Origin of the sequence: Sphingobacterium chuzhouense (assembly GCF_014692525.1) — a bacterium.
In the GTDB taxonomy this organism is placed as follows: Bacteria; Bacteroidota; Bacteroidia; order Sphingobacteriales; family Sphingobacteriaceae; genus Sphingobacterium; species Sphingobacterium chuzhouense.
The window spans coordinates 1,153,427-1,268,769 of sequence record NZ_JACNYL010000002.1 but is presented as its reverse complement, the minus strand read 5'-3'; the positions used below and the strand labels follow the sequence as shown (position 1 = coordinate 1,268,769).

Annotated in this window: 94 protein-coding genes and 2 tRNA genes (2 of these 96 running past the window's edge); 56 read left to right on the top strand and 40 right to left on the bottom strand. The window is 41.1% G+C overall.

All coding sequences use genetic code 11. From position 1 onward, the window contains the following. Both H8B21_RS11815 and H8B21_RS11810 read right to left on the bottom strand, forming a co-directional pair. Nucleotides 1-1,029: the 5' portion of a trigger factor gene (locus H8B21_RS11815; RefSeq protein ID WP_190313941.1), read on the bottom strand. Its footprint begins 315 nt before the window's first position; the window shows 1,029 of its 1,344 coding nt (coding positions 1-1,029); it begins with the start codon at nt 1,027-1,029; the stop codon falls past the left edge of the window. Nucleotides 1,030-1,101: 72 nt separating this feature from the next. Beyond that, nucleotides 1,102-1,183 (bottom strand) — tRNA-Leu (locus tag H8B21_RS11810). Nucleotides 1,184-1,406: 223 nt separating this feature from the next. Here H8B21_RS11810 and H8B21_RS11805 point away from each other — a divergent pair. The 4 genes from H8B21_RS11805 to H8B21_RS11790 all read left to right on the top strand — a co-directional run bounded on the left by H8B21_RS11805 (nt 1,407) and on the right by H8B21_RS11790 (nt 6,379). Further along, a complete protein-coding gene (locus tag H8B21_RS11805) occupies nt 1,407-2,024 on the top strand; it encodes a hypothetical protein (protein ID WP_190313940.1) in 618 nt (205 codons plus the stop codon). 2 nt (nt 2,025-2,026) lie between these two features. Then, nucleotides 2,027-2,329 carry a winged helix-turn-helix domain-containing protein gene (locus tag H8B21_RS11800; RefSeq protein ID WP_190313939.1) on the top strand — a complete coding sequence of 101 codons (303 nt, stop codon included), beginning with the start codon at nt 2,027-2,029 and terminating at the stop codon, nt 2,327-2,329. 50 nt (nt 2,330-2,379) lie between these two features. Further along, complete coding sequence (creD, locus tag H8B21_RS11795; RefSeq protein WP_190313938.1) at nt 2,380-3,852, top strand: cell envelope integrity protein CreD; 1,473 nt, start codon at nt 2,380-2,382, stop codon at nt 3,850-3,852. A 430-nt stretch (nt 3,853-4,282) separates the two neighbouring features. Then, nucleotides 4,283-6,379, top strand: a complete 2,097-nt coding sequence (locus tag H8B21_RS11790) for a S9 family peptidase (protein ID WP_190313937.1) — start codon at nt 4,283-4,285, stop codon at nt 6,377-6,379. A 43-nt stretch (nt 6,380-6,422) separates the two neighbouring features. On the opposite strand, the gene H8B21_RS11785 is transcribed toward H8B21_RS11790, so the two are convergent. The 3 genes from H8B21_RS11785 to H8B21_RS11775 form a co-directional block, all read right to left on the bottom strand. Then, entirely contained in the window at nt 6,423-7,370 is a 948-nt protein-coding gene (locus H8B21_RS11785) for an MlaD family protein (protein ID WP_190313936.1), read from the bottom strand. Nucleotides 7,371-7,434: 64 nt separating this feature from the next. Beyond that, the gene (locus H8B21_RS11780; protein WP_223814976.1) at nt 7,435-8,280 is read right to left on the bottom strand and encodes an N-acetylmuramoyl-L-alanine amidase family protein; all 846 of its coding nucleotides are present in this window, start codon (nt 8,278-8,280) and stop codon (nt 7,435-7,437) included. Nucleotides 8,281-8,320: 40 nt separating this feature from the next. Continuing rightward, entirely contained in the window at nt 8,321-9,181 is an 861-nt protein-coding gene (locus H8B21_RS11775) for an N-acetylmuramoyl-L-alanine amidase family protein (RefSeq protein ID WP_190313935.1), read from the bottom strand. A gap of 325 nt (nt 9,182-9,506) precedes the next feature. On the opposite strand from H8B21_RS11775, the gene H8B21_RS11770 reads away from it, so the two are divergent. From H8B21_RS11770 to H8B21_RS11760, 3 genes are all read left to right on the top strand, one after another. Continuing rightward, entirely contained in the window at nt 9,507-12,062 is a 2,556-nt protein-coding gene (locus H8B21_RS11770) for a putative LPS assembly protein LptD (protein WP_317170389.1), read from the top strand. Nucleotides 12,063-12,068: 6 nt separating this feature from the next. Continuing rightward, nucleotides 12,069-13,310 (top strand): competence/damage-inducible protein A, encoded by a 1,242-nt coding sequence (locus H8B21_RS11765; RefSeq protein ID WP_190313934.1) that lies wholly within the window; start codon nt 12,069-12,071, stop codon nt 13,308-13,310. 100 nt (nt 13,311-13,410) lie between these two features. Next, entirely contained in the window at nt 13,411-14,859 is a 1,449-nt protein-coding gene (locus H8B21_RS11760) for a dihydrolipoamide acetyltransferase family protein (protein WP_190313933.1), read from the top strand. Nucleotides 14,860-14,896: 37 nt separating this feature from the next. Here the strand turns inward: H8B21_RS11760 and H8B21_RS11755 are convergent, their stop codons facing one another. Next, nucleotides 14,897-15,190 carry a hypothetical protein gene (locus H8B21_RS11755; protein ID WP_190313932.1) on the bottom strand — a complete coding sequence of 98 codons (294 nt, stop codon included), beginning with the start codon at nt 15,188-15,190 and terminating at the stop codon, nt 14,897-14,899. A 174-nt stretch (nt 15,191-15,364) separates the two neighbouring features. Here H8B21_RS11755 and H8B21_RS11750 point away from each other — a divergent pair, with 174 nt between their 5' ends. Then, entirely contained in the window at nt 15,365-16,528 is a 1,164-nt protein-coding gene (locus tag H8B21_RS11750; RefSeq protein ID WP_190313931.1) for a methionine aminotransferase, read from the top strand. 40 nt (nt 16,529-16,568) lie between these two features. Here the strand turns inward: H8B21_RS11750 and H8B21_RS11745 are convergent, their stop codons facing one another. Beyond that, nucleotides 16,569-17,933, bottom strand: coding sequence for an MATE family efflux transporter (locus H8B21_RS11745; RefSeq protein WP_190313930.1), 1,365 nt, complete (start codon nt 17,931-17,933; stop codon nt 16,569-16,571). A gap of 277 nt (nt 17,934-18,210) precedes the next feature. On the opposite strand from H8B21_RS11745, the gene H8B21_RS20820 reads away from it, so the two are divergent. Together H8B21_RS20820 and H8B21_RS11735 are read left to right on the top strand one after the other, a co-directional pair. Next, a complete protein-coding gene (locus H8B21_RS20820) occupies nt 18,211-18,723 on the top strand; it encodes a Sec-independent protein translocase subunit TatA/TatB (RefSeq protein ID WP_190313929.1) in 513 nt (170 codons plus the stop codon). 77 nt (nt 18,724-18,800) lie between these two features. Continuing rightward, a complete protein-coding gene (locus tag H8B21_RS11735; protein ID WP_190313928.1) occupies nt 18,801-21,032 on the top strand; it encodes a Tex family protein in 2,232 nt (743 codons plus the stop codon). A 34-nt stretch (nt 21,033-21,066) separates the two neighbouring features. Here H8B21_RS11735 and H8B21_RS11730 read toward each other — a convergent pair whose 3' ends face one another. Both H8B21_RS11730 and H8B21_RS11725 read right to left on the bottom strand, forming a co-directional pair. After that, nucleotides 21,067-22,431: a RagB/SusD family nutrient uptake outer membrane protein gene (locus H8B21_RS11730; protein WP_190313927.1), complete on the bottom strand. Its 1,365-nt coding sequence runs from the start codon at nt 22,429-22,431 to the stop codon at nt 21,067-21,069. A 20-nt stretch (nt 22,432-22,451) separates the two neighbouring features. Next, nucleotides 22,452-25,937: a SusC/RagA family TonB-linked outer membrane protein gene (locus tag H8B21_RS11725; RefSeq protein WP_190313926.1), complete on the bottom strand. Its 3,486-nt coding sequence runs from the start codon at nt 25,935-25,937 to the stop codon at nt 22,452-22,454. A gap of 207 nt (nt 25,938-26,144) precedes the next feature. Here H8B21_RS11725 and H8B21_RS11720 point away from each other — a divergent pair, with 207 nt between their 5' ends. After that, nucleotides 26,145-26,441, top strand: coding sequence for a hypothetical protein (locus H8B21_RS11720; RefSeq protein WP_190313925.1), 297 nt, complete (start codon nt 26,145-26,147; stop codon nt 26,439-26,441). On the opposite strand, the gene H8B21_RS11715 is transcribed toward H8B21_RS11720, so the two are convergent. Beyond that, complete coding sequence (locus tag H8B21_RS11715; RefSeq protein ID WP_449618948.1) at nt 26,412-30,773, bottom strand: translocation/assembly module TamB domain-containing protein; 4,362 nt, start codon at nt 30,771-30,773, stop codon at nt 26,412-26,414. The genes H8B21_RS11720 and H8B21_RS11715 overlap by 30 nt on opposite strands. A gap of 30 nt (nt 30,774-30,803) precedes the next feature. Between H8B21_RS11715 and tsaD the strand changes: the two genes are divergently transcribed. The 4 genes from tsaD to porM all read left to right on the top strand — a co-directional run bounded on the left by tsaD (nt 30,804) and on the right by porM (nt 35,356). Then, entirely contained in the window at nt 30,804-31,805 is a 1,002-nt protein-coding gene (gene tsaD / locus H8B21_RS11710) for a tRNA (adenosine(37)-N6)-threonylcarbamoyltransferase complex transferase subunit TsaD (RefSeq protein ID WP_190313923.1), read from the top strand. An 87-nt stretch (nt 31,806-31,892) separates the two neighbouring features. Beyond that, nucleotides 31,893-32,765 (top strand): energy transducer TonB, encoded by an 873-nt coding sequence (locus H8B21_RS11705; RefSeq protein ID WP_190313922.1) that lies wholly within the window; start codon nt 31,893-31,895, stop codon nt 32,763-32,765. Between the two features lie 204 nt (nt 32,766-32,969). After that, nucleotides 32,970-33,785, top strand: coding sequence for a type IX secretion system motor protein PorL/GldL (porL, locus tag H8B21_RS11700; protein ID WP_190313921.1), 816 nt, complete (start codon nt 32,970-32,972; stop codon nt 33,783-33,785). Between the two features lie 32 nt (nt 33,786-33,817). Then, complete coding sequence (gene porM / locus H8B21_RS11695; RefSeq protein ID WP_190313920.1) at nt 33,818-35,356, top strand: type IX secretion system motor protein PorM/GldM; 1,539 nt, start codon at nt 33,818-33,820, stop codon at nt 35,354-35,356. A gap of 78 nt (nt 35,357-35,434) precedes the next feature. Here porM and porN read toward each other — a convergent pair whose 3' ends face one another. The 3 genes from porN to H8B21_RS11680 are packed head-to-tail and all read right to left on the bottom strand — an operon-like array spanning nt 35,435 to nt 38,641. Further along, complete coding sequence (porN, locus tag H8B21_RS11690; RefSeq protein ID WP_190313919.1) at nt 35,435-36,577, bottom strand: type IX secretion system ring subunit PorN/GldN; 1,143 nt, start codon at nt 36,575-36,577, stop codon at nt 35,435-35,437. Between the two features lie 42 nt (nt 36,578-36,619). After that, on the bottom strand, nt 36,620-37,918 hold the full coding sequence (gene porK / locus H8B21_RS11685) for a T9SS ring complex lipoprotein PorK/GldK (RefSeq protein ID WP_190313918.1): 1,299 nt from the start codon (nt 37,916-37,918) through the stop codon (nt 36,620-36,622). Between the two features lie 30 nt (nt 37,919-37,948). Then, complete coding sequence (locus H8B21_RS11680) at nt 37,949-38,641, bottom strand: hypothetical protein (RefSeq protein WP_190313917.1); 693 nt, start codon at nt 38,639-38,641, stop codon at nt 37,949-37,951. Between the two features lie 128 nt (nt 38,642-38,769). On the opposite strand from H8B21_RS11680, the gene H8B21_RS11675 reads away from it, so the two are divergent. Then, nucleotides 38,770-39,768, top strand: a complete 999-nt coding sequence (locus H8B21_RS11675; RefSeq protein WP_190313916.1) for a 2-hydroxyacid dehydrogenase — start codon at nt 38,770-38,772, stop codon at nt 39,766-39,768. Here the strand turns inward: H8B21_RS11675 and H8B21_RS11670 are convergent. Next, nucleotides 39,755-40,426 carry a DUF6266 family protein gene (locus tag H8B21_RS11670; RefSeq protein WP_190313915.1) on the bottom strand — a complete coding sequence of 224 codons (672 nt, stop codon included), beginning with the start codon at nt 40,424-40,426 and terminating at the stop codon, nt 39,755-39,757. The two genes, H8B21_RS11675 and H8B21_RS11670, sit on opposite strands and share 14 nt — an antisense overlap. 517 nt (nt 40,427-40,943) lie before the next feature. Between H8B21_RS11670 and H8B21_RS11665 the strand changes: the two genes are divergently transcribed. The 4 genes from H8B21_RS11665 (at nt 40,944) to H8B21_RS11650 (ending at nt 44,999) form a co-directional block, all read left to right on the top strand. After that, nucleotides 40,944-41,675 (top strand): MIP family channel protein, encoded by a 732-nt coding sequence (locus H8B21_RS11665; RefSeq protein WP_317170388.1) that lies wholly within the window; start codon nt 40,944-40,946, stop codon nt 41,673-41,675. A gap of 68 nt (nt 41,676-41,743) precedes the next feature. After that, nucleotides 41,744-43,543 carry a DNA polymerase III subunit gamma/tau gene (locus H8B21_RS11660; RefSeq protein WP_190313914.1) on the top strand — a complete coding sequence of 600 codons (1,800 nt, stop codon included), beginning with the start codon at nt 41,744-41,746 and terminating at the stop codon, nt 43,541-43,543. Between the two features lie 63 nt (nt 43,544-43,606). Continuing rightward, complete coding sequence (gene rlmB / locus H8B21_RS11655) at nt 43,607-44,380, top strand: 23S rRNA (guanosine(2251)-2'-O)-methyltransferase RlmB (RefSeq protein WP_165296232.1); 774 nt, start codon at nt 43,607-43,609, stop codon at nt 44,378-44,380. Between the two features lie 10 nt (nt 44,381-44,390). Then, nucleotides 44,391-44,999 (top strand): HPP family protein, encoded by a 609-nt coding sequence (locus tag H8B21_RS11650; protein WP_190313913.1) that lies wholly within the window; start codon nt 44,391-44,393, stop codon nt 44,997-44,999. 81 nt (nt 45,000-45,080) lie between these two features. Here the strand turns inward: H8B21_RS11650 and H8B21_RS11645 are convergent, their stop codons facing one another. The 4 genes from H8B21_RS11645 to H8B21_RS11630 form a co-directional block, all read right to left on the bottom strand. After that, nucleotides 45,081-46,901, bottom strand: a complete 1,821-nt coding sequence (locus H8B21_RS11645) for a DEAD/DEAH box helicase (RefSeq protein WP_190313912.1) — start codon at nt 46,899-46,901, stop codon at nt 45,081-45,083. 254 nt (nt 46,902-47,155) lie between these two features. Beyond that, a complete protein-coding gene (locus tag H8B21_RS11640) occupies nt 47,156-48,514 on the bottom strand; it encodes an OmpA family protein (protein WP_190313911.1) in 1,359 nt (452 codons plus the stop codon). Between the two features lie 165 nt (nt 48,515-48,679). After that, nucleotides 48,680-49,540, bottom strand: a complete 861-nt coding sequence (locus tag H8B21_RS11635; RefSeq protein ID WP_190313910.1) for a universal stress protein — start codon at nt 49,538-49,540, stop codon at nt 48,680-48,682. Between the two features lie 11 nt (nt 49,541-49,551). Further along, nucleotides 49,552-50,403 carry a universal stress protein gene (locus H8B21_RS11630; protein WP_190313909.1) on the bottom strand — a complete coding sequence of 284 codons (852 nt, stop codon included), beginning with the start codon at nt 50,401-50,403 and terminating at the stop codon, nt 49,552-49,554. 152 nt (nt 50,404-50,555) lie between these two features. Between H8B21_RS11630 and alaS the strand changes: the two genes are divergently transcribed. From alaS to H8B21_RS11615, 3 genes are all read left to right on the top strand, one after another. Beyond that, nucleotides 50,556-53,168, top strand: a complete 2,613-nt coding sequence (gene alaS / locus H8B21_RS11625; protein WP_190313908.1) for an alanine--tRNA ligase — start codon at nt 50,556-50,558, stop codon at nt 53,166-53,168. A 5-nt stretch (nt 53,169-53,173) separates the two neighbouring features. After that, nucleotides 53,174-54,271 (top strand): TlpA disulfide reductase family protein, encoded by a 1,098-nt coding sequence (locus H8B21_RS11620; protein ID WP_190313907.1) that lies wholly within the window; start codon nt 53,174-53,176, stop codon nt 54,269-54,271. A 95-nt stretch (nt 54,272-54,366) separates the two neighbouring features. After that, nucleotides 54,367-55,056, top strand: coding sequence for a response regulator transcription factor (locus H8B21_RS11615; RefSeq protein WP_190313906.1), 690 nt, complete (start codon nt 54,367-54,369; stop codon nt 55,054-55,056). On the opposite strand, the gene H8B21_RS11610 is transcribed toward H8B21_RS11615, so the two are convergent. The 4 genes from H8B21_RS11610 to H8B21_RS11595 form a co-directional block, all read right to left on the bottom strand. Next, nucleotides 55,053-56,873, bottom strand: a complete 1,821-nt coding sequence (locus H8B21_RS11610) for a glycoside hydrolase family 15 protein (RefSeq protein ID WP_190313905.1) — start codon at nt 56,871-56,873, stop codon at nt 55,053-55,055. The genes H8B21_RS11615 and H8B21_RS11610 overlap by 4 nt on opposite strands. Beyond that, nucleotides 56,870-59,104, bottom strand: a complete 2,235-nt coding sequence (locus H8B21_RS11605) for a bifunctional alpha,alpha-trehalose-phosphate synthase (UDP-forming)/trehalose-phosphatase (protein WP_190313904.1) — start codon at nt 59,102-59,104, stop codon at nt 56,870-56,872. Before H8B21_RS11605 ends, H8B21_RS11610 begins: the two co-directional genes overlap by 4 nt. 136 nt (nt 59,105-59,240) lie before the next feature. Beyond that, nucleotides 59,241-59,858, bottom strand: coding sequence for an HD domain-containing protein (locus tag H8B21_RS11600; RefSeq protein WP_190313903.1), 618 nt, complete (start codon nt 59,856-59,858; stop codon nt 59,241-59,243). A gap of 131 nt (nt 59,859-59,989) precedes the next feature. Then, nucleotides 59,990-60,071, bottom strand: a tRNA-Leu gene (locus H8B21_RS11595). 225 nt (nt 60,072-60,296) lie between these two features. Here H8B21_RS11595 and H8B21_RS11590 point away from each other — a divergent pair. From H8B21_RS11590 to H8B21_RS11555, 8 genes are all read left to right on the top strand, one after another. Then, the gene (locus H8B21_RS11590) at nt 60,297-60,773 is read left to right on the top strand and encodes a hypothetical protein (protein WP_190313902.1); all 477 of its coding nucleotides are present in this window, start codon (nt 60,297-60,299) and stop codon (nt 60,771-60,773) included. Nucleotides 60,774-61,061: 288 nt separating this feature from the next. Then, complete coding sequence (locus H8B21_RS11585; protein ID WP_190313901.1) at nt 61,062-61,673, top strand: RNA polymerase sigma factor; 612 nt, start codon at nt 61,062-61,064, stop codon at nt 61,671-61,673. A gap of 78 nt (nt 61,674-61,751) precedes the next feature. Next, nucleotides 61,752-62,933 carry a FecR family protein gene (locus H8B21_RS11580; protein ID WP_190313900.1) on the top strand — a complete coding sequence of 394 codons (1,182 nt, stop codon included), beginning with the start codon at nt 61,752-61,754 and terminating at the stop codon, nt 62,931-62,933. A gap of 192 nt (nt 62,934-63,125) precedes the next feature. Then, a complete protein-coding gene (locus tag H8B21_RS11575; RefSeq protein WP_190313899.1) occupies nt 63,126-66,440 on the top strand; it encodes a TonB-dependent receptor in 3,315 nt (1,104 codons plus the stop codon). A gap of 12 nt (nt 66,441-66,452) precedes the next feature. After that, nucleotides 66,453-67,958: a RagB/SusD family nutrient uptake outer membrane protein gene (locus H8B21_RS11570; RefSeq protein WP_190313898.1), complete on the top strand. Its 1,506-nt coding sequence runs from the start codon at nt 66,453-66,455 to the stop codon at nt 67,956-67,958. 17 nt (nt 67,959-67,975) lie between these two features. Further along, a complete protein-coding gene (locus tag H8B21_RS11565; protein WP_190313897.1) occupies nt 67,976-69,838 on the top strand; it encodes an endonuclease/exonuclease/phosphatase family protein in 1,863 nt (620 codons plus the stop codon). Nucleotides 69,839-69,848: 10 nt separating this feature from the next. Beyond that, nucleotides 69,849-71,369 carry an arylsulfatase gene (locus H8B21_RS11560; RefSeq protein WP_190313896.1) on the top strand — a complete coding sequence of 507 codons (1,521 nt, stop codon included), beginning with the start codon at nt 69,849-69,851 and terminating at the stop codon, nt 71,367-71,369. 24 nt (nt 71,370-71,393) lie between these two features. After that, nucleotides 71,394-72,287: a DUF6528 family protein gene (locus tag H8B21_RS11555; protein WP_190313895.1), complete on the top strand. Its 894-nt coding sequence runs from the start codon at nt 71,394-71,396 to the stop codon at nt 72,285-72,287. Nucleotides 72,288-72,295: 8 nt separating this feature from the next. Here the strand turns inward: H8B21_RS11555 and H8B21_RS11550 are convergent, their stop codons facing one another. Beyond that, nucleotides 72,296-72,880 (bottom strand): NUDIX hydrolase, encoded by a 585-nt coding sequence (locus H8B21_RS11550; RefSeq protein WP_223814975.1) that lies wholly within the window; start codon nt 72,878-72,880, stop codon nt 72,296-72,298. A 22-nt stretch (nt 72,881-72,902) separates the two neighbouring features. On the opposite strand from H8B21_RS11550, the gene pyrE reads away from it, so the two are divergent. The 4 genes from pyrE to trxB all read left to right on the top strand — a co-directional run bounded on the left by pyrE (nt 72,903) and on the right by trxB (nt 76,037). After that, complete coding sequence (pyrE, locus tag H8B21_RS11545) at nt 72,903-73,547, top strand: orotate phosphoribosyltransferase (RefSeq protein ID WP_190313893.1); 645 nt, start codon at nt 72,903-72,905, stop codon at nt 73,545-73,547. Nucleotides 73,548-73,565: 18 nt separating this feature from the next. Continuing rightward, a complete protein-coding gene (locus tag H8B21_RS11540) occupies nt 73,566-73,964 on the top strand; it encodes an SRPBCC family protein (RefSeq protein ID WP_190313892.1) in 399 nt (132 codons plus the stop codon). A gap of 153 nt (nt 73,965-74,117) precedes the next feature. Beyond that, complete coding sequence (locus H8B21_RS11535) at nt 74,118-75,047, top strand: 3'-5' exonuclease (RefSeq protein ID WP_190313891.1); 930 nt, start codon at nt 74,118-74,120, stop codon at nt 75,045-75,047. A gap of 21 nt (nt 75,048-75,068) precedes the next feature. Next, on the top strand, nt 75,069-76,037 hold the full coding sequence (gene trxB, locus H8B21_RS11530; protein WP_190313890.1) for a thioredoxin-disulfide reductase: 969 nt from the start codon (nt 75,069-75,071) through the stop codon (nt 76,035-76,037). 33 nt (nt 76,038-76,070) lie between these two features. Here trxB and H8B21_RS11525 read toward each other — a convergent pair whose 3' ends face one another. Then, nucleotides 76,071-76,859: a Cof-type HAD-IIB family hydrolase gene (locus tag H8B21_RS11525; RefSeq protein WP_190313889.1), complete on the bottom strand. Its 789-nt coding sequence runs from the start codon at nt 76,857-76,859 to the stop codon at nt 76,071-76,073. A gap of 42 nt (nt 76,860-76,901) precedes the next feature. Here H8B21_RS11525 and H8B21_RS11520 point away from each other — a divergent pair, with 42 nt between their 5' ends. Next, nucleotides 76,902-78,086 (top strand): class I SAM-dependent methyltransferase, encoded by a 1,185-nt coding sequence (locus H8B21_RS11520; protein ID WP_190313888.1) that lies wholly within the window; start codon nt 76,902-76,904, stop codon nt 78,084-78,086. A 10-nt stretch (nt 78,087-78,096) separates the two neighbouring features. On the opposite strand, the gene H8B21_RS11515 is transcribed toward H8B21_RS11520, so the two are convergent. Genes H8B21_RS11515 through H8B21_RS11505 form a run of 3 tightly spaced genes read right to left on the bottom strand, consistent with a single transcriptional unit; the run spans nt 78,097 to nt 83,312 of the window. Further along, nucleotides 78,097-80,181 carry a TonB-dependent receptor gene (locus H8B21_RS11515; RefSeq protein WP_190313887.1) on the bottom strand — a complete coding sequence of 695 codons (2,085 nt, stop codon included), beginning with the start codon at nt 80,179-80,181 and terminating at the stop codon, nt 78,097-78,099. Between the two features lie 11 nt (nt 80,182-80,192). Next, nucleotides 80,193-81,488, bottom strand: coding sequence for a BamA/TamA family outer membrane protein (locus H8B21_RS11510; RefSeq protein WP_190313886.1), 1,296 nt, complete (start codon nt 81,486-81,488; stop codon nt 80,193-80,195). Nucleotides 81,489-81,536: 48 nt separating this feature from the next. Beyond that, nucleotides 81,537-83,312, bottom strand: a complete 1,776-nt coding sequence (locus H8B21_RS11505; RefSeq protein WP_190313885.1) for an ABC transporter ATP-binding protein — start codon at nt 83,310-83,312, stop codon at nt 81,537-81,539. An 86-nt stretch (nt 83,313-83,398) separates the two neighbouring features. Between H8B21_RS11505 and H8B21_RS11500 the strand changes: the two genes are divergently transcribed. From H8B21_RS11500 to H8B21_RS11470, 7 genes are all read left to right on the top strand, one after another. Further along, nucleotides 83,399-84,469, top strand: coding sequence for a Glu/Leu/Phe/Val family dehydrogenase (locus H8B21_RS11500; RefSeq protein WP_190313884.1), 1,071 nt, complete (start codon nt 83,399-83,401; stop codon nt 84,467-84,469). 59 nt (nt 84,470-84,528) lie between these two features. Beyond that, nucleotides 84,529-85,476, top strand: coding sequence for a transcription antitermination factor NusB (gene nusB, locus H8B21_RS11495; RefSeq protein ID WP_190313883.1), 948 nt, complete (start codon nt 84,529-84,531; stop codon nt 85,474-85,476). Nucleotides 85,477-85,530: 54 nt separating this feature from the next. Next, the gene (locus tag H8B21_RS11490; RefSeq protein ID WP_190313882.1) at nt 85,531-85,962 is read left to right on the top strand and encodes a DUF1573 domain-containing protein; all 432 of its coding nucleotides are present in this window, start codon (nt 85,531-85,533) and stop codon (nt 85,960-85,962) included. A 57-nt stretch (nt 85,963-86,019) separates the two neighbouring features. Continuing rightward, the gene (gene yajC, locus H8B21_RS11485) at nt 86,020-86,340 is read left to right on the top strand and encodes a preprotein translocase subunit YajC (protein ID WP_148920823.1); all 321 of its coding nucleotides are present in this window, start codon (nt 86,020-86,022) and stop codon (nt 86,338-86,340) included. 85 nt (nt 86,341-86,425) lie between these two features. After that, a complete protein-coding gene (locus H8B21_RS11480; protein ID WP_190313881.1) occupies nt 86,426-87,373 on the top strand; it encodes a CdaR family protein in 948 nt (315 codons plus the stop codon). Between the two features lie 3 nt (nt 87,374-87,376). After that, entirely contained in the window at nt 87,377-87,973 is a 597-nt protein-coding gene (gene coaE / locus H8B21_RS11475; protein ID WP_190313880.1) for a dephospho-CoA kinase, read from the top strand. Continuing rightward, a complete protein-coding gene (locus H8B21_RS11470; protein ID WP_190313879.1) occupies nt 87,970-88,923 on the top strand; it encodes an MBL fold metallo-hydrolase in 954 nt (317 codons plus the stop codon). Before coaE ends, H8B21_RS11470 begins: the two co-directional genes overlap by 4 nt. 206 nt (nt 88,924-89,129) lie before the next feature. On the opposite strand, the gene purH is transcribed toward H8B21_RS11470, so the two are convergent. Beyond that, nucleotides 89,130-90,656 carry a bifunctional phosphoribosylaminoimidazolecarboxamide formyltransferase/IMP cyclohydrolase gene (purH, locus tag H8B21_RS11465; protein ID WP_190313878.1) on the bottom strand — a complete coding sequence of 509 codons (1,527 nt, stop codon included), beginning with the start codon at nt 90,654-90,656 and terminating at the stop codon, nt 89,130-89,132. Nucleotides 90,657-90,910: 254 nt separating this feature from the next. On the opposite strand from purH, the gene H8B21_RS11460 reads away from it, so the two are divergent. Both H8B21_RS11460 and H8B21_RS11455 read left to right on the top strand, forming a co-directional pair. Beyond that, nucleotides 90,911-91,642: a 3-keto-disaccharide hydrolase gene (locus tag H8B21_RS11460; RefSeq protein ID WP_190313877.1), complete on the top strand. Its 732-nt coding sequence runs from the start codon at nt 90,911-90,913 to the stop codon at nt 91,640-91,642. A gap of 106 nt (nt 91,643-91,748) precedes the next feature. After that, a complete protein-coding gene (locus tag H8B21_RS11455; RefSeq protein ID WP_190313876.1) occupies nt 91,749-92,405 on the top strand; it encodes a class I SAM-dependent methyltransferase in 657 nt (218 codons plus the stop codon). A gap of 49 nt (nt 92,406-92,454) precedes the next feature. Here H8B21_RS11455 and purN read toward each other — a convergent pair whose 3' ends face one another. The 5 genes from purN to H8B21_RS11430 all read right to left on the bottom strand — a co-directional run bounded on the left by purN (nt 92,455) and on the right by H8B21_RS11430 (nt 97,251). Then, entirely contained in the window at nt 92,455-93,030 is a 576-nt protein-coding gene (purN, locus tag H8B21_RS11450; RefSeq protein WP_190313875.1) for a phosphoribosylglycinamide formyltransferase, read from the bottom strand. A 100-nt stretch (nt 93,031-93,130) separates the two neighbouring features. Next, entirely contained in the window at nt 93,131-94,576 is a 1,446-nt protein-coding gene (locus H8B21_RS11445) for a serine hydrolase domain-containing protein (protein ID WP_190313874.1), read from the bottom strand. A 25-nt stretch (nt 94,577-94,601) separates the two neighbouring features. Beyond that, nucleotides 94,602-95,339: a LytR/AlgR family response regulator transcription factor gene (locus H8B21_RS11440; RefSeq protein WP_190313873.1), complete on the bottom strand. Its 738-nt coding sequence runs from the start codon at nt 95,337-95,339 to the stop codon at nt 94,602-94,604. Beyond that, nucleotides 95,332-96,369: a sensor histidine kinase gene (locus H8B21_RS11435; protein WP_190313872.1), complete on the bottom strand. Its 1,038-nt coding sequence runs from the start codon at nt 96,367-96,369 to the stop codon at nt 95,332-95,334. The genes H8B21_RS11440 and H8B21_RS11435 overlap by 8 nt, the downstream gene beginning before the upstream one ends. A gap of 6 nt (nt 96,370-96,375) precedes the next feature. Beyond that, nucleotides 96,376-97,251 carry a LiaF transmembrane domain-containing protein gene (locus H8B21_RS11430; protein WP_190313871.1) on the bottom strand — a complete coding sequence of 292 codons (876 nt, stop codon included), beginning with the start codon at nt 97,249-97,251 and terminating at the stop codon, nt 96,376-96,378. A 212-nt stretch (nt 97,252-97,463) separates the two neighbouring features. Here H8B21_RS11430 and H8B21_RS11425 point away from each other — a divergent pair, with 212 nt between their 5' ends. From H8B21_RS11425 to H8B21_RS11385, 9 genes are all read left to right on the top strand, one after another. Beyond that, on the top strand, nt 97,464-97,787 hold the full coding sequence (locus H8B21_RS11425) for a DUF3276 family protein (RefSeq protein ID WP_190313870.1): 324 nt from the start codon (nt 97,464-97,466) through the stop codon (nt 97,785-97,787). A 90-nt stretch (nt 97,788-97,877) separates the two neighbouring features. Further along, a complete protein-coding gene (locus tag H8B21_RS11420) occupies nt 97,878-99,998 on the top strand; it encodes a S9 family peptidase (protein WP_190313869.1) in 2,121 nt (706 codons plus the stop codon). A gap of 100 nt (nt 99,999-100,098) precedes the next feature. Further along, nucleotides 100,099-100,842 (top strand): beta-carotene 15,15'-monooxygenase, encoded by a 744-nt coding sequence (locus H8B21_RS11415; protein ID WP_190313868.1) that lies wholly within the window; start codon nt 100,099-100,101, stop codon nt 100,840-100,842. An 8-nt stretch (nt 100,843-100,850) separates the two neighbouring features. After that, nucleotides 100,851-102,005: a 1-deoxy-D-xylulose-5-phosphate reductoisomerase gene (dxr, locus tag H8B21_RS11410; protein ID WP_223814974.1), complete on the top strand. Its 1,155-nt coding sequence runs from the start codon at nt 100,851-100,853 to the stop codon at nt 102,003-102,005. Nucleotides 102,006-102,025: 20 nt separating this feature from the next. Beyond that, nucleotides 102,026-103,345: an RIP metalloprotease RseP gene (rseP, locus tag H8B21_RS11405; RefSeq protein ID WP_190313867.1), complete on the top strand. Its 1,320-nt coding sequence runs from the start codon at nt 102,026-102,028 to the stop codon at nt 103,343-103,345. A gap of 16 nt (nt 103,346-103,361) precedes the next feature. Next, nucleotides 103,362-103,565, top strand: coding sequence for a YwbE family protein (locus H8B21_RS11400; RefSeq protein ID WP_165296031.1), 204 nt, complete (start codon nt 103,362-103,364; stop codon nt 103,563-103,565). Between the two features lie 216 nt (nt 103,566-103,781). Beyond that, nucleotides 103,782-104,882 carry a glutamine-hydrolyzing carbamoyl-phosphate synthase small subunit gene (gene carA / locus H8B21_RS11395; RefSeq protein WP_190313866.1) on the top strand — a complete coding sequence of 367 codons (1,101 nt, stop codon included), beginning with the start codon at nt 103,782-103,784 and terminating at the stop codon, nt 104,880-104,882. A gap of 149 nt (nt 104,883-105,031) precedes the next feature. Next, a complete protein-coding gene (eno, locus tag H8B21_RS11390) occupies nt 105,032-106,327 on the top strand; it encodes a phosphopyruvate hydratase (RefSeq protein WP_190313865.1) in 1,296 nt (431 codons plus the stop codon). 84 nt (nt 106,328-106,411) lie between these two features. Then, a complete protein-coding gene (locus tag H8B21_RS11385; RefSeq protein WP_190313864.1) occupies nt 106,412-106,711 on the top strand; it encodes an FtsB family cell division protein in 300 nt (99 codons plus the stop codon). Between the two features lie 9 nt (nt 106,712-106,720). On the opposite strand, the gene H8B21_RS11380 is transcribed toward H8B21_RS11385, so the two are convergent. The 4 genes from H8B21_RS11380 to H8B21_RS11365 all read right to left on the bottom strand — a co-directional run bounded on the left by H8B21_RS11380 (nt 106,721) and on the right by H8B21_RS11365 (nt 110,134). Continuing rightward, nucleotides 106,721-107,542, bottom strand: a complete 822-nt coding sequence (locus H8B21_RS11380; RefSeq protein ID WP_190313863.1) for an AMP nucleosidase — start codon at nt 107,540-107,542, stop codon at nt 106,721-106,723. A 107-nt stretch (nt 107,543-107,649) separates the two neighbouring features. Then, complete coding sequence (gene clpX, locus H8B21_RS11375) at nt 107,650-108,900, bottom strand: ATP-dependent Clp protease ATP-binding subunit ClpX (RefSeq protein WP_190313862.1); 1,251 nt, start codon at nt 108,898-108,900, stop codon at nt 107,650-107,652. A 10-nt stretch (nt 108,901-108,910) separates the two neighbouring features. Then, the gene (clpP, locus tag H8B21_RS11370) at nt 108,911-109,609 is read right to left on the bottom strand and encodes an ATP-dependent Clp endopeptidase proteolytic subunit ClpP (RefSeq protein WP_190313861.1); all 699 of its coding nucleotides are present in this window, start codon (nt 109,607-109,609) and stop codon (nt 108,911-108,913) included. 57 nt (nt 109,610-109,666) lie between these two features. Further along, the gene (locus H8B21_RS11365; RefSeq protein ID WP_190313860.1) at nt 109,667-110,134 is read right to left on the bottom strand and encodes a type I restriction enzyme HsdR N-terminal domain-containing protein; all 468 of its coding nucleotides are present in this window, start codon (nt 110,132-110,134) and stop codon (nt 109,667-109,669) included. Between the two features lie 39 nt (nt 110,135-110,173). Here H8B21_RS11365 and holA point away from each other — a divergent pair, with 39 nt between their 5' ends. Continuing rightward, on the top strand, nt 110,174-111,184 hold the full coding sequence (gene holA / locus H8B21_RS11360) for a DNA polymerase III subunit delta (protein ID WP_190313859.1): 1,011 nt from the start codon (nt 110,174-110,176) through the stop codon (nt 111,182-111,184). On the opposite strand, the gene H8B21_RS11355 is transcribed toward holA, so the two are convergent. The 3 genes from H8B21_RS11355 to H8B21_RS11345 all read right to left on the bottom strand — a co-directional run bounded on the left by H8B21_RS11355 (nt 111,168) and on the right by H8B21_RS11345 (nt 114,480). Then, nucleotides 111,168-112,430 (bottom strand): AI-2E family transporter, encoded by a 1,263-nt coding sequence (locus H8B21_RS11355; RefSeq protein WP_190313858.1) that lies wholly within the window; start codon nt 112,428-112,430, stop codon nt 111,168-111,170. The two genes, holA and H8B21_RS11355, sit on opposite strands and share 17 nt — an antisense overlap. Nucleotides 112,431-112,461: 31 nt before the next feature. Further along, on the bottom strand, nt 112,462-113,646 hold the full coding sequence (locus H8B21_RS11350) for an MFS transporter (protein WP_190313857.1): 1,185 nt from the start codon (nt 113,644-113,646) through the stop codon (nt 112,462-112,464). Between the two features lie 78 nt (nt 113,647-113,724). Then, a complete protein-coding gene (locus H8B21_RS11345; protein WP_190313856.1) occupies nt 113,725-114,480 on the bottom strand; it encodes a TrmH family RNA methyltransferase in 756 nt (251 codons plus the stop codon). A gap of 6 nt (nt 114,481-114,486) precedes the next feature. On the opposite strand from H8B21_RS11345, the gene tamL reads away from it, so the two are divergent. Further along, nucleotides 114,487-115,343, top strand: partial view of a translocation and assembly module lipoprotein TamL gene (gene tamL, locus H8B21_RS11340; RefSeq protein ID WP_190313855.1) — the beginning only. The gene runs 1,495 nt beyond the window's last position; the window shows 857 of its 2,352 coding nt (coding positions 1-857); its start codon is at nt 114,487-114,489; its stop codon lies beyond the right edge, outside the window.

Below are 115,343 nucleotides of genomic sequence, written 5' to 3'. Positions count from 1 at the left end.
GCTCAAGAAATCAGCAAAACCTTCATCCAGCTCCTCATCGGAAATATTAGGATTCGTCGCTTTCAACCATTTTTTTAAGAACGCCTCTGGGAATTTGACATCTACTTTCTCCATCCCATAAGTGTATATGTCGTTACGCAGCTTCTGATCGGAATTTTGTTTGAAAAGACCTTCAACTTCCTCCTTTACTTTAGATTCGAACTCTTCTTCCTTTGTTACATCACCCGCAGGGAATAACTTGTCGAAGAATTCTTGGTTTAAGTCGGCTTCTTCCAAACGGTTGATGTTTTTAACAGTCAACTCGAATTTCGTTACGTCTAGATTTTCCGCTTCATCTTCGGTAATACCTAAGATGCGTGCAATATCAGCTACTTTAAAGGCCTTTTTGATGTCTATTTTAACCGTGTCATCTTGTTTTAACCCTGTCAAAGCCTTTTTGGTTTTCGCATCTTCAATAATGTCGGTGCGTACAGAAGTCGTTTTTTCAATACCTTCTTCCTTGGTTTGTTTCAACGTCGCGTATAACACATCTCCTTCTTCAGAAACTTCCGGATTAGTCATTTTGCCGTAACTACGACGAAGATTCTTAATACGCTCTGCTAAGGTAGCATCGTCTGCCTTGATGTCATACGTTGTAAACGCTGTATCTTTAGAGAACGGTGTTTCGAATTCAGGCGCGATACCGATTTCGTATGTGAAAGTGAATGTATCGTTAAAATCCCAGTTATACTGTGCGTCTGCATCGCTCTCAACAGGAAGAGGCTGTCCTAAAACTTCCAGTTTGTTTTCGCTGATGTATTCTGAAATCTTATCATTTATCAACTTATTGATCTCATCAAATAGGATTGATTTCCCGTATGTACGTCTGATATGACCTGGAGGAACCATACCCGGACGGAAACCTGGTAACTTAGCCTTTTTTGCTTGTTCTTTAATAGCTTTATCTACCGAAGGATTATAATCTTCGGGCGCTAATTCAACCTTAATGTTCGCGTTGACATCGTCAACTGTTTGGTGTGAAATATTCATACTCTCGTTTCGCTTTTACGCATTTTACAAAAAAAATCCTCCCGAGTTTATTAAGTTCGGGAGGACATCAAGTGCGGAAGAAGGGACTCGAACCCCCACGCCTCTCGGCGCCAGATCCTAAGTCTGGTGCGGCTACCAATTACGCCACTTCCGCAGTTATTAGGACTTTTATTGTGGCACAAAGATAGTAAGCCTCCTGTTATCTTGCAAGATTTTTTTTGATTATTTTATAAAAAGTAAAAAAACATATTTTTACACTTGCATAAATGCTTTGTATTCATTTACTTTGTTTTTCAAAGTACTTTATACTGATTGCATAAATGGAAAAACGACATCACAATAGAAAGGCGGTAGATTAAAAAAACGACTGAATTGATATGAATCAACAAGATTTAATAAAAGAAATAGGGCAAATCCGCTCCATGATGGAAAAATCGTCCAAAGTGTTGTCTATTTCGGGGCTTTCTGGAGTGCTGATCGGTATTTACGCATTGCTCGGAGCTGCTGCTGGGTACGTCGTGGTATATGGTTTTGACAGTCGTTTTGATTATCGGGATCATTATGTTACCGAACCATCTGTTATCAACAGCTTAATCGGTATCGCATTAGTTGTGTTGATCGCTTCGCTAGCAACAGGCCTATGGATGGCTCGAAGGAAGGCGAAGAAGGCTCGCCAGCACATTTGGAATCCATCTAGTAAAGCGATGTTGTTGGCTATGGCTATTCCATTGATGACAGGAGGGTTGTTCTCCTTAGTACTGCTGTCGAAAGGTTATTTCAGTTTAATAGGTGCAACACTCCTTATTTTTTATGGTCTGTCTTTAACATCTGGAGGTATTTACACGTTTAAAGAGGTACGTTGGCTAGGTGTATTGGAGATTTTGTTAGGGTTATTGGCATTACTGTTTCCAGGATATGGATTATGGTTTTGGGCATTTGGATTTGGTGTATTGCACATCATTTATGGTTTTATTGTACATAAAAGATACGAATAATAGTGGGGTTGGATTTTTCTCTATATGATAAGGTATTCGAGAATCGTATACGCCTGCAAATCATGAGCGTGCTGATGGCAAACGATTCGTATGATTTCACCTCGCTCAAGGAAATGCTGGATGTGACCGATGGTAACCTGGCGTCCAATTTAAAAACGCTAGAGAAAGAGGGATACATAAGTGTGGAGAAAAGTTTTGTTGATAGAAAACCCAACACCCAATATAAGCGAACTGAAAAGGGAGCAAAAGCTTTTGAGAATCATTTAACAGCGTTAGAAAATTTAATAAAACAGCAATATAAATAATTTTTTTATTCATTCACTTTGAAAAACAAAGTACTTTTGACTTTAACAACATGGAAAATCAAAACACTCCTCCGGTACTACCACCGTCTCAACCTACTTTTTTTGAACGGTTGGCTAATTCTGTCATCTTGAAATTAGGAATTATTCTCTTTTTAGTCCTCCTATTGCTTATTCCTATGGAGAGCGTGAAGGATTTAATACGGGAACGTAAAAATAGGGATCAAGCTGTCAGCAATGAAATAGCGAGCAAATGGGGTAATAAACAAGTTGTTTCCGGACCTATTATCGGAATACCCTATACCTATTCGTATAACGTGAATACAACCGATGAAAAAGGTGAGATTAAGGTAGAAAAACATGTCGAAAAAGATTATGTCTTTCTCGTTTCCAAAAAGCTCGATGTGAAATCTACAGTGGAACCTACCTATTTGAAACGCGGAATCTATCAAACGGTAGTTTATAATGCAACGGTTGCGCTACGTGGTGAATTCGATGAAATAGACTTGGCAAAATTGGATTTAAATCCCGAAGATCTAGCTTGGGAAAAAGCAAAGGTATTTATTGGACTAAGTGATCTGAAAGGAGTAAAAGCCGTCCCAAAATTAAACATGGGACAGGGTGAGGTGGAATTTGAAGTCGGCAACACCGATGTTTCGCTCTTTGAACAGACCATGGTTGCCAACGTAGATTTATCGGATAGATCAACCAAAAGCCAATTTGAGATAAATTTAGATATCCGGGGTTCGCGCAGTCTGACTGTTTTTCCCACAAGCAACGAGACGAGTATAATCGTCTCCGGCACCTGGGACAACCCCAGCTTTAACGGAGGATTTTTGCCGGAAGATAGAACAATTTCACAACAGGATTTTATCGCCAAATGGCGTATCCCAAGTTTCAGCCGAAAATTTCCACAGCAGTGGAAAGGGGCGCGAGGTAGTATGTACCAAGTAACAAACTATGAAGTTGCAGATGTAGATTATCCTGTGGCTGTTATACCGGAACCTAGAGTTTCTTCTACAGGAGCAAATGTACAGATGTCTACAGAGCAGGATATGGTACAAGTCAATTTTCTGGAATCTGTAAATAATTATCAGAAGACAACGCGTGTTGCCAAATATGGTATTTTGGTGGTACTCTTGACGTTTACTTCATTGTTCTTTACTGAAGTCATTAAAAAGCAACGGGTTCATATTGTTCAATATGTATTGATTGGTTGTGCTATGGTGTTGTTTTATTCACTGCTGTTGGCATTAAGTGAGCACATTGGGTTTAATTGGGGGTATTTAATTGCTGCGATAGCGACGATTATACTCATTTCCTCATTTATCTTTGGTATCACGAAAGACAAAAAGATTGCACTTGTTTTCAGCGGTATTCTTTCCGCTTTCTACATCTTTATTTTCTCTCTGATGCAGTTGCAGGATTATTCTTTGATTGTAGGTACAATAGGTGTGTTTGTCATTTTGGCTCTACTGATGAGACTGTCCATTCGGGTGAATTGGTATCAGTTTGAAAAGAAATAACTTTCTTCTCTTCTTTTTCCCCGTGAAAAAGAAGCAAAAACCTTCCCACTTTAAAATTTGATGCGTCCCAAAGCCCCGCAGATCATCCGCATCGAGAATAGTTTTGAATGGAGAGATAGTGCATCAATAATATTTCTACAAATTCAAAATTTTATATGTGGGATTAATAGGTTAATGATGGGACAATACAATTGCATGAACCCCTCCTTAACTTTATTTGTCGCATCCAGATATTTGAGGTATGTAGAAATTCATCCATAGTACTAACAACTATCTCAAATATCTGAAGCGACGATTTTTTTGTTTACTTTTTTGAGGGAAAAAAGTAAAAGCCGGTCGCGGCTTGAGCGACACGAAAAAAGTAAAAAAACCTTCGATTTTTAAATCGAAGTTACATTTCCTATCTTGCGATGAAAAAAGAGCAGACCTTATGGATAAAATTTCAATTTTAGCCTGTGCTATGGTGGCGAGTACCTTGTCTTTTGCACAAGAGAATCCGAATATGAGAGTAAAGAGGCCGGTAACAACAAACAAAGTATATCAATTGAAGAAAGAAGTGTTGACCCCAGAAAAACTGTGGGAACTGGGACGTGTATCAGCAGAAGGACTATCGGCAGATGGCAAATGGTTGGTGTACGGCGTATCCAAATATACGTTCGGCGAGAATAAATCAGAAAAAAATCTCTATGTCATTCCAGTGAAGGGCGGAGAACCAGTTCAATTTACACAGGAAGAAGGTGGTGAATCTGTCGTCCAGATAAATAAAGATGGCGAAATCATTTATCTGTTCAAAGGGCAGCTATGGTCAAAACCGTTGGGCGGAGGTGAAGCGAAACAGCTAACAGATATAGAAGGAGGTTTGGCAAATGTGAAGCTATCCCCAGATGGGAAACAGATCCTCTTTAGCCGAGCGGTGCTTATCCATCCTTACCACAGTAAAGATAAATACAGTGATTTGACTAAATCAGATGTCTATATTTATGATGATTTAGATTATAGACATTGGGATACTTTTAATGATGGTCGTTTTAATCATCCGTTTATAGCCACTTATGATAACGGTAAGGTAGGAGAGCCGCTGGATATTTTGGAAGGCGAACCGTTTTATAGCCCACAGGCACCTTTTGGTGGAGCAGAGGATTTTACCTGGACACCAGATGGCAAAGCCGTGCTCTATGTATGCAAGAAGAGATTTGGGAAAAAATATGCCTCCAGCACGAATACGGATATATACCGATACGATCTGGCGAGCAAAGTAACTACCAATATTACGGAGGGGATGAACGGTTATGATACACATCCTGTATATAGTCCAAATGGACAGCAGTTGGCTTGGTTGAGTATGAAAACTGATGGTTACGAAGCGGATAAAAATGATATTATCATTTTTGATAAGGCAACAACACAACGCAAAAATTTGACAGCACATTGGGACGGAACGGTTAATTCCTATATATGGAGCAAAGATGGCAGGAAGATATATTTTACGGCTCCGGTTCGCGGAGCGGTACAGCTGTTTGAAGTAGAATTACCGAAAAATTCTGCTCGAAATACATTGTCCAAAATAACGCAGATCAGCGAGGGTGAATTTGATATCGCAGGTATTGTCGGAGAAGTTGATGGCGGTCTGATTGTAACTTCAACGACGATGACACGTGCGGCAGAGGTCTATAGGTATGACTTCAAAAAGAAAACACTGGTCGCTATTACCAAGGTGAATGATGATATCTTTAATCATCTGGCTGAAACGAAAGTGGAAGGACGTTTTACGAAAGCCTCCGATGGTGAAGAACTGTTCTCTTGGGTCATTTATCCACCTGATTTCGATCCTTCGAAGAAATATCCGACATTGCTCTATTGTCAAGGAGGGCCACAATCGGCTTTAACACAAACCTATTCCTATCGTTGGAATTTCCAACTGATGGCTTCGCAAGGTTATATTGTTATCATGCCTAATAGGAGAGGAATGCCGGGGTGGGGCGTAAAATGGAATGAAGATATATCGAAAGATTGGGGCGGTCAGCCGATACGCGATTATCTTTCGGCAATTGATGACTTAGCGAAAGAACCTTACGTAGATAACGAACGTATAGGTGTTGTGGGGGCGAGTTATGGTGGATATTCTGTTTTTATGTTGGCAGGCGTCCATGAAGGGCGATTTAAGTCTTTTATTTCACATTGCGGTTTGTTTGACATGACTTCTTGGTATGGCACAACAGAAGAGTTGTTTTTTGCTAACCACGATTTAGGTGGCCCATATTGGGATAAGAACAATACGAAGACATATACTGACTTTAATCCCATAACCTATATCGATAAATGGAACACGCCTATCTTAATTTTTCAGGGAGGGAGAGATTACCGCGTTCCGATAGGACAAGGCTTAGCGGCCTTCCAAGCCGCCCAACTGAAAAACATCAAAAGCCGTTTGGTTTACCTCCCGGAAGAAAACCATTGGGTGTTATCCGGACATAATGCGCTGGTATGGCAGCGGGAATTCTTCGGTTGGTTACAGGAGACATTATAACAGAAACGGTCCGAGTGTTAAACTCGGACCGTTTTCGTTATAATTATTTCGTATCTCTTTTTCCGAAAATACTTAGGCGGATATATTTACCTGGTCTTTCCTCTACATCTTTAATTAGATTGTCAAGGCTTTCGGAAGCACTGTTAAGATTGTTGTAAAGGTTATCATCGTTCAGTAATAAGCCGATAGAACCTTCACCATTGTTGATTTTAGTAGTAATAACTTCAACATTTTTCATCACTTGGGTAGCATTGTCAATAGTTGCTTTAATTTCCGTTTTGGAAAGGTCATTAGACAAGCTATCCAAATTTGTAAGGATATTGTTGATTTTTGCGTTGTTCCTTTGAAAGTTATTGGTGATAGACTCGAGGTTTTGCATAATTTTGGCAAATCGAACCTTTTCTGATCCCATTAGCCCTTCTACATCACTGGTGATAGTCTCCATATTTCGTAAAGAAACGGAAATACTATGCAAGCTACCTTTAAAATCACGTTGAAACTCCTCGTCTAATGCCGTATTGACAGCAGAAAGTACAGAGTCTAATTTGACGACAAGATTCTCTACTTTTAGCTGCAGGGGTTCCACTTTCTCCAATAAATTCGCCTGTACGTCTGATAGGAGTGGATCACCACTTTTGGCCATGGTTTTACTGTTTCCCAATTCAAAAACGATAGCCTTACTACCTAATAGATCGGCACTGACGATACGAGCAACGGTATTTGAAGGGATATCATATTCATTTTTTATTTTGAAATGCGTACGTATCTTGCCATTTTTTAAAAGAGTCATTTCCGATACGCGCCCAATTTGGTAGCCGCTGACTACAACGGGCTTTGATACGGTTAAGCCATCCACATTATCATAATCCGTGTAAAACTCATTTTCTCTAGAGAAAACATCATTTCCCTTTAAGAAGTTATAACCTATGAACAATAGGGCAAGTGCAATCACGGTAATGATACCGACTTTTGTTTCGTTTGATATCTTCAAAATATGTTTAGCTTGGGTAAATTAAATCCATTATATGTTAACAACAAACTAATGTAACAAATGTTTATCGTTCTACAGACGTTTTGTACGTTTTTATTGCGTCAAATAAATTCTGAACCATCTCTTTTTGACCTGCAGTTGACAACATATAGTCTTCTTCAATGGAACTACTCATAAAACCGAGTTCGGTTAATACGGCTGGCATACCTGCTGTAGCAAGTACCGCTAAGGATTGTTCTTTTACTCCTCGGTCGGGTCTGCCGGATGTTGTAAATTTATCCTGCATAAGCGAAGCTAACTTAATACTCTCTCTACGATGTTGGTTTTTCATCAACTGAAAGACAATCATACTGGAGGGGTCTTTAGGATCAAAACCACCGTAGTTTTCCTCATAATTGTCTTCTAATAAGATAGATGCGTTCTCTCGGATAGCCGCATCTTGCTGGCCGAGCCTATTATATCCACAAACCAATGTTTCCGTTCCACGTGCCGGCGATCGGCGAGTTGCAGCAGCGTTGCAATGTATGGATATAAAAAGGTCAGCGTTATGTTTGTTCGCTAGTGCAGGTCGTTCATACAGCGGTATAAAGACATCTGTCTTTCGCGTGTATATTACTTTTACGCCTGGCATTTCGTCTTCAATTTTTTTACCTAGTTTTAGCGCAACCGCCAGTGCGATATCCTTTTCATTAGCTTTTCTCCCCACAGCACCCGCGTCTCTTCCGCCGTGACCGGGGTCAAGTACAACGAGTTTGAATGGCTGGCGTGGGGGAGCACTACGGTCGTCTTGTGGCAGGATAAAAGAACTAAATAGGCAAAGACCGACCAATACAAGAAAGGTAGGGAGTAGTTTAATGCTTTGTAACACAGGATGGCTTCTCAAAATATTCAAATTATAAGATCTTTTCAACTATAATAATTTTACATAGATATATGCTGCACTCCAAGCATCAGTGCCTCATATAGGCTTTATACGCTTTGATAGCATTCGTAAGATTTTGTGCTATTTCTATTTGTCCTTGCTGTGAAATCATATAATCTTCCTCTTCTGGACTACTGATAAAGCCAATTTCGGTTAAGACAGCCGGCATAGCGGCCTTAGCAAGTACAGCAAGTCCTAATTCTTTAACGCCACGATCTATCAGGGCACTTTTTGTATACTCTCCCTGTATAAGGGAAGCCAGTTTGATGCTTTCTTTACGGTATTGGTTTCGCATCAATTGAAAGATGATGTAGGTTGAAGGATCCTTCGGATCGAAACCGTACTCTTCCTCGTAGTTGTCTTCTAGTAGCAGATCGGCATTTTCTCGAATGGCGACGTCCTGTTCGCTGCTGCGGTGAAAACCTAAAACAAATGTTTCTGTCCCTCGAACATGTGGAGCTCTTTTTACCGTCGTAACATACCGCCCTCGTTTGTTCCTAACACGTACATCACGATCAGCTGAATTTGCATGGATAGAGATAAAAAGATTAGCCTTATTCCTATTGGCAATATCCGATCGCGTTTTGAAAGGAACATCGATATCTGTATCTCGGGTCAAAATAACTTTGACATTGGACACCTGTTCCTCCAGAAGTTCTTTTAACTTCTTGGATACATCAAGCACAATATCTTTTTCGGCAATTCTTCTTCCTCTTGCTCCAGGAATCTTCCCACCATGCCCTGGATCTATGACAACTACAAATGTTTCTTTTCCTGGCTCGTCATTACTTATAGCGTAAGTTGGAAATGTGAAAAAGGCATACATTACAAATGCCATTACCGCAGCGAAAACTGGTTTAGTAGGCTTTACATTTAAAATTCTAATCATCTGTACAATATCCTATTCTATCTCCGTTTAAGTAAGTGCAAAAATAGTTGAAAATTTATGTTTCATTAACATGTTTACTCCATGTGATGTGAATGTTTTTGACTATTTTTGTCGAAACAATTTTAAAAGATTCATACAAAAATAACATTCATAATCCATTTTGAAGGCGTTTACACGAGTTTTATGTCAAATTTTATTTCTTTTGTTGAGTTGCTCACTGGCTGTATCTCAAGTGGTAGACCCTTCGTATCCCATCTCTTCTAACGTTCAAGACACTACATTAATTGTTACCGACACTATAAAAAATATAACAGACACGACCGTTGTGGCAGATTCAACAGTGTTGGCGGATACTACAAGGAACCACCTAAAGGAAACTCAGGGACAAGATACCGTGATGATGGAAGACGATAGTGGCTTGGAAACGATGGTTACTATTGTTGCTAACGATTCGTCTTGGAATGAAGTCAGTAAAAATATTCTCCATCTATATAATGGCGCTAAAGTTAAATATCAAGATTTTGAGTTGGCTGCCGACTATATCCGATTGGATAGAAATACCAATCAACTGTTTGCCAGCGGGATTACCGATCATAACGGCAAATACGTCGGTCGGCCAGTGGTTATATTTCCGGGCGAAAGCCCCAAATCGGTCGACTCTTTAGTGTACGATTACAAAAGCCGGGAAGGGAATACGTATGGTATCATGACAGAGGAAGACGGGGCTTACATCCAGGCAAGAGTCGTCAGAAAGAACCTATATGACGAGCTTTCTCTACAAACGGGGATGTACAGTACCTGTAACTTACCCTATCCGCACACACACTTTGGTATCCAGTTTACAAAGGGGCTACTGGCAAAAAACCATATTGTAGTGGGACCTGCATTTCTCGTGGTGGAAAATATTCCCCTGAAATTTATAGCGATCCCTTTTGGTTTTTTCCCCAAGAACAACAAAAGATCTTCCGGCCTTTTATTTCCGTCTTTTGGAGAGGATGCCGCACGTGGTTTTTCTATGCGCGACATGGGATGGTATCTGGCATTTAGTGAGTATTGGGATTCCGAAATTAGAGGCAGTCTATATTCGAAAGGCGCGTGGGAAGCTAGTGTGCGTACAAATTATCTGGTTAATTATAAATATAGTGGTGGGTTTAACGTTCGGTATAGTTCTACGCCAACGGGGGTTGAAGGGACAGAAAGCTACGGACGTAGTAAGGATTTCAATGTTACTTGGAATCATACCCAGCGTCAAGAAGCTAATCCGGGGACCTCGTTCTCTGCTTCGGTCAATTTTGCTACGCGTTCTTATTTCCAAAATACAGGCTTCAACATGCAGAACACCATGGAAGACCTGACACGAAATAATATGTCTTCTTCGATAGCGTACGGTAAAGTGTTTGCAGATGGGAAAGTGAACTTCACGGCTAATATGAGCCATCGGCAGGATATGACATCCGGACAGGTCGATTTAGAGTTGCCATCTTTCAGTTTGAACGTGTCTACGTTTAACCCGTTTGATTCTAAAGATCGCGTTGGGGATCAAAAATGGTACCAGCGGATTACGGTCGGATATAGTTTGCAAGGAAGAAACTCTATCTCTACGCACGATTCGCTGCTTTTTAAGAAAGAAGCACTAAATAATTTCACGAATGGTTTCCAGCATAATATCCCAATTAGCTTAAGTTTAAATGCTTTCAAATATTTTCAGTTCAATACATCCGTAAACTATACGGAACGTTGGTATCTACAGAGCGTCCGTAAAAGATTGGCCAACGAAATCAATGGTTACACGCCTACACGTGATACGGTGAGTGGCTTTGAGCGTGCCTACGACTATTCGATGTCGGCAGGTCTTTCCACGAAGATTTACGGTATGTATCCTAAAATGGGAAAAGTAGAAGCCATTCGACACGTCATTACACCATCGGTTAATCTCAACTATCGTCCCGATTTCTCGGATCCTCGCTATGGTTTCTATCGGGATTTTATAAACGATAACGGGGTGCTCGAACGCTATTCTATCTTCGAAAATGGTATATTTGGTGGGCCTGGTGCTGGTAAATCTATGGGGATTGGTTTCTCGGTAGATAACAATATCGAAGCTAAAGTCCGGAACAATAATGATACCGCAGGTAATGAAGCGTTTCGGAAAGTGAAAATCATACAAGGTCTGACCTTTAGCGGAAACTATAATTTCATGGCCGATTCACTGAAGCTTTCTAACATTAGTTTCTCAGGTCGTACTTCCCTGTTCAAGGAAAAGATTAATATAAACTTTAACGGTACTTTTGATCCCTATACCTACAACAAAGAGACGGGACAAAAGATTGATAGATTTGCTATTCAAGATGGAAGTTTAGCACGGCTAACCAGTTTCGGTTTGTCGTTCGATTATAGCCTTAATCCCAATGCAAACAAAAGCCGGAATGACAATCTGGATTCCCTCCGTAACCAGATGCCCAACATGACAGCGGAGCAGGCCGATGCGCTCGCACGTATCAGTACCGATCCGAATGCGTTTGTCGACTTCAATATTCCATGGAACTTAAACGGTTCATTCAGCATGAACTATAATAATACAACCTGGGACCGCAGTGAAAGACGGATGAAAAGTAACGTTACCGCCACGGTCAACGTGAACGGTGATTTTAATGTTACACCGAAGTGGAAAGTACAGTTCAATACAGGTTATGATCTTCGGCAAAAAGCACTTTCACTGACGCGGTTTAGTATTTATCGTGATTTGCATTGTTGGGATCTGTCGGTTGGTTGGACACCTTTCGGACAATATAAGAGTTACAATATAACGATTCGTGCTAAAGCGTCGATATTGCAAGATTTGAAATTGACGAAGCGGGAAAGTCATTATACTTATCGATAGTGGTCAATGAAAGCAGAAATCATTACGATAGGCGACGAGCTATTAAACGGGCAGGTAATAGACACCAATTCCGCTTGGATTGCCCGACATCTTGGTGCATTGCATATCCCCGTTGTACATATCACTTCTATATCTGATAAAGGGTATGCTATAAAAAATGCCTTGCAGCAGGCTGAAGAACGTGCGGATGTAATTATTATGACAGGTGGATTAGGACCTACCCGAGACGATGTTACGAAAGCTGCAGTAGCAGATTATTTTGGTACAACGCTGGTACGTAATGAGACTGTATCGGCACATGTACAAGAAATTTTTCATCGTACGGGTAGAAAGCATATGCCCGCTATGAATATCGGACAAGCTGATGTATTGGCAAATGCAGCTGTCTTATTTAACGATGTCGGGACAGCCCCGGGGATGGCAGTCGAACGTAGCGGTAAATATTTCGCTTTTTTGCCGGGCGTGCCGTTTGAGATGAAATTTCTTATGGAAAACCGTGTATTGCCTATGTTGCGCAATGCCTACAAAAGCGATGTATTTGTTTATAACAGCTACTTATTAACTGTCGGTATTGGGGAATCCCACTTGGCCGAACAGATTGCCGACATAGAAGACACATTGCCTCCGTTTATTACCTTGGCGTACCTTCCGAGAATTGGGATGGTACGTTTGCGTTTTACAGGTGAGGGAACGGATATGGAAGCTTTAACAAGTATAACCAATAGCTTTAAGGAACAGGTGGTGGAACGCATAAAAGATCACGTCGTTTCGATAGACAATCGTTCGTTTGAAGAAGTATTGGTACAAATATTTACGGATACAGGTATTACACTTTCTACTGCTGAAAGCTGTACAGGAGGTTCCATTTCGGCACAGATTACAGCAGTCCCCGGCGCTAGCCGGATGTTTCAAGGTGCTGCGGTTGTTTATTCCAATCAAGCCAAGATGGATGTTTTAGGTGTTCTATCCGAGACATTAACGCAATATGGTGCTGTCAGCGAGCCAACGGTTAAAGAAATGGCTGAAGGGGCAAGGCGTGTATTCCGTACGGATTATGCTATTGCTACAAGTGGTATTGCCGGTCCGGGTGGGGGAACGGAAACAAAACCGGTTGGTACTGTATGTATAGCTGTTGCCGGACCGTCAGAAACCCGGATGCAAACCTTCCATTTTAAAAATGACAGAGCCATTAATATCGAGCGTACGGTCGTGGCAGGATTAACGATGCTTTGGGATATATTGAAATAATATTTTATTTTTGCCCCATTATAAAATATTATGTTTTGTTTAATTGAATTTGTTAGATTAAATGTTAATTTAGTAAATCATTCAATGAACTTAGGTCAATATGGGTATATATAAAGTGGTGCTTCCAAGAATGGGAGAAAGTGTTTCCGAGGCGACCATTACGAAATGGGTGAAAGCAATCGGAGATTTGGTTGAGGAAGATGATCCAATTGTGGAGATAGCGACAGATAAGGTGGATTCTGATGTTCCCGCTCCAGTTACAGGAAAGTTATCCAAGATTTTCTTTGAAGAAAACCAAGTAGCACAAGTGGGCGAGGTGATCGCGTGGATTGAAGTAGAAGGAAGATTAGACGAAGACACAAGTGTATCGGCGACAGACGAAGACGAGAATACCGTTCCCGAGCCTCAACCGGAAACACCTCAAGATATAACAGAGCAGCATACTAACACGGAAGAACCGCCGGAGGTTATTTCGGTTATAGAGGAAGAGGAAGCTCTGACATCGGATATTCCTGGTACCGAATTACTAACGCAAGAAACGCGTGAAAAGACCGTGTTACATTCCGGCTCTCGTTTCTACTCTCCTTTAGTCAAAAATATCGCACAGGAAGAAGGGCTTAGCCAAACAGAATTGGATAATATCCGAGGCACAGGTTCGGAAGGCAGGGTTACTAAACAGGATATTCTCGATTATATTGCAAAACGATCAACGAATTATCCGGCAACGGGATTTGGATCAGAAGAAGCATCCTCTAAAGCGACCTCATCCAATCAGCGCGTGATTACGCCTTCTTCGGAAGAAAAACCGATAAGTGGAAATGCTGCGAAAGCAACAACACCTGGTGATGAAATTGTGGAAATGGATCGTATGCGTAGGCTCATAGCCGATCATATGGTGCATAGTGTAAAAACGTCGCCACATGTGGCCTCCTTTGTAGAAGCAGACGTAACGAATCTAGTCAATTGGAGAAATAAGATCAAGGATAGCTATAAAAAGCGGGAAGGCGAAAATATTACCTTTACCCCCATTTTTATAGAAGCTATCAGTAAAGCATTACGTGACTTTCCAATGGTTAATGTATCCGTTGAAGGACATCAGATCATCAAGCGGAAGAACATCAACATCGGTATGGCCGCAGCATTGCCTTCTGGCAATTTGATTGTTCCCGTTATCAAAAATGCCGATCAGCTGAGTTTAGTGGGATTGAGCAAATCTGTCAATGATTTGGCACATCGGAGTCGGCAGAATCAATTGAAACCAGATGATACGCAAGGGGGGACTTTTACGTTTACCAATATCGGTGCTTTTGGGAATATTATGGGGGTACCTATTATCAATCAACCACAAGCAGCAATCTTGGCTGTAGGTACAATTAAGAAAAAACCTGCCGTTCTGGAGACGGAACACGGGGACGTAATTGCTATCCGCCATATGATGTATCTGTCTATGTCCTACGACCACCGGGTCATTGATGGCGCGTTAGGTGGCACTTTCTTAAAACGTGTTGCGGATTATTTAGAAAATTGGGATATAAATCGGGAGATTTAACCAAAAAACGGCGTGTATTTTTACACGCCGTTTTTTATTATTTTGCATTGTTAATAGTCTCTTGCTCCCTCAATCTATCGATATTGTTCTTTTCGCTGTATTCTTCCGTTTTTTCTTGGAAAGACTCCAAGATTTCCCGAATAGAATCGGCATTGTCTGCAGTCCGCTGATAGATATCCGGCATTTTGGATTCTATTAGTTTATCTCCCAACTCGATGTTGTCTACTTCAATTTTGCCTACCTTTTCTAAAACAGCCTGCTGACTATTTCGTACGTCTTCCAGTTCTCTGACAATTTTTGCCATTAGGTCGAATTTTTTCAACTTGTCCATATCACATTTTGTTTTAGTTTCTTATAATAAAACGTATTTGTCGACAATTTGTTTTTAACGTGGCTTACAAATAGGACGCAAGACTTATCATCTAACGCTCGAGACAAATCAGAAAATTTATTTGTTCATTAAATATAAAATCTATTATTTTAGTAGGGTAGTTAAATCGCTAAAATGACAGAATCCCTTCAACGTGCAAAGTTTGTTTCCAAACTTCCAAAAACAGAGGTTAGTATATTCTCCCGCATGTCGGCTTTAGCCCAAGAGCACGGCGCTATTAATTTATCACAAGGATTTCCCAATTATCCGACATCCGAGAGGTTAGTTACTTTGGTTGACCATTACATGCGTAAAGGATGTAATCAATATGCACCCATGCCGGGTATATTGCCCCTTAGGGAAGTTTTGGCGGAAAAGATGCATATGCTTTATCAAGTAGATGTGGATGCGGAAAAAGAGATAACCATTACCTCAGGAGGCACCCAGGCACTCTTTACAGCAATCGCGACACTTATCCGTCCGGGTGATGAAGTCATTATCTTCGAACCGGCCTACGATTCCTATAGACCCAGCGTCGAGCTTTTTGGTGGGAAAATCGTTCCAGTAATACTAAAAGCACCTCATTTTGCTATTGATTGGCAGGAGGTAGCGACGTTGATTTCACCCCGTACAAAGCTTATCATCGTTAATAACCCCACCAATCCCTCAACTAAGATTTGGAAGAAAACAGATTTCGAAGCCTTGGAAAAATTGGTACAGGACACCTCGATTGAGATATTGAGCGATGAAGTATATGAGCATATTGTCTACGACGATAGACCACACTGGTCTTTATTGCAGTTCCCGGCACTATGGGCGCGTAGTTTTGTCGTGGCTTCGTTCGGGAAATTATTGCATACTACAGGTTGGAAATTGGGTTATGTGGCTGCACCAGCATATCTAACAGCCGAATTTCGAAAAATACATCAATTTAACGTATTTAGTGCCAATACCCCTATGCAGTTTGCGATAGCGGACTATCTCCAGGATAAGGATAGTTATCTGAGTTTACGTGCTTTTTTTCAAGAAAAGCGCGACCTATTTGTAGAGGGGTTGAAAGCAAGCCGATTTCGAAGTTTGCCCTGTGAAGGTACGTATTTTTTGTTGATGGATTATGCACCGATCAGCGACTTACCTGAATTGGCTTATGCCACCCAATTGACTACCCAATTTAAAGTGGCTACTGTTCCTGTTTCCGCATTTTACGCTTCGCCCTATGATCAACGCCTGCTTCGTATTTGTTTTGCTAAAGATAAGGACACGCTCAACAGGGCGTTGGATCTATTAATAAAAATATAATGTAGAAAAAGAGCTGCCTTGGATCAATATGTTGTCCAAACTACCCAAACCTATCCATCCGCTGCCGGATAATGCTCCGGTAGCGCATATATAACAATATAGAAGAAGTCAGTAACCCGAGTGAAAGCCCATACCATACACCTTGCACACCAATGTTGAAATAAACACCCAAAAGGTATGCAGCAGGGATTCCAACGATCCAGTAAGCAATGAAAGTAATCAGTGTAGGGACATTGACGTCACCCATTCCGCGGAGAACGCCCAGCCCGACAACTTGCGTGCCGTCAAACAGTTGGAACAGTCCTGCGATGATTAGAAGCTGAGCAGAGATGCTGATAACAGCCTGGTCGTCACTGATTATTCGGGGTAAATGTTGGTTGAAGACCGCAAAAATCACCGCACAGATCAACATAAAAACAATAACAAGGTGATAAGAGACGGTAGCGAACTTCTTTACCCGCGTCATGTTTCTTTTCCCATAACTATGACCGGTTTTGATAGTCGCAGCCGAGGCAATACCACTGGCCATCATATATGTCATGGAAGCCAAGGTAATCGCAACTTGATGACTGGCCTGTTCCAACGCCCCAATCTTTCCGGCGATAAGGGATGCCGCAGCAAACGAGCCCACTTCAAATACATATTGCAGAGCCATTGGAGCACCGATTTTAAAAATGCTCTTTATCCGGGAAAGTTCCGCACGAAAAAATGAAAATGTTTTTGTGTATAGACTGAACCGTTTGGAACGCAGGACATAAAAAGACATCGCCAGCATCATTAGCACACGGTCAATTAAGGTTGCGTACCCAACGCCAACAATGCCCATTGGTTTGATACCGAACATACCTTTCACAAATATAATGGCTAAAATCACGTTCAATACATTGCCCCAGATGGTGATGTTCATGGCCTGTCTAGTAAAGCCAAGGCCCTCGGCAAACTGTTTGAATGTGTTAAATGCCATCAACGGGATAATGGAGAACATCAAGACCAATAGATAAGGTTTTGCCGTTTCTACCACCTCGGGATCCTGATCAAGGTGTTCCATGGCGTACATCGACCCAAAGTTAACGAGGCCAAATAGCAGAATAGCAGTGGCAACATTTAGCCAGAGGCTACTGGAGAGCAATTTTCCGCAAGCGTCTTTGTCGCCTTTACCATTGGCTTGGGCGATAAGAGGTGTCAGGCCATAAGAAACACCAAGTCCGATCACCATAACCACGATAAACACCGAGTGTACAAGGGAAACCGCTGCCAGTGGAATAGTTCCGGCAAACTTACCCACCACGACTGTGTCGGCCGTCTGCACCAAGGTATGTCCCAACTGAGAAATAATGACAGGTCCCGCAAGTGCAAAGGCACTCCAATAAAAATGTTTATTCTGTTTGTAATAATGATGTAACATAGTGTTCCGCGGGTGCGCCAATATTCGAGTCTGCAAATATAATTGTTTTAAGGTTTGCATTGCCCCTAATTAACACTTAATGTCGCATCTGGGGATTTGAAGTATGTGGAGACTCATTTTTTGTACTACAAATTATTTCAAATATCCGCAGCGACGAGGTTTTTGATCCTTTTTTACGAAAAAAAAGGATATAAATGTTACATCAAAATTTGGAGGAAACGTAAATTTACACTTACCTTAGTTGCTTGTTAAGAAAGATTAAAAGGAGAAGGATAAAATGACTTTAGGATTCTTGAATATCGGCACACAGGAGATGATACTTATTGTTATCGTCATTTTACTGTTGTTTGGAGGGAAGAAATTACCCGAATTAGCGAGAGGATTGGGACGCGGAATTCGCGAATTTAAAGATGCATCTGATGGTATAAAACGGGAAATTTCAGATCAGATAAATAATTTTGAAAAGGATTTGGACGTTACTGTAGAGGATACACCGGTTACCAAAACCAAATCTCAAACAATATCAGAAGAGATTAATCAGCAAGAGAGGGAAGGCGAAGAAGCCGTTGGGGTGGAACAGGAGACAAAAAAGGAGTTTCCGAAGTTTACAACGCCAGAGAATACAGTGCAACATCATCCTGGTGAGCAACCATCTTCAGGCGATGAACATTACACGTATGGGTATAATGATCATTTTGCAGATGAAGAGGGCAGCACGGACACACTTGAAGGTGAAGAAACACAAACCAATACATCGGCTTCTGATACGGAGCAATCTAAAAATGTTTAAATTTATTTATCGTATAATACTATTCTAAAAGCTGTTGGTAAATTCCTACAGCTTTCTTTTTTACTTACTTTTAAAATATGGCATACGAAATTATTATTTCGCAAGAACTGGGGATAAATAGTCGTCAGGTGTCCACGACTATCGATTTATTGGACGAAGGAGCAACTGTTCCATTCATCGCCCGTTACCGTAAGGAGATGACCGGCAGTTTGGACGAAGTGCAAATTACGACTATCCGTGACCGTGTGCAGCAATTACGCGATTTAGATAAACGCCGGGAAGCCGTACTGAAATCTATTACCGAGCAGGGAAAATTAACACCTGAGCTGGAACAACAGATCCAACAAGCGGAGACGATGGCTATTCTAGAAGATATTTACCTGCCATTCAAACCCAAACGCAAAACGCGTGCATCCGTAGCGAGAGAAAAAGGCCTACAACCGTTGGCTGATAGGTTGCTCCTACAGGAGAAAGACGATGTATCAGTATTAGCAGCTGGTTTTATCGATTCGGAGAAGGGGGTGGCATCCGAAGAAGAGGCCATAGCAGGTGCACGTGATATTATAGCAGAGCAGATTGCGGAAGATGCCGAAGTTCGCGCAAGATCCCGGAAAATATTTTTGGATAAAGGTCTGTTTATTTCGCGTGTTGTTCCCGGAAAAGAAGAAGATGCGTTGAAGTACAAAGACTACTTTGAGTGGTCGGAACCGCTTCAAGATGCGCCGTCTCACCGCGTGTTAGCAATGCGCCGTGGCGAGAAAGAGGAAATGCTCTATCTTGATATTGCTGTAGAAGAGGAAACGATACTTTCGGCTATAGAGAAAATCTATATAAAAGCCAATAATGATGCTGCCGCGCAAGTACGAATAGCCTTACAAGATAGCTATAAAAGACTGCTGAAGCCGTCCATGGAAACCGAGGTGAGGGTATTGACTCGGCAAAAAGCAGATGAAGAAGCCATCCGTGTGTTTGCGGACAATGTCCGTCAATTGCTGCTGGCAGCGCCTTTGGGACAAAAACGGTTATTGGCGATCGATCCGGGATTCCGCACCGGGTGCAAAACGGTTGTATTGGATGCCCAGGGCGCACTACTGGAGAATACCACCATCTTTCCGCATAATGGTGCAGGAGGTTTAGCGGAAGCCGCAAAAACGGTAGAACTGTTGGTAAAACGCTACGATGTGGAAGCGATAGCTGTTGGTAATGGCACGGCTGGCCGCGAGACAGAAGAATTTGTCCGCAAGTTAGGATTAAAAGATGTTACGGTCGTGATGGTGAACGAATCGGGCGCATCGATTTATTCCGCTTCAGAAGTGGCTCGGGAAGAATTTCCGGACTACGATGTGACGGTTCGTGGAGCAGTGTCTATTGGTCGACGATTAATGGACCCGTTAGCGGAATTGGTGAAAATTGACCCTAAATCTATCGGGGTAGGCCAATACCAGCACGATGTTGATCAAAACAAATTGCAAAGCTCGTTGGATGATACGGTTATCTCCTGTGTGAACGCGGTAGGTGTAGAGTTGAATACAGCATCTAAACAGATTTTGGCGTATGTCTCCGGACTTGGCCCCTCTCTTGCACAGCAGATCGTAAATTATCGGGTAGCGAATGGACCATTCAAATCACGTAAGGAACTGAAAAAGGTTCCACGTTTGGGAGATAAGGCCTTTGAACAGGCGGCAGGTTTCCTTCGTATCCGTCACGGCGAACATCCGCTGGATGCTTCTGCTGTACACCCGGAGCGTTATGCACTTGTGGAGCAAATGGCAAAAGACCTGCAGGCCAATGTACAGGATTTGTTAACAAATGAGGCGTTGCGCAAGCAAATTGACCTAAAGAAATATGTGTCGGATGAAGTCGGGCTTCCGACGCTAAACGATATTATAGCGGAGTTGTCCAAACCGGGGCGTGATCCGCGCGAGCAATTCGAAGAGTTTAAGTTTACAGACGGCGTGAACAGTATACGTGACCTACGCATCGGTATGAAATTACCGGGCATCGTTACGAATATCACCAATTTTGGGGCATTTGTGGATGTTGGTGTCCACCAAGATGGTTTAGTGCACCTAAGCCAGCTTGCTAACCGTTTTGTTTCCGATCCGAATGAGGTGGTCAAGGTACAGCAGCGTGTTATCGTGACTGTAACCGAAATCGATGAAAGGCGAAATCGCATTGGCCTGTCGATGAAATCCGATGAAAAACCTGCGTCATCACGTAAGCACCATGATAATCAACGGAAAGCGAAGACACCCGAAACCGATATGGCGAGTAAATTAGCCGCCTTGGCAAGTAAGTTTAAATCATAATATACAGGGCAGACATGCCAGTCTGCCCTATTTTCTAATATCCTGGGTTTTGCACCAATTCCGGATTGAGCCGGATCTGTTGTGTTGGAAGTGGATAAACAAATCCATTTTCACTATCTAATGTCTCATATTTTTCTAACGCGAGTCCTGTGCGACAGAAATCGAACCACGTTTCACCCTCAAAAAGAAGTTCCCGCTCCTTTTCTTCCTGTACGAAAGTAACGAAGTTATCCACTGAAGTGAAATCTCCTTTTTCTTTCGGAACTCCTGCCCGTGTCAATACTTTTTGGAGTGAATTAAACGCCGCATCGCTTATACTATTGCTTGCCCTAGCTTCTGCTTCCGCATGAATGAGCAGGATTTCTGCCAGGCGGATAATAGGCAGGTTCTGACTTGGTGGAGTTGCGTTAGGGAATTTTCCCATATAGTAACGGTCATTTGATCCCTGAAATATGGAGAAATCTTGTCTTTTATCCCCCTCCTCAAATAGCGCTTGGATAGAAGCATCTTTTACATAGAATAACATACTCGCATTATCATTACTTACCGATGCCAGGGTGTTGGTGGTTTGATCATCAAATTGCAACTCAAAAATAGATTCAGCCGTATTTTCGGTTGACCAGATACTGCCGAAATTGTCGACTAACTGAAAACTCTCAGAATTGATGATTTCTGCGGCTGTACTTGCGGCCAAGGTATAATCGTTTGTAATCGATGCTTGATAAAGGTAAACCTTGGCTAATAGGGATTGTGCTGCGGCCTTTGTCGCTCTACCTTTAGTTGCTTCGGTAGTTTCGTGCGTCTCCGGAAGTTGTGTCACGCTTTCCGTAAGATCTTTTACAAGCTGTTCATAGATGGCGACAGGTTCAGACTGCGGAATAGCTACATCTTCATCCTCTGTAGTAGCAGTCAATTTTAATGGTACGCGACCAAAAGCACGTACCAGAAAGAAATAGTTTAAGGCACGTACAAATTTGGCTTCACCAATAAATTGTGCTCTCTTTTCTTCGGAGATGGTATTTTCGGGCATTTCAGCTACTTGAGCAATAATGTTATTAGCTGCGTTGATGGTTGCATAGATTCCCTGCCATGCGTTGGCAATCCATGGGTTGGTCGCGGTGACGTCGTGTGTTTTGAAATTTTCATATTCTGGAAATATGGCGGCATGGGAAACATGGCCAGCTGAGAACTCGGGTACAATGACCATCGTCTGTCCATAAGTAAACGAGCTCGTCATGGTACGGTACATGCCAATTGCAGCGGAATTAGCATTGGTTTCCGAATTGAAATAGCTATCGTTGGTAACTTGCGCAAGTGGTTCGCGGTCGAGGAAACTCTCACAGGATGTAGAACTTGCAAGTAATATAGCGGCGAAAAAAAATTTATATAGCGTGTTCATAAGTGTATGCATTTAATAGATTAGAAAGATAAATTAACCCCTGCGGTAAATATGCGTGGCTGCGGATAACTTCCGTAGTCATATCCATAGATAAGCCCCGTATTGGCACCGCCATGACTGGAACTTACTTCGGGATCAAAACCACGGTATTTGGTGAATACATACGCATTTTGTACGGTAACATAAGCTCTGAGTTTGTTCACTTTCAATCTTTCTGTAACGGATTGTGGTAAGGAATAGCCTAATGTAATGTTACGCAAACGAAAGAAGGAACCGTCTTGGACAAACCTATCGGAAATGGCTCCGTTATCAAAACTTCCCGGACTAGGACGAGGAACATCAGTAACGTCGCCCGGTTGACGCCAGCGATCCACCCAATCGATAAAGGCATTTGAACTGGCATTATATCCTTCTAAGCCTGAAGCTAACGTATAATTAAACATGTCGTTACCATAAGAAAATTGCCCCATCACACTAAAATCGAAATTCTTATATTGAAAAGTATTCGTGATACCACCGAAGAAATCAGGGTGTGGATTGCCGATGATCTGTCTATCTTGGTCATCAGTTGGTGTTGTTGGCTGACCGTCTTTGTCCTCATAATCGATCATACCTGTTTGCGGATTAACGCCAATCATTTTCCAACCGTAGAAGGAACCGAGGGGTAAACCTTCCTGCGCAATGTTTAAGTTGCCAACACCGCCTAAAATATTATCCACCCCGGCGGGTAAAGCTAAGACCTTATTTCGGTTGAAGGTCATATTTAAAGAAGTGGACCACTTAAAATCACCGATCAAATTACGCGTGGTCAACTCGAATTCAAACCCCTTGTTTTCAATATCACCAGAGTTGGTAAACCGGTTGATATAACCCGAGTTGGTCAGAATAGGTACGCCGATAAGCAGGTCGGAAGTTTTCTTATGGTAATAATCTGCTAAAATCGAAATTCTATTATCGAATAATCCTACATCAACACCGATATCAGCTTGTCTCGTTGTCTCCCATTTGAGGTTTCGGTCACCTAAAACGGATGGAATAAAACCGGGCATGCCCAAATAGTTGTTCCCTCCTGCATAAAGGGAGTAGCTGGCGTAGTTTCCGATGTTCTGGTTACCGGTAATACCCCAACTGGCACGCAGTTTCAGGTCACTGATAATAGGAAGGTCTTGTATGAAATCTTCTTCCAAAACACGCCATGCCGCGGCAAAAGAAGGGAATGTCGCCCAACGGTTATCCCTGCCAAAGCGGGAAGATCCGTCCGTACGCAGATTGGCAGTTAAAATATATTTTCTTTTATAATTGTAATTTATCCGTGTGAAAGCGGAGGCGATAGCCCATTCTTCTGGATACGCATCAGCCCGCATGATAACCCCACCGGCATTGATATGTTCGATATCGTTGGAAGGGAAGTTGGAACGTTGTCCATGAACAAATTCCAGTCGGGATTCCTGTACTGAAAATCCACCTAGGGCATTGAATTCGTGATCGCCAAACTGCTTGTCAAATGTTAAGGTTGTCTCGTTGATCCAAAGCTGGTCGCGTGTGTTGCGGCGTGCGCCGATACCGCCTTGGCTTGCAAAGGAGCGAATTCCATTTGGTGGCATGAAAAATGTCTCATCGATAAAACTGATATCCGTTCCGAAACTTGTTTTCAATGTGAGTGACGGAATAAATTGATATTCGGCACTTACATTTCCCAATACGCGCCATGTTTGTGCGTTATTGACCGGTAAATTGAGCATAGCGACCGGATTTTCCCGTGATAAGCTGACTTCGTCATAAACGTAATTTCCATTAGCGTCATATACCGGGAGGTTGGGAGGTGAAAAGATACCTGTTTTCGTAGGTCCTTCTTTTGAGTTTTCTTCCTGGATACGGTCATTTTCGGCACGTGTGATGTTGATTGCCGTGGCAAACCGTAGTTTATCATTGTGCTGGTGATTGAGGTTTATGCGGCCGCTGATTCTGTTGAAATCGGAGTTGAGCATAATCCCACCTTGTCGCATATAGCCCAATGAGGTGTAATATTGCGTTTTTTCACTTCCCCCACTAGCCGCTAGCTCGTAGCTTCGAGTGCCAGCTTTTCGGAACATGGCATCTTGCCAATCGGTATTGATGTTTGGATTAGATAATATTTGATCCGGTATAGTTGATTCGGGATCGTCTTGCTGCCTGAAGTAATAATAATCTCGCATGTAGTCTTGGTACTGTGCCGTATTCATCATCTCATACTTGCGTTCGGACGGCATTTCAGAAAATCCTTCGTACATGTTAAAATGGAATTGGCTTGTACCGGCGTCTCCTTTTTTGGTCGTGATGAGAACGACGCCATTAGCTGCTCTCGCACCGTAAATAGAAGAGGAGGCGGCATCTTTTAATATTTCGATAGATTGTACGTCGGAAGGATTTAATGAGGAAAGAACATTTATACCCTGTGTACCGCCACCAAAGTTGAAATCTGAACCGCCAGTGAAGTTTGTCGTACTGTTTACCGGGATCCCGTCCACAACGTATAGTGGATCGGAACTAGCATTTATCGAGGTGGTACCGCGTACCCGGATGCTCAGTCCGCCGCCTGGTGAACCGGATTTCTGTGTCACCTGGACGCCGCCGGCTTTTCCCTGGATAGCTTGCGGAATACTGGGAAGGACTTCGTTTTCGATTTCATCGGCTCCTATACTGGATACCGAACTGGCCAACGTGGCCCGCTCCATAGTTCCATAACCTACGGCCACAACTTGTACGGATTCGATCGTTTTAGATTCTTCGCTTAGCAATACATCTATTTTTTCTCTATTGTTGAGTGGTTCCTCGTATTCTTTATAGCCAACAGCACTAAATACCAATATATCGCCTGCATTTGCTGGTATACTGAATTGGCCTTGTTCATCCGTAGCCGCCGAAGTTGGCTGTCCCTTTACGGACACCGTAACACCTGTTATAGGCCCATTTTTGTCGCTAACCGTACCTTGGACGGAGCTTTGTGAATTCGCTGTAGAATCAGTTGATGTCATGGGTGTTGTTGGCGAAACGGGGGACGTCTGCGATGCAGCAGTAGTATCCGTAACGGTAGTATCCGTAAGGGTGGTATCCACCGTGCCGGATACAGAATCCTTTGCCACCGCCGAGTCCGCTTCGGCTATTTTTAATACGACATGTATCTCGCTCCGGTTATTTACAGGCTCTTCGTGTCGTGCGAAATCTGTTTTATTAAAAATCAGTGAAGCATCTGGCTTCACCTCCAATGTAAATAAGCCTTGATCGTCGGTTACCGCGTTGACAGTTTCTCCTTTTACCGAGACTATGGTGCCTGCTATAGCATGGCTGCCCCCATCTTTGACGGAACCCTGTACAGTAATCAGGGAATCTTGTGCACCAGGAGATGTTATCCAAAATAAGTCGGAATTATCGAAAATTTTTTTGGAAGAAAGATGAGCGTTGTTTGAGGAGAAGGCCCAACAGGGGACAAACAATAACAAGGAAATAGCATAAAGGGTGTGTTTCATAGGGGGTATCGATTTACGTTCAGATCATTTGTTTTATTTCTGTTCACATAGTGTAACAAACAACTAGTTTTAATAGTTCTGTGTCTATAATAATTTTGTTACAAATACGTAACACTAACGTGTCTTTGGGGAGAAATAGTATTTATTTTAGGAAAAAGACGTAATTTGTTGGGAAAAAATGATTGTATATTTGTAAGTGAAGCAACTATGACCTACGACGAATTTATATTTTCGATTGAGCATGCTGACATTGTTCCTGATAAATTGAACGTCCATTTACAGGCACTTTGGTATGATGCAAAAGGAGATTGGCAAACAGCCCATGATTTAATTGATCATCTGGAGGATCGTACCTCAGCACATGTACATGCTTATTTGCATCGTGTAGAAGGCGATTTATGGAATGCGCGTTATTGGTATAACCGTGCGAAACAGCCGGAATATAAAGGCGATTTGAAAGACGAGTGGGAACGGTTAGTGCGAGCGCTCATTCCAAAGCCATAACTTTCGCCAAAATTCAGATAGAGAATTGAATTCCTGTCGATAAACGACACCCATGGCACTGATATAATCGCTATATGGAGTAAACAAGAAATTTCGCGTATTGAGTCTATTGTATGCTCTTAATACGAGGTTTCCATCTTGACGTAAACGGAATGTTACCTCTGCATCGGTAGCTATTTGGTCCGAGAAGAGCATGAGGTCGTTGAGCTGATTTTGGCTACGGTCTGTAACACCGCCCGTAAATACCAAGCGGTCGTCGAAAAACCGTAAGGAAGCGGAAGCATCGTTGAAGGAGCGGATATTGAGATCCAGAAAGTTCATGTTGAGGGACTGGGAGATGATGCTGTTCAGTTGATTGAACGCAATTTCAGTACCCGCCGATAGAAGTGTGTTGTTGACTTCCCTGCCGAATTCCTGCGTCGATGCCGGCGTGAAGCTACGCCGGACGATGAGACTAATAGCTTGTTGATTGACGTTATTGATATCGCTCAAATAACCTTGAAGTTCATCTTTGATATAGGGTGTCTGTGGAAAATTAAGGTCGAAAGAAACATCCGGTTGTGATAATGTACCTTTTAATATCATGTCCGCCTGTGCCAGGATTCGATCATTGTTTTCCGCTCGACCAGCCGCATTGTATAGGGGAGCAATCGATGTCCGTTGCTGGTAGGTCGCGCTCAGATTAATGGTCGCTTCGGCGGGATTACCTGCCCATCGGATAGTTCCCCCTTCTTTCAGATCAAAGAACTTATTAAAGAAATCTTGTGCGGTAAAATGGAATTTTCCTGAGATAACATGATAGTCACCGAACATCTCAAAATCACCCAAACTCGATATACGCAATGAAATATCGCCCGTACCAACACCTGTTAAAGAGCCGATATTGTTTTCCAGATTAATTTCAGCATCCGGTGTCACCGTAATATCCATATTCATGGTCAAACCTTGGAAAAGCCGTTTAGAGACTGGTGTTTCCTGTTCAGCAGAATCTGGATTGACGAAATAGATAAAGTCGTTATCGTTTACTTTCAATGACGTATTAAAAGGGAGCGTGATAACGGTATTAGGATTCGGACGTACATCAATATCCATAACCATTGCACTCGTCGGGCCGTTAAAACGGAAAGCACCCGAAGCGTATGCCGTCCCAAAAAACAGCTCGTTATCTTTTCGAGCGGTGTTTAAGATCTGGAAGTTATCTGCCGTAACGTGGATAGCTAATGTCGGGTCACTGAGCGTATTAAGATTGATTTCTCCGTTTGCTCTCGCTGCGGCATTCCGAGCGTCGTTTAACAGCAAATCGTTTAAAAAGATTGTATTCTGTTGAATAAGTGAATGCTGATTAGAGATACTGTATTTCGTTTGCAGGTGGTTGACAAAAAAAGACGCTTCCTTGATATGAGCTGTTCCGTTGATTTTTGGTTGTCGAATAGTACCGTTTATTGTCACGTCACCGCTCATGGTGCCGTATAGATTGGAAACGAGTGTACGCAGGAACGGTTGTACTACGCCCAAATCTATATCTTTGACAGTTCCTTTTAGGTGTAGCGCTTCATCTTCGGAATTAACGTCATACGAGCCACTAAGCGTAATGCCATCACCATCTACATCCAATAATTGTGAACGGAGTTGTACGAGCCCGGTTTGCGGGTCAAAATCGGCATTCACCTGTAGGTTGCCAATAGGAAGATTGTTATAAATGATCGGTGTAGTGGAAATGTTTGCGGACAGTGTTGGCGAACCAAAGACGGAATAGACCTGTAACTCACCACTAAGATGTCCAATCAAATCGATACCTAGCGGCCGCGTGATTCCTGATAATGAAGCCAGACTAAAGTCTTTAAAAGCGATATCAAGCTTATCGTCTTCATTGGAAAGGATGCCGTTTAGACTGACTTCCTGGCGATCTCTGGAAACATGCAGGTTGTTTAGATAAAACTTGCCTTTAGAAACACGGAGATCTGCGTCTTGGTTTATCTCCCACGACTCATTGTTCAAAACAATCTCCGATTGGTCAAATCGGATATTGGCAGGCTGATTATGGGCAAAATGTATGTTTCCGTTTAATTTAAGATAATTCGGGCGATTCGTTTCAGAGAGCGAGATATGAAAGGTCAGACTGTCGTTTGCCAGTACGTTGTTGATGGCAATATGATCGACATAGGCAGAGTCCGAAAAGCTAAAACGATCGGCTGTTACATCCAAAGAAAAAGCCTGGTTGTCCGCATTTTCCGTAAGGGCAAGGTTGGTGATTTTCATGCCCTTGTAGGTCACCACGGGGCTAAAAGCCTCAAAATTTGCTGTATAATGATTAGACGAAAATTTCGCCGTCAGATGTGCACCGTCTTCCAGTTCTAAGTTGGGATCGAACAGTGCAGATATAGGTGCAAAGGATTTGACATCGACATGCAAATCAAAGTTCTGTGGGTTATAGGGTTGTATTTCAAGATTGATTGCCGGGGCATAACGCATAGCGAGTGACCGAAAATAAGCGCCTATAGTGGATAAATCAATTTGCCCCGACATCACGCCATCAACGACGTCAGACTTCAGGGTTAGCTTTTTGGATTGCTCGTCACCTTCCGATTCAAAATCTAAATAGTTCATAACAAAATTGCCTCTTGTCGTGCTGAACTGTATATGATCGGAGGCAATATGTCCGTTTAAGGAATTCAATGAGTTTCCGTGCAGTTTTGCCTGAATATTGGATTGGCTCACGACAATACTGTCTTGGAGATAAAGGTGCAATCTTTTTAGGTCCAGGTGTGCTATTGTAGAATTAAATTCGTACATCGGAATGGAATCTTGCCAATCGACCTCGCCACTAAAGTCCAAAACAGCATTTCGGTCATCAATTTCGCCGCTAGCATATAAAATCTCGTCCAGCATCTCTCCTTCAAATTCGATGTGTCGATAGGGATAGTTTTTGAAGAGAAGATTCGATAAATGACCGTGTGTCGTTAATTGTAATGTTTTTGCATCTGTTCCTTTACCATCAAATTGAAGGTCAAATCCCGTTGTTCCGATTTCTTTGGAGCGTATGAATTTTCCCAAATCAAAGGACGTGGCTGTCGCTTTGCCGGTATATTGCAGCGTTGGTTTTATAGTAACGGTGCTTTCTGTGGAAAGCGCACCTAATGCCGTTGTAGCAGTTCCATCCACATCAAAAAGATAATAGTATCCGTTAAGTGTGCCTTGGTACCCTACTGTTTCCAAAAGATGCAATTGATCCGGAAGGGAAAATGAAGATTGATTGGACAGTGCCGGTACAAGTTCTTCGACATCTTTTGCCGAGGTCTGTAAATTCGCCAGTGCAAAATGGAACCTCGTTTGTTCAATATCCGGCAGACCGTCGATCGTAAAATCGCCTTGCAGGCTGGTTTGTGTTCCAGTCTTTAGATGCACATCACGTGCCTTCAGATGTTCGACCGTCCCGGATACGGAAGCTTGGACGATATCTGTCGTAAACCGGACGTTTACCATATCGGGGGCAAAAAACTCTATATCGCGTGAATCTACAAAAGCATTGTTAAGTGTGCCTTCGATTCCTACTTTTTTGATGAAATCCGAGAAGTCAGCGAAACGATCGTAATAGAAAGCAAGGTGGTTGCCTACTTTGGAGCGATTGGTATGAAGCACAAGATCCGTAAATTCCATCTTCGTATTGGATACATAAGACTTTGCACTAAATTCTTGAAGGTATAGTCCGCTTTTTTCTTTGAAGGTGAGGTCTTGTACATCCGCGTGCATGGTTGTATCGTTATAGCGGATGGCTTTAAAATCCCCCGAAATATCGGTTAAATCTAAATCACTAAAATCTACACCTCGATTATGGTGATTGAAACGATGGTCGGTCAGCTTGAAACGATTGTTGTGCAAGGTGAGGCGCTGCAAATCCAACCGCATTTTAGTCGTTTTCGGTGTTTGCTCTTGCTTCTTGGGTGAAAAGTAATCAATCAGGAAACTAACATTGGTGCTATCCTTATATACTTCGTAATTAATAAAAGCACTGTCTAACGTAACATGCTGGATACCGATTTGCCTGTTCCATATTTTTATCAAAGAAATGCGGGCGGTTGCACTTTTAGCCGATAGCAACGTATTCCCGTTTCGGTCGTTGATGAAAAAATTATGTAATTCCAATGCGCTAAAAGGTTTGAAATAAACCTTCTCCAGCGATATATCTGTTTGTAGCTCTTCACTTAGATAGTTGGCGACCTTTTTCGTCACATAAGTTTGTATCGCAGGATAGCGTAACAGGAAAACAGCCAATACCGTTAGCAAGACGATGCTAAGCAGGGTAATCAGCGTTATTTTAAGTATTTTTTTGATATTTTTGTATTCTATTTAAACATTTGTGCAATGGCTGTTATCCTCGGTATCGAGTCTTCCTGTGATGAAACTTCTGCCTCTATATGTATAGACGGTGAAATTAAATCAAATATTATTGCTGGTCAAGCAATTCATGCAAAATATGGAGGTGTGGTACCCGAATTAGCATCGCGTGCACATCAACTACATATCATCCCGACTGTGGATGAAGCCATTCAACAGGCAAAAATACATAAAAATGATATTGATGCAGTGGCTTTTACACGAGGACCTGGACTTTTAGGGTCGCTTTTGGTCGGGACGTCTTTCGCTAAATCGTTTGCACTGGCCCGTCAGATTCCACTGATTGAAGTTAATCACATGCAAGCGCATATCCTTGCTCATTTTATAGAAGAACCGAAACCCAGCTTTCCTTTTCTTTGCCTTACGGTATCAGGTGGGCATACGCAGATCGTACTGGTGAAAGACTATTTTGATATGGAATTGCTCGGACAGACGCTCGATGATGCTGCTGGAGAAGCTTTTGATAAAACAGCCAAAATACTGAACTTACCGTATCCAGGAGGTCCGCTAATCGATAAATATGCGCGCGATGGAAATCCGGACGCCTATAAATTACCCGAGCCACAAATTCCAGAATTAAATTTTAGTTTTTCAGGTCTCAAAACCGCTATTTTATATATGGTGCAGGCAGAAGAGAAAAAGAATCCCGATTTTTTAGCGGAAAATATGGCTGACGTCTGTGCTTCGGTGCAACAGCGTATCGTTTCTATTTTATTGAATAAACTAAAGAAAGCGACGAAACAAACGGGTGTACTGGATATCGCGATCGCAGGGGGGGTATCTGCCAACTCCGGGCTTCGTCAAGGCTTGCTAGAGATGGGGAAACAATACGGTTGGAACGTATTTATTCCTAAATTTGAATATTGTACCGACAACGCTGCTATGATTGCCATTGCAGGATACCATAAATATCTACAGAAAGAATTTGTCGGTCAAGATATCGCGCCGTTGGCCAGGATGCACGTGTGAGATAAACATTACTAGCCAAATTTTTTATGGAATTTTTACGTTGTTGTCATCATGAAAGAAAAGATGTAAACCTTAACACTTTTCGTTATGTGGAACAACAAATTAGATATTTATGAGAAAGAATGGCTGGATGTTGTTTTTTCTTCTCGCAACCAAACCTATGGTGCGTATGATTTAAGACGTCAATCTGCCGCGGCCACGAATAAAGCCCTCCTTACGGTCGTTTTCGCTGTTGCCTTACTCGTAGGCGGAAAATATGCGTACGACCGCATGCCGGGTACGACCTCGGTGCCAATGATTGAAAACCATACGCCCGTCACAATTGAACAATTGGCAATTCCCGAACCTCCGAAAGAAGAGGAAGTAATCCTTCCTGCGGAACAACCTGTCCAAAAGATTGCACAAGATCCACCTGCGCAGGATCTGATCCGTTTTGTAGAACCTGTGGTAACCGATCGTAATAGGGTGGTAGAAGACGTTGCTTCGCAAGATGATTTGAAAGACAAGATGACTGCTCGACTTACGCTTAAAAAAGTGGACGGCGGTTCTTTTGTTGCAAAGGGTGAATTTGGACCTACGAAAGAACTGGGAAATATCACCGGAAAAGCCTCAGGTGATCCCGATGGGGGCATATTAAATAACGGGGAGCCGTTCGTGTCGGTAGAGGTTATGCCGGAGCCAGTCGGCGGTATGTCTGCGTTTGTGAATTGGGTAGGGAAGAACTACACGTATCCAGATAGAGCGTTGGAACAAGGAATTAAAGGAAGCGTAATCGCTACGTTTGTCGTGGAAACAGATGGCTCTCTAACGGATATTACGATCTTGAGGGATATTGGATTCGGTACAGGCGACGAGGCTATCCGTGTGCTAAAAAAAGCATCAAAATGGAAACCCGGCGTCCAGAACGGGCTCCCCGTTCGGGTAAAATATACGTTGCCAATTAAATTGAGCACGTTTTAAACACCAAAAATCGTTTTTAGTTATCGTTCTGAACGCAATGAAGAATCTTATCCCGCCGATCGTAATTTGTGGTATTTTTATTGCTAGTACTTTGGGATCGTTTCGATATACGAGTTATGAAAAGTAATATTTATGAATCAAATCGCGTTTTAATTCATAAATCGTTATCGACGTATCATCGTGCTACTAAAAATTGATAAAAATATGAGCGTAAAGAAAAAAGACAATTCAAGATGGTTACACGTTGCTATCTCTTGGGGAGCTAGTATCGTTATTGTTGGTGTTCTGTTTAAAATACTTTATATAGGGGGCTCGTTCGCCAACTATATGATCGGTATTGGTTTAGCGGTGGAAGCCTTTCTATTTTTTTTAATGGGATTCAATCCACCTCCAAAAGAGCCCGCATGGGAGAGGGTATATCCTGAATTGGATGAGAATTACGCCGGAGAGCTGCCGCAACGTTCTGTTGCACTTAGTCATCAACCGGCAGGACCATCAGCCACAGAGGCATTAGATAAAATGTTTGCGGATGCAAAGATAGAACCTGCAATGATTGAAAATCTGGGGAGGGGCTTGCGTGATTTTGGTGATAAAGTTTCTGCTATTAACCAAATATCAGATGTATCGTTTGCGGCAAATGAATTTACGGAGAAATTGAAATATGCGAGTTCGAAATTTGATAATCTCAGTATGGCTTTTGAAAAAGCTTCTGCCAATCTCGTAGCCATGTCCAATACGAATATGGATACCGAAGGTTATCATAAACAAGTACAGAGTCTCACAAACAACCTGAAATCGTTGAACGAGATGTACGAACGGGAATTACGTGATTCGGCATCCCATCTGCAATCCATGAATCAATTCTATGAAAGCTTAAGTTATACAATGAAAAACTTCAATGAATCCTTAGATGACTCGAAGGTATTTAAGGAAGAAGTGAACAAGTTGGCTAAGAACCTAGCTGCTTTGAATACCGTATATGGCGGTATGTTGACGGCGATGAATCAGCCACGTGTGTAGGAAAAATCATTTTATAACAAAAAAGGAAAAGAATGGCTTACGGAAGAGAGACTCCAAGGCAACGCATGATCAATATTTTATATTTGGTATTGCTCGCCTTACTCGCATTGAATGTACCAAACTCCATATTAGACGCTTTTAAGAATATCAATGACAGTCTTGAAGCATCTAAGACCAATGTCGACAACTCTGTCGAACAGTTGTTTGCGGCATTTGAGAGTACAAAACTAAAAGAAGAACCGGAACGGGCGAAACCTATCTATGAACAGGCTAAACAGGCTCGCGCAGTTGTCGATGAACTAGATCAATATATTAACGAATTGAAACAGGAATTTGAAAAACAAGGTGGTGGATACGATGAAGATACAGGCGATTTGGTTCGACGTGAGAACGCAGATATTGCGCCTCACCTTATGATTAACGGAAAAAGAGGGGCGGAATTAAAGGAGAAAATAAATAGTACGCGTGAAAAATTATTGTCATTATTAAATGAAGATGACCGACAGTCTGTTTCATTTTCATTGGAGGCGCAAGATCCCGAGAAGGGCGTCAATGGGAAAAGGAGATGGGAAGAGATTAACTTCGGCAGTGGAACGCCTCTGACGGCTGCTATGACTACGCTGACTAAAATACAAGTTGATGCACAGAATGCAGAATCTGATGTTGTGAAACTTATTTTGGGCAAAATGGATCAAGCTGTGGTAAATTTGGATAAGTTTGCGGCAGTTGCGGTTGCGCCGACGTCCTATTTGATTCAAGGACAGCCTTACACTGCTGAGGTTTTCCTAACGGCGTCCGATTCAAAATCACAACCAACCATTACGGTCAACGGAACACCATTGAATGTCGTGGACGGAAAGGGAGTGTATACAGTTCCGACCAATCAAGAAGGTGTTTTTAAATGGTCTGGAGTGATTAATGTTAAACAGACGGACGGTACTGTTAAGGAATATCGTACACCGGAACAAATCTATCAGGTTGCAAGACCATCGGCGGTTGTTTCACCGGATAAAATGAATGTGCTCTATATCGGTGTCAGCAATCCACTGTCCGTTTCTGCTCCGGGTACACCGACGGATAAGATCCGGGTCAGCCTGAATGGTGGCGGTGGCAAGCTTTCCGGTTCAGGTGGTAAATATAATGCTACGGTTAGCTCGCCAGGCACGGCAACAGTTTCTGTTTCGGCGGAAGTAGCGCCAGGCAGAGTACAAACGTTGAGCACAACAGAGTTTAGGGTGAAAAGAATACCGGATCCGATTGCCAAATTTGGAGGAAAGACAGGAGGTAATATGGCGACTGTGGCACTTAAGGCTCAAAACGCTGTTTTTGCAACGTTGGATAACTTTGATTTTGACGCTAAATTTAAGGTCACTAAATTCAGTATGATTATCGCCAAACCAAGGGCAGATGCCATCGTACTTTCTACTAATGGAGGAACGTTAAGTTCCAGCATGAAAACGGCCTTAAACGGAATCGTTCCGGGTACCAGAGTAATATTTGATAATATTATCGCAGTTGGGCCTGACGGATCTCCGAGACAATTGAATGCCGTCGCGTTAACGGCTAACTAACATTCAAAGGCAATAAACGAAAAAATGCCGCTCATTTTTTGAGCGGCATTTTTTCGTTTATTATATTTACTCTTTATCTTATTCCAACCCTTCTGTTTCTTCTATAGGCTGCTGTTGCTGTTCCGGAGTTTGTTGACTTTCTGTCTCCAACCCTGTTTCTTCTTCAGCAGTTGTTGTTGGCGTTGTACTTGATGGATTGCTGGTCGATGGCGTATTGTTTTGTCTTCGCACCGGTGGTTGGTAATTTTCAAGCTCTTCTTGATTTATACCTTTTGGGGCAGACCAAAGCCTCTCCTTATAAGTTTCCAATTTATCTTCGATTTGTTGAGCCTCCTGCAGTTGTTGTAAAGCGTTTTCTGCATATTGTGCTTCTTGACGCATCGCGCTAGGAGAAGATTCGCGGATAATGGTACTTGCAAACTTCCGTTGAACAAAAAGGTCATCCATACTCATGTCATAAAGACCCCTGTCGGGATCAGAAACATCAACCTTTACCAGCGTATAGCGCAATTGAGGGAAATACAACCAGAATGCCGGTGTTGAACCTACCGATTCTGCAAGCTCTGCGGAAGAAGAAATATCCATTAATGGTGCTACACCGATAATGCGTGTCTCTAGACGGCCGCGCTGTTTGTCGAAGAAAATATCTTCTTTGATTCTGAATTTGGTGACACGTTCGGGGTTAAATTCATTCAATGCCATTTGTGCATCGATCTGATTCCCTTCCTCGTCAAAAATTGGAACTAATACGCTATCTGCAAAACGCGCGACGCCTTCGCTCGCGGTCATTTTTGTTTTGAAAGAATCATCTTCCGGACTGTAAGGCGTTAATTTTCCTTCGTTTATTCCTTTCATGATGGCCTCAATTAAGGATGCGCCCGGAATGGCATAGATATAATTTTCTTCATTGGACAGGTCGATGTCCCTCCAAACCCGTTTGTAAAAGCGGATATTTTTCATATTCACTTTAGGATAAGCAAATGGAACGGCATCTTCTAGGTTGTTTGCCTGATAGAAACCATCCGTGACGGGGATCGTATCCATTAATACCTCCTGATTGGCTGTATCATAAGAAAGTGCATTTTGTTCGTTCCCTAAAAATACGTCCTGTTTGAGCGTATCCATCCTAGTGGTATTCTGTTGAGGTGGAATATCGACTTCCTGTTGCGCCATGAGGTGATTAACCCCAAGTAGTAAAGCCGCTGCTATTAAAATTTTCATTTCTGCTAATTTTATGTTTAATATACCTTCTTAACCTTCTAATTAATATCTCCTGGTTTTAACTTGTTGCGTCGGCATTTCTACTGCAGACATAACACAGCGGAAACCGATGTATGAATGTGGTTCATAGTCTACCACATAGTTACGGGTTTCGCTGTTTAACTGTTCGCCGTTATCTTTCCATGAACCTCCTCTTACTACTTTTCTTTTCAAGGCGTCGCTATCACTTTCGTTTGCATCGTATAATAGAACCGGATTCAAATCGTTGACGAAAGCAATAGCAGAGGGGCTATAGGCATCCAATGTCCACTCTGCTACATTTCCTGCCATATTGTAAATACCAAAAGCATTTGGAGTATACGATTTTGCTGGAACGGTAAAGGTTGCCCCATCTTGTGAGTAGGTACCTTCTCCTTGCTTGTAATTAACGGCCAATTTCTTTTTACCTTCTTTACCATCAATTGTTAGGCGAGTTCCCGATATCGTGTCCCGTGGATCGAGCTTTCCTTCGGCAGCATATTGCCACTGTGCTTCTGTTGGTAAGCTAAAGGTGAGATGATAACCACTCAAATAAGAATTGTTCATGATATTAGCCATCAACTCTTTTCCGCGCCAGTCTGTATAAGCACGTGCCTGTTTCCAATTAACGCCGACTACCGGATAATAATCAAACGATTCATGTGTAAAGTAATTGGCATCCATGGAAGCTAACTGTGCATTGGGGAAATCCTCAGACCAAATGTCTTCTGTGGGCATTACCGCAACGGTATCGGTTACATATTCGGTTTCTGTACGTCCGTTTGATCTCAAATAGGAAAACCGATATTTAACAACTTCGGGGTTTAGTGTTCTGCGCGAACCTTTCATAGCAAGCATAGGTGCAAGTTGTTCCTGAATAGTAGGGTCATTACTGCGCCATATTGGCGACACGCGCTTTACCCGTTTCCAGTTAATGCGGCGTTGCCCATCTTCACCGGCAATGTCCAAGAAATACTGGTCATCGTTTAAATAATCTGTTATCGCGACAGAATCCGCCACCCAGTTGACGAATTGGCGGTATTGCTTGTTGGTGACCTCTGTTTCGTCAATAAAGAATGCACTAAGACTGACGTTTTTACCCACATCTCCACTATCTAAGGAACCTTTGTATAAAATTGTTCCCGATGGAACGTATACCATACCCGGAGGAGCAGGGAGTTTACCGCCTCTAAAAGCGGATACTTTTGGAGCATTATAGAAATTGTTTGATTTACAAGCCGCGACGACTATCAATGATGTTAACAGAGCGATAACAACAGTCCGAGGCTGGGATAATCTGTGTCTCAAATTCTTCTTATTCATTATACTAAATTTATAAGCTATGGGTTGATACTAATTACGATTAAACAAGGCTAATTTTACACCTAAAGAAAGATAGGAATACTGGTCCATCTTACTATTAATAACACCGTCAACATTATCTTTGGGAAGCAAGGATTGCTGATAATTGATGTTGATCGCCCAACGCGGCCCATAAAGTGTCCGCCCGATAGGTATATCCAACCCGATGTTGAAAGGGATTGCCAATTGATGGGAATTTAAATCTTCCGAAATTTCCCCACCTATATTTTCAATAGATGCCCTATAGCTACCATCTATACGATGATTGATGTTGTTTTTCATTACTCCCACACCGGCTCCTACATAGATGTTGGCGAGTATCTTGCTGAATGTACTGGCACCTAGTGTATAATAGCTATAGTTGGGTGGAAGGGATAGAAACTGGCCGAGTCGGACTTTCGCATTGGCGTTGATGGCGTGATAGCGATTTTCAAAGTCGCTGTTCCAGCCCCACGCGCTTAACATTCCTTTTTCTCCTTTAACTCCGACAGAGATAAAGGGGGTTACCAGTCCTTCTGCTTCTATGTAGCCCGCAAATCGCGTGTCGGTATTTCCTAGATCGGCCCATACCATCGTACCGCCTGCACCGGCACCCACGCTTATAGGGCGGGAAAACTGAGCAAAAACAGATTGTGTTGAGAAAAAAACAAATAAAACAAAAGCGGAAAATATACCTTTTTTCATGTTTGTGTATTGAATTATTAAATGTCCCGTAGTTTATCAACTACATAAAAATCGATACAATGAAAGCAATTATCCTGCCTTAATTGTAATATTGCATTTTTTTTGTTCTTTTTTCTATATTTAGCACTATGAAGATAGCTTTCTTTTCAACCCAACCTTATGACCGTGTGTTTTTCAACCGTGAAAACCCAGATGGACGTTTCGAATATCAGTTTTATGAAACACATTTGGGTCCCCACATCGTGCAGGCCGTAACTGATGTAGATGCAGTATGCGTTTTCGTCAACGATCGTGTGAATCGGGAAGTGATCGAAGTGCTGGCTTCGCGTGGCGTGAAGATAGTGGCTTTGCGTTGTGCTGGTTTTAATAATGTAGATTTAGATGCAGCACGTGAATTTGGTATATCTGTATGCCGTGTGCCAGCCTATTCTCCGGAAGCAGTGGCAGAACATGCTATGGCGATGCTGCTCACGTTGAATCGTAAAACGCATAAAGCCTACAACCGGGTGCGAGAACAAAATTTTTCGTTAAACGGTTTATTAGGTTTCAACCTTCACGGAAAAACAATTGGTGTTGTTGGAACCGGGAAGATCGGCAAGGCCTTTTGTCGGGTAGCAAAAGGGTTTGGCTGTAAATTACTCGCTTTTGATATCTATGAAGATGAACAACTAAAGGAAATGGGCGTGTCGTATGTTGATATGGATACGTTATACAGGTCTTCCGATATTATTTCGCTCCATTGTCCGCTAACGCCTGAGAACAAACACATGATTAATAACACGTCCATACAACAAATGAAAGATGGGGTTGTGGTGTTAAATACCAGTCGAGGGGCGTTAATCGATACATCGGCAGTAATCGACGCGTTAAAAACACGCAAAATCGGTGGTCTTGCTCTTGATGTGTACGAGCAGGAAGAGAAATTGTTTTTTAAAGATTTAAGTGGTACCATCATCGAAGATGATACGATTCAACGGCTGATGAGTTTTCCAAATGTATTGGTCACCGCCCATCAGGCATTCTTTACGGAAGAGGCTTTGACACAGATAGCTGGAACGACACTTAGAAATATCGAGGAATTGCTCTCAGGACGTACACCGTCTAATGAACAAGCTATAGTGGTGTAGACTCTTTTACAATTTTACCTAAATATATACTGTCGGTGCTGATGTTACTGCCATCGGACGCAAGAAATGCCAGGTAAACGTGATAGGCTGCATCCTTAGGTGCTTGTGCTATAGACATAATCTGTTCCCCATCTTCCAAATAACTATCTTGTAAAACGCCGGCTGTATTTATACGGTCTACACCATCATCGGGGTAGAGTAGTGCTATGCACCGAAACATTCTGTCTCCGTGCTTCTGTCTGAAGTCGGTATCCACTTGCCAACGTATAGTAACTTGCCCATCCTCTTGATCGATCTCAACATGGGAAACCGGTGAGGGTAATCCTCGGCTTATAGCAAAATTTTCGTAATCCAGACGGTATTGTTCGTCTTCGACAATAACGCTTTCCCGTAGGTTATAAGACATCGCAGAGTTATGTCCGGTACGATTTGGCGCATACTGCATAAAGCCCAAACGAACAAAACGAACAATAGGTGATAAGCATTCTTGCATAAAGGCAAACTTGCTCTGGTTCCTCCGCTGTCCTGATGTGGGTTTTCGATTTTTCTTTATTCGGGGAAGGCTTCTTACATAATAAATGTCTTTCCATTTACAAAAAACAGACGGACCTACTTTGCCCGAAACAGTACCGTTAATACCATTCTTAACTCTTGCCATGATCTAGAGAATTTATAATTATGCTATTAAGATAGGGAATAATCAAGTATATTCCAAATACTGAAGTAATAATTACTTTATATTTTAAACATATATAATTAGAAGTTTAATCGTATCTTTTCCGATTTTATCCGAATAATATCCGAACAAAGTCCGAATGATACCCTTATAAGATCCTATTTATTTGTTAATTAGAAGATAAGTTGAATTAAGGCTTAATACAAGTGTGTTATGGAAAAAACAAGATTAATAGTTAAGAAGTAATTGTCTGATCCACTTTATTTTATTTTTTTGCTAATTTTCGTACAGTAAGGTTTTTTCAACTACAATCTATATCGTAATTAAACTACAAAAAGGACACGCTTAAAAGCGTTTAAATCCATAATATCATAACTTATTGATTATAAGGCTCTCTAATGGGTGTCGCATGGACGCTACAAGAATTTTTTTCGATAGTATACCAATCCATTCGAAGCATTAATTTAGGGCTTTACTAATTTAAAATTTTAACTATTATATGATGGAAGTGAAGATGTCTTCGAAATTTATCGCCGAGTTAATTGGTACTTTTGGCTTGGTTCTTTTTGGCTGTGGTGCTGCAGCTATTGCAGGAGTGGATACCATGGCGGGATTATCCGGATTAGGATTACTGGGCATATCTATGGCATTTGGTCTTTCCGTTGTCGTTTTTGCTTACGCCATTGGTGGTATTTCAGGTTGCCATATCAACCCCGCAGTCACAATCGGTGTGCTGTTGGCAGGTAGAATGCCAGCGAAGGACGCTATTGTATATATCATTGCACAGTGTCTGGGGGCTCTTCTCGGCGCATTTGTCCTACAACAGATACTAGGCGGGCAGTTGGCAGGCTTTACGGCTGGCGAATGGGCCTATGGCGCCAATGGTTGGGGCGCAAAATACCAAAGTGAGTACGGAACAACAGCGGCTTTCATTACCGAGACCGTTTTGACTTTTATTTTTCTGTTCGTCATCTTGGCTACGACGTCTAAAGTTGGCAACAGCACAATGGCCGGTTTGGCAATCGGATTTACACTTTTGCTGATCCACATGGTTGCTATCCCAGTCACAGGTACCTCTGTTAATCCTGCACGCTCATTTGGCCCCGCTATTCTGGCCGGTGGACAAGCATTATCTCAGCTGTGGTTATTTATTGTTGCTCCGATTCTAGGAGCGGTAATAGCTGCCATGGTATGGAAAGTGACAGAGCCGAAAGGTGATACGATAGCATAGCCACGAAATGTTGAAAATAAACCGCTCCATAGGAAGTTTAATTTTCTTAAAATACTTATCTTCGTGCAATGGATAATTTTATTGTTTCAGCACGGAAATATCGCCCCGTTACCTTCGACTCTGTTGTTGGCCAGCAGCATATTACCAGCACGCTCAAAAATGCCATTCACAATAATCAATTGGCGCAGGCTTTTTTGTTTTGTGGACCGCGTGGTGTCGGTAAAACAACGTGCGCGCGTATTTTAGCGAAAACAATAAACTGTGAGCATATCAGTGAACAGGCGGAAGCCTGTGGCACTTGCGAGAGCTGCAAATCTTTTCAACAAGGGAACTCTTTTAGTATCCACGAATTAGATGCAGCATCTAATAACTCCGTGGACGACATCCGTAGCTTGATTGAGCAGGTTCGTATCCCACCACAGGCCGGCAAATACAAGATTTATATCATTGACGAGGTGCACATGCTTTCGCAGGCAGCTTTCAATGCATTTTTGAAAACATTGGAAGAACCTCCTTCGTATGCTATTTTTATTCTGGCAACGACAGAGAAACACAAGATCCTCCCTACTATACTTTCCCGTTGTCAGATATTTGACTTCAACCGGATCAGAGTAGAAGATATGGCGAATCATCTCGCTTCCATTGCACAAAAGGAACAGATAACTTTCGAGCCGGATGGACTGCATATTATTGCACAGAAGGCTGATGGAGGGCTTCGGGATGCACTATCCATGTTTGACCAGATTGTCAGTTTCTCGAATAGAAATATCACCTATCAAACCGTCATCGATAATCTCAATATTCTAGATTACGATTACTATTTCCAGTTGATGGACAGTGTCTCGGCAGAGGATGCCGCACAAGCGTTATTGATTTTTGATAAAGTATTGAACAACGGTTTCGATGGCGGCCATTTTATTAGTGGACTGGCAACACATATTCGTAATTTATTGGTGTCCAAAGAGCCTGCAACGCTCAAGTTATTGGAAGTAAGCGAAAACATTAAACGTAAATACGTGGATCAGTCGCAGGCACTTAGCTCTGGGCTGTTGCTTTCTGCGTTGAACATTGCCAATCAGTGCGAAATCCATTACAAAAGCAGTAAAAACCAACGCCTACAAGTAGAGTTAGCACTATTAAAGATGTGTCATATCGCGTCGGCCATTTTATTGGGTAAGCAAGGAAGTTTTACACCGGCCGCTGCTACGACAGAGGTAAAAAAAAAACTCCCTGACACAAGTATAAGCCATCCAACGGCTGTAGCCAACAGTGTTCCTGCTCCCAAACCCGTATCTTCTGTCAAAGAACCTGCACCTATACAGGCTCTAAACAGTAATCCGGCGCCGGTTGTGGAAAATACGGCTGTGACAACAGAAAAAACAGCTGTAAAAAAGGGCTGGGGAAAGATCTCTACTTCGGTGAATGTACCCAACTTAAATACCATATTTGAGGATAAGGCGGAAGCTGATACGGATGAACCAGACCTTGTTCAAGGTAATGAGTTCCGGGAAGTTACTTTCAACGCATTTATTTCACAATGGAATGCCTTTGCGGATGGTTTGAAACAAACAAACCGCATAACGCTATATACAATTATGACGGCTAATCCTCCGCGTTTAAACGGTGTCATGATTGAGGTGGATGTGGAGAATGCGGTGCAAATGGATGAGCTTAAATTAGGTAAAATAGATATTTTAAATTATCTGCGGGTTAAACTTCAAAATTTTTCACTTGACCTAACGGGTATACAAGTGGAAGTTACCAAGGTCAGAAAACCATATACTTCCGTAGAAAAATACCAGGCAATGGTTTCCAAAAACCCTGCGCTGGAGACACTTCGTAAAGCATTTAATCTGGGATTGAGTTAAATACACCTTTCTTTTGTTATCTTTGCCCAAAATTGTTCATTATAATACGCCAACTAATAAAATATGCGAAACTTCCAACACAGGGAACGAGGGGAAAAGCGAGAATCAAACCAAATGGTATTCGGTATCCGTGCCGTCATTGAAGCGATTGATAGCGGCAAGGAAATTGAATCATTATTTGTACAGCGAGGGTTGAGCGGCAGTCTCTTCTTGGAATTAAAATCTTTGTTGAAAGAGCATAATATCGGGTATCAACAGGTGCCCATTGAAAAGCTAAACCGCATTACGCGGAAAAACCATCAAGGCGTTATAGCGGTGATATCACCGATTACTTATCAACATGTCGAAGACCTATTACCCACTATCTATGAGAAAGGGGAAACACCCCTTTTGTTGATGTTGGACGGTGTAACCGATGTACGCAACATGGGAGCTATTGCACGTACGGCGGAATGTGCTGGAGTCCATGCGATTATTGTTCCTAAAAAAGGATCGGCGGAGATCAATCCGGATGCGATCAAAACGTCAGCCGGAGCGCTATATAAGATTCCGGTATGTCGCGAAGACGCATTGGGACGTACGGCGCGTTTCCTTATCGAATCGGGTGTACAGCTGGTTGTCGGGACGGAGAAGACACAAGATTCCGTTTACGATGTGGATTATACGGTACCCACCTGCATTGTTTTAGGTGCTGAAGATGTTGGTGTATCAGATGACTTGATTCGTGTTTCGGATAAACTGGCGAAAATACCGATGTTTGGTGAAATCAAATCCTTAAATGTATCAGTCTCGGCAGGCATTGTTATCTATGAGGCTATACGGCAACGTCATAAATAGTTTGTAATAGTTGAAAAAACAGATTTATAGGCAGTTACGGGTGTATCGATATGTTTTCTATCGCGAAACGCTCGTTGATCCCCGGGAACATTTTTGGTCTTTTGTCGGCGCTTTTGTCGGCATTTTTATTATCGCTTTTACGCAATCTCTACACTTGCCAACGTTGGAGAACGTATTTTTAATCGGCTCATTCGGAGCTTCTTCGGTTCTGGTGTATGGAGCCATACAAAGTCCGCTGGCACAGCCACGAAATCTTGTTGGGGGGCATGTGGTATCCGCACTTGTTGGAGTCACCGTTGCTCGGATACTACCCGATATTATATGGCTTACCGCTCCTTTGGCTGTAGCTTCTTCTATCGTTTTTATGCAGATGACCCGTACACTTCATCCACCCGGCGGTGCTACCGCATTGATCGCGGTGACCGGTGGTACCAAAGTTGCTTCCTTGGGTTACTGGTATGTATGGAGCCCGGTGTTGTCCGGAGCGCTGATCTTATTGCTCACGGCACTTGTATTCAATAACATCACTGCTAAACGTCATTATCCGGTTAAATATTCGCGGTTACGCCGGTCTCGAAGAAGACATTTAAAGGCTAAAAGGCTTGGGGAAAGGCGTTAAGCTTTTCTGTAGAATAGAAGAAAGAAAAAAGCCGGATTTTCATTTAGAAAATCCGGCTTTTATAATGATAAATCGTAATGATTAATATCTAGAGCGAGAAGAAGAAGACTGACGTCTTCCGGAGCGCTCTCCACCACCGAAGCCACCAGAACTACGTCTGTCGCCTCTGAAAGAACCTCCTTTTCTGTCTCTATCTCCACCTCCGCTTCTGCGTCTTCCGCCGCTGTCGCCGCCTCTAGAGCGACCACCGCTGCGGCTTTCGTCGCCAGATACTTCCACGCGAACTGCACGGCCATTGTACTCTGTACCTTGGAAGCCTTCGAATACTTTGTTTACCTCTGCATCTTGTACCTCGAAGAAAGTGAATACACCTTTCATATCGATTTTTCCAACTGACTTTCCGGAGATATTTGCTGCATCACAAATAAGACCGAGCATGTCTCCACGTGAAAACTCATCTACAGAGCCAAGGTTGATGAACAGGCGTGTGTACCCGCTGGAAGCAGTTCTGCTTCTACGATCACCACGTTCCCCGCGATCACCCCGTTCTCCACGGTCGCCATCTCTTTCGCGGGCATCAACGTTCAAGTCTGGCGCGTTTTGGTAATAATCCAAGAAACGGTTGAACTCTAACGAAGCAAAACGTGTAATGATGTCTTCTTTCGACAAATCTTGCATACTTTCCATGATACTTGGAAGGTATGGTGCAATCCGCTCCTCGTTGATCTCTGCATTACGTATTTTATCCGTCATGGCAAGAAGTTGTTTTTCAACGACTTCACCAGCTTGAGGTACTTGTTTCTTTTCAAACTGTTTGCCTATGATTTTCTCGATACGACGGATTTTTCCTAATTCCTTAACGTTGATTAATGAAAGGGAAACGCCAGTCTTTCCAGCGCGAGCCGTACGGCCCGAACGGTGTGTGTAATTCTCAACTTCATCTGGTAAGGAGAAGTTAATAACGTGTGTCACATCGTTCACATCAATACCACGGGCAGCCACGTCTGTTGCAATTAACAGTTGCAAGCTACGGTCGCGGTAACGTTTCATTACCTTGTCACGTTGTTGTTGAGATAAATCTCCGTGCAACGAATCTGCGTTGTAGCCATCTTTCACCAAAGCTTCCGCAATCTCTTGTGTTTCAATCTTTGTACGACAGAACACAATACCGAAAATCTCTGGATAATAGTCTACAATACGCTTGAACGCCGCATATTTGTCTCTAGCCTTAATGACATAATAATGGTGTTCAATGTTTGCATTACCGGTGTTTTTTGTGCCAACGGTAAGCTCTTGAGGGTTGGTCATGTAGTTTTGTGCTATACGACGTACCTCTTTTGGCATAGTTGCTGAAAACAACCATGTTTTCTTTGTGTCGGGCGTTTCCGAAAGAATGTTGTTGATATCCTCTTGGAATCCCATGTTCAACATTTCATCCGCTTCATCCAATACAACATACTTCACATTGGAGAAGTCGATTGCTTTTCTGCCGATGATGTCCAGCATACGTCCAGGAGTAGCTACTACAATCTGTACGCCACGACGAATCTGGCGTAATTGGTCAGAAATATTTGCGCCACCGTAAACGGCAACAACGTGTACATCGTCAATGTACTTAGCAAATTTCTCTAAATCTTTTGCGATTTGTAAGCATAGCTCACGCGTAGGACATAATACTAAAGCTTGCGGGTGCTTTTGAGTAAAGTCGATTAACTCTAAAAGTGGAAGACCAAATGCCGCTGTCTTTCCTGTGCCGGTTTGGGCTAATCCGACAAAATCGTCGTTGCCAGTCAATAAAACAGGAATGGCTTTTTCCTGAATAGGAGATGGTTTCTCAAAACCCATCTCAGTGATGGCATTAACAACTTCATGACGGATCCCCAAGTCTAAAAATGGGTTCATGAAATAAATTATACAATAGGCTCTATTGCCTAAGGCGGTGCAAAGATAGGAATAATATTTGAAATAAAAAAATGGAAAATAAAAATGAGATAAATGGAAAGGACAACGCAATTGCATTGTCCTTTCTTAACTTTTTATGTCGCATCCGGATTTTTGACAATTGCAGAAATCCCATCCTTAGCACGCTCTTCCCTGTCAAACATCCGAAACGACGAGGTTTTTGCTTCTTTTTCACGGGGAAAAAGAAGAAGAAATTAATATAATGTAAATTCTACGCGGCGGTTTTGTTGACGCCCAGCTGCGGTTCCGTTAGTAGCGATAGGTTGTGTCGGACCATAACCGGTCGCTTCAATACGGGAACCATTTGCTCCTTTGGAAACAAGGTAAGCTTTGACAGCTTCGGCACGCTCTTTTGACAAACGCATGTTTGTTTGCATCGATCCCGTATTATCCGTGTGTCCGGCAAGCTTCAGGCTGAAGTTTTTCTCGATAAGTAAGGCAGCTACGCTATTCAAAGAAGGGTAAGAACTGGAACGGATAGTGGATTTCCCTAAATCAAACTCCAGGTTTTTAATCGCTTCATCCACGACTTTTCTATCTTCTTCGGTAACAACAATTTTTTCGATCACCTTAGTTTCATGTTTCAGTTCTGGAAGTGGACAACCAGATCCGTCTACTTTAACGCCGGCAGGCGTATTTGGACATTTGTCGAATTTATTGGCTACACCATCGCCATCGTCGTCTTTCAAATCATCGTTTAAACCGGCCAGCTGAGAAGATAATGCTTGATTTTTCTGTTTTAACGCGTCGTTCTGCGCTTTTAAGTCATCATACTTCGTGCTGTAGTCATTTACCAAGGTAGCTACAGGATTGGAGTTGTTGAGCGCAGGTTTAGAACTATTGCCTAAAGCAATTTCAAGTCCGGCATGTGCATAAGAGAACAGGTCGTTTTTATATTGGCCGCCTCGAGCACCATCGAAATCTTGGTTAGCCCAATTCAGTTGATAACCTAAATCAATGTTGATGCCTCTGGCAACTGCGATCTTAAATCCAAAATCTGCTGGTACATACAGTTTAGTTTGTTTCTCTGCTTTTGTTTCTGTTGCGTTCTCACCAAGTTTGATGGATGTTGTCTCGAAGTTCATGGCGCCTAATCCGATCGCGAAATACGGTTTGATCAAGCTGTTGAAGAAACGCCAGTTGGTGTTGGCCATTGTCCACTCGCCGGATAACGCAGCCGACCAAGGCATTTTAGTTTCGAATTGATTTATGATAACCGAGCTATTGTTAGGGTCTTCCATGGATCCTTTTACCTTGCCACCCATGTATTGAGCCTTAAGACCAAAAGAAGGGGATAATTGTTTTTTGATGTATGCGCTATAACCTAAGTCGTGTTCGATGTGATCAAAACCTCCTCTGTTGAAGCCAAAGATATTGGACTGGTTCAATACACCCGCATTCAGACCTACAGACCATGTTCTATATTGCATTTCAGGACCAAGAGGAGTAGTACCTTCGATACTTCCTTCTTTCTGTGCTTGGGCAACAGATATGCTACCTAATAAGCTGACCATACTGGCGATGGCTACATTTTTTAAGTTAAAATTTTTCATATAAGAAACCTTAATAATTATTTGTGTATTAACAGATATTGCTATGCAATTGTTTTGCCAAAAGTAGGATGGAAAAAAGATTATTGCGCCAGAAACGTGCAGAAAAAAAACTCTTGTAGTATAGACACTACAAGAGAAAGTAACCGATGTAAAATGGGTGATGTTTTATTTGCTACGTACAGGCGCAAATAAAGTCGGAATCGTCATATTGTAAGCCATTTTACGTACAATATTTTCTTCGATGAGCTTTCTGAAAATACTTTTGCGGCTACGGGTAATAAGTAAGAAATCTATCTGCTCGTCGATTAAGACATTGGAGATAGCATGTGATACATTTTCTGCAGCTCGATTGTAAAGCACTTGTGGTTTTATAGTATAGGAAATGTTCTGGACGCCGGTTCGGTTGATTATTTCTTCAATCCAATTTTTGAATTGTGCGTCGATATCGCTGATGCGCCGGTCGTCTTTGTTTACGTAAATCAATACGAGCTCGAAATCATTTCCAATGAGCTTAATAGCTTGCTGGAGCACTTCGATCTCACCTTCTTTAAAATTACAGAGCAAGCCAACCCTGTCTTTCTTGAGTCCTTTCGTATTTTGCGGAACGCCAAGTACAGGGGTCTTGGTATTCAGGATCACATCATAGGTGTTGCTACCTAGAAAGATCGCCTCCAATCCAGAAGAACCTTTCGTTCCCATAACAACTGCATCGTAATTAAACGCGGCGGTTACTTTGCTGATTTCTTCAAACAGGTTGCCTTCTTTAAATATGCTGTTGAATTTGATCCGGGGATATTCATTATGGAGGTTTGTTAAGAGTCTCTCCATATCTTTTTCCGAAATTTTTACCTGGGGGTCTTCTATAGGATAGGCCTGTCGATTTACATACGAATTGGAATGGTGCGTGAAAACATGGATAAGGTCCACTTCTTGTTTACGTTCATTTTGCGAAATGAGCTGACAACCATATCGAATAGCGGTTAGGGAGTCCTCGGAAAAATCAACGGGTATTAATATTTTGTTCATGATATAATTGTTTATAAAGATTTTCCAAAAAAAGCCGGTTTTCGCAGCTTCAATGTCATGGCTTTGGATACCGATGAGGTAAACAATCTTTCAAAAAATGTTTTTCTGGTCTTTGAAACCAAAATAATGTCGATATCTTGCACATCAATCAATTTACTGATAACCTCCGGTATGGTATCTTGATCCTTGTCTTCTTTTAAAGTCGGCGCTATTAGTTTGTTCGTTTGTCGTACAGCAGAAAACTCGTCTACATTAAATCCCCAAGAATCTAATCGGTTGTTTACCGAGGTCACACTTTCACTTTCCTTATATACATGTATAAGAGCTACGTCAATCTCCTGTTTAAAAATATGAACAAACTCTTGAAGCGTGGTTAGCTCTTCCTGTTTGAAATTAGTTAGTAACCCCACCTTTTTTATTTCTGTCGTAATCTGTTCGATATTCGGTATGACAATGACCGGAATAGGTGATTTTGCTACAATCAACGCCGTATTGCTTCCCCAGAATATATTTTTATTTGCCGATGCCCCCGTGGTACCCATCGCGATAGCGACATAATCCTCTCTTTTTGCCAGCTTGGGGAGTGCCTCCTCCAAAAGGCCACGGTCATTATTATAAGATATCGAGATGTCGGGATATTGTGCCTGAAGCCTGCCTACCCATTCCTTAATAGTAAGGTCGGCTTTTAATAAATCAGATTCCTCACGGCCTTCGTCCAATTCGTTCTCGTCAAAACCCGATGAAACTGCCGTATAAAAATGAATAATGTGCAAACTATAGTGATACTTTTTTGCAATTTCCGCAGCATATCGGGCAGCCAAGAATGCGTTTTCCGAAAAGTCAGTTGGTACTAAAATTTTCATTAATATAAGTTGATGTTACTGTATAAAAGTACAAATAATAAGTGGTTTTAAGAATTTAAAGTTCGTGATTATACAGGTAGAATACTATGCATTGTGAGAGCAAGCATTTTTAGCTATTTTTGTACCTCGAAAATAAGTATATATAGGATTCCATGACCAGTAAAGAAATACGCGAAGCTTTTTTAAGTTTTTTTAAGGATAAATTCCATCACATTGTACCATCAGCTCCGGTTGTTGTCAAAAATGATCCCACCCTGATGTTTACCAACGCGGGGATGAACCAGTTCAAAGAGATTTTTTTGGGGGAGGTACCTCCAAAATATCCCCGTGTGACGGATACACAGCGATGCCTGCGCGTATCGGGAAAGCACAACGACCTGGAAGAGGTCGGTATCGATACCTATCACCATACGTTGTTCGAAATGTTGGGCAACTGGTCCTTTGGTGATTATTTTAAGAAAGAGGCGATTGCCTGGGCCTGGGAATTGCTGACAGAGGTATATAAACTGGACAGGGACCGTCTATACGTGACGATCTTTGAGGGTGATGCGAAAGAGGGGCTGGAGCGGGATGCGGAGGCTTACGACCTATGGAAAAACCATGTATCGGAAGACCGGATCCTATTGGGGAACAAGAAAGATAATTTCTGGGAAATGGGGGAGACCGGGCCGTGCGGTCCGTGTTCGGAAATCCATTATGATATGCGCCCGGAAGAAGAGCGTGGAGCGGTAAGGGGGCAGGACCTGGTCAATGCGGATGATCCACAGGTCATCGAGATATGGAACCTGGTATTTATGCAGTTCAACCGACTGAAGAGCGGAAAACTGGAGCCGCTGCCCGCTAGGCATGTCGATACGGGCATGGGATTTGAACGCCTGGTACGTTCTATCCAGGGCAAGACCTCCAATTATGATACCGATGTTTTTCAGCCTATTATACAGTTTATTGCGGATAGGGCCGGAACAAAGTACGGTGCCGATGAAAAGACGGACATCGCCATGCGCGTACTGTCCGACCATATACGTGCGGTGAGTTTCGCTATCGCAGACGGACAGCTGCCCTCCAATAACAAGGCGGGCTACGTTATCAGGCGTATATTGCGCAGGGCGGTACGCTATGCCTACACTTTCCTTGGATTCAAAACGCCGTTTATCAACGAACTGGTACCGCTTTTGGCAAAGCAATTTGAAGGTGTGTTCGATGAGCTTATCCAGCAGCAAAGCTTCGTGCAGAAAGTGGTCCTGGAAGAGGAGGTCTCCTTTTTACGTACGCTTACCACGGGTATCCAGCGATTTGAGAACTACGTCGCAGAACACACGGCGATCGATGGCGATTTCGCCTTCGAACTGTTCGATACCTACGGTTTCCCGATTGACCTTACGGGGTTATTGGCACGTGAAAAAGGGCTTGAGGTGGATATGGAGGGTTTCCAGCGCGCCCTACAGCAGCAGAAGGAACGTTCGCGTGCCGCCACGGCGATCGATACGGGCGACTGGGTCACGGTATCGGAAGGGGATGAGACGGAGTTTGTGGGGTATGACTGTCTGGAAGCGACCGCAAGGATTTTAAAATATAGGAAGGTAACATCAAAGGGTAAGCACCAATATCAACTTATCCTATCCGTTACACCATTTTATGCCGAAGGCGGGGGGCAGGTAGGGGATTCAGGTATGCTGGTTTCCGACGCCAACGAAAAGATTTATATTACCGATACCAAAAAGGAAAATGGTCTGACCGTGCATTTTGTGAACGAACTTCCACCTGTGCTGGAAGGTGATTTCAAAGCGGTTGTGGATAAGCATAAGCGGCTTGATTCCGAAAGCAACCACTCGGCTACGCATCTGTTGCATGCTGCCTTAAGGCAGGTACTGGGAGATCATGTTGATCAAAAGGGTTCATTGGTCTCACCGGATATCCTGCGTTTCGACGTTTCACATTTTGCGAAGATCACGCCGGAGGAACAAAAACAGGTGGAGGATATCGTCAATGCGAAAATAAGGGAGAATATCCAGCTGAAAGAAGAACGGCAGGTGCCATATCAGAACGCGATAGATGCCGGTGTCCGGGCATTGTTTGGCGAAAAATATGGCGATTATGTGCGTGTTATTACGTTTGACGATGCTTTCTCAAAAGAGCTCTGCGGGGGCACACATGTACAGAGCACGGGCCAGATCGGTTTTTTTAAGATTATTTCGGAATCTGCCGTAGCTGCGGGTGTCCGCCGTATAGAAGCGATTACGGGATCAAAGGCGGCTGCGGTTATCCGTGAACAGTTTGAACTGGTGGATAAGATGCGGGAACTGATGAACAATCCGAAAGATTTCGTGTCGACGGTGGAGAAGGTGCTGAATGAGAACCAGGAACTAAAAAAGGCCATTGAGAACCATATCCGTGAAAAATCCCTACAGATGAAAAAGGAGTTGGAAGAGAAAGTGGAACAGGTGGATGGTGTGAACTTCCTTTCCTTGGTGGTCGATCTGCCGAGCATAGATGCGGTGAAGACGTTGGCTTATGCCTTAAAAGGCGCACTGGACAACGCATTTGTTGTTCTGGGAGCGGCTATTGATGGAAAGCCAAGCTTGACGGTTATGATTTCTGATGACTTGGCAAAGGAGCGGGGATGGAACGCCGGTGCAATCGTTAAGGATCTGGCAAAAGATATCCAGGGCGGGGGAGGCGGACAGCCGTTCTTTGCTACGGCTGGTGGAAAGTTGGTTGAAGGGCTTCCGAAAGCGATTGCACGAGCAAAGGATTTTGTAAAATAATAGAAATGAAAAGAGCGATAGTTTTACTTATTGTATTGATAACAGCATTAAGTTGGGGATGTTCGAATAATGATGTGATTCATGTTTCGGGACATATCGACAACCCTGGGAATGTAAAGACTGTTGCCTTTTACGAAGGCGATAGAAAACTGGATTCCGTTTATCTTGCAGACGGGAATAAATTTAAATTTGAACGCCAGGCTACGCAGCCTCGCTTACTTTCCATCGCAATAGGAAACAATAAATACCCTGTTATTTTGACTCCCGGTGAACCCTTGAAATTTGTAGCCGACATGCATAGTCCTGAGGATTATCAAATAGAAGGTTCCGAATTGAGTTCGGCCTTAAAGGACTTTGCTCCTTATCAACGTCGTAAAGAATTTGTCCAAGATTCCTTACAAGGTGCATTTGCTAAAGCGACTTTAAATAAATCGGCAGAGGAAATTGAAAGCCTACGCTTTGATTATTTAACGGAATTTAAATCGAAATTGTCAGCTTATACGGAGCATGCGGTAGCGTTTGCGGAACAAAATAAAAATCTTGCTGGGTTTTATGCTATTAGCACATTAGACCCGGAAATTGCTGAAGCGGAGATTATTGCTTATGCAGATGAAATTGAAGATAAATTTACGGATAATCGGTATGTCTCCCAATTTAAGGAGGAAACCAAAAAACTAAAAAGATTGGCTGTGGGACAGCCGGCGCCGGAAATTGAATCATTTACGCCGAATAACAAAACCGTGAAACTCTCCGATTTTAGGGGACAATATGTATTGGTAGATTTTTGGGCATCTTGGTGTGCCCCGTGTAGGCAGGAGAATCCCAATATTGTAAAACAATATCATGCATTTAAAGACAGGGGATTTACTGTGTTAGGTGTGTCACTGGATAATAATCCAGGCAGCTGGATGCGTGCTATCGAAGCAGACAATTTAGCGTGGACTCAGGTCTCTGATCTACAGGCATGGAACTCAGATTTGGTCGTAAACTATCGTATCAAAGCGATTCCTGCATCTTATTTAGTAGATCCTGATGGAAAGATACTGGCAAAAAATTTAAGGGGAAAGGCCTTAGAAGAGTTTTTGCAGCAAACTTTAAATTAAGAAGATATTGAACAACTGTTAAGTAGTTAACAATTTGATAACACAGCCTTAACTTTGTTTTACCATTTAGTACATAATTTAGCAAAAAAACAACAATGAATGCCAATCAAAAAATACTAGTGGTAGATGACGAACGGGATATTGTCGACTTAATATCCTACAGTCTGACGAAAGAAGGTTATCAGGTTTATCAAGCATACAATGGTAAGGAAGGTATAGAGATAGCAAAGCAGGTTACTCCAGATCTAATCATTTTAGACGTCATGATGCCAGAAATGGATGGTATTGAGGCATGCCGGTTGATGCGTTCTATGCCGGAATTCAAACAGACATTCATGGTTTTTCTTACTGCCAGAAGCGAAGAATATTCGGAAATAGCCGGCTTTAATGTCGGAGCTGACGACTACATTGCAAAACCCATTAAACCTCGTGCTTTAATGAGCCGCATCAATGCTATATTGCGGCGTAATAATACCGATTCGGGAATCGACCAAGCAGATAAATTGGAAATTTTGGATCTGGTGATCGATAGGGATTCTTTTTTAGTATATCGCGATGGTGAAAAAATCGTTTTAGCAAAGAAAGAATTTGAATTGCTTTATCTTTTGGCTTCCAAACCTAACAAGGTATTTACTAGAGAACAGATACTAAAAGCCATTTGGGAAGATTCTGTCGTAGTCACCAATCGAACCATCGACGTGCATATCCGCAAACTTCGCGAAAAAATCGGAGATCATTATGTCTCGACTGTGAAAGGGGTAGGATATAAATTTGAGGTGGCCTAGCCACCCCCTGATTCATATAAACTATCGAAGAAAGTAGGCTTATCCAATTTCACGGAAATACGATAAGCCGCATTTATTAAACCTACGTGGCTGTAGGCTTGCGGGAAATTACCCCATTGTGAGCCGTCGTCTTCGTGGACATCTTCACTGAAAAGCATGAGATGATTCGCAAAGGATAGAAGTTGTTTGAATACTTCTTCTGCCTCTTCTAAACGACCAACACAGGCCAACGCTTCAACATACCAGAACGCACACACCAAAAATGTTGATTTTGGTTTCCCAAAGTCGTCTTTATGCAGATAGCGATAAAATAGGCCATGTTTGCCTTTTAATTCCTGTTCCAGTTGTTCGAGATGTTTCTTGGCTTTCTCTGATGAGGGGTCTAAATAATTCATCATAATAAGCTGTAGCGTAGATGCGTCCAGACTTTCGCTTTCGGTAGCATTAGTATACACGTTTCTCTCCGTATCGTAACAACTCTCTATATGCTCTGCCGCGCGTTCACGAAGCGTATTCGCCTCTTGTTCCATGTCTTGAAAACCATATTGTTTAGCAATTTTCAATGCTGCGGTAGCACCCGCCCATTGGAACAAATTGGAGTAACAGTGTCGGTTCTGAAAATTCCTAAACTCCCAGATTCCCGCATCTTTCTCATCAATGGTCTGCGCCATTTTCTGGAGAATAAGGTATGTCCATGATTTTGCGGCATGTAGGTTCTGATGACGAAAGCGGTGGTCAGAAAACAATGGAAGCAAGGCGATAAGAGCTTGTCCGTATACATCATTCTGGATGTGTTCCGAAGCTTGATTGCCGACACGGATAGGTTTATTCCCCAAATACCCTTCCAGATACGGGATGGTATACTCTTCTAAGTCTGATTGTCCCATGATACCGTAGAGCGGCTGTAACCTGCCAGTATCATTTTGGGTAATATTGGCGATATAGGAAGCATATTTCTCCATTTCCTCAAACTGCCCTAAGTGGCTAAGTGCAGTTAGTACATAATAGCTATCACGCAACCAACAAAACCTATAGTCCCAATTACGTCCAGATCCAGGGTATTCGGGCAGACTCGTGGTGCTTGCGGCAATGATAGCTCCGGTATCCTCATATTGATGGAGCTTTAGCGTAAGAGCTGAACGTATTACTTCTTTTTGATAAAAAGCTGGTATGGACGCGTTCTTCACCCATTTATGCCAATATTCCTTGGTACGCAGGAGAAAATCTTCAGCGGTGCGCATAATGGGTGCCTCAAAGGGATTTCCAAACGTTAATATCAAATAAATAGGTTGGCTTAGAACATGTGTGGTATCATCGAAAAAATGACTGATGGGCATATTGGTCGCCAAGCGTATTTTGGTATTTTGCAGCTCAAATTGAACATGATTACTGCCCCGATGTTTTTGGAATGTTTTAGCTCCATATTCGTAAGTAGGATCACACACCACACGGATTTTGGGATTACCACGCATTGACTCAATCTTTCTGATGAGCATTAAAGGTTTAAAATATCGTTCATATTGCTCAAAGCGCGGAGCAAAATCAGTGACTTGATAAACACCATCTTTTGTTTGTATTTCGGTACACAAAATATTGGTATTCTCCAGATAGAATTGCTTACTGTTTATTGTCTCTTCGGTTGGTACAACGCAGAATGTTCCACCAAGTTTTTTATCCAGTAAGCCGCCAAATACAAAAGAGTCTTGGAAGGAAGGCCAACATAACCAGTTAACATTGGTATCCTTTTCGATATGTGCGATATACGCGCAGTTGCCTATAATGCCGGAGTTATATCTGTGTCTTGTCGTTTGGTTCATATATGTATCGTTTGACCGGAGTTATTGTTTTTTTGTTCTGATTCGATTTTTTCTACAAAATAATGCACGAGTTTCACTGCTTCTTCCTGACTTTCTACATAAAACTGTGCTTCTGATTTTTTATTGCCTACTTTTACCGTAAAAGCGCCGGTAGGAAGTTCGATGAACATATCTTCATCCGTCACATCGTCACCGATAGCGAAAATAAAATCAGGCTTATAGTCTTTAACAATTTCCAAGGCAGCCATACCTTTATTTACCTCGCCATTTTTTACTTCAATTACTTTGTCACCTTGAAGTAGTTGTAATCCGTGATGCGGGATTAGATAACGCAGTGAATCGACGAGTTCTTGTGAGCGCAGTTGGCCTAGTCCTTGTTGTGCCTTTCTATAATGCCATGCCAGAGAGTATGTTTTTTCTTCGATGGATGCGCCAGCGGTGATGTTGGCAAATTTTATCATGATATGTTTTACCGGGATTTTCCATCGGGTAGAAAGTTGGGATCGAGGTATCCATTTGTAGGCGGGGTAATTCGTCCATGCGCCGTGTTCAGCTACCAAATAATAGTCCTTGTCGCCAAACCAACGCTCTAACGTCTCCCGTGGACGCCCGCTGATGATAACGATTTGATTTGCATCATCCGACTGTAATTTCTCTAAAATACTGTATAATCCAGTCGTCGGAACGGCGGCGTCGGCATCTTTATGGAAACCGATTAGTGTACCGTCGTAATCGAGAAAGAACAGGCGTTTTTTACTATTCTGGTATGCATTAAAAATCGTTTCCCTGACTTCATCACGTACCTTGCGCGACATTTCATTTCTCTGGATAATTTTAATTTCGCGCAATCGGTTAAAAAACAGTTTGACCCAATGGTTGATGTTGAATTTCCTGACAATTTCAATACTGTCATCCATCCGTTTCCGTTGTTCTTCTTTAGGCATTTGCAAAGCTTGGGCAATGGCATTGCTAATTTCATCGATAGCGTTTGGATTGATTTGAATGGCATCTACCAGTTCTTTGGAAGCACCTGCTAATTCGCTTAAGATTAATACGCCCAAACTATTTTCTTTACTGGCAATATATTCTTTGCAAACCAGATTCATGCCGTCCCGAAGCGAAGTGACTAAACATATATCAGCAGCAGTATAAAGAGCGGATAACTCTTCGACCGGATACGTGTTGTAATAATAGGCAATAGGTGTCCATTCGTTTGTGCCGTATACGGCATTGATATGCCCAGCCATCCTGTCTATTTCATCACGAAGCCGCTTATATTGTGGCACGGTATCTCTGGAAGGCACGACCAACATATATAAAACAACCTGGTTATGGTATTCCGGCCAGTTGATCAGGAAGTTTTCAAACGCATGCAGCCGTTCCAATATACCTTTACTATAATCCAGTCGGTCGATAGAGAGAATGATTTTGCGGTTTTGATACTGTTCTTTCAGGGATTTCACCCGGACTTGGACTTCTGAACTTTGCGCAAGAGAGCTGAATTTATTATAGTCTATGCCCATTGGGTAGACTTCTACATAGACACTCCGGTCGCCCACTTGCAAAGAATTGTTTTTTATAGTGAGCCCTATAATGTGGGTACAGGCGTTTAAGAAATGCTGCGTATCGTTATAAGTGTGGAAAGCGATTAGGTCAGCACCTAAAACGCCTTCCAATAATTCATTTCGCCAGGGGATACATCGAAAAATTTCGTCGGGGGGGAAGGGGATATGCTGAAAATAACCGATGGATATTTTTTCGTCGTCCTGTCGGATCAATTTCGGAAGCAACATCAACTGGTAATCATGGATCCATATTTCATCTTTAGCGTCGAGCTGCTGTTTCCAGATGGTGTCACAGAATACTTGGTTTACCTCTTTATAATATTGCCAGTTTTCTTGTTTATATACAGCGTAGGACAGTCGATGGTGGAAGATAGGCCACAACACTTCGTTTGAAAAACCTTCATAATATCCTTCTATCTGCGCTGTGGTGAGAAAAACAGGAATAAGGTTTAATTCTTTTAATTTTTCCTTGATGATTTCCTTTTCTTCTTCGGAATCAGGGATGTATCCTGGCCATCCGATCCATATATTGTTGTCTTTTTTATAAATAGAGCCTAGTCCCGTTGCTAGACCTCCTTCGCTCGGAATAAATTTAAGCTCGTTATCGTGTTTTTCAATTCGTACTGGTAATCTATTTGATATAATTATTGTTCTTTTTTTATACATGTAGATGTTTTATTATAAAATTATAATATAGGGAAAAAACTTCTAAAAAGCTAATAAGAAGCCGTAAGAATAACGGATGGAGGGGGAAATTGTTTTGGGAAATTGTTATATTAACGACGTTATAAACGGAATACGTTTATAATCTTTCTATTTCCTTAAGTATATTTTTTCTGGCCTGATGTTCGTATCTGTCCTGAAAGAAATTAGTCTTAAATATTTCTGTTAAATGAAGCAAATGTGTCAGTACTTTTTTTCTCCCCTGTTTATAAACGGCTTCAGAATAAATAGCGTATTCTTTTCGTATTTGGCTACTGTAGAGCAGGTATTTTTCCCAAGGTTTTCCTAATACACATAGATCTGCATCGAGTAGGAAATTGGTGTCCATATCATTAGACTTCTCGTGAGTTTTAGTCGCTATGATTTGTTTCGATATGAGATGGATTTTTTCCGCTGGAATACGTAGCTTTTCAAGCTGTTGTTGAGCGCTATCGGCACTTTTTTCTTCGTTATCTACCGCTGTAGGATTGTATATGATATCGTGATAGAAAACGGATAAAAGCAGCGAATCTCTGTCTTGAATTTTATGTTTTACGGGATTTAGTGCGATAATCATCTCTTCCAGATGATTTAGATTGTGGTAGAATCTCCCCTTTGCCGTATAACATTCTTTAAGCGCTTTCCAGCAGCTCTCTATTAGCTGGTCATCGTTTGCATATTTAGACGCTATATCGTGAAATTTCTGCTTTAATTGCACATTTATTTCTTTTTGTTTAAAAATACAAAATATGCACGGATTATAATATGACTCTCAATACTTCTCGTTAGTCGGCGGCTGTTGATACAAACTTGAGAGCCCTTCTACCATTGATAGAAGGGCTCTCTTAGTACCCAGCGCCGGAGTCGAACCGGCACATCCGAAGATATTGGTGTTTGAGACCAACGCGTCTACCAATTCCGCCAGCTGGGCTTGCTGTATCCTTGTTTGACGATGCAAATATAGGAGATGTTTTAGGTTTTCCAAAAAATATTTTTACAGTTTTTACAAACTGACTGATTTTAACTTATTTATTTTTCTCATATAACTTTTGCTGTTAACATTATTTAACGGCTTAGCATTAAACGTTTCTTCCGTTCCGGAATCTACTACTATAAAGAAACTGAAACAGCATTAAATAATTAAAAAGGAAATATTATGAAAAAGACATTATCATTAGCCGTATTGTTTGTGGGAATTAGTTTAGCCACATTCGCGCAGGAGCAGAAAGATACAGAGCGTTCCTTTAAGAGAGAGCGTAAACATCCTCGGACGGAGCGAAAAATAACAAATCGCACTCCTGAGGAGATGGCAAAGGTAAAAACGGAGCAATTAGATAAGCGTTTGAAATTTACTGACGCACAGCGCACCGAAGTATATAGTGTTCAATTGGAACAAGCAAAACAAGCAGTTGCCCATCGGGATGAGATGAAAAAACTGCAAAGCAAATGGCGTGAAGAAATGAAAGATTCTCAGAAAAAAATGGGAGAGATATTGACGCCAGAGCAACAACAACAATTGAAAGAAAGCTATGCGCAACGTCGTAAGGGAAAATTTAGAGGAACAAAAGGCGAATTTAGAAAAAGAGGAATGATAGAAAAACAAATGCCTGGTACAGAAAATAAGGAAGGCTAATATCGTAGATGTTTTTATGTAGTTTAGTTTTGTGTTAGCGAACAAGGGGGACAATTGTCCCCCTTGTTTTTTTATGTTGTTGATATATATTTGTTACTTTAATATCAGTTAAGTATGTTTGTGTTTAACCAGCATTTGATAAACCTGCTGAATAGCATAATGGAAATATAGGGATGTTTAATGGTATGAAATAAACATGAATTATTTGTTATATTTTACATCATGTTATCATTTTAATTTTGTTTACTATTACCTTTGATAAGACAGTGTTACAGTTTGACGGAATCGATGAAAAATACTGATATTACACGTAACATCTCAACTAAAACGGACGAATTTGTTTTGGTCAACGCTTTGCAGTGTGGTGAAGAAGAGGGTTTGGTCGGTATTTATCGGCTCTATAATAAGCAGATTTTGTTTTTTGCACAAAAATATGTCAAAAATTATCAAATAGCCGAAGAAATTGTTGCCGATGTTTTTGTGAAACTTTGGGAACGGCGGACATCATTTTCAAGCCTAAACCGTATCCGTGCATTTCTATATATTGCCACAAAGAACAGATGCTTAAATCAACTCCGTGGAATAAACCATTATGAATCAATTGATGACATAGGTAATTATGAGGAACTGCCGTATGAGGATGCGGATGCTTTTACAAAAATTGTTCGTACGGAATTATTGAGTATAATTTATGGTGAAGTACAGAAATTACCTGAAAAACAACGAGAAGTTTTTAATAAGACATTTCTAGAAGATAAAACAGCGGAAGATATCGCTAAAGAAATGAACATGGCTCTCCATGCCGTATATACAAATAAATCAAGGGCTTTAGCGGCATTAAGGCAAAGCCTGCGCTTGAAGGACTCTTTATTTCTTCTAGCGTTACTCTCTGCATTATAATATGCTACTCTCAATTTTTTTATTTTTTTTATGTAAGATATTCCCAATTGCTGTGTTTTCATATTAAACACGCGCTATATGCAAAGGATAGATCATATTGTAAACCTTTTAAAAGACTACCTTCTGGGCGACATAGACGAGCAACGCACGGCAGAAATCGAACGGTTGTTTTTAGAATACCCACGTCTCAAAGAAATCATTGAAGAGCTGAATAGCGAAGAGGAATTACAGGAAGCACTATGTACCTATGAAGAACTTTATACCGATGCCTTTCGTGAAAGAGAAGAACGTGTATTAAATAACATACTTTTCCAGGTAAAACATCGATCATCTATATGGAGAACACGTTTATTATGGAGGCGTTTAGCTATCTATTCTTCTGCAGCGGCTATCATCGTACTGGCGTTGTTTGCAAGCATAATATGGAGACAAAGGATTGTAGAGCCAAAAACCACCGAAGAAATGATAAATGCTTTTACACCTGGCGGAAATAAAGCTTCATTAACATTATCTAACGGACGACAGATAAATTTGAGTGATGCTTATTCTGGTATCGTCATAGATGGTCAAATAGGTTATCAAGATGGTTCTTCCCTTTTCGATGAAGGTAGTGTGGCGGAAGATGAAATGCTGACACTTTCTACACCCCGAGGAGGACAGTACCAAGTAACGCTTTCCGATGGGACGAAAGTATGGCTAAATGCAGAAAGTAAATTACATTATCCATATCGATTCTCAAAAGATATACGGACTGTGGAGTTAGAGGGGGAGGCTTATTTTGAAGTGGCTCATCTAAAAGGCTCACCTTTTATCGTAAAAACTTCAAAAGAGAAAGTAGAGGTGTTGGGAACACATTTTAATGTCAATTCTTATCAAGCGGATATAAATTCAACGGTAGCTCTTTTGGAGGGCAAAGTAAAAGTATCATCGGGCGAAGATTATGCCACTGTTTTAAAGCCTGGGCAGCAAAGTGTGATGAGAAAAGGAAAGATGGAAATTCAAACCATCAACGTTGACGAATGCGTAGCATGGAAAAATGGGGAATTTATGTTTAATAATGAAACACTAGAAAATGTAATGAAAAAAGTGGCGAGATGGTATGATCTGGATATCGAGCTTTCTAGTAACCTTAAACATGTAGAGATATGGGGCTCCGTGTCAAGATACGACAATTTTAATACTGTATTGAAGCTGATAAAAATGACAGATGATGGAATTCGTTTCGAAGTAACAGGAAGGAGGGTGAGATTTGTGAAATAAGAATACCTTTTAAATGGAAAATTACCGGGAAAGCTGGCACTAACCCGGTAGTATAGTTCCTAGCCTTAAATAAGTTAAATGAGACAGATTTAATAAACTAAAAACCAAACAAATGTAATGAAAAATTATGTTTTATCGAGGGGGGCACGCCTTTTCTTTCCTCCCAAAAAGTATCTCTTAATCATGAAGTTAATGATGATGTTTCTTCTCTGTATGGTTGTCCAGTTGCAAGCTAGCAGCTTAGCGCAAACCGTGACCATTGAGAAAAAGAAAGTAACCTTTGTTGATATCCTGCGGGAGATTAAAAGGCAAACAGGGTACACGGTTATATGCAACAGTGATATTGTGAATAATACCGGAGTTACGGATGTACAGCTAAAAAATATACCGCTTGAACAAGCACTGGACATGCTGCTGGCTCCAAAACAACTAAGCTATTATATAGAAGGAAAATCTATTGTGGTGAAGAAGGAAGGCAAATCGCGTTATATAGAAAAAGAAGATGATATAGAACAGGTGAACCAGCAGTCCCGAAAAATTGAAGGACAGGTAACGGATGAAAATGGAGTTCCGCTTTCAGGCATCAGCATACAACTCAAAGGAACAACAAACGGCACGAGTACAGGGGAAAACGGACGTTATGCTATGGAAGTTCCGTCTCTTTCCGGCACGCTGGTATTTAGTGCTGTCGGATTTAGGCAACAGGAAATCCCTATACAGGGAAAAACGTCAATTAATATTACACTGTCTTCTACAAGCGGCGATCTAGATGAAGTAGTAGTAGTAGGATATGGTACGCAAAAAAAAGTAAATATTACGGGATCTATTTCGGTAGTAGACAGCAAGCAACTCGAAAACCGTCCGATTACCAATGCTTCTCAAGCGTTGCAGGGTGTGCAGGGAGTGTATGTTAATCAAGCGGGGGGACGACCTGGAGCTGATGGTGCGAGTATTAGAATCCGAGGCATTGGCACTATTGGCGGAGGAGGAAAGTTAAACCCTCTTGTATTGGTAGACGGTGTAGAAATGCAATTTAGAGATGTAAATCCAAATGACATCGAGAGTATCAGTGTTCTTAAAGATGCCGCTTCTACAGCAATTTATGGATCTAGGGCAGCAAATGGAGTGATCCTAATCACGACGAAACTTGGAAAGCAGGAGCGTACAGCTATTGATTATAATGGTTACGCCGGCGTACAAAATGTTACCTATCTTCCGGATCCAGTAGATAATTCGGCAACATTTATGGAGTTATATAATCAGGCTATGGTAAACCAAGGAGGAAACCCATATTATTCTGATGATTTGATTCAGGAATTTAAAAATAATCCGACTAGTATATTGCACCCAAATACCAATTGGATGAAAGAATTATTTAAACCAGCATTGATTCACGAACACAACCTTCGATTTTCTGGGGCAACATCCAAAACGAAATATAATCTTTCTGGGGGATTTATGAATCAGGATGGGGTTTTGAAAGATATGACGGGCGCTAAGAAATATAATATTAATTTACGTGTCCAAACTGAAGTAAGTGACCGTTTTGGTATAGACGGGGGAATCATCGCTAGTCGATGGGATGTAGAAGAGCCATCAGAAGGTATCGGAACTGCTATGAATCGAATTATGCGGATGGTGCCGGTTCAACCTTACGGGAAAATGGAAAATGGAAACTGGCCAGATAGCTGGGTATTAACACCTGGACAAAATTCTTTTCAAAATCCATTAGTGCTGGCAGAGGATAATTACAGGAAAGAAGGGACTAATCGTATCATGGCTAACCTGGCAGCGCATTTTAACTTTACGGAGAAAATACAGTATCAGGCAAGAGGATCGATTAATTATGGTAGTCTCTTGCGTAAGAGTTTTGCTCCAGTGGTGTGGTTGCATGATGTGAAAACCGGTGAACCCACGCGAAATCCGTGGAGTACGACAGGGTATAAAACCCAATACCAAGAAAGTGACCAACGACTTAATTTTACCCATACCCTGAGGTTTGAGGAAAATATAAACGACCAACATAACTTCGCTGCTTTGCTTGGACATAGTATCGAGAAATTCAATACCGAAAATTTTGAAGCGCAGAAAACAGGTTATTTAGATGGTGATTTGGATGAACTCAACGCAGGAACGAGAGACCCTTTTGTGTCGGGCACGACGACCGTCGACGCTTTAATATCTTATTTTGTTCGTTTACAATATGCTTACAAAGACCGGTATCTCTTTGAAGCAAATAGTAGATATGACGGTTCGTCTAGATTTGCAAAGGGAAATAAATGGGGTCTCTTTCCTTCCTTCTCTGCGGGGTGGCGGGTTTCTGAAGAATCTTTTATGTCGGAAGTAAATTGGTTAGATGAACTTAAAATACGCGGCTCCTGGGGACAGATCGGAAATCAAGAAATAGGTAGATTCCAATACGTGAACGCTGTATCTGTTGGATATGGTTACCCTTTCGGTGGAGTTTATAACGGTGGTGGAACGGCGGTAGTACAGTATCGCGATCCTAGATTGAGATGGGAAACGACTACCATGTGGAACATTGGATTGGATTGGAGTTTATTGGGCGGAAAGTTCACGGGAGAATTAGAATACTTCCATAAGAGAACCGACGATATCCTTCGAGATGTCACATTGCCATCTCAAGTGGGATCGTTAGCGGGACCGGTTAGCAATATAGCGACAGTAGACAATAGAGGGTTTGAGATAGGATTAAACTATAATGATCGTATCGGAGACAATTTTAATTATACAATCGGGGGGCATATCAGCCATGTTAAGAATAACGTTGTTGATTTGAAAGGAGAGGAAATTATTAGTGGAGCGAGGATTACCACAGAGGGATCGCCTATTGATTCATGGTATGTCTTACAGACGGATGGGCTATTCCAAACGGATGAGGAAGTCGCTAATTATCCGACTATAGCAGGTCGAGTGGGGCCCGGAGATATAAAATATGTAGATCGTAATAACGACGGTGTCATTGATGGCAACGACAGATATATTGCCGGTGGTACCTTCCCGAATTATACATATGGGTTCAATATAGGATTCAGCTATAAATCGTTATCTGTGAATACAATGTGGCAAGGCATCAGTGATATTTTTGTTAGGCCGAACAACAACATGGCATCTCCATTTAATAATGGTGCTGGTATAACAAAGGAATGGCTTACTGATTCTTGGACGCCGGAAAATAGAAATGCTAGATTACCAAGAGTTACCGCACGCAATCAATATACTGCCGAAAACTTCTCAGATTCAGATTTTTGGTTAGAAGATGCTTCCTATTTGAGATTGAAAAATATACAGATAAACTATTCGTTAAGTCCAGCATTCAATAAGCGATTGGGATTGAGTCGAGCAACTGTTTTTATCAATGCACAGAATCTTCTGACCTTTACAGCGGTTAAATCTTTTGACCCGGAAAGGGATATTTTAGCCACCAATATCGATCAATATCCGAGTGTAAAAATGATGACGATGGGTTTAAACCTTACATTATAAGAGAAATAAGCTATGAAAAAGATTATATATGCAATTTTTGGACTATTTACCGCCTCAGTTGTGGGATGTAGCGATATGCTAGATACTCAACCGACGGACTTTTATAGCCAAGATATATATTGGAAGAATGAGCAGCAGGTGCTAAATGCCTTAACAGGATGTTACCAAGCACTTACCCATGCAGAACTTTATAACGCCCAAACTCCTTTTATGTTTGAGGCTATGAGTCCAAATGCGTTTAATTACGATAATCAACGTAATGCTAACGATTTTGCAGCTGGTGTACACAACGCGACCACTTTAGGCATGAATGATGCCATGTGGAAAGGTTGTTATCGGGGAATAGGTCGATGTAATATGCTCTTGTCTAATATAGATAAAGCTGAAATGGATGAAGATTTAAGAACCAGAATTATTGGAGAAGCAAAATTTCTCCGGGCTTTCTTCTATCAGCGGCTAAACGTACTATTTCACGGTGTGCCTCTGATGTTAGATGAACCTAATCCTGATGAGCACGGAAGCTTACCTAGGAGTACATATGAGCAGGTTCGGGAGCAGATACTGCGTGATTTAGATGATGCCGCTGCATCATTGCCAGCTTCCTATACCAAAGCTGAGGATGGCAGAGCCACAAAAGGCGCTGCTTGGGCTTTAAAAGCTCGTGTTTTACTACAGGATCATCAATACCAAGATGTTGTAAATACGATAGAAGAAATCATAGACTTAGATCGATATGACCTTTATCCAAATTATAATGGCCTTTTCCGAAAAGTAAATGAGGGAAATCAAGAAATCGTGTTTGATATACGTTTTAAAGCTCCAGAACTGGTTAATACATACGATATCATTATGGCTCAATATAGTACACAAGCTCCCGTACAGGGGTTAGTAGATGTCTATCAAATGGTAGATGGCCTTTCTATCGATGAAAGTCCGCTGTATGATCCACAGAAACCCTATGAAAATAGAGATCCGCGGTTTAAGCAATCTATCGTTTATATCGGTGCGCCTTGGCGAAACCGCACAGCTACAAATGCAGATCTACATCAAACCGGTTATACTTTCCGGAAATTTACAGAATATAATGAAACGACATCAGGTACTTTAACGAATTCCGAAACGAATTATGTGGAAATTCGCTACGCTGATGTACTATTGATGTATGCAGAAGCGCTAAACGAGTTGTCAGGCCCGTCCGATGAAGTTTATAATGCAATTAACAGGATCCGATCCCGACCTACTGTAGGAATGCCACCATTAGAAGAGGGACTTAATAAGGAAGAAATGCGGGAGGCAATACGTTTGGAACGACGTATAGAACTAGCAGGAGAGGGTTCTTATTTTTACGATATACGGAGATGGAAAACGATTGAAAAAGAAATGAATGAACCGATATATGATTACCAGGGAAAGTTGATACAGAATAGGAAATTTGTTGCGAATAGGGATTATATATGGCCGATCCCTTACACAGAGATTGATCTCAATCCTGCTCTTGAACCAAACCCTAACTACTGATTGTTAAACGAGGAGGTATGAAAATCTATTTAATAATCGGATCTTTTTTTGCGTTGACTCTCCTGTTTTCGGGAATGGAGTCAGTAAATGACGGACGCAGGAGAGAGCGTCAAGAAGTGATACTTCGATTTGATTTTGAAAATACGGTTGGTAGTAGCGCAGGGCCCTCATTCATAACGCAGGATAAGAATGTGTCGTATGTCCAAGGTCTTGACGGGAAAGCCTTATATGTTTCACCTGATGACTCCAAAAGAAGAATTTTTTTGGAAAATTCGGATGTTCATTTAGATTCTCGTCATGACTTTACGGTCGTGTTTTGGGTGAAGAGCAATATGGATGACGAGCATGCGTCGGTAATTCTTTCAAATAAGGAATTTGATGGTCGAGGGGTAGGGGAACAGAAAAAGAAGGGGTGGGCTTTTTATATGTCTGAAGGAGTTTGGGCATGGAACATGGGGTCGGGGGATCGTCGATTGGCTCATGAATACGAACTGGGTGTGGAAGGTAGGTATGTGTTAAATGATGGTCGATGGCACCAGTTGGCGATGTCATATAATAAAGATAGAGCTGAAATTCGCCTATTTTACGATGGCGATCAGAAAGCCATTTACAATGTTAAAGATGCAACAGGCTTTGATTTTTCGACTTCATTACCTTTAATGATCGGCTCGAATGGGTCAGATTCCAGCGCAATACAGAAAATTCGTAAAGAAGTTGAAGATGGGGGGGCAAAGTTACAGCATTTGGTTGACGAATTTAACCGTTTGGAAGTAGGGAAACTAACAGATGAACAATTTGAAACATTGATTGTCGACCCGAAAGATTTGTTCGAAAAACGGTCAGCCAAATTAGGAAAACAGCGAAATGCTGATCAAACAAAGCTTTTAGAACCGATTATGAATATCAGATCGGAATTGCTGGAGAGTCCATACACGGTACATCAGGTCAGAGATTTCATGCGCGTCGCACCGCTACTGAAAATATACACGTTGAATGATGGGAAAATAATCATTAACGAACAAATTGTAGATGAGATCGTGGTAAAAGAGCAATTTTTCCCCTCGGAGTTTGAAATGGACAATCTATTGATTTGGAACAGAACTTTATCGTCTCAAGAGGTACTAACGTCTTATAAAACGTATTTTAAACAGAAGATGCCTCCGCTGGAAAGAAAATTGTCAACTATCTCCATAGGAAACTGGAATATCCATCACGGTGGAAAACATAATTCCATAAAAAAAGACGGTTGGGATTCCCGGGTTCGCATTGTAGAGATGTTAAAGAAAGCAAACGTAGACATTGTCATGTTACAGGAGACATATTCCTCCGGAGCCTTTATAGCAGATCAATTGGGATTCTATTTTGCTTCGACAATTGACCGGGATTATTTGCATCAGGGAACTAATATATCTGTACTCAGCCGCTATCCAATTAAAGAGATTTATGTTCCAGAAACTGCTACTTTTATGAACGTAGGAGTAAAGATAGCCATTAGTGAATCACAGGATATGTATGTCATGTCAAATTGGTATGGTATGGCTCAGTTCTCCGCAGTTTATGATTTTCATCAATCTAGATTTTCAGAGTCCGACAGTATACCTATTATTTTTGCCGGTGATTTCAATGCTATTCCAGAAGCAGATGGAGGTGAAAGTTTAGGCGCGGAAAAATTGTTGGCTACGGGATTTATTGATGCGTATCGTAGTTTATACCCGGATGTGAATCGGTATCCTGGTTACACACATGAAAACGGACGTCGAATTGATCAACTTTATTATAAAGGCAAAACCTTAAGAAACAATTCAACAAAGGTTATTTCGGAATGGCCGACAGGGTTTCCTTCTGATCATTATTTAATTGTTTCAAAATTTGATATGTAAGCAATAGGACATGGACAGGATAAAAAAAATAACCCTCCTAGTAGGTATCATGGGTGTAATATGGAATATATCCGTGATTGCTCAGGAAACAAACAAAAATCATAAGCAGAAATTGCCCAATATTATCTATATATATGCAGATGATTTGGGCTACGGTGAGATTGAAGCCTATGGTCAGCTTAAAATAAAAACCCCTCATCTAAATAAACTTCGTGAAGAAGGTATGATATTTACAGATCATTATACCAGTGCTCCCGTATGTGCGCCTGCTCGCTGTATGCTACTCACCGGTAAGAACGGAGGGAGTTCCTATATTCGTGGTAATTACGAAATGGGCGGATTTTCTGATAGCTTGGAAGCCGGGCAGATGCCGCTCCCGGAAGGTTGTTATACCCTGCCCAAAATGTTAAAGAAAGCTGGTTATACAAATGGTATGGCTGGAAAATGGGGGTTGGGTATGCATAATACCACAGGATCCCCCCTTAAACAAGGTTTTGATTTTTATGTAGGGTACCTAGACCAAAAACAGGCGCATAACTTTTATCCGACACATTTATGGCTAAATGACGAGCCATTAAAATTGAATAATCGCGAGGTAAATGTGCATAAGCCATTGGACTCAACCAATGTAGTTGACAAAGATTTCGATACTTATATAGGTGACGAGTATGCAGGGGATGTAATGACAGCGCATGCAGTGAAATTTATCGAGGATAATAAAAACCAGCCATTTTTTTTATATCTTCCTTTTCCGCAACCTCATGTTTCGTTACAGGCACCCCAAGAATTTATTGATCAATACATAAATAAGTTTGAAGACGAAAAGCCATACTATGGTCAACAGGGATATGCTCCAAATAAATATCCCTTATCAACCTATGCGGCAATGATCACTTACCTAGATGCACAAATAGGTATAATAATGGATAAGGTAGCCTCATTAGGATTGGATGAAAACACCATCATCATGTTTTCGAGTGATAACGGAACGACCTTTAATGGAGGGGTTCAATCAGCATTTTTCAATAGTGTCTCGGGATTACGTGGTTTGAAAATGGATGTGTTTGAAGGAGGCATCAGGGTGCCTTTTGTCGTGAGATGGAAAGGGAAAATTAAAGCGGGATCTGTTACCGATCTTGTTTCGGTTCAATATGACCTTATGGCTACGTTAGCAGATCTGACAGGACAGGATGCTGGGGATACCGATGGAGTTTCTTTTTTACCCACCTTATTGGGGGAAAATACATCGCAAAATAAACGCGAATACATATATTGGGAATATCCTGAAAAAGGGGGGCAAGTTGCGGTTAGAATGGGTAAATGGAAGGGGGTGAAAGTAAATATCCGTAAAGATACATATGAAAAAGCGCCATGGATGCTCTTCAATCTAGAAATTGACAGAAATGAAACCAAAGATTTGGCAGATGACTATCCCGAACTCGTCAAAACTTTTGATGAAATTGTAAAAAAAGAACATCAGCCAGCTCACATAAATAATTGGGAAATAATACAACCAAAATTCAATAAGTAGTATTTTTCCATTATCCATTACAAAATGAAAAAAAATCTTCTTCTACTTTTCTTTTTATCGTGCCTTTGCCAGGTTCATGGACAGGTACTCTCTGTTGTCCCTTCCGGAGCTTTAATCGCCTGTGGGGAAGACAAAGTTTTGATTATTGATCCGAACAAAGGAAATGATACTACCGCCATCATATGGTCATGGAGTGTTCACGAAGCGAAGGCATACCTACCCGAACGCTATCAAAAATTATTAGTACCTTTTGATGAATGTAAACCTATAGATGATAACACAAAAATTCTACTCACTTCATCAGGTGGGGCAACTTGTATCTTAGATATCGAAAGTAGAAAAATAGAGTTTTACGCGCATACACCTATGGCACACTCTGCCGATATTATTCCAGGTGGCTTCATCGCCGTAGCTAATTCCACACATCCCCATGGAAATAGTTTGGAAATATACCACCGTTCAAAACCGGAAGAATTGATTCTAAAAGATACCCTTTACTCCGGACATGGTGTAGTCTGGCATCCGCAAAAAGAGCGGCTTTTTGTTTTAGGGTTTAATGACATAAGATGCTATAAGATTAAACAAGGAAATGATGGTATCGATTTACAGCTTGATTATACGGATACCCTGCCCGATGATGGAGGCCACGACCTCTCGCAGGTGGATCTCTATAGATTTTTAATCACTACACATCAACATGTCTTTATATACGATATTGATAAACGCGAATTTACGCCATTTGACAAGCTGGATCTGCCCCATGTTAAATCGATTAATTATTCACCGCACAGCGACCATCTGGTGTACACAAAAGCAGAAGAGAGTTGGTGGACATTTAACATCTACTTGCGTAATCCCGATAAGACTGTTCACCTTCCTTTTTTAAAACTTTATAAGGTAAGAGTGGTGGCGTTTTAGGCACGTCTTCATATCCTTTCGATAATTTGAGCAATAAGCGGATAGGTGTTTTCCAATACGGTATCGAAATCTTTCCTCCCAATCCATTTCGCCTCTGTAATATCTTCCTCAGTTTGGGGAATCAACTTTGGGGACTTATTCACACCCATTTCGTACCAATTGGTTTGTTTCAATACAAATTTTCCACGCATCATGTAAGTATGATAGGTTGTTTGAAGCTTTGGGCCTAGGTAATTGATACGGATACCACATTCTTCCTCTACTTCCCGAACAGCAGCTTCCTTCATCTTTTCGTTGTTCTCTACCTTGCCTTTGGGTAGATCCCACTTTCCCAATCGATGGATAAACAAGTATTCACCTTCACCATTTTTGACCAATCCTCCGGCAGCTTTGATAATTTCGGGCTTTTGCGAGATCGATTTGAAAACTTTCTCTATATCGGGGTGTATATATAGATAGGTAATGCCCTTTGTCGCTTTCTGTTTGGATGCTTGAAAAAGTTTTTCAAGATCAATGTCTTGTAAACCAATTGTTTGAACATTCGACAGTTTCTTTGGAAGAAAATCAGCCAAAATAAGCTGAGATTCGTTCATATAAATTTTATAAATTTGTGCCATGAATAATTTAAATGAGGTTGAACAAAAAATTGCTGAATCCTTATTGCAAATTAAAGCAATAAAATTACAACCTAAAAACCCTTTTGTGTGGGCGTCAGGTTGGAAATCTCCAATTTATTGTGATAATCGTATCGCATTATCATATCCGGCAATCCGAACTTATATTCGCCAACAACTATCGCAGTTGATTCAAGAAGAATTTGGAACCGTAGAAATGATATCAGGTGTGGCAACGGCGGGAATACCTCAAGGCGTATTGGTTGCTCAAGACCTAGGTTTACCCTTTACGTATGTTCGTAGTAGTGCGAAAGACCATGGCCGTCAGAATCTTATCGAAGGAGAAGTTGTTAGCGGACAGCGCGTGGTCGTGGTAGAAGATTTAATATCTACAGGCAAAAGCAGTTTATTAGCTGTAGAAGCGTTGCGTGAAGCAGGATGTAATGTAGTAGGACTAGTTTCCATTTTTACTTATGGATTTGACCAAGCGGTTAAAAATTTTGCAGATGCAAAATGTCCTTTTTTCAGCTTATGTAACTACGACGCGCTAATTAAGGTAGCAGTTAACAACGGCTATATTTTGGAATCTGATGTGACATTGTTGGAACAATGGCGTAAAGATCCGTCAGCCTGGACAGGACAATAAAGTATTAAAACCAAGCATATGACCATTATTCAAAACAATGTTGATATTCATAAACCCATAGAAGCGGTTTATGCGTTTTTGGCTGACATGAACAACCATGAACAGCTTATGCCCGACAATATCCACAATTGGTCGTCGACAGAGGACGAGGCTCGTTTTACGATCAAGAATATGGCGAAGCTTGCTTTGAAAATCAGCCAGCGGATAGTGAACAAGGAAATCGTTTGTCTACCTATTGAAGAAGCGCCTTTTGCACTCACTTTACGCTGGAAACTGGAAGATAAAGGTATAGACACCACAAACGCAACGTTTGTGATTGAGGCTGAACTTAATATGATGATGAAGATGATGGCTTCTGGCCCTCTTCAAAAACTAGCCGATCATCAAGTAAATACGTTGAAAAATATATTGGGATAAAACAGTCATTATCTTATAAAAAGTAAATCCCCGGCGAAAGTTGGGGATTTTTTATTTACCGTGATAATTCTGTCATTAATCGGGTAGATGTTTAACAAGACCAAAGAGTTTTGTACATTTGTTGTAAGAGAGTTTATAATCAATCGCTATCAGATGGAATTACAATTAAAACGCCCCATGGCTTTTTTTGATTTGGAAACCACGGGTGTAAATATTGCCGTGGATCGTATCGTTGAGTTATCCATATTAAAAATATCACCAGGAGGCAAAGAAGAGGTATTGACGATTAAGGTTAACCCCGAAATGCCAATACCTGCTGAGTCTTCGATGTTTCACGGGATTTATGATGAAGATGTGAAAAATCTTCCACCGTTTAGAGAACGAGCGGAGGAAATTAAAAACTTTATAGAAGACGCTGATTTAGCAGGCTATAACTCTAATAAATTCGATGTACCGATGTTGATGGAGGAGTTTTTGCGCGCAGGAGTGGATTTTTCGTTAGAAGGAAGGGCTTTTGTTGACGTGCAGAATATTTTCCATCAAATGGAACAACGAACCTTGAAAGCTGCCTACAAGTTTTATTGTGATGCACCGTTGGAGAATGCACATACTGCGGAAGCTGATGTACGTGCTACATACGAGGTACTAAAGGCTCAGTTGTCAAAATACGAAGGGGCAATTTTTGAAGATAAACATGGGAATGTGACGACACCTGTAGTGAATGATGTAGAAGCTTTACATCGATTTACCAATTTGAGCAATCCGGTTGATTTTGCCGGCCGCTTAGTTTATGATGAGGACGGCGACCCGTGCATCAATTTTGGTAAACATAAAGGTAGAAAAGTAGTGAATGTGTTTGATGTAGAACCCAGTTATTATGCTTGGATGCAACAAGGTGATTTTCCTCTCTATACAAAAAAGGTGTTGGAAAAGTTATGGAATGCGCATCGACATACAAAGAAAGAACAACAGCAAAATAGTAGGGTGGAAGTAAATAAGGATCGCCCACATAAGGAACAGGTTCCTGCTAGACCCATTACAGAAGATATGCTCAAACAGCTTCAGGGAAAATTTGGGAAATAAGTTTTGAACAACGAAAATAAAATGACAAATACAGAAGGAAGAGAACACTTACAGTGCTTGATTATTGGATCCGGGCCTGCGGGTTATACCGCAGCTATTTATGCAGCTAGAGCTGATTTAAAGCCAGTAATATATACAGGTATTGTTCCTGGGGGACAATTGACACAAACAACCGAAGTAGATAATTTTCCGGGATACCCTCAAGGTATCACAGGTCCCGTTTTGATGGAAGATCTAAAGGCGCAGGCTGAACGTTTCGGAACGGAGGTACGTTTTGGTTATGCGACGAAAGTGGAATTTTCGAAAGATGGAGGGACACACAGAGTAGAGATTGACGGTTCAACTTGGGTATCGGCGGAAACGGTTATTATTGCCACGGGTGCGACTGCGAAATGGTTGGGATTACCTTCGGAAGAGAAATATAATGGATTTGGCGTCTCTGCTTGTGCAGTCTGCGATGGTTTCTTTTTCAAAGGTCAAGATGTGGCGATTGTAGGTGCTGGAGATACCGCAGCGGAAGAGGCAACATACTTAGCCAAGTTGTGTAGGAAAGTATATATGTTAGTGCGTCGAGATGAATTTAGGGCATCCAAAGCGATGGTACATCGCGTAATGAATACGCCTAATATCGAGATCATATACAATACCGAGGCAGAAGAGATATTAGGGAACGAAACAGGTGTTACCGGCGTTCGTGTCATCAACAATCAGACACAGGAAGTGAAACATCTAGACATTACGGGATTCTTTGTGGCAATTGGACATAAGCCAAATACAGAACTATTTAAGGGTATCCTTGATATGGATGAGACTGGGTATCTGATTACAAAACCGGACAGTACCGCGACCAATATACCGGGTGTCTTTGCTAGCGGGGATGTGCAAGATCATGTATACCGCCAAGCGATTACCGCAGCCGGTACGGGTTGTATGGCGGCGTTAGAAGCCGAACGTTATCTGGCAGCAAAAGAAAATTTTGTAGAAGAATAATGCACAGGGGCGCTATTTGCGCCCCTAACTATACTATATCACCTTAAAGTAATGTAAGGCATTCCAGATACCGTCGTTGTCTACATCTGTTGTAATGTAATCTGCGATTTCCTTCACTTCCGGATTAGCATTCCCCATAGCAACGCCAATCGACACGTGCTTTAACATGGTAATATCATTTCCGCCGTCTCCAAACGCCATGGTCTGTGTGATATCTATACCGAAATGCTTACAGAAAATATCTATTCCTACTTGTTTGCTCTGTCCTTTAGGGTTCACATCGGCAAAAAGAGGTGTCCATCTGGAGGCAACCGAATTCGGCATAACATTTTGCATAAAGTCTTCCTCTTCTTCCGGCCCAAGAAATATATTGGTTTGCAAAATACTCGCCGGATCAACTTTGTTCATGTCTACCAAAGGCGGAACAGGAAGGTTCAAGTGTGCGTACATTCCCGCTATTTCCGGTGTTACATCATAAATAGTAATTTCTTTTTCGGACATTAGGGAAAAACTCAACGGACGTTCCTTGGTATAATTCAATACCGCTTTTATATCGTTTGCATGTATAGCTTGTTTAAACAGCACATCACTTTCTTGGGTGACACAATAGCCACCGTTAAAGGTAATAAACCCATCAAAATCCAGAAACTTAACATGATCGATGCTATTAATGGAACGGCCGGTCGATAAAATGACTTTAATTCCTTGTCTTTGCAATTGTTCAATTGCCTTTTGGGTAGAGAGAGGAACTTGGTGTGTCTTGAAACTTAAAAGCGTACCGTCTATATCGAAAAAGACAGCTTTGATTTTAGGATATTGCATAGTACAAAGGTACAATTTCTTTATATTCTCTATCTTTGCGCTATGGATAATTATGCCACCTTTTTTGATAAAATTCGAGAATCTCTTCAACGCGAGGAGTTTATTAAAATTTCCTTGGGAGACTATAATGGAACAGAGCTATATTTAAAGAATGTATATATCAAACCAGTTATTATAAAGCGAGAAAAGAAACTATCATTTGTTTTTCGTTATAAAACACAAGACATTACTCAAAATTTTGAAATAGAGACGGCTATCATGGAGATACAAGGGCTTTTAAAAGTCGAAGGATTTCGAGTAGCAACTTTATTTACGGAAAGGGAAAACCTATTATGTCAATTTACTAAAAAAGGAGTATGGTCTCTTAGGCAAGAGAATCCCACAGCTAAGAAACCTGTTGTCCTTACGCACGATAAACAAAAAGAACGAAAGCTAGATAGCGCTGACAAGGTTTATTTACAAGAGCTAAAGCTGACGGATGCAGCCGGAAACGTGTATAAAAACGCGCAAGATAAATGGAAACAAATTAACCATTATATAGAAATACTAAGTTCTATATTGCAGCGTCTACCGCCTAGAGAGACATTAAATGTAGTCGATATGGGCGCGGGAAAAGGTTATTTGACATTTGCTTTGTATGATTATTTAGTGCATACACTTCAAAAGCGGACTTCTTTGGTGGGGGTGGAGTATCGGAAAGATTTGGTGGAGCTATGCAATCATATTGCCGCCAAATCGAATTTCAAAGATTTGCTGTTTATGCGAGGTGCGATAGAAGATTATCAACCCCAAAATGATTTAGATATTTTAATTGCTTTACATGCTTGTGATACGGCTACGGATGATGCTATAGCTAAAGGTATTAGACACGATGCAGATCTGATTGTGGTTGCACCATGTTGTCATAAACAAATTCGTCGGGAAATGGAAAAGTCCAAAGTGAAAAATGAGCTTGACTTTTTGGTGAAACATGGAATTTTTATGGAGCGTCAGGCTGAAATGGTTACCGATGGGTTACGGGCGTTGATCATGGAATATTTTGGTTATCAAACCAAAGTCTTTCAATTTGTGTCGGATGCCCACACACCTAAAAATGTACTGATAGTGGGCGAGAAAAAAATTGTCGATACCCGAAAACAGCAGGAGATTCTGGAAAAAATAAAATCCACGAAGGCATATTTTGGTATTAGTTATCACCATCTGGAAACATTATTGGAGATGGGATAAAAAAGTGATTTTATAAAGTCACTTTCATCCCACCGTAATAATTCCGAGTAGGAGCGGGATTGAAAAATCGATCCCCAAAAGCGTTAATATCATTGCCTAAGCTATATCGTTCATTCAACAGATTATCCACGCCGGCAAAAAATTGAAGCTGTTGCTTGTTTTTTAAACGCATATTCCATGTTCCTTTGACTTGTACCAAATGAAACTTATCGGAAAATGCATTATTCGCATCATTTAACGGCATGGCGGAAGTGAAATTATGAGAAAGATTCAACCCGAATTTTTTTGGAAAGCTGATTAAGAATGTGTTCGTCCATACCCAGTTTGGTACTGCTGTGACTTTATTGCGAGAAAAATCATTGCCATTTACATTATATCTTCCGAAGCGGTAATGATTGTAAGCAACGCTCGAATGAAGGTTCATCGCTCGGATAAATCTCTCACGTTTAGGGGTTAATATAAATGCCCAAATAGACGCTTCAACACCATTTTGTTTGATTTCTCCCGCATTGAGGTAATACACTTCGCCATTATCATTAAGTTGTTCCACGATTCCATTTTTTATTTTATAATGGTAAATGCTTAAATCGGCAATAAATCGTCTGCTATTTGTTTCTAGACGAGTACCCAGTTCATAATTTGTGCCTGTTTCTGGGAGTAGGGAGCTGTTGATGATCCTATCGGACGGGCGTATTTCTTCGTTTGTAGGCGTAGAATAGCCCTTCGAAATAGAGCCCCGTACAGCAAATCTATCTGTTATTAAATAAGAAGTTGCGATGCGTGGCATCCAGATGCTGCCAAATGTTATGTTACCGCTCGGATTTTCTATTTCAGGGTAATGTTGGCGGTAGCGGACTTTTGAGTGGTTTAACCCTAACGAGCCCTCCATCGTCCAGCGTTGGAATATTTTGGCCATGGCACGGTAGAAAAAGCTATATTGTGTATTGTAGAGATTGTCATGGTCCGCTAGCTCGCTAGCTTTACCTTGCTCATTGCCGAAGTTTTCCATCTCGTACCATCCTTTTTGTCCTTCAAAACCAAGCTGCATTTGCCATTGAAAGTGCTGCATATCTTCGTTTCTGTACGAGAAATACGTGCGGAGACCGAGATTATTCTCCGTTCGATATTCGTAATTGGTAATAAACGGATTTTCGAAATCGGTATTCGAACCAAATATGCTGACGGTATGTGATAACTTATTATTCAGTTGCGCGTGGTGTGCAATTCCACCATAAAATGTTTTGTTATAAATACCGGCTTGTTGTTCTTTAGCACCTGGATTTGAACCAGCCGCCGGACGGGACATGCGTGGATTTTCATCCATTTGCGCTTGTGTCAGTCCGCCAGGCGTACGATAGCCCAAATCACTGTACAAGGCAAAAAAACGAAGTTCATTTTTGGGCGTGTATTTCCAACGATGCGCCGTTTGGAATGTTTTTTTGTTCAAAGCGGTGTTATCGCGGTACCCATCCGATCTTGTAAACGACTGATCGAAAGAGAAACTATAATTATCCGTTACTTTCCGCTGTATGGAGAGCTGTTCTTGAAACAAGCCAAATGATCCGCCGCTTAATAATAGAGAACTATGATTTTTACGCACATCAAAGCCATTCGGGGCTATGTTAATAACGCCACCGGAGTTAGCGCCATACAACGAACCATCGGGGCCTTTAATAATATGTATAGCATTTATAGCTGCCGGGTCTAGCAGGTTTAGATAGGTGTTTCCTCCGGCATCGGTCAGTGGGAAATCGTCTACATATATTTTGGCGTTGCGAATCCCGAACTTAGATCGGATAAGACTTCCGCGCATGGCCAGACGGTAGCTCCCCGGTGAACGTTCTTCCATCCGCACACCTGCCACGGTGTTAATGGCAGGAATTAACGTGGTGGTTTGTTGTGCTTCGATCAAACGTGGGCTGATCGTTTGTGCTGCTGACGTTAGTTCCAGAATAGGTTGCTGGCTGAAATAGGCGTTGATATTGACGGGGTTAATTTCTTGCGGATCCGATATGCTGTCGGTTGTCTGGCTCCAAACAGTAAAAGGAATGTATAATATAGCGGTAAGTAGAAAAAAATTAAATTTCAAAAGCATGTGTATCTAATTTAAAAGGCTTCGTTCAATCCTAAGAATAAACCGCGTTGCCCGAATCGACCAAAAGCGTAGTCAATACATAGATTTGTCCGTGTCGCTTTATTGAACAGCAGACGTAGCCCTGTACCACCAGCTGGCTGCCATTGCTGGAAGAGCTTTGTGCCCAAACGGTCGTTGGCAGTTTGAACATTGGCGAAGACAACTCCACTTAAGAATTGGTTGCGTAAAATAGGGAATCGATATTCCACTTCCGAATAGAAAAAGGAATTTCCCTTGAAATAACCATTGGTATAGCCACGTCCGGTACGAGCAAATGGATCTTTCCCGGTGCCTGGAAGGTCAAGATATGCCTGTCTGCCACCAACATTATACGATCCCCAGTGCCAAAAGGCCAAAACATGATTGGGACGAGAGGAGGATAGCTGCCAGTATTTCCGAAAGTCTGTTTGTAATTGATAGGCACTCTGTGCGCTCCCCATCCAGGCTTGGCTCATCCGCAGAACGATATCCGTATAGATTCCCTTGTATGCGCTGTTTGGGTTGTCACGCGTCATATATTGCCAATTGAACATCAATCCATTATTGTTATAACTTTGTGCACTATACCCTGTAAAGTCGCTATAAACTTCAAGCGGCGTATATTCATGGTCTCCCAGCGTATGGATACTACGTTTAAGCTCAATGAAAACTCCTGCACCTACAAACATACCGGGTAATAATTTTTTATAGATACGTTCATTAAAACCGTATACGGTATATTGGTTGACAAAGCGAGTACGTTCTGGATTATTAAGTGTTTCCTCTTCGGGAATAGCTGTTTCTACTACATTTCCCATACCCATTCCGTAATCCAGCCCCACCATCTTGGCGACAATAATCCCCCCCTTGAGATTCCATTTGTTTTTAGGAGTATAGGTATCATGCATCAGGTAACCATATATAATACCGCGAGTAGTATAGCTTAATGCTGTGGCAAATGTTGACATGGTCGTGTTTTCCGGATCACCTACATATACACCGCCCACAACCTTTGCGCCGATCTGGAAGCCAATACTGGGGTTATAATTGATGTTAGGTAAAATAGAAATTCCCGATGGTTTTCGGGAAATCCTGGTGGTTGTATCGTGACGGACAAACCTGATGATATCTTTTATACCGTCGCCAATATCATAGAGATGGTCAAAATTTCGCGTAACGGTGTCTTTTGTTTCTTGTGTGCTAAGTGTATCTTTCAACACGATTTGTTGCGCAAATAGTCCTGGACAACAGATAATAAGGTAAAATAGGAAGCCCCATTGTTTATACATCTCACAAAAATAAAAATATTTGGTATACTTTTTTTGATATATAGGTTTTTATTCCGCTTCCAAAAGTTGTTTTTCATGTAGCTCGAAATACTCTCCTTCCAAAGCCATTAATTCCTCATGCGTACCTTGCTCGATGATACGGCCTTCGTCCAAGACGAGGATATGATCTGCATTTTTTATAGTAGATATACGATGCGCAATGAAAATAGTCGTTTTATTCCGCATAATACGACTAAGATTATGGAGTATTTCTTCTTCCGTTTTTGTATCAACAGCCGAAAGGCAATCATCAAAAATGAGTATCTGTGGATCTTTAACAAGTGCACGTGCGATAGACACTCGTTGTTTCTGACCACCAGATAGTGTAAGGCCCCGTTCGCCGATAGAGGTCTGAAAGCCGTTGTCAAAATTCATGATGTTATCATAGACGGCTGCATCTTTTGCTGCTTGTTCCACCCTATTCATTTCTAGGGTATCCAGACCAAAAGCAATGTTATTTGCTATCGTATCCGAAAAGAGGAATACCTGCTGTGGCACAAAGCCAATCTGGGAGCGTAAGGTGTCTATTTTTATCTGTTGTAACGGTGTGCCGTCGTAATAAATACGGCCTTGATCAGCGTCATACATGCGCAACAGCAGATTCGCTAATGTCGATTTACCCGAACCCGTTTTCCCGATAATAGCGAGTGTTTGTCCACGTTTTATGTTGAATGAAAGATTTTCTATGGCTTTGATTCCTGTTTCGGGATAGGTGAATGAAAGATTTTCTACAGTTATATCACCTTGAAGTATGGACTCTTTATCACCGTCTTTTATATCGGATGTCGTTTTCAGAAATTCATTGATTCGTTTTTGTGATGCCGCAGCCCGCTGGAACAAAGAGGTCACCCATGCCAGCGACATGGCAGGGAAAGTAAGCTGATTGACATATAGGATAAACTCTGCTATGTTCCCGGCAGTAATCGTTCCATTTTTTACTTCAATACCGCCTACATACACCGTGATAATCGTACTGAATCCGATGAGGAAAATAATTAACGGAAAGAAAATGGCTTGTATGCGGACGAGGTCGAGCGAAACTTTATTGTATAGATTGCTTTCATCCTTAAATACGTCCATTTTTTGCTTTTCGCGTGTGTAAGTTTTAATAACGCGTATTCCTGAAAACGTTTCCTGTACAAAGGAAGAAAGCACGGATAGCTGTCGTTGTATTCTTTCGCTCCGCTGATTAATGATCTTATTGATAAATAGAATAATCACCGATAGTATAGGAATCGGCAACAAAGAATAAGTAGCAAGCTTTGGATTCACATTATACATAGCATAGATAATCATGATAGAAAGCACCACCGTGTTGATCGCGTACATAATAGCCGGCCCTAGATAGTTTCTCACCTGATTGACATCTTCCGTGGCACGGTTCATCATATCGCCTGTATTGTTCCTTCTAAAAAAAGAAAAATCCAGTTCCTGATAATGATTGTAAATCTCATTTTTGAGATCGTACTCGATATGGCGCGACGTGAGGATGATTGTTTGGCGCATAAAGAATAAGAAAATACCCCGCAATAAGGAGAGAGCCAGAACAACGAAACCGAAAAAAAGCAGACTGCTACCGAATACTTGATATACCAAATCTTGTCGGTCAAAACCATCATATAACCTATAAAGGTCGATGTTTTCCTTAACGAGATCAAAAGCTTCCCGGATAACGACAGCCGGTAGAATACCAAAGTAGTTGGATATAACGACGAATAAAACACCCGGAATGAGTTTCCAACGGTATTTGTAAAAGTATTTATTAAGATAAGCCAACTCCTTCATCGGGAACAAATGTAAGGCTAAAATTTGAAAAAATATTCCCTACTTTTGCAGAAGCAAAAAGAACATATAGGTACTTAAGGAATGTTATGGAAGTAAATAATTCTTCTGTTTTCAATAAGATGGCGATTTCTGGTCATCAGAATTTATTTTTCTGCCAAGATAAGGTGGTGGGATTGCAAGCAATTGTTGCGATTCATGATACGACATTAGGTCCGGCGATAGGAGGTGTCCGCATGTTACCCTATGAATCTTTGACAGATGCTGTTGATGATGCACTACGCCTATCGGAAGCGATTACCTATAAAGCTTCTCTTGCAGGTCTGAATCTAGGTGGGGGCAGTGCCATTATTATAGGCAATCATCGAACAGATAAAACGGAAGCTTTAATGCGTCGGTTTGGGAAGTTCATTGAAGGACTTAATGGAAACTTTATTGCTTCGACCGATATCGGTACCACGCAGAAAGATCTAGAGTACATGTTGTCTGAAACGGATTATGTAGCCGGGTTGCCTGCGTCTCTAAATGGAGGTGGAGATACCACGCTCTTCGCGGCGCGTGGTGTATTTTATGGAATTAAAGCGGCTATTAAAGAGCTATATGGCGATGATGGATTAGCTGGTCGCAAGATAGCGGTACAAGGTGTCGGAGGTGTCGGAGAGCAATTGGTGGCCATGTTGCGTGCGGAAAATGCACGTGTTTACGTATCGGATATGACGGAGGAACGCAAGATGAAGATTGCCGCGAAATATAAAGCGGAGCCGATTACCTACTCCACCAGTTTCGAACTGGATGCTGATGTATATGCACCATGTGCTTTGGGTGGGACGGTAAATCCTGAAACCGTACCACGTATGCGTTGTCGGATTATTGCCGGGTCAGCAAATAACCAATTAAAGGAAGAAGAAGAAACAAATAGACTGCTTAAAGAACGGAATATCTTATATACTCCTGATTTTTTAATTAACGCAGGGGCATTGATTAGTTGCTATTCAGAGTTAGAGGGATACGGTAATGACCGTACAGAAGCATTAATTAAAAATATCTATAACGCGACCCGTCATGTCATCCAAAAATCTGTTGAAGACAATATTACTACATACGAAGCTGCTAAACAATTAGCAGAAAAGCGTATATTTGACATCAAGAAAATTAAATAGGTGAGTTTGGAAAGTATAATACGTTCTTATTTATATACAATCGTTCTTTAAATTAAATTATGCTTAATAGAAGGCACCTTAGGGTGAAAGTTATGCAAACGCTGTATGCGTTTAGTTTATCACAAGATAAACAAGTGAAAGATTTCGAGAAAATACTGTTAACCAGTGTTGACGAAGTTAACCAGATGTATATTTGGACACTGAATCTACTTGATGAAGTTGCTGAATATGTACTAATTGATGCAGAGGGGAGAGCTAATAAATTTTTGCCGACCGAAACGGATAAGATCTATACGACAAAATTGAATAGCAATAGTTTTATTGAATCACTACGGCAAAATAGAACCTACTTGGAAAATGTAAAGAGGTACAAGGTTTCCTGGACGTTCGATCCCGAAATAGTTCGTTCTATCTTCGCACAATTGAAAGATTCACCTGAATATATGGCTTATCTGCAGCAGGAAGATAGATCTATTGCTGCGGAGAAAGATATTATCAAGTTTATCTTCAAGAAAATCATATTGAAATCGCCCGAAATTGAACAGGCTTTCGAAGCGAAGTTTATCAATTGGCCGGTGGACAGGGAAGTGCTACAGGCTATGGTGGCTAAAACGTTTAAAAACTTCAGTAGTGAAAATCCGGCACAAAACAAATTGGCGGATTTAACACCTAGTTGGGAAGAGGACGGGGAGTTTATCGTTGAACTCTTAAAGCAGACTATCCGCTACGGCGATGAATACCAGCAGTTGATTTCTGTTAAGACGAAAAACTGGGAAGCTGATCGTATTGCATTGGTCGATACGCTATTGATGCGTATGGCAATTTGTGAGTTAATTAACTTTCCAACAATTCCGGTAAAGGTTACAATTAATGAATATATAGAGCTTTCAAAAGCATTTAGTACGTCTAAAAGTAATACATTTATCAATGGCATCTTGGATAAGATCCTTGCAGAGTTGGCACAACAAGGACGTATTCAGAAAACGGGTAGAGGTCTACAAGGGTAAAGTTGTAAAAAAATAAACGACGTAACAACTTAGCAAATAAACAATAAAAATACAATGAATATACTAAAATCATTTTTTGTTTGTGGGTTATTAGCAATCTTGATTTCCTGTGGAAATTCAGGGAATAAAGAGGAGCAATCAACAGCTACGTTAGCTAATGAAGCAGCTAAAGGGGGTCAAATTGAATTTGCTGAATCTGTTTTTGATTTTGGACAGGTGAAAGAAGGTGAAGTTGTAGAACACGAGTATACATACACCAATACCGGAACAGCTCCCGTAATCCTGTCACAAGTTTCTGCATCGTGCGGTTGTACAACGCCCTCATACACGCAAACTCCTGTTCTTCCTGGTAAATCTGGTGAAATAAAAGTGAGTTTTGATAGCAATGGGCAAGTAGGTACACAGCAAAAAATTGTGACGATTGTTTCCAATGCTGACAATCGGGTCACCACTATTCAGTTGAAAGGTGAGGTTTTGCCGAAATAAGAGCATAATTGCTTTTAGTAGATAATTTAACATGTAACTTTTAATTTTATATATAATATGATAACTACGTTATTACAAGCGGCACCCGGAGGCGGTGGATTGATGAGTTTCTTACCTATGATTCTGATTGTTGTGGTATTTTATTTCTTCATGATCAGACCACAGATGAAGAAACAAAAGGACCATAAAAAATATATTGAGGAATTAGGTGTGAACTCAAAAATCGTGACAACAGCGGGAATCCACGGACGTATTGTGGAAGTTAGCGAGACGACTTTCTTAGTAGATGTAGGTTCGGGTGTGAAAATCCGTTTCGACAAATCTGCTGTTGCTTTAGACGCTTCCAGAGCGGCGAACGGCGAAACTGTAAAGAAATAAGTTTTTTATAGACTTGATTTTTGAAAAAGGAGATTGTCTCAACAGACAGTCTCCTTTTTAGTTGTCTTTTACTATTTTTGTGGTTATGGCACAACCCCGCTTCACGAAAACAAAAAGGCGAAAACTCGCAATATTTTTGCGATGTTTAGTCATCTCCTTTATCGCGTGGTTGTTGTTTGCCGTTTCTACCGAGCAGACATTTCGTATCGATGCAGGTATTTCCTATGTGAATATTCCGGAGAACAAGGCGTTTCATCCATTGCAATCAGATACGGTTAGTATCCGGATGAGAATGAGTGGTTGGAAGATGTTCGTGAAAAGACTTCGACCCGATACACCACACATCCAAGTTGATCTAAGTGGATTGAGAACGAGGAATTATATTGTTTTTGCAAATCAATTGGGATACATCAATCGACAATTTCCAGCAGATAACCAAGTGATTGGTGTGATACCCGACACATTGTATTTTGATTTTTCTAAGCAAACACAAAGAAAGGTACCTATACGTCCGTTATATGATATACAATTTAAGAAGCAATATGGCATTATAGGCGATACCCGGGCAAATCCCGAATACGTCACGGTAACTGGGCCATTGGAGGATGTTGCCAATATCGATTATTTGGAAACCGATACCATTCGAGGTAGCGAGGTAGCAACGGACGTGCGCACAATCGCCTATTTGAATAAACATCAAAAGAACAACATAACAATCTATCCTACATTTTCAGAGATTACCATTCCGGTGGGGGAAATTACGGAAAAGGTGATTGAACTGCCGCTCAAAGTGGAAAATGCTTCGCGGTATACTTCCGTCCGGATTTTACCTAGCAAGATTAAAGTTACGTTTTTGGTATCGTTGAAAGATTATAATAAATGGTCGTCGCGAGATTTTGAGGCTGTGGTAGATATGGAAAATTGGGAAAAGAATAAAGTACAGAATCTACCGGTAATCCTAACAAAAGTGCCCGAACACTGTCATGTTGTTAGTATAGAGCCACAGAATGTTGATTTTTTTGTTAGAAGATAGATTATGGGGTTGAAGATCGGTCTCACCGGAGGCATAGGTTCGGGAAAGAGTTACGTAGCGAAAGTTTTTAAAGCGCTAGGTGTGCCCTTTTATGATGCAGATAAAGAAGCGAAAGAATTGATGAATACCAATTCAGCTATTAAAAATGCATTGATATTGGAATTTGGTAAGCAGGTTTATGATATCGAAGGGCATCTGGATCGTGCTTATCTGGCTTCACAAGTGTTTCGGGATAAAGAGAGACTGGATAAACTGAACGCCATTGTACACCCTATCGTAATCCAACATGGAGAAGATTGGGCACTATCACAAAACTTTCCGTATTCATTGAAAGAAGCAGCACTGCTTTTTGAAAGTGGTTCATATAAAAAACTAGATTATACTATCTTGGTAACAGCACCGACAGATATGCGTATCGCACGTGTTATGCAACGAGATACGATAACTAGAGAAGAAGTATTGGATCGTATAAACAAACAACTGCCAGACGAAGAAAAGCAAAAACTCGCGGACTTTATTATCGTAAATGATGGATTAACGCCTTTACTTCCGCAGATATTACCGCTACACAAGCAATTTCTAGAAGGGCAAAAAACATGAAGGAGATTTTCGAGGATTTTTTAATAAAAGATGATATCGGCTATTATTGTCGGTATGGTGATTTTTACATTGATGCGATGTATCCCGTTGCAAAAAATATCATATCGCATGCGCACGGTGATCATGCTACCAATGGACATAAAACGATGTATGCTACAGCTGCTACATTTGCATTTATGAAAAATAAGTTCCCGAAAATAGCAGAAAATAGTCTTGAGGTCGTAACCTTCGAGCACACCTTTAAACTAGGAAATGTAAATATTACTTTTTTTCCTGCCGGACATATATTAGGTTCTGCACAAGTGTTGATGGAGTGTCAAGGAGTGAAGTATCTATATACGGGTGATTATAAATTACAGGAAGATGCTACTTGTGAACCAATTGTATTGACGCAGGCTGATGTCCTGATCACTGAATCGACCTTTGCCAATCCTGCCGTCTCACATCCGGACGTGGAGAAAGAGATCCTAAAATTGAAAGATAGGCCAAGTAACATTATGTTGGGGTGCTATACCTTAGGCAAAGCACAGCGACTAACAGCATTGATAAATGACTTACTGCCGGAACGAGAGGTATTGGTACATCATAAAATGTATCCTGTTCATAAGCTATATAACGAGTTAGGATACAAACGACTTTGTTATACCTTATATAATCGCAAAGCAATGAAAGACGGGAGCACCAACAAAATTTATTTGGTTCCACCGCTTACATTCAACAGTTATTTTAAGGCAAAAAATGTATTGAGAGCATTTGCTTCCGGTTGGGAGCGGTTACAAAGACAAAATGATATTGAATTATATATCTCCGATCACGTAGACTGGAAGGACATTTTGTATTTCATTGATAAAGTAGATCCGAGACAGGTATGGACAATCCACGGGGATGGAAGATATTTAAAAAAACATTTCGATGGAAAGCTTATTGTCCGCGATATATTATCGGCTTAATAAAATCGGCATTTTTCTTGTAGAGCTTTAGAAGGAAAGAAAAAGCATTAACGTATGAATCGATTTTTTAAGACAATAATTGCTGGATGGGGAGCTAAAAAATTAGGGCTTGGCTGTTTTGGAACAATTATAGCATTTATTATTATTTATTGGCTTTTAGGATATTTATAATAGGGCAGTGCATAACCAATGCACCGCCCTTAAATTTAGTGCTTAAAATGTCTTACACCGGTGATAACCATCGCCACACCCTTTTCATTGGCCATTTCAATAGATAGTTGATCTTTAATAGAACCACCCGGTTGTAATACAGCTGCTACGCCTGCATCGCCCGCTATTTCTACGCAATCTGGAAATGGGAAAAAAGCATCAGAAGCCATTACACTCCCGTTAATATCGAAACCAAAAGATTGTGCTTTTTCTATAGCTTGTTTTAACGCATCGACACGTGATGTTTGCCCAACGCCGGAAGCGACCAAGGTATTGTTTTTGGCAAAAACGATTGTGTTCGATTTGGTATGTTTTACAATTTTATTCGCAAAATATAAGTCATTCAATTGTTCCGCTGTTGGCTGAATCTCAGTAACTGTAGTCATCGCTTCAGGGCCCTCTACTGTATGATCTTTGTCCTGTACGATAACGCCATTCAATAACGTTTTGAACTGCTCTTTAGGTAGTTGAACATCTTTGCGTTTTAAAATGATACGGTTTTTCTTTGCCGTTAACACATTTAAAGCACCCTCAGTATAAGATGGAGCGATAAGTACTTCAAAGAAAAGGTTATTGATTTCGTTTGCAGTTTCCTGATCAATTTCCCCATTGGTAATCAATACACCCCCAAACGCCGATACAGGGTCACATGCCAGTGCATCTATCCACGCTTGTTTAATAGTAGGACGTGAAGCCACACCACAAGCGTTTGTATGTTTTAGAATGGCAAACGTAGGATCGTCAAACTCATCAATGATAGCAACGGCTGCGTCTACATCTACCAAATTGTTGTAAGAAAGCTCTTTTCCATTTAACTTGTCGAACATTGCGTCTAAGTCACCGAAGAAAGTTCCTTTTTGATGTGGATTTTCGCCGTATCTCAGTGTCTGTGCCTGTTGCACCGACTGCTTGAAAACAGAAAGCGGACCTTCTTGATTAAAATAGTTAAAAATTGCGGTGTCATAGTGCGAGGACGTGTTAAATGCGCGTTTTGCAAATTCTTTACGCTGTTCCAATGTCGTTTGTCCATCTTGTGCAGCTAACATAGCTTCAAGCTCTTGATAATCGCTTTTAGAGGAGATAATCACCACATCGTTAAAATTTTTAGCAGCGGCACGAATCAAAGAGATACCGCCAATATCAATCTTTTCGATAATATCTTGTTCGGGAGCACCAGAAGCTACGGTTTCTTCGAATGGGTAAAGATCCACAATAACAAGGTCAATTTCAGGAATTTCGTACTGTGCCAATTGTTCCTGATCACCTGCTAAAGGCCGACGTGCCAATATACCTCCAAATATTTTCGGGTGTAATGTTTTTACACGGCCACCGAGAATAGAGGGATAGCTGGTCAAATCTTCGACTGCGACAACGTCGACGCCCTGTTCACGGATAAATGCTTCCGTACCACCTGTGGAGTAAAAAGTGACTCCGTATTTATTTAGTAGTTTAATCAGGGGGGCTAAGTTGTCTTTGTAATATACCGACACCAAAGCATTTTTAATTTTAACAGGATGATTCATATGTATAAACATTGTTTTTTAAAGGTCATATGGAATGTCCGGATTTCCTACGGAGAGCTCGCTAGGCTCGGTTATACTCATTCGCATTTGTATTGTAGCAAACATGGATATTTCATTGCCCTATTTTTGGAGTGACAAAGATAAGAATTTAAGTGGTGGAAAAAACATTGCCTTTTAAATTTCAAGGATATTTTCTACATTTAGCCGTAGTCGATAAAAATTCAGATTCTTTCATATAGTCATAATTTACCAATATGCATATTAAAAATAGAAATGTAATTAAAGTCCTTTGTTTTTCAGTTTTATCGTTTTTTGTAGCATGTGCTGATGTAGCTGATACGACCCCAAATACGCTAAGCGAAAATGAAAAAGAGGAAGGGTGGGAATTGCTTTTCGATGGACGATCCTTGTCTAATTGGCATGTTTATAATCGAGGGAGTGTACCATCTGCTTGGGTGGTGCAGAACGGTAGCCTTTATTGTAATCCCAATAGCGATCTCAAAAAGGGAGATCTGGTTACGGATAGGGAATTTGAAAACTATGAGCTGATATTTGATTGGCAACTGGAGAAAGCGGGAAACAGTGGTGTTTTTGTGAATGTTCAGGAGGAACCAAATATCGACGCCACGTACCATTCAGGGCCGGAATATCAACTTTTGGAAGATTCGCATGCCAATTTTGACAAACCGTTGAAACGGTCGGGTTGCCTATATACTTTTTTTCCGCAGAAGAACTTTGTCAACACTAAAAAGGCAGGGCAATGGAACCATTCGCGAATTATACAAAAGAATGGAAAAACGGAATTCTATCTTAACGGCAACATGACGGCTCAAGTAGATTTCAACTCCACAGCATGGAAGAATTTAGTTATTAGAAGTGCATTTAAAGATTATCCAGAGTTCGGAAAACACAACAAAGGACGTATCGCCTTGCAAGACTGGTCGCGGGGAGTGTCTTTCCGAAATATTAAGATAAGACCGCTGTAAAATAGGTAATGATTAAAACGAAATGAGAAAAAAACATATAGCTGGCGATTATATTTAATCGAGTTTTTACAGTTATTATTCAATTATTCATAAAAATCCAAACGGGATGGCCGATAATAAAGAACTGCAAGAATTAGCTTTGCAATTACGACAACCACAAGGTGACAAAGGTGTTAAAGTTGCTGAAATGATGAATGAAACGAATATCAACATGACGCTTCATTCCATAAAACGACTAGAGCTGCAAGATGGGCAGCGAATATTGGAACTTGGACACGGCAATTGCGGTCATCTTACACAATTGCTCGAACAAAAAAAGGACCTAAGCTATTACGGTTTGGAAATGTCTGTGCTCATGCAAGAAGAAGCACAACGCTTAAATCCGCAATTTCTGGATAACGGGCAGGCTAGCTTTTATTTATATGATGGCGTACATATTCCATTCGAAGACAATTTTTTTGATAAAGTTTTTACAGTAAATACCGTTTATTTTTGGGATGACCCAAGGGCACTGCTAGCTGAGCTTTATCGTGTAATAAAACCGGGCGGGGTATTAAATATTACTTACGCTCAAGGTGATTTTATGAAACAACTGCCTTTTGTTGAATTCGGTTTTACCCTTTACGACGACGAAAAAATTAAAAAGCTTTTCGATAATACGGCTTTTCATCCTGGAGGGATAGAGACACAAACAGAAATTGTTAAAAGTAAAACAGGGGAAACGGTGGATAGAGCGTTCACAACGATTACGATGAAGAAATAAACCTGTCGGTATTACAGCTGTTTAAAGCAATAGGAAATTTATATCTTCTTCAATTATATTTCTTCAATAAATTCTCGATGATTTTTGGAAAATATTGATGCTCTAACTGTTGTCCTTTAAACTTGATGATCTCCAACGTGTCGTCCGCTTCAATCTTGAATTTTGCTTGATGGATAATCTCACCTTCATCGAAGTTTTCATTAACGAAATGGATAGTGATGCCGTGTTCTTCATCGCCAGCTTCTAGAACAGTCTTATGTACTCTATCACCATACATTCCCTTGCCGCCATACTTAGGAAGTAAAGCAGGGTGGATATTGATGATTTTATTTGGGAATGCTTTTAAAAGATTCTCCGGAACTAACCATAAAAAGCCAGCTAGAACAACGAGGTCTATTTCCAAACGTTTTAAAATATCTATGATTTCATCCGTTTCATAAAAAGTTTTCTTGTCGAAAACATGAGACGGGATTTCAAAGTTATCCGCACGTTGTAGAACATAGGCTTCAGGATTATTGCTCAACACTAAAGCTACTTCCGCCAGATTGGAATACTTAAAATGCTCCATAATTTTCTGTGCATTCGAACCCGAGCCGGAAGCAAAAATAGCAATGCGTTTTTTCACGATAATGTGTCTTTTATTTATTAAAGTTGATTTTTACCCAAACTTAGGTAATTTTTTGGATACTTTTGAGTGTGCGCCCATCTTTATGGTGGGCTTTGATCTACTCGGCTAACAATTTCTCCATAATTTCCGTACTGATTGGAGATACGCCTTCGGAGGCATTGGATAAAATGACCACGGCTGTTTTCGTATCAGGAGAGAGCCCGACGAAAGAGCTGCTACCTGCTGTTCCACCGGTGTGGTGGAAGTATATGATACCGTCCCCCATCATACTTATACGCCAAGCTAACCCAATGTCCATATTTTCAGGTGTGAAAAAAGTAAACTGTCTTGTCAAGGCCATTGCCTTCTGCAATTCGTTTTCTGGCATTTTAAATTGCTCGACCGCAAATAGCATAAGATCTCTTATGTTGGATTTTAGGCTGCCAGCTCCGATCAAGGCTTCCCAATTCCATAATGGTGTTATATTTCCATCTTTATCTAAACCTGGAAGAACTATCTGTTGTTTTTTTACATCTGGTTTATCAGTAGTATTGCCAAGCTGTAAAGGTTCCAAAATCGTTTCCCGTAAGCCCTGCATATAAGGTTTTTTGCAGATAATAGCGATTAGTTCACCTAACAAGCCATAGCCTAGGTTGCTGTATTCATACTCCTCGCCCGGCTCTCGCGATGCTTTGTAATTTGTCAGAAAGCTGAAAAGCGCTTTTCGGTCATAAGTCGCAAATGGATCCTTCTCATTGTATCCAACAACGCGATTCCAGTTATCTGCCATGCGGGGAAGCCCCGAAGTATGGTTGGCTAAGGTTTTGAACGTAATTCCTTTTAATGCTGGATTGGAAGAGACCGAATCGGGCAAAAAAGGTAGTATAGGGTCATCCAACTGGATAATATCCTTTGTGACGAGATCAGCAAGTAATGTCGCAGTGAATACTTTCGTGATTGATCCAATTTCATATAGCGTGTTTTCTGTAGGAAGTGTATTGTTTCCTTTTTCCGTTTCACCATACAGAAATGTTTTGTATTTATTTTTGTGAAAAATCGCTACCGCCAAAGATTGGGTATTCCCTTTTTTGATGTAGGTGTTGGCTATCGAATCTATATAGAAGTCTAAGGGAGTTTCGGTTTCTACCTGACTGATCACCTCGTCTTTTTCCGGTTTTTCAACTTCTTTGGTACTGTTGTCAGCAGCTGTAAAAGCTAATGCAGTATAACGAAACGTACTATCTACGGCTAATTTGGCCAGCAATTGACGCTCCGTTGTAAAAGATACCCGATAAGTAGCAGTCTGGCCTTTAAAATCTTCCACTTCTACATCTGTTATTCTACCTAGTTGATAAAGGTTTTGTAGCATAAAGGCGAGTTGGTCTTTGCTAACCTGTTTCCTAAAAGCTTCAGAGGCTAAGTTGTAGATGGAATCTGTCATCTGTGTGTTGATGAAAAACTCTATTTTATTGAAAACTGCCCGATTGGCTTCTTCTATCCTTGTTTGTCCCAGTCCCGTCAGCGCAGTGCACATTAACAGTAAGAAAAATAACTTGCGAATCATACCGCAAAATTACATAAACATATGTTTATAAGCCAATGATTTGTTTCAAACGAGCGTATCCCGATTTACTGATATTGATTTTTTCGCCTGTTAGCAAAGTAGCGATGTAACTTTCTTTTTCCATCGGTTCAATTTTTGCAAGCTGATCTACTTTCGCGATAAATGAGCGATGTACCCTCACAAACTGTTTTGGGTCTAATTGTTTTTCAAAAGAACTCATTGTTTTATTCTTCAGGAACATACCGTCTTTCGTGTGGATTTTTACGTAATCGTCATAAGCTTCCAGAAAGGTAACCTGCTGTACGGGAATAATCTTAATCTGCGAGCCGTTTTTTACAACAATGCGCTCTAAGGCTTCTTCTTCTCGAGCAGCTTCTAATTTTGCTGAAGTTTCTTTTGGCGTGCTGCTATGATGGTTATTTCTGAATTTTGTTAACGCCTGTTCGAATCGGTCCTTATTGATGGGTTTTAAAAGATAGTCTATTGCATTTTTTTCAAAAGCTTTAATAGCAAACTCATCAAATGCGGTCGTAAAGATGACATTAGGCATTTCATCGAGAATCTCTAACATCTCAAATCCAGTCAGTTTTGGCATTTGAATGTCTAAAAAAATGAGATCAGGATGTACTTGTTGGATCATTTTCGCACCCTCAAAACCATCTCCGCATTCGGCCACTATTTCGACATCGTGATGTTGTTGTAAATATTCGGAAATAACCATGCGTGCTAAAGGTTCGTCGTCTATGATGATAGTCTTAATCATATTGCGGAATTTTTAAGGTTGATATAAATGTATTTTCATGAATAGAGGTCTCCAATAAATCTGTACGGCTATAAAGCAAAAACAAGCGGCGTTGAATACTGGAAAGTCCAAATCCTGTACCTTTTCGACTCTCAAACTGATCAGAATCAAATGGATTGGTAATCGTGATATATAGCATGTAGTTTTCTATCTGGATATCAATCGTGATTTCCACTTTCCCTATGACGTTATATAAGCCGAATTTAATGGCATTTTCCAGTAGCGGTTGAATAATCATCGAAGGAACTTTAGCTTGACTTGCCTCTTCCTGTAAATAAAAAGTTGTCGTTAGCCGGTGCCCGAAACGTACTTTCTCTATGTCAAGGTATAGCTTTAAATGGGCGATTTCGTCTGCAAGCGGAATTAACTGCTTATCATCCTTCCGCATCGTGCCACGTAAAAAATCAGAGAGTTGAAACGTCATATTACGAGCTTCATCTGGCTTGATGCCGATAAGAGCAATGATCGAGTTAAGACTATTAAACAGAAAATGAGGTTGAAGCTGTTGCCGTAAATTATACAGTTCTGCATCCCTTAGGATGCGTTCGGATTCTTCTTTCCTCTTTTTATTTTCCTCGTATTCTTCTTGAATGTTCCAGAACACATTAATAATCGTCACACAAAGCAACAATAGGAAGTTGATGATAAAGCGGTACGGTAAAATCTGATAAAAATGTGTAAGCGAGAAATCGTCAAAAAATTGGTTTAGGAAAAATATAGACAATCCAATGCTCACCACGGTCAATACCAAACAAATTAAGATAATCTTGACGTATTGGTTTTTACGTGGCAAATAAAATTGCAAGGTACTATAAATAAGGTAGCAACAAATAGTTATGGAAAGTGCGCCAATGATGGGTTCATAGGGTGTAACCGCTTTCGGGCTAAAATCCCACCACAATAAAAAATAAGAAACAGCGAAGTATAAAATACAGATTGTCCATGCACTAACATGGATTAAACGGTTTTTTGTCGTTAGTTTAAACGTCATATTACCTTAGCTGTTTTTTATAGTGATGTTTCCGAAGATCGACGTACCGGTAATATACAGACATTTGTTCTGATCTTTTACGTTGGTCAATATGACACGACGGTCATCGTTCTCACTCAAGATACAAGATGCCGTCGTCGCCACCACCCAGTGGGGGGGCACGATAATCTTGGTGCTTCCAAATAGTTGAAACACATCTAAAGCAACCGGCTGTTGTATATCAGCCTGTAATAAATTGATTTCGGTGCTGCCGAAGAGATTGGTCATCGTGCCTCCGAGAAAGTTCTTTGAAAAAATAATCTTTTTCGCGTAACCAAATATAGATTCGACCTTTATATAATTTTCACCTTCATACGTGTATGTTCGTTTTGTTTGTTGTTCATCACCTTTATATGTATCACGTGCCTCCTCAAATGAAGACTTAAAGGCATCGGCAGGTTCATTTCCGATATCCACGCGCTTATCCCAATCAAATTCATCTTTATCTGTGCCCGGCGGAGTATGTGGTGGAATAGGCGGAGCAGGATGATTGCGGTTTCGAACGATGAAATAAATTCCGATAGCAATGGCCAATATGGGGATAACAACACCGCCAAAAGAAAAGTCGAGTAATCGTCTGAGGAGGAAAAGTCCACCAATAGCAATCAAAATGATAGACGATTTCTTTTCAAATTTCGAATTTACGCCAATCACGATCCCGATGATAATTAAAATCATCTCCCAACCAAAGATGTTCCTAGGAAACGGAAAACCCAAATCAAGATTACGCATTAAGAGGACAATGCCCAAGAATACAATCGCTGCCCCAATGATATTTGCGCTTTTATTATTACCGCGAGGCGGGATAGGAGGTGGTGTTTTATGATCTCTTTCTCTTTCCATTACTACTTGTATTTTTATGTTTGATTCAAAAGTAATGCAATACTTAATAATACGTTAGCCAAAATAGGCAATACAATGCACTTTTTCGGTAAACACCGTTCTTTTTTCGGTGAAAGTTTTTAAACATTTTTTCTATTAAATTTGGAAACATGAAATTAATTATTATATATTTATAGCGAAAAAGGATTTAAACTTAAATACTTGCAATACTAATGGGAGATTTTGAAAACAAAGAGCGTGAAGAGGTATTTTCAAAAAAGGTGAGAGCGGGAAAACGTACTTATTTTTTTGATGTAAAAGCAACTCGTTCTAACGATTACTACGTAACCATCACGGAAAGCAAAAAACGTTTCGAAGATGGGCAATTTATTAAGCACAAGATTTTCTTGTATAAAGAAGATTTTGAGAAATTTGCTGAAGGGTTGACAGAGGTTGTGGACTATATCAAGGCTAACCAAGACGTTGTTGAAAAACGCTACGAACCAAATCAAGAAGACTCAGCTGAATATGCGCAGAAAGACGACTATTCTTTCTAACGCATTCCAACGTAAAAACATATGGAGCCACTATTAAGTGGCTTTTTTTATTATATTATTGTTAATTTCGTGGCGTTATCAGCATCCATTATGAATAAGATTTTACTAAAATCACTTATAGGGCTTCTATTTGTTACCCAATTACAGGCTCAGAAGAAAACGTTGAGCTTTGCCCAAGCATGGGGGCAGGAAACTTCGGTCACGAAACCGATCAACCAATATACTGGTTGGGCGGATAATTATCATTATATTGAACGTGATGTTACGGACGGCAAACTTTATCAAGTGCATGTAAAAACCGGTAAACGCATAGCTTATACGCCGCCGGTTAAGTTGGATACAGAGGTGTTTATTAAAGATAAAGATATTTATATCCGTTACGGAAATGATCTGGATAGACGCTTAACACAATCCCCCGACATAGAAGAAAAGAATCCAACATTGTCGCCAGACGGAAAATATGTAGCATTTACGCGGGATAACGATTTATATAGTGTGAAAGTAGACGATGGAAGTGAAGTTCGTTACACGTCAGACGGTACGGATGTTATTTACAATGGTTGGTCATCCTGGGTATACTATGAAGAAATTTTGGGTCGTCCAACAAATTATAAAGCATTTTGGTGGTCGCCAGACAGTAAGCAATTGGCTTTTATGCGTTTTGACGACACACAGGTGCCGATGTTCCCCATTTATGTCTCTACTGGACAACATGGATATTTGGAGGAAACGCGCTATCCGAAGGCGGGGGATCCTAATCCCGAGGTAAAAGTAGGTTTTGTGAAAGTGGAAGGGTCGCCGGTCGTTTGGGCAAACTTTAACGAGAAAGACGACCAATATTTTGGAGAACCTTATTGGAGTTTTGATAGTCAATCTATTATGGTACAGTGGATGAACCGCGACCAGACAAATCTGAAATTCTATTCCGTGGATCCAACTAATGGCAATAAAAACGAGATATACGATGAAAAACAATCAACTTGGATTAACCTTGATCATAGTGAACGCATAACCTATTTGGCAGATAACAAATATTATATTTTGAAATCTGACCGTACCGGATGGGCTCATTATTATCTATATACATTGGATGGCAAACTGGTTAATCCATTGACGTCGGGCGATTGGCAGGTAACATCGTTGGAACTTGTAGACGAGAAAAATAAAGTCGTGTACTTTACAGCACGTAAGGAAAATTCTGCTACCGTAGACCTATACCGTGTCGATTATTCGGGAAAAGGACTGAAGCGCTTGACATTCGGTGACTATACACATCAAGTGAAAGTTTCCCCAGACGGAAAATATTTTATAACAGACTATTCCAATATTTTTACTCCCAATAAAATCGCGTTGGTTGATAATAAAGGTAAACTAGTAAAAGAATTGGCCGATAGCAAGTCGAGTGATTTTGAAAGTTATAATATCGGAAAAACGGAGTATTTTACTATCCCCTCGGAAGATGGTAAATTTGATTTGCCCGTTATTATAACCTATCCTGTAGATTTTGACGAAACTAAAGTCTATCCGGTAATAATGAGCATTTACGGTGGACCCGATGCCGGAACGGTGCGAAATACATGGAAAGGTATGTCTAACCAACATTGGGCGAAAGAGGGGGTTATCCAAATTACTGCTGATCATCGCGCATCGGGGCATTTTGGTAAGCAAGGTGTAGCGTGGATGCATAGAAATCTCGGTAAATGGGAAATGATAGATTATATCACCGTAGCAAAATGGTTGAAGGCAAAACCTTGGGTGGCTGATAACAAACTATTAATTACAGGGCACAGTTACGGCGGTTATATGACCTGTTTGGCATTAACAAAAGGAGCAGATTATTTTGATTATGGTATTGCAGGTGCGCCGGTTACCAGTTGGGAACTGTATGACACACATTATACGGAGAGATGGATGGATACACCTCAGGATAATCCGCAAGGATATGAAGCGGGCTCTATATTGACCTATGTAAATCAATACAAAGGAGGGTTGCGCATTATGCACGGTGACCTTGATGATAATGTGCACTTACAGAATACCATGCAGTTGGTAGACGCATTAACAGACAGGGATGTTCCATTTGAGTTAATGATTTATCCTGGTAGCCGACACGGATTTGCGCGTTCAAAATCGGTGTATGATTTTAAAGAGCGGGTACGCTTTTATTATCAGTACCTATTGGAGAAACCGGTGCCGGAAGATTTTAGATAGTATAATAAGGCGATGCAAAAATACCATTATATTTGCATAATTATTTTTCAGCATGTTACAATATTTAAAGCAAAGCACGTTTAAAGCAAATGATGTTTTTATGAAAGCAATAAGTATTTTGAAAAGCCATTACTTTTCAATTGCGGGGCTTTGCTTTTTATTGTTTGTAACCTCTAATCTATCGTCTTATTTAGCATTTTTATTGGCAGAATCTAATGGCGATATCATAAACGGATTGATGTGTTTTGTCTTTGTGACATTGTTTTTCGGGACACAGTTGGTGCTGATAAAAAGAGCTTTATTGCTTGCACAGGGTGTTGAACATGCAGATTTCAAGGACTATATTCCATCGGCAAAACAGTTTGTGAATTTTCTGATGGGATTTATACTATATTCTTTTCTATTGGGGATAGTCTATCTGCTTTCCTCTTTGCTGAGTTTCCCGCTGTTGTATCTAGGAGCGGATATGGAAACATTGAGTATGGAAGTTAATCCGTTTCTTACGGGGTTGATTATGATGTTTGTATTGCTTCGGATTACTTTTTTTCCCTTTTTTATCGTCGATAAAAAATATAGCCTTTTCCGCGCTTTTAGATTAAGCATCGCATTAACAAGAGGCAATGTTATTAACTTGTTTTTACTGATGTTGGTAGTTGGGACGGCTTATATACTTCAGGTCTCGTTTGAGTATTTAGGTTACTTTATTATAGCCAAAATTTTTAGTGCAATCAACACTTTTGTGATCATACCATCGGTCAGTTTAGTTATGGCAACTGCATATCATAACATGATGAAAGACTATAAAGGGGGAGATGATCCACAATTATTAAAAAATATAATTTAACACGCATTTTGAAGAAGAAAAATATTGCCATATTAGGTTCTACGGGAAGTGTAGGCACACAAGCCCTAGAGGTAATAAAGGCATTTCCGGAATTGTTAGAAGTTTCGGTGTTAACGGCGAGTGCAAATGCTGATCTGTTGATTGCCCAAGCCCAAGAATTTAAGCCGAAGGCCGTAGTGATTGTCTGTGAGGATAAATATACACAGGTAAAAAATGCGTTGAAAAGTTTGGAAATAACCGTACTTTCTGGAGAAAAGGGCTTGGAAGAAGTCGTGCAGTACGATGAAATCGATATGGTTCTCAATGCCATCGTAGGATCAGCGGGTCTACGACCTACAGTTAAAGCGATTGAGCGGAAAAAAGATATTGCGTTGGCAAACAAAGAAACGTTAGTAGTCGCTGGTGCGCTGATGATGGATTTGGTTCGTCAATACGACGTAGCGATGTTGCCCGTGGATTCTGAGCATTCTGCTATATTTCAATGTTTGGTAGGAGAACATGCCAATCCGTTGGAAAAAATATATCTAACAGCATCTGGTGGGCCATTTCGAGGAAAAGACCGTGATTTTTTGACTACCGTTACGAAACAGCAAGCATTGAAACATCCTAATTGGGTGATGGGCGCTAAGATAACAATAGATTCTGCATCCCTCATGAATAAAGGGTTGGAAGTTATTGAAGCAAAGTGGCTTTTTGATTTGGATGTCGAACAGATTGATGTCATTGTCCACCCCCAATCTATTATCCATTCGTTGGTGCAGTTTCAGGACGGCTCTATGAAAGCACAGATGGGATTACCGGATATGAAGCTGCCGATTCAGAATGCGTTGACGTATCCGCACCGTCAGCCTAATTCGCTCGAACGTTTTGATTTTATGAATTACGCTTCTTTAACTTTTGAAGAGGCGGATAAAGATACTTTCCGTAATTTGGAGCTCGCGTATCAATCGATAAAAGATGGTGGAGATCGTCCCTGTGTATTGAATGCTGCGAACGAAGTTGCCGTGGCAGCATTCTTGGCAGATGAAATTTCCTTTTTAGGGATGAGTGATTTGATTGAAGCGACAATGTGTCAGCAAAAAAAGGTTGCAAATCCTTCTTTGGAGGATTTGTTGGCAATAGATAGTGAAACGCGTGTTGTGGCACGAAGTTTAGTGAAATAAGAGAACGAATAATTTAATAAATGGGAACATTGGTAATGATTGGACAGGTTGTTTTAGGCCTGTCGATTTTGATAATACTACACGAGTTAGGACATTTTTTGGCCGCGAGGGCATTCGGTATTAAAGTAGAGAAATTCTACCTTTTCTTTGATGCCTGGGGAGTAAAGCTTTTTAAGTTTAACTATAAAGGCTGTGAATATGGAATTGGTTGGCTGCCATTGGGGGGGTATGTGAAGATTGCGGGTATGATCGATGAATCCATGGATACCGAGCAAATGAAACAGGAGCCCCAGCCGTGGGAATTTCGCTCCAAACCGGCATGGCAACGCCTTATTGTGATGTTGGGTGGAATTATTGTCAATGTAATCGTGGGGATTGTTGTTTTCTGGATGTTGGCGTTTAGCTATGGAGATAGTGACATCGATAACAGTAAATTGGCCTATGGCGTGGTTCCGGGCATTATTGGCAAGGAGGTCGGTATTCAGCCTGGAGATAAGATTTTAAAGGTCAATGGTAAACAAGCGTTAGCTTTTGGTACGGATGTGTTGGGCGCTGAAGTCATGATGGGTGGGGCCGTCCTGACGATAGAAAGACAGGGTGAACAGCAAGAAATCCGTATCCCTTCTGATATCCTAAACAAAGTGGCAGATCATAAGGCATTTGAATTTGCGCAGCCTCGCCGTAAGATGAGAAGTGTAGGTGAAGTCCAAAAGGGTTCAGAGGCAGAGCGAATGCAGTTTCAAGTGGGAGACAGTATTTTAGCCGTAAACGGCACACCAACGATATTTTTTGATCAATTTACGGACGAGATTAAAAAGAATGTCAATAAACCGATAAACATCAGCGTGATGAGAGAAGGCCAAGAACTGAGTTTGGCTGGTACGGTAGACTCTACGGCTACAGTTGGTGTCTCTTTATTGTGGGAGGATTTGCCTGTCACAACGCATACGTACGGTTTCTTGGAATCCCTGCCAATCGGCACGAAACGTGCTTTTGAAGTAATTACTGTTAACATCAAAGGCTTTGGCAAAATATTTAAAGGTGATGTACGAGCAGATAAAGCTTTGTCGGGGCCTGTGGGAATAGCCAAAATGTTTGGTACAGAAGTGAATTGGCTTAGGTTTTGGAGTTTAGTAGGAATGTTGTCGATGGCTTTGGCCTTTATGAATCTTTTGCCGATACCTGCATTGGATGGTGGACATGTACTATTTCTACTGGTAGAAATGATTCAAGGTAAGCCATTGAGTGATAACTTCCTCGAGAAGGCGCAAATCGTAGGTTTCTTTATCTTGATAGCGCTCATGCTATTTACACTCGGAAATGACATTATAAAGTGGTGATTTAAGGTTGTAGGTTATGGACGGAAAAACGAGAGCAAATATAAAACCTGGGATGCTAGTGAATATTGTGTTAAAAAAAGATCAACGTACAGGTATATTGACAGAGGGTATTGTAAAGGATTTACTTACCTCGGCACCTTTTCACCATAGAGGTATCAAGGTAAGATTACAAGATGGTCAAATTGGTCGTGTACAAGAGATATTGGAAGAGGACGAATGATGTCTTTTTTAATTTTTACGTTTCATTTTTCACGTTTTATTTTTTACCTTTGTCTCCCGTGAAAAATGAGGTAACATATCTCGTCATAATATCGCAAGGCTTCGGTGGTAACATGGAAACCTATCATATTTGAATTTATTTTAGCCCGTTTGGGCTTTTTTTATATCCATAAGGGAAAGAACGATTACAGAATAACTTTAACAGAGAAATAAGAGAATGACCAACTACAGCAAACTACCAGCCATTTTGGTGCTTGAAGATGGAACGGTTTATCACGGCAAGGCTGCTGGAAAAATCGGTACAACGACAGGCGAGATCTGTTTTAATACAGGGACGACCGGTTACCAGGAAATCTTTACAGATCCATCTTACTACGGGCAAATTATGGTAACGACCAATGCGCATATTGGTAATTACGGAATTGACGAGGAAGATACAGAGTCCGAAAAAATTCAGATCGCTGGTTTGGTCTGTAAAAACTATAACATTAATTACAGCCGTCAAATGGCTGATAGATCTATTCAAACCTATTTCGAAGAAGAAAACTTAGTTGGTATCTCTGATATTGACACACGTTCATTGGTACGCCATATACGAAATAAAGGCGCGATGAACGCCATTATATCATCTGAAACACTTGATGTAGAGGAATTGAAGACTCAATTAGCGAACGTGCCTTCGATGGAGGGATTGGAGCTATCTTCTGTCGTATCAACCAAAGAACCTTATTTCTATGGCGAAGAAAGTGCGCCTACTCGTATAGCTGTTTTGGATCTGGGTATCAAAAAGAACATATTACGCAACTTTGATGCACGTCAAGTTTATGCGAAAGTATTCCCGGCCAAGACGACATTTAAAGAAATGGAGGAATGGAATCCTGATGGATATTTTATATCTAATGGGCCTGGTGATCCGGCAGCAATAGACTATGCGATAGAAACCATAAAAGAGATAGTAGCGGCAGACAAACCCATGTTCGGTATATGCCTAGGCCATCAGATGCTAGCGCTGGCACACGGAATCCGTACAGAAAAAATGCATAATGGACATCGCGGTATAAACCATCCGGTGAAGAACATAATCGCTAATCGTTGTGAAATTACCTCTCAAAATCATGGTTTTAGCGTTGTGGCAGAAGATCTAGAGAAGTCAGATAAAGTGGAAGTGACCCATATCAACCTGAACGATAATTCGATCGAAGGAATCCGGTTGAAAGGAAAAAAAGCATTCTCGGTACAGTACCACCCTGAATCATCTCCAGGTCCACACGATTCACGCTATCTCTTTGACGATTTTATCGCCATGGTAAAAGCTTAGCCGTTTTTCTGCTATTCTGAACGTTAGTGAAGAATCGTTGTGGGAGGACATAGAAATTGTATATATTTGAATATACCAACAATAAATACTATCTTAGTGTTGATTATACACTAAGATTGGAAAAGAGACTAATATAAGACAATAAAAAAATGAGTTTAATAATTGATGTTCATGCGCGTCAAATTCTTGATTCGCGCGGAAACCCAACAGTGGAAGTAGATGTAACTACACAAAATGGTTTTGTTGGTCGTGCAGCTGTACCGTCAGGCGCTTCTACAGGTGTACACGAAGCAGTTGAATTGCGCGACGGCGACAAAACCAGGTATCTGGGTAAAGGTGTTTTGAAAGCAGTAGAAAATGTAAATACAAAAATCGCCGAAGCACTTAAAGGTGTTGATGTATTCGAACAGAATACAATTGACAAAATTATGATTGACTTAGATGGTTTGGAGAATAAAGGCAGCCTGGGTGCCAATGCGATACTTGGTGTGTCATTAGCGGTTGCTAAAGCAGCTGCTCAAGAGTCTCACCAACCATTATATCGCTATATTGGAGGTGTAAACGCAAATACATTGCCTATTCCGATGATGAATATCGTTAATGGTGGTTCACACTCGGATGCACCAATTGCTTTTCAGGAATTTATGGTTATGCCTGTTGGTGCACCTTCTTTTTCAGAAGCCCTACGTTGGGGAACCGAGGTTTTCCATAGCTTAAAGAAAATTTTACACGACCGTAATCTATCTACCGCAGTAGGAGATGAAGGTGGTTTCGCCCCAACATTTGAAGGTACAGAGGATGCTATTGAAACCATTTTAAAGGCGATTGAAACAGCAGGTTATAAGCCAGGTGCTGATATTTGTTTGGCGTTGGATTGTGCTTCTTCGGAATTTTATGTAGATGGCAAATACGACTACACCAAATTTGAAGGTGCAAACGGAGCAGTTCGTACTTCAGAGGAGCAAGCAGCGTATTTGGAAGAATTAACGCAGAAATATCCGATTATCTCTATCGAAGATGGTATGCAGGAAGACGACTGGGCAGGCTGGGAATTGTTAACAGAAAAAATCGGTAACCGTGTTCAATTGGTAGGTGACGATTTATTTGTAACGAATACAAAACGCTTGCAACAAGGTATCGATAACCATACAGCAAACTCTATTTTGGTTAAGGTAAATCAAATTGGTTCATTAACAGAGACTATTAATGCGGTTTCATTAGCACAGAACTCTGGTTATACATCCGTAATGTCTCACCGTTCAGGAGAAACAGAAGACTCAACGATTGCTGATCTGGCTGTCGCATTAAACTGTGGGCAGATCAAAACAGGATCGGCATCACGTTCTGACCGTATGGCAAAATATAATCAGTTATTGCGAATCGAAGAGGAATTAGGCGGTAATGCACGTTTTATCGGCAAAAACTTCAAATACGCGATTAAATAATAAAAAGAAAGGGAGGCAGGCCTCCCTTTCTTTTTATTATTTAATTTATGTTATCTTTATCAGGGGATTTTTAACTTTGCCTTTATGGAACGTTTTCTTGCATTGATTCAAAACAAATACCTTATCGCAGCTGTCGCGTTTTTTATTTGGATGTGCTTTTTTGATAGATACGATTTCAGTACGCAATTCTCCTATCAACAAGAAAAAAATAAATTGGAAAACGAAAAGCAATTTTATGAATCGGAAATTACGAGGATTGAGAAAGCGATAAAAGATGTCCAATACAATCCTAGTGAAATTCAACGTATAGCTAGAGAACGTTATAAAATGAAAAAGGATAACGAAGATATTTACGTCATCCAAGAAGTCGAATCTGCTGAGTAGAGTTATTGTCTAAAACTTCAAATGTTTAACGGTTAATCCATTATTGATAAGTTGTTTTAACGCATCGATACCAATTTTTAAATGCGTTTCGACATATTTCGCGGTTACAGTCAGGTCACTTTCTGCTGTTTTAACACCATCAGGTACCATAGGTTGATCTGAAACCAGTAGGAGAGCTCCAGTTGGTATTTTATTGGCAAAACCAACACTAAATATTGTTGCTGTCTCCATGTCGACAGCCATGGCACGTATACTTTTTAAATATTTTTTAAACGCTTTGTCATGTTCCCATACACGCCTGTTAGTGGTGTAAACCGTTCCTGTCCAATAATCAAGCGAATAGTCCCGGATTGTTGTAGAGATCGCTTTTTGCAGGGCGAAGGCGGGAAGAGATGGAACTTCAGGGGGGAAATAATCATTGGATGTACCCTCGCCCCTTACGGCGGCGATAGGCAATATGAGTTCGCCAACAGGAACTTTCTTTTTTAATCCGCCCGTTTTGCCTAAGAATAACACAGCTTTCGGAGCAATGGCGGATAAAAGATCCATAACGGTAGCCGCCATTGGGCTTCCCATGCCAAAATTGATCATGGTTATACCGCTGGCTGTACAAGCCTGCATCGCTTTATCCTCGCCATAAATAGGTGCATTGTCATGCATCTCGGAAAACATCTTGACATATTTCGAAAAGTTTGTCAACAATACATACGGCTCAAATTCCTCTAGCGGACATCCTGTATAACGAGGTAACCAATTTGTAACAATATCTTCTTTCGTACCCAATCCCGGTGTAACCGGTGTCTCTACTGTTTTCTTCTTCTTTTTCGTCATAAGCACTTTTCTATTGACAAGACAACGGTTTGAAAAGTCACGTTAAGTTTCCAAACGCATTTATATAATAGACAAAAAATCCCTCAATATGTTGAGGGATTTTTGTTTTATGCAACGTGCAATTTTTTTATGTCTGATTTTGCAAACTTCTGCTTCGCGTAATCGAGCGTGATGTGCAGGACTTTTGCATCGTCCTCCTCTTTACTTGTCGGTAATTCAAACATGGCGTCAAGCATGATGGCTTCGCAAATACTGCGCAGCCCTCGGGCGCCTAATTTGAACTCCCATGCCTTATCTACAATGAAATCATAGACATCTTTGTCGAAAACTAATTCAATGTCTTCATATTGGAATAACTTCACATACTGCTTGATTAAGGAGTTTTTAGGTTCCGTTAAGATACTTAATAATGTCTCCTTATCCAGTGGATTTAAATACGTCAATACAGGCAATCGACCAATTAATTCTGGAATGAGTCCGAAATTCTTCAGGTCTAATGGTGTAATATATTTATACAGATTACTAAGATCCACATCTTGTTCTTCCTCTTTCATTTTATAGCCGACTGTTTGTGTGCGCAAACGATTGGCTATCTTTTTCTGGATTCCATCAAATGCGCCGCCGCAGAGGAAAAGAATATTACTCGTGTTGACGGAAATCATTTTCTGGTCGGGATGTTTACGGCCTCCTTGGGGAGGTACGTTGACGTTTGTACCCTCTAGAATTTTCAATAACGCCTGCTGAACACCCTCTCCAGATACATCTCTTGTAATGGACGGATTGTCACTCTTACGGGCAATTTTGTCAATTTCGTCAATATAGATGATACCTCTTTCAGCTGCCGCAACATCATAGTCCGCAGCCTGCAGCAAGCGGGTCAATATACTTTCTACATCTTCTCCAACGTAACCTGCCTCTGTCAATACCGTTGCGTCGACAATACAGAAGGGAACGTTCAATATCTTTGCAACGGTTTTTGCCAGTAATGTTTTTCCCGTTCCGGTTTCTCCTACGATAATGAGGTTTGACTTTTCGATTTCAATCTCATCTTTATCCACTTTTTGATTCAGCCGTTTGTAATGATTGTATACAGCAACGGAAATTACTTTTTTTGCGTCATCTTGACCGATTACATATTGGTCAAGGTGTTGCTTTATTTCTGTCGGGCGAACCAGCTTTAAGGCTGTTTGCAAAGATTTGCTTTTTCGTTGTTTCAGTTCTTCGGCCAAAATTTCGCCAGCCTGCGTCACACAGCGATCACAAATATGAGCTCCATCACCCGCAATAAGCATCTGTGCATCATTTTTACTGATACCACAAAACGAGCAACGGACATCTCTATTATTAATCTTACTCATTGATTAATTGTTATTTAACTTCTTTTTTGGGTAATAATACCTCATCAATCATACCAAACTCTTTCGCTTCCACTGCTTTCATCCAATAGTCACGATCAGATGACCTTTCTACCCACTCGTAGGATTGGCCAGAATGTTCAGAGATGATGGTGTATAATTCTTCTTTTAGCTTTAGCATTTCGCGTAGATTGATTTCCATATCGGCAGCAACACCTTGTGCTCCGCCAGACGGTTGGTGAATCATCACACGAGCGTGTTTTAGCGCAGCGCGTTTACCTTTGGCGCCAGCAACCAACAATACAGCGCCCATAGATGCTGCCATCCCGGTACAGATAGTAGCTACATCAGGAGCAATGTATTGCATGGTGTCATAAATGCCCAGTCCGGCATATACGCTACCTCCCGGCGAGTTGATATAAATCTGAATATCACGTTGAGCATCTGTAGACTGTAAAAACAGTAATTGTGCCTGCACAATGTTGGCTACCTGATCATTGATAGCGTCACCTAGAAAAATAATGCGGTCCATCATCAAGCGCGAAAATACATCCATTTGTGCGACATTTAGCTGACGCTCCTCAATAATATAAGGTGTGAGGTTCGTCGGCATGTTGCTTTGTACGCGGGAAATAAAACCATCTACATGTTGGCTCCCTATACGATGATGCTTGATAGCATATTTTCTAAATTCGTTTTTATCTATATTCATACGATTCTGTTTTTCTTTTTCCAAAAGACTAATATAAAATTATAATTTCAATATGCTCTACAAATTTAGAACCGAATTGTAATTTGGCAGTTCGGGTAAAAACTCAAACCTATTTTCTTCGAAATGTATTTTACAATAATAATGCTGTATGCCATTGCTGACGACGAGTAGGGGTATTTTATGGATGCTGTTGTAGTTGGCGATCTGATGAAATACCTTTTCGGTAATTTTGACAGTAGGCGACTTAAACTCTGCCAAAAGTATTTTTTCTCCTTTATTGTTAAAAACCAAGAGGTCGCTCCGTTTTTGCAACGTATTCAATTTTAGTCCTCCTTCGATGTGCATCAGCGATTTCGGATAGCCTTTGTGACGATAGAGATAATGTACCCAGTGCTGCCTTACCCATTCTTCCGGTGTAAGTACCAAATCCTTTTTTCGGAGTTCGTCAAAAATAAAAAGCTTGTCAAGCTTTTGTGTTATTTTGGATGAACAAGGAGGTAAATTCAACGGTATCGGCTCAAACATATACAAAAATAAAAATTTAAAATTGTATTTTCGCATGGTATGAACGCAAATACAGTCCTCGCCGACATCAAAAAAAGAAAATTCAGTTCCGCGTATCTTCTCCATGGGGACGAATCCTATTACATTGATTTGGTAACGGAGGCGTTGGAAGAACAGGTGTTGGATGACGCACAAAAAGGTTTCGACCAAACCATATTGTATGGGAAAGAAACGAGTATTGTGAATGTGGTAAATGCCGCAAAGCGTTATCCGATGATGAGCGACCATCAGTTGATTATTATCAAGGAGGCTCAGGATCTGAAATGGAAAACGGAAGAAGATCTATTGCTCAAATATCTTGAGAATCTGACCCCCACGACGATATTGGTGTTTGCGTACAAGTATAGTAAATTCGATAAGCGCAAGAAAATTTATAAAGCCTTTGAAAAAGCTGGAGTTGTCGTTGAGTCGACCAAGCTCTATGAGAATAAAATAGGAGAGTGGGTTACAGAGCAGTTTCGAGTTGCCCAGCGGCAAATTCACCCACAGGCAGCCGCCATGATGGCGGAATATCTGGGAACAGACCTCTCTAAGATAGCCAATGAAATCAATAAACTGATCTTAAATGTCCCCAAAGAACAGGAGATTCAGCCGCTACATATCGAACAAAATATTGGTATAAGTAAAGATTTTAATGTTTTCGAACTGCAATCTGCACTGGCCAAAAGAAATACGGTGAAAGCGATGCAGATTGTCAATTATTTTATAGCAAATCCTAAATCGAATCCATTACCCGTCGTTATCGGAAATTTAGGGAATTATTTCACAAAAATCTTAAAGTATCACTATCTACCCGACAAATCGCCACAAGTTGCCTCAAAGCACCTAGGTGTACATAGTTTTTTTCTAAAGGAATATGAAATTGCCGCACGAAATTTCAATCGGAAAAAGACATTTGAAGTCATCCATCATTTGAGTATTTATGACCTAAAAACCAAAGGCTTGGATGTGGGACCGTTTACCGACAATGGAGAAGTTATCAGAGAGCTTGTGTTCAAGATTTTGAATTAGCGTCAACATCATCATCGCCCTTCGGTAACTCTTCCGATTCATGAATTTCTTTGTATTTCATCGTGACAGTTTCTGGGACGGTCTCCGTGTCAACTTCCATCTCGACCTCAACTTTTTTGGAGCTCTTGGGCTTTCTGACAATACCCCATTTCATGAGCAAAACCTGTGTCGAATTTCTTTTTAGATGTTCCTTCTCGGGCTCACCTATTAAAAAGCCAAAAGCTTCCATAGACGGTATAGCGTCGAAGAGAACTTTAATAGTTGCTGTTAATGGCAGTGCGAGAATCAAACCGGAAAGTCCGAATAACATACCGCCTAATAATATTGCTATAATTGCCATCAGCGGATTAATACTGACTTTGCTGCCTACGATATTTGGCGTGATAATATTTCCTTCTAAAAATTGTACAACCTGGAACCATGCGATGACACCAACGGCATACCAAGCGCTGTCTTTTACAGCTAGTGCAAAGAGGGCAGGTAAAATGGAACCGATGGCAATCCCGATATAGGGGAGGAGCATCAACAACGAAGCTAGTGTACCAAAAAACCAAGCATAGTCAATGCCCATCGCCATTAAGCCTACAGTATTCAGTACAGCAACAATACCCATAACGGTTATCAGGCCTAATAGATAACTCTGTACAACATCATATATCTTATTCAAGGTCGTGTCAACTTTTGTATGCGGAACACTTTTGAAGGCTCTAAAAAAGAATTCCCGAAAGAAATCGCGATAGTACAATAAGAAAAAACTAAACAGTGGTACCAAAATAACACCCGCGACCATATTGCCGATGGAACCAAATGTTGCCGTTATAACACTGCCTGCATTAGAAGCTAGCTTATTTCCCTGATCCCGTAGCTGATCCATTATCTCCGTACGTTCGATACCAAAACTTTGCTCAACCCAGGCCTGTGCCCGTTCTAATACCGACATAACCTTGGCTGTTATAGCAGAAGCATCTTTACCTATAATGATACTTTGGTGGACAATAAACCACCCAAGAGCCCAAATGATCGCGATGGCGATAAGCACAGAAAGTATTGCGGCAAATGCTTTGCCTAAGCGTAGACGTTCCAGAAAGCGAGCAAGTGGAAACAACGAAATCGATATCAGGATAGAAAACAACAACGGAACGAGGACGCTTTGTGTAACGTACATAAAAGCCAGCAAGAGTGCCATAGCTATGAAACTCGATGCTAAATCGAGTGAGTAGGGGTATTTTTTGGAATTGTTGTCCATGTTAAGGCTTCTTAATTGTAAGTGAAAACGATTAACGGCTTCTTTTGTTTTTTATATCCCAATAGAGCACATAAAAAAATGCTAAAAATATGATAACGCTATTAAGTATAAAGATAATAGGAATTTTGCTAATCTCATCACGATAAATATATCCTGCTAAAAGTGCGCCCCCACCGATACCTATTTCTAAGGCGATATACATGGTCGCCATTGCTTTTCCTCTATGCTGCGGTAAGCTGAGATCTATGGTCCAGGCATTGACGGCCGGTGAAAGAATACCACTACCTATCCCGTACACGACAGCGCCCAGAATCAAGCCCTCTACGGAGTTGCCCAAACCTAGGAGCAGCAACGAAATAGAGATAATGACAATTCCCACATACATGACGCGTATCCGACCATACCGATCCGATACTTTTCCGGAAATAAAACGGATGCTAATCGAAGCTAACGTATAAGCAGTGAAAAATAAACCTTTGTTGCCAATACCTAAATGGTCGCTCCAATCTGGTATCAATGTGAGAATAACGCCGTATCCCGAATAAGAGAGAAGTGTCACGACACCGGCGGGAATGGCTCTCCATTCAATGATTTCCCCTTTATTGATCCGAAGCATGCTTAATGAAAATTTTCGTTTGTCAGCCAATGTTTCTCCCATACGTATCACAATGAGAATGGAAAGCAACGCAAAGGCCGATGAACAATAAAACATAAAGTCAATACCGTATCCTTTGGCGATGTAACTGCCAATAGCAGGACCAATGGCACTGCCCACGGCAAATGCAAGTCCATGCATACCTAAGGCTTCACCCCAGCGGTTTTGTGGAATAATATCGGCGATGTAGGCCGCTGTAGCGGTTGGCTTGAAGCCTGTCGAAAAGCCGTGGATAAGCCGAAGGAAGAAAAAGCCAGCTACAGAAGTTAGGATAGGATAGAGAAAGCCGCAGATAAAACATACAATAGAACCAATAGCCATCACGGGCACGCGTCCCCACCGGTCTGTCAGCTTACCACTGAAAGGGCGGGATATACCGGCTGTCAATGTGAAAAGTGCAATAATCAATCCTTTGTGTTCGGCACCACCCATCTGGCTGAGGTGGTTGGGCAATTCGGGAATAATCATATTAAAGCTCGCACAAAATAGTAGCGAACTAAGACATAATAAAATAAAAGGTAGAGTGTATATCGACTTGGTGTCGACTACTTGATTATCCATTTTTCATCCGTATAAATTTTTTCTTCAATAGCGATGAAGTTATCAAGTTTATTCACCCCCTTCTGTGGTTTGAATAAACTATGATGGTTTCAATTTTTGTCTTGCGATTTCGGAACAGAAAACTGTCGTAGCAACAGCTACATTGAGCGACTCTGCATTTCCAATGCGTGGAATGGTAACCGCATGATCCACTTTTTCTACAATTTCATGGCTGATGCCATTTCCCTCATTACCCATGATGATAAGTCCGGCATTTCTAAAGTCCGTTCTATATATGGATTTTCCCTCTAGGAGCGCGCCAAAAGTAGGCATTTCAGATTTTTTAATGAAATCTCCCAACGACGTATAATACATTTTGACACGAGCCAACGAACCCATCGTTGCTTGTACAACTTTAGGGTTAAAAGCATCTACGGTTCCAATGGAGCAAATAATGTGGTTTATGCCGAACCATTCTGCTGTTCGAATAATGGTTCCTAAATTTCCCGGATCCTGTATATCGTCCAAAAGCAAATTGTGTTGTTGCCTTAAAAGAGCCCAATCAAAGCTTTCAACCGTTGGAAGATGAACAAGTGCCAATACCCCCTGAGGATTGGTCAAACCGGATATTTTTTGAAATTCGGTTAGAGTAACCTCTATACATTTTAATTTTTGCGGTAAATTCCCCATTTTTGTTCGAGCTTCCGCCGTGGTAAATAAGCTGTGAACTTGGTAATCGGAAGAGAGAAATTCGAGCACTGACTTCACACCTTCGACGATAAAAAGTCCATGTTGTTTGCGAAACTTTTTATGTTGCAATGACGTAATTAAACTAATTTGCGCTTTTGATAACATTGCTTAATGATTAAGAAGTACAGTTTTTTTGTTTGTGCAAGTATAACGCTTTTGTTGCTATTTTTTGCATCCTGTCGTTCGGCAAGATACTTAGAAGAAGGGCAAGCATTAGTGACGGACGTCGATATCACAGGGGTTTCTCCAGATATAAAAGAAAATGCAACAGCTTATATATCGAATGAAATTAAGCCGAATTCGAGGCTAAATCTCACAATATACAATTTGTTCAATACACGGAAAGGGCGCTATAAAGAGGAAAACAGACGGAATGTCGGAGAACCTCCCCATGTGCTCGATTCATCTTTGGTTGAACTGTCTGCACAACAAATTAATCGATATCTCCAGACCAAAGGATATTTTAATGCGTTTGTGACGCCACAGGTCGACGTGAGAAAGAAGAAAGCCCGTATTGATTTTCACGTTGCATTGGGACAGCCTTTTCTGTTTGGCGATATCCAATATCGTGCCGACGATCCTGTAATTGAGGAGATATACGCACATGAAGTAAGACCGAAATCGCCCGCTAAAACAGGAAAGCAGTTCGACAGTGCAGATTTGCTGGAGGAGCGAGAGAAGCTTTATGAAAAATTGAAAGAACGTGGATACTATGACTATCTTCGACAATATATGCGGGTAGGAATTGATACGAATGCTGTGGCGAAACAAGCTAACCTCCACGTGGAAATACAAGACCCAACGGATAGTACACAGCATACCATTTATCATATTGATAGTGTCTTTGTAAAGATCATACTGCCTTATGGGCAGACCAGTACACGGAATCCTCATTCCACTGTAGACACTAGCCTGCGTATTACCTATAACGATGAAACAGGACGCTTTCGGATAAAGCCCCTATCCAG

Bases quoted from the DNA above. Each gene is read 5' to 3' on its own strand.
- H8B21_RS11735 (WP_190313928.1), top strand. From the start codon at position 18,801: ATGGCATACGAAATTATTATTTCGCAAGAACTGGGGATAAATAGTCGT.
- H8B21_RS11525 (WP_190313889.1), bottom strand. From the start codon at position 76,859: ATGCAATATCCTAAAATCAAAGCTGTCTTTTTCGATATAGACGGTACG.
- yajC (WP_148920823.1), top strand. From the start codon at position 86,020: ATGATAACTACGTTATTACAAGCGGCACCCGGAGGCGGTGGATTGATG.
- H8B21_RS11455 (WP_190313876.1), top strand. From the start codon at position 91,749: ATGGCCGATAATAAAGAACTGCAAGAATTAGCTTTGCAATTACGACAA.
- H8B21_RS11775 (WP_190313935.1), bottom strand. From the start codon at position 9,181: ATGATTAGAATTTTAAATGTAAAGCCTACTAAACCAGTTTTCGCTGCG.
- H8B21_RS11675 (WP_190313916.1), top strand. From the start codon at position 38,770: ATGAAGATAGCTTTCTTTTCAACCCAACCTTATGACCGTGTGTTTTTC.
- alaS (WP_190313908.1), top strand. From the start codon at position 50,556: ATGACCAGTAAAGAAATACGCGAAGCTTTTTTAAGTTTTTTTAAGGAT.
- H8B21_RS11765 (WP_190313934.1), top strand. From the start codon at position 12,069: ATGAAAGCAGAAATCATTACGATAGGCGACGAGCTATTAAACGGGCAG.
- H8B21_RS11665 (WP_317170388.1), top strand. From the start codon at position 40,944: ATGATGGAAGTGAAGATGTCTTCGAAATTTATCGCCGAGTTAATTGGT.
- H8B21_RS11365 (WP_190313860.1), bottom strand. From the start codon at position 110,134: ATGTTTGAGCCGATACCGTTGAATTTACCTCCTTGTTCATCCAAAATA.
- rlmB (WP_165296232.1), top strand. From the start codon at position 43,607: ATGCGAAACTTCCAACACAGGGAACGAGGGGAAAAGCGAGAATCAAAC.
- porL (WP_190313921.1), top strand. From the start codon at position 32,970: ATGAGCGTAAAGAAAAAAGACAATTCAAGATGGTTACACGTTGCTATC.
- H8B21_RS11610 (WP_190313905.1), bottom strand. From the start codon at position 56,873: ATGAACCAAACGACAAGACACAGATATAACTCCGGCATTATAGGCAAC.
- H8B21_RS11490 (WP_190313882.1), top strand. From the start codon at position 85,531: ATGAATATACTAAAATCATTTTTTGTTTGTGGGTTATTAGCAATCTTG.
- H8B21_RS11805 (WP_190313940.1), top strand. From the start codon at position 1,407: ATGAATCAACAAGATTTAATAAAAGAAATAGGGCAAATCCGCTCCATG.
- H8B21_RS11620 (WP_190313907.1), top strand. From the start codon at position 53,174: ATGAAAAGAGCGATAGTTTTACTTATTGTATTGATAACAGCATTAAGT.
- H8B21_RS11440 (WP_190313873.1), bottom strand. From the start codon at position 95,339: ATGATTAAGACTATCATCATAGACGACGAACCTTTAGCACGCATGGTT.
- rseP (WP_190313867.1), top strand. From the start codon at position 102,026: ATGGGAACATTGGTAATGATTGGACAGGTTGTTTTAGGCCTGTCGATT.
- H8B21_RS11705 (WP_190313922.1), top strand. From the start codon at position 31,893: ATGTGGAACAACAAATTAGATATTTATGAGAAAGAATGGCTGGATGTT.
- clpP (WP_190313861.1), bottom strand. From the start codon at position 109,609: ATGAATATAGATAAAAACGAATTTAGAAAATATGCTATCAAGCATCAT.
- H8B21_RS11505 (WP_190313885.1), bottom strand. From the start codon at position 83,312: ATGAAGGAGTTGGCTTATCTTAATAAATACTTTTACAAATACCGTTGG.
- porM (WP_190313920.1), top strand. From the start codon at position 33,818: ATGGCTTACGGAAGAGAGACTCCAAGGCAACGCATGATCAATATTTTA.
- H8B21_RS11535 (WP_190313891.1), top strand. From the start codon at position 74,118: ATGGAATTACAATTAAAACGCCCCATGGCTTTTTTTGATTTGGAAACC.
- H8B21_RS11380 (WP_190313863.1), bottom strand. From the start codon at position 107,542: ATGACGAAAAAGAAGAAGAAAACAGTAGAGACACCGGTTACACCGGGA.
- carA (WP_190313866.1), top strand. From the start codon at position 103,782: ATGACCAACTACAGCAAACTACCAGCCATTTTGGTGCTTGAAGATGGA.
- H8B21_RS11515 (WP_190313887.1), bottom strand. From the start codon at position 80,181: ATGCTTTTGAAATTTAATTTTTTTCTACTTACCGCTATATTATACATT.
- H8B21_RS11670 (WP_190313915.1), bottom strand. From the start codon at position 40,426: ATGGCAAGAGTTAAGAATGGTATTAACGGTACTGTTTCGGGCAAAGTA.
- H8B21_RS11575 (WP_190313899.1), top strand. From the start codon at position 63,126: ATGATGATGTTTCTTCTCTGTATGGTTGTCCAGTTGCAAGCTAGCAGC.
- H8B21_RS11660 (WP_190313914.1), top strand. From the start codon at position 41,744: ATGGATAATTTTATTGTTTCAGCACGGAAATATCGCCCCGTTACCTTC.
- H8B21_RS11355 (WP_190313858.1), bottom strand. From the start codon at position 112,430: ATGGACAACAATTCCAAAAAATACCCCTACTCACTCGATTTAGCATCG.
- H8B21_RS11750 (WP_190313931.1), top strand. From the start codon at position 15,365: ATGACAGAATCCCTTCAACGTGCAAAGTTTGTTTCCAAACTTCCAAAA.
- H8B21_RS11420 (WP_190313869.1), top strand. From the start codon at position 97,878: ATGAATAAGATTTTACTAAAATCACTTATAGGGCTTCTATTTGTTACC.
- H8B21_RS11725 (WP_190313926.1), bottom strand. From the start codon at position 25,937: ATGAAACACACCCTTTATGCTATTTCCTTGTTATTGTTTGTCCCCTGT.
- H8B21_RS11580 (WP_190313900.1), top strand. From the start codon at position 61,752: ATGCAAAGGATAGATCATATTGTAAACCTTTTAAAAGACTACCTTCTG.
- H8B21_RS11415 (WP_190313868.1), top strand. From the start codon at position 100,099: ATGAAAGCAATAAGTATTTTGAAAAGCCATTACTTTTCAATTGCGGGG.
- H8B21_RS20820 (WP_190313929.1), top strand. From the start codon at position 18,211: ATGACTTTAGGATTCTTGAATATCGGCACACAGGAGATGATACTTATT.
- H8B21_RS11345 (WP_190313856.1), bottom strand. From the start codon at position 114,480: ATGTTATCAAAAGCGCAAATTAGTTTAATTACGTCATTGCAACATAAA.
- porK (WP_190313918.1), bottom strand. From the start codon at position 37,918: ATGAATAAGAAGAATTTGAGACACAGATTATCCCAGCCTCGGACTGTT.
- H8B21_RS11755 (WP_190313932.1), bottom strand. From the start codon at position 15,190: ATGGACAAGTTGAAAAAATTCGACCTAATGGCAAAAATTGTCAGAGAA.
- pyrE (WP_190313893.1), top strand. From the start codon at position 72,903: ATGAATAATTTAAATGAGGTTGAACAAAAAATTGCTGAATCCTTATTG.
- H8B21_RS11585 (WP_190313901.1), top strand. From the start codon at position 61,062: ATGAAAAATACTGATATTACACGTAACATCTCAACTAAAACGGACGAA.
- H8B21_RS11680 (WP_190313917.1), bottom strand. From the start codon at position 38,641: ATGAAAAAAGGTATATTTTCCGCTTTTGTTTTATTTGTTTTTTTCTCA.
- H8B21_RS11635 (WP_190313910.1), bottom strand. From the start codon at position 49,540: ATGAACAAAATATTAATACCCGTTGATTTTTCCGAGGACTCCCTAACC.
- H8B21_RS11555 (WP_190313895.1), top strand. From the start codon at position 71,394: ATGAAAAAAAATCTTCTTCTACTTTTCTTTTTATCGTGCCTTTGCCAG.
- H8B21_RS11435 (WP_190313872.1), bottom strand. From the start codon at position 96,369: ATGACGTTTAAACTAACGACAAAAAACCGTTTAATCCATGTTAGTGCA.
- H8B21_RS11605 (WP_190313904.1), bottom strand. From the start codon at position 59,104: ATGTATAAAAAAAGAACAATAATTATATCAAATAGATTACCAGTACGA.
- H8B21_RS11460 (WP_190313877.1), top strand. From the start codon at position 90,911: ATGCATATTAAAAATAGAAATGTAATTAAAGTCCTTTGTTTTTCAGTT.
- porN (WP_190313919.1), bottom strand. From the start codon at position 36,577: ATGAAAATTTTAATAGCAGCGGCTTTACTACTTGGGGTTAATCACCTC.
- H8B21_RS11540 (WP_190313892.1), top strand. From the start codon at position 73,566: ATGACCATTATTCAAAACAATGTTGATATTCATAAACCCATAGAAGCG.
- clpX (WP_190313862.1), bottom strand. From the start codon at position 108,900: ATGAGTAAGATTAATAATAGAGATGTCCGTTGCTCGTTTTGTGGTATC.
- H8B21_RS11470 (WP_190313879.1), top strand. From the start codon at position 87,970: ATGAAGGAGATTTTCGAGGATTTTTTAATAAAAGATGATATCGGCTAT.
- H8B21_RS11550 (WP_223814975.1), bottom strand. From the start codon at position 72,880: ATGAACGAATCTCAGCTTATTTTGGCTGATTTTCTTCCAAAGAAACTG.
- purH (WP_190313878.1), bottom strand. From the start codon at position 90,656: ATGAATCATCCTGTTAAAATTAAAAATGCTTTGGTGTCGGTATATTAC.
- H8B21_RS11430 (WP_190313871.1), bottom strand. From the start codon at position 97,251: ATGGAAAGAGAAAGAGATCATAAAACACCACCTCCTATCCCGCCTCGC.
- H8B21_RS11500 (WP_190313884.1), top strand. From the start codon at position 83,399: ATGGAAGTAAATAATTCTTCTGTTTTCAATAAGATGGCGATTTCTGGT.
- H8B21_RS11445 (WP_190313874.1), bottom strand. From the start codon at position 94,576: ATGATTCGCAAGTTATTTTTCTTACTGTTAATGTGCACTGCGCTGACG.
- H8B21_RS11760 (WP_190313933.1), top strand. From the start codon at position 13,411: ATGGGTATATATAAAGTGGTGCTTCCAAGAATGGGAGAAAGTGTTTCC.
- creD (WP_190313938.1), top strand. From the start codon at position 2,380: ATGGAAAATCAAAACACTCCTCCGGTACTACCACCGTCTCAACCTACT.
- tsaD (WP_190313923.1), top strand. From the start codon at position 30,804: ATGGCTGTTATCCTCGGTATCGAGTCTTCCTGTGATGAAACTTCTGCC.
- H8B21_RS11640 (WP_190313911.1), bottom strand. From the start codon at position 48,514: ATGAAAAATTTTAACTTAAAAAATGTAGCCATCGCCAGTATGGTCAGC.
- H8B21_RS11730 (WP_190313927.1), bottom strand. From the start codon at position 22,431: ATGAACACGCTATATAAATTTTTTTTCGCCGCTATATTACTTGCAAGT.
- H8B21_RS11615 (WP_190313906.1), top strand. From the start codon at position 54,367: ATGAATGCCAATCAAAAAATACTAGTGGTAGATGACGAACGGGATATT.
- H8B21_RS11745 (WP_190313930.1), bottom strand. From the start codon at position 17,933: ATGTTACATCATTATTACAAACAGAATAAACATTTTTATTGGAGTGCC.
- H8B21_RS11400 (WP_165296031.1), top strand. From the start codon at position 103,362: ATGGACGGAAAAACGAGAGCAAATATAAAACCTGGGATGCTAGTGAAT.
- trxB (WP_190313890.1), top strand. From the start codon at position 75,069: ATGACAAATACAGAAGGAAGAGAACACTTACAGTGCTTGATTATTGGA.
- H8B21_RS11350 (WP_190313857.1), bottom strand. From the start codon at position 113,646: ATGGATAATCAAGTAGTCGACACCAAGTCGATATACACTCTACCTTTT.
- H8B21_RS11560 (WP_190313896.1), top strand. From the start codon at position 69,849: ATGGACAGGATAAAAAAAATAACCCTCCTAGTAGGTATCATGGGTGTA.
- eno (WP_190313865.1), top strand. From the start codon at position 105,032: ATGAGTTTAATAATTGATGTTCATGCGCGTCAAATTCTTGATTCGCGC.
- holA (WP_190313859.1), top strand. From the start codon at position 110,174: ATGAACGCAAATACAGTCCTCGCCGACATCAAAAAAAGAAAATTCAGT.
- H8B21_RS11565 (WP_190313897.1), top strand. From the start codon at position 67,976: ATGAAAATCTATTTAATAATCGGATCTTTTTTTGCGTTGACTCTCCTG.
- H8B21_RS11645 (WP_190313912.1), bottom strand. From the start codon at position 46,901: ATGAACCCATTTTTAGACTTGGGGATCCGTCATGAAGTTGTTAATGCC.
- H8B21_RS11480 (WP_190313881.1), top strand. From the start codon at position 86,426: ATGGCACAACCCCGCTTCACGAAAACAAAAAGGCGAAAACTCGCAATA.
- H8B21_RS11510 (WP_190313886.1), bottom strand. From the start codon at position 81,488: ATGTATAAACAATGGGGCTTCCTATTTTACCTTATTATCTGTTGTCCA.
- H8B21_RS11630 (WP_190313909.1), bottom strand. From the start codon at position 50,403: ATGAAAATTTTAGTACCAACTGACTTTTCGGAAAACGCATTCTTGGCT.
- H8B21_RS11570 (WP_190313898.1), top strand. From the start codon at position 66,453: ATGAAAAAGATTATATATGCAATTTTTGGACTATTTACCGCCTCAGTT.
- H8B21_RS11385 (WP_190313864.1), top strand. From the start codon at position 106,412: ATGGAACGTTTTCTTGCATTGATTCAAAACAAATACCTTATCGCAGCT.
- H8B21_RS11590 (WP_190313902.1), top strand. From the start codon at position 60,297: ATGAAAAAGACATTATCATTAGCCGTATTGTTTGTGGGAATTAGTTTA.
- H8B21_RS11790 (WP_190313937.1), top strand. From the start codon at position 4,283: ATGGATAAAATTTCAATTTTAGCCTGTGCTATGGTGGCGAGTACCTTG.
- coaE (WP_190313880.1), top strand. From the start codon at position 87,377: ATGGGGTTGAAGATCGGTCTCACCGGAGGCATAGGTTCGGGAAAGAGT.
- nusB (WP_190313883.1), top strand. From the start codon at position 84,529: ATGCTTAATAGAAGGCACCTTAGGGTGAAAGTTATGCAAACGCTGTAT.
- H8B21_RS11425 (WP_190313870.1), top strand. From the start codon at position 97,464: ATGGGAGATTTTGAAAACAAAGAGCGTGAAGAGGTATTTTCAAAAAAG.
- H8B21_RS11520 (WP_190313888.1), top strand. From the start codon at position 76,902: ATGGATAATTATGCCACCTTTTTTGATAAAATTCGAGAATCTCTTCAA.
- H8B21_RS11720 (WP_190313925.1), top strand. From the start codon at position 26,145: ATGACCTACGACGAATTTATATTTTCGATTGAGCATGCTGACATTGTT.